Here is an 88762-nt window from a genome sequence, read left to right on the forward strand (position 1 = left end):
AGGCGATCGTTGATCTTGTAGTCGAAGCCGTACATGTCGAAATGATCGGCGGTGGTGTTGCAGGCATAGCGCTTGTTCTTGCAGTGCACGCGGATGTCTTGCGAATCGGTCGAATCCCGCGCGGTGTATTTGTCCAGACGCGCGGCCATGAAGGTCAGGTCCTTCACCTCCTTGGAGGTCAGCATTGCCCCGTTGAACATGGTCGGCAGCAGGCGACCGTCGTTGTACTTGAGCAGCGGCAGATCCGGCAGCAGCGCGCCGTACTTCAGCACGGTGTCCGAGACTTTGACCTTGGCGGTCAGGCCCATTTTTGCGTATTGGCCTTTCGAGCCGCGCGGGTTGTCGCCGCTGGAGGGCAGCAGGCCGCTGTTGCTGCGATCAGGGCTGGTATCGAGCTGGAAGCCCGCCATGCCCAGCGCATCGATACCGAAACCGACAGTGCCTTCGGTGTAGCCCGATTGCAGATTGAGAATGAAGCCCTGCGCCGACTCTTCGCGCTTGGACGCGCCCTGATCATTGGAGGTGTGCCCATCACGGAAATCACGGTTGAAGTACACCGTGCGCGATTCGATCTTCGCCGTGGTGTCTTCGAAAAAACCGCTGGCCTGGACCTGCGCGGTAAAACCGGCGCACAGCACAAAGGCTCCGAAGCCAAGCGACTGGCGCGGGGTGATGAGGGGAAATGGGGGACGCATTGAAAACTCCAACAGGGCAACGATTGCGCAGAGGCGCAAACAACCAGAAATAGCTCCCGTCCCGGGTCGATAAAGAACCGGGAGGCAGTGAACACGCGGGGGTGAAGAGCAATGATGGCAGATGGCTTTGACGTGCTACAGGCGACTTTAGTCTGAAACTGACTGGCTGTTCCTGGACGCTGAGGTTGACGATTGCACGCAATCTCTCGCGCGCAAGTGCCTGTTTCATGGGGCGAAACAGCCGACCTAAGGGTTTTCCCTATGACTTCAGGCCTGTGCTTCTACGGCATTTGCGCCTTGAACGAGGCGGTTTAATCCTGCACCATCCGCCCACGCTAATCCAAAGGACGGAAATAAAGGCATGCTGGACGCCAATGCTACCCACATTACCCTCACGCTCGAAGGCGCCTCCGCCGACCTGCAAGTCCTCAGCTTTACCGGTCGCGAAGCCCTCAACGAACCGTTCCGTTTCGACCTCGAACTGGTCAGCGCCCGCCCCGACCTCAAACTCGAAGAACTCCTGCACAAGCCTGGCTGCCTGACCTTCGGCGCCACTGGCGAGGGCAAGATTCATGGTCTGGTGTACCGCATCGAGCAAGGTGATTCCGGCAAGACCCTGACCCGTTACAGCATCAGTCTGGTGCCGCAACTGGCCTACCTGCGGCACAACCATGACCAGCAGATCTTCCAGCAAATGACGGTGCCGAAGATCATTGCCCAGGTGCTGGAAGATCGCGGGATCCTGTCCGACGCCTACAGCTTCCAGCTCGGTGCCGAGTATCCGGAACGCGACTACTGCGCGCAGTACGACGAATCCGACCTGCATTTCATCCAGCGCCTGTGCGAAGAGGATGGCATTCACTTCCACTTCCAGCACGGCAGCAGCGGCCACAAACTGGTGTTCGGCGACGACCAGACCGTGTTCCGCAAACTGAAACCGGTGAACTACCAGCAAGACTCCGGCATGACCGCCGACAAACCGGTCATCAAGCGCTTCAACCTGCGCCTGGAAACCCGCACCAGCCGCGTCAGCCGCCGCGATTACGATTTCGAAAAACCGAAGATTCTGCCCGAAGGTGCCGTCAAGTCCGCGTTCGCCCCGGACCTGGAGGACTACGACTACCCCGGCCGCTTCACCACGCGTGAGCGCGGCAAGTTCCTATCGACCCGCGCCCTGGAACGCCATCGCAGTGACTACAAACTGGCTGAAGGCAAAAGTGACGAGCCGACCCTGACCACCGGCCACTTCCTGACCCTGGCCGAGCACCCGCGCGCCGAGTGGAACGATTTGTGGCTGCTGCTGGAAATATTCCACGAAGGCAAGCAGCCGCAAGTGCTGGGCGAAAACGTCACCAGCGACGTCACCGACAACAAGAGCGATTTCCACCAGGGCTATCGCAACAGCTTCGTGGCCACCCCGTGGGACGCCCACTACCGCCCTGCCCTCGAACACCCGAAACCGAAAGTCCTCGGCAGCCAGACCGCCATTGTCACCGGCCCCGCCGGCGAAGAAATCCACTGCGACCAGTACGGCCGCGTGAAAGTGCAATTCCACTGGGACCGCGAAGGTCAGGCCGACGACAAGACCACCTGCTGGCTGCGGGTCGCCAGCGGCTGGGCCGGCGCTGCCTACGGCGGCATCGCCATCCCACGGATCGGCATGGAAGTGCTGGTGACCTTCCTCGAAGGCGACCCCGACCAGCCACTGGTGACCGGCTGCCTGTACCACAAGGAAAACGTCGTTCCCTACGACCTGCCGGCGAACAAGACCCGCAGCACCTTCAAGACCCTGAGCTCACCGGGTGGCAAGGGCTACAACGAATTCCGCATCGAAGACAAAAAAGGCGCGGAACAGATCTACATCCATGCCCAGCGCGACTGGGATGAGAACATTGAGCACGACCAGAAGATTCGGGTTGGCAACGAACGGCATGACACGGTCGAAGCCAATGTTTTAAGTGAATTCAAGGTTGAAGAGCACCGCATCACTCATCTGGATCGTGTCAGTGAGATGCGGGCGAATGATCACCTGACCGTGGGCGTGACCCAGCATGTGAAGGTCGGCACCGCGCAGTTCGTTGAAGCGGGCACGGAGATTCATTACCACGCCGGCGACAAGGTCGTGATCGAGGGTGGTATGGAACTGACGGCCAAGGCTGGCGGCAGTTTCGTCAAGGTTGATGCGGGTGGTGTGACCATCAGCGGTGCGGAAGTGAAGGCCAATACTGGTGGTGCGCCGGGGGTGGGTTCTGGCGTTCAGATCCTCGTGCCTTTCATCCCTGGCCTGGCAGCCCTCGACAAGGCCGGACGCTTGATGCAAACCCGGCTGAATCAAAAGATCGAGGCTGAATCGCTGGCCGTCGTGCCGAAGTTGAAGGCGCCGAAAGGCATCTGCGTTGAATGTCTGAAGAAAGCCATGCGGGAAAAACTGGCCCTGCAATCGGGAGCCAATTGATGACGAAGGACGACGCAGCGAAAGCCTGGGCAGAGGCGAATAAAAACGCACAGTCGCGATTCGCAATCGTAGAAACGGGCCTGCTCGCTGAGCCGGCTCGGCAGCAATTTCTCAAATCCGATCCGTCACGCCGCCCCTTGATGCTTCAACCGGAGTTCGCCGAATTGCGCAACTACGGCCCATGGCTCGTGGACGTCAGCGACATGGAATTCGAGGCCTTTCTCGCCCACGAATACTTCACCGGCTGCACCACCATGGCCAGCTGGATCCGCACCGACTGCCCCGCCGACAAATTCGCGGCGCACCTGAGCGACGCCTTGCTGGCAAAAAATGAAGCCGGCGAAGTCCTGATGATCCGCAGCTACGCCCCTGAAGTACTGCCGATGCTCCACGCCCGCGACGATCTGTCCTGGCATGCCTGGCTTTTCGGCCCGTTGCAGGAGTGGTGGGTGCCAGCGGCGGATGAGTGGCAATGCTTCAAAGGGCTTAACCTGGAACAGCCGGGCAAGTACCAGCCGATTTTCCTGGACGCCAAGTTATGGAAGGACATGGAGATCGATCCCCTGCCCTACAACCTGACCACCGAACTGGAAAAAGACGCGCCGGAGGTATTCACCAGTAGCTGCCATGGAGACCGGTTGAAGCAGGTCAAGCACGCGCTGGACGCAGGTCGCGCAGAAGGCTTGTCTGACCCGGAAGACGTCAGCCTGTTTGCCACCCTGCAATTGATGGATCCCGAGTTCCCGGCGAATTGGCCGATGTGGGGAAAAGCCAAAGAGCGGGCTGTTGGGGAGAAGTTGCCGCTTGGGGTTGTGATGAGGGAGTTGTCTGAATGAGTCAACATTTTTCCGTAGAAAGCCGATTGGTGAAAAAGAGCCCTGGAAATATTCAATGTCGTTAAGCCTGAATAATTTGAATCAACGCAGATGGAAGAACCGAGCCTTAGCTATCGGCATCCTTATTATTGCTGCCCCTTTTTTAGCATTTTTCATTTATAGCCAAAACCGAATGCCCGGCGCGGCGTTGACGTCTCATAACTATATGGACAGACCTGTCGGTAGCTACTGGGTAAATGATAACTGGGGTGGAAACGGAGGCGTCACCTGCTGCTGGGACATATCCGGAGAAAATGCCAAATTAGTTTGGATCCTGAGCATGTCAAAAGCTCAGGAGGACCAGGGCATGAAAATAGAGAGACATGAGGCTCTGTTGCCCCTGCCAAAACGTAAAGCCGGAGACGATACATTGCACGTCTATTTTCTCCCCGAAAACAAGATTGAGCTTTTGTGGTCTGCCACGACCCTGGATACGAGGTACGCTCCGGAAAACTCAGCAAATCCTCCATCTGACGGACCAGGAAGTCATCCATGAGCACACCAAAAAACTTGTCTGATGCACAAGCTATCAGCGCGCGTTCAAACACGGACACGGTGGGTAAGAAGAGTTCGGTATTGCCCTGTGAAGCAACTCTTCACGTAGGATTTTTTTTTGACGGCGTCAGTCGAAATCTCGAGAAGGACTTAAGAGAGGACCGAGTTACGAATATTGGACGGCTTTTTCTTGCCTATCCTCATGAAAAGACGGCTGCGCCCTCCGACCCAGCCAACCAGTATCATAAATTCTACATATCCGGGCTCGCTACATCTTTCGACGCTACTTTAGGAACAAACGCAACTACCAGTTCCGCCGACCTCAATGGCGCAGTGAGTAAAGTCAAGGATGATGTCTCAAAGCTGCCTAAGGATAACGCTACAGAAGCGGCTGTCGATGTTGGCAAGGACCTTTTGACGGGAAAAAACTGGTGGGAAAACCTCACGAACAATATAAGACCGAAGAATATTATTTCCACGATTGCCACAGCAGCAGCAAAAGCGTCAGTCGAAGGTGTCTCGCCGGTCCGTGACGACGAAGTTGTTTTTAGCTTACTCAAAACTGGTGTGGATACTCGATTAGAAGCCGCAACAAATCGATTCGAAAAACTCGTTGAAGATGTGAAAAAGGCAAATCCGATTTCGATCAAGAAAATATCTGTGTCGATATTCGGATTCGATTATGGCGCAACACTGGCGCGAGCCTTTGCTCATAAGATATTCGAAGCGTGCGACCCTGGTACTACTACCTACAAAGGCGCAAAACTTGAAGTTATCTTCGCGGGTTTGTTCGATGCGGTCGATAGAAGCATGGAAGCATCTGTCGTTCTTGATTTTTTGCTGCCAATCTCCAATAAAGTCGATGACGGAGAGTGTCTGCCGGGCCCTGTAAAATCAGCCCTTCATCTAGTTGCTGCTCATGAATGCAGGGATAACAGGCGTGCTCGACTGATTGGCACTGGATCACTCACCCCGCGCTGGGAAGAGCGCTTGGTTCCAGGAACAAGTTTTGATGTAGGGGGAGGACTAAAAAAAGACAGTACCCCTCACAGTCGCGAACTACACATGGCAGCTCTGCACGATATGTACCGCGCAGCCTACAGTGCCGGAGTTCCCTTCCCTTCGATGGCAAAGCTCCAGGAAAAAGATAGATACGTGTCCAGTTTCTTCGAGTTACACGACCACATTAATGGCACAAGCGCCATTGAGGCGAGTAATCGATACATTTCCAAGGCTGGCAATAAAAAAGTTTCTGCCGATGCCTTTCTCGCCCATCGCCGTCTTTATATTCAAAGACTTCGCGGACTGTGGGAGTTGTACAGTGAGCAACACCGTGCTTATTCCGAGGAAGAAGAGCGTTTGGAGCGACCGGTTTTTGGTGAAAATGGATCTTTCAAGCGCATGTTGGGAATGGGTAGCGAAACCGAAGCTCAAGCCAAAAAGCGTGATACGTCTCTAAAACAGACACGTGAGAGCAAAGAAAGTCTTCGCGCTGAGCTTGGTTGGCTTGAGGAAGTTGATAGAGAAGCCAAACGTCTGCGCATCGGACTTGCTTCGAAATCAGAAAAGGCATTATTGGATGAATGGTTTGCCCCGCAACCAAAGGGCCTCAGCTTCGACATCGAAGATCTTCTGGAGCTCTATCTGAGTGATAGATTCATGATAAACAATATGACGCAATCCCCGAGCACAATAAAATATTTCCTGGTTCGAGAGTTCGATATTCCTGATTTGAAAAAGACTAAAGGAATGTCGCCAGACTACATGGAGCAAATGATGCGTAAGCCATCGACGCAATCGTCAGGCGCTTAGAGTCGAAGTAAGGATAGTCTAAGGTTAGGCTCAAATTGCCCCCTGACAGACTAGTTTGGATATCTTTGATTTCATAAATGATCCAGTCCCGGATGAAGAGCCTCGCCTTTAGCTCATCGAAAGCCTCCAACAGCATCACGGGCAGATAATGCTTCTGCCCGTGAATACTAGGCCGCTTTTCAAACCATCAAACCGGAGCCTGCCAGCTCAACATTTTCTGCTGCGCAACTTGCAGCAAATCACTGCCATCCTGCGTCAGCAGGTATAGCGCATGGGTGATGTGGGGAATGTCCTGGACATCGGCGTGTTTGAAGCACAGGCAGTGCAGGGTTTCGAGCAGGTCGGCGGCGGCGCGTACGCGCTGGACGGCGGCTTCGAAGATGTCTTGGGGGTTGGCTTGGGTGTCGATGACCAGCGGTGCGCTGTCGGTGACGCCGCTGTTGAGCGGGAGATAGCGGGAGGAGCTTAGTTTCAGGATTGGCATTGGAATTACTCAAGGCAGCTTGAAAGTAACCGCCAGCACCGTGACCAAACGATGGGGAGGCGGACTGTGAACAGGCTTGGTCAACCGAGAACCACCTGACTCGGCTCGCCCGAAGGCGACCCTGCACACAGCCGCCACAGCAATGCACTCCACGGACACGAATGTTCGTCGGGGCGAATAATGGCACACATGCACAGGTGATTACGTTAGGTGACCAAACCTAAGCCGCTGATTTTGCAGCGACACCAAACCATAACCGCCCCACTCCAGCCCCCGAAAGCAGACAAGGCATCCACCCTTGTAGGAATCCGCCGAGACTCCCCCGTGAAACAATCCCCGTCCGGACAGCCGGCGTTCAGCCCGGTTAACCATCGCTTAACGCCGCGGTCAAAAACTCTACTGAACCGCACGCCCTCAGTCCCTGGCTGATGCCCAGTGCGGCAGGTTTGGCTTGCAACATGCCGAACTCATTTTCCGTCGCACCGGAGTCCATCATGAACATTCGTCCGTTCCTGCTCACCACTGCCCTCGCCTGCACCGCGTTTGCCGGGCTGGCCCAGGCCAATGACACCGCCAAGGCTGTTCCCTATGAATACGGCATGCCGTTGCATGTCGCCAAAGTGGTATCCCTGACTGAGCCGCCGACACAGGAATGCAAGGTCATCACCGCCGACATGAAGTACATCGACAACGCCGGCAAACCCGAGCAAATCAGTTACCGGAAATTATCTGACGCGTGCAGCTTCCAAAACTGACAGAAAGCTCTGATTTGCGGCTTTGCGGTAGGCGAACACGGGTCTCGAAGGGTATGCTCGGGGCCCTCCTCACTGCCGCAAGGATTCGCCATGCAGTTGTCGTTTCGCACGCTCTCGACCCTCACTTTCTCCCTGTGTTTTCTGCTGTCTTTGGCGTGGGGGCTGGCGCCACAGATGTTGCTGGCGATCTGGAGTATTGAGTACACAGAGGCAGCAGGATTTGTTGCACGACGCATGGCGGTGCTGTTTGCGGCGCTGGGGGTGATGTTTTATCTGGTGCGCAACGCCCCGGTGTCGATCGCGCGTAATGCGCTGAGCAACGGCTTTATCGTCGGCTGTTTTGGCCTGGCGGTGCTGGGTTTTGCTGAATGGCTCAACGGCCACGCCGGCCCCGGGATTCTGCTCGCGGTGCTGGTAGAGTTCGCGCTGGGCCTTGGCTTCTTGCAGGCCCGGCGCGTGACGGTCGAACTGGGTGAAACAGTCAGTTAAACGACTCGGGATCGCGGCACTGAATGGATTGCCGATTGTTGCGCAAGATCCGAGCGCAACCCGGCGATCAGGCCGTTGATTTCGCGACAGCTGTTCAGATGACTGGCATCAATGCCACTCACCAGCAGCTCAACCTGATCGGTCTTGTGATCGCCATACACCTTGACGGTCATCGACAGATCCGGGGACAGCGTGCACTGACAGCGTTTCGGTAGAAAGCTGCTTTCAATGATGTTGCGGAGTTCCAAGGCAGACAGAAACATGGCGAAACCTCTCCTTACTGTGAGACTGCCAATCAAGTATTCACGTCGACCGTTGCCACAGTTTCCCACGGGTGTATCCCCGCTGAATCCTTGGGTGTGACAAGCGGCTGTACTGCGAAAGCCCATTGGAGTGTAGGCGCCCAAACTCGGTGCGCTGCACCAAATCAACGCATAAAACGTGCCTTTCATCAGGTTGCATTCACCTCCTTGCAAATCAATGACTTGGCAAAAAGACAGGCAACTGGCCAGTTGCAAAATGCAAGATCCGATCGTGCAGGCACTGCAATTTGCATGCGGCTGGCGGTTTGCATTCATCCCCTGTGACAGTGAGAATGCCCGTCAACCAACGTACACCCGCCAGGAGGCTTCAATGGGAAATTTCACTGTTTACGCGACCGCCGGCCTGATGCTCGCCAGCCTGTCCACCCTCACCCACGCCGCCAAGCTTGAAGACACCGCGCCTTATCCGAAGGCTGAAGCGGGCTTCACGCGCCAAGTCATCCACCTGCCGCAACAGGCCCAGGAAGAAAACTTCAAAGTCGAAATCCTCGCCGGCAAGACCCTCGAAGTCGACTGCAACCGCCAGCGCCTGGGCGGCACCCTCGAAGAGAAAAACCTCGAAGGCTGGGGCTATCCGTTCTATCGCCTGGAAAAAGTCAGCGGCCCGATGAGCACCCTGATGGCCTGCCCACCCGGCACCCAGAAAAAGCGTGCGTTCGTACCGGTCATCGGTGACGGCTTCACCGTGCGCTACAACAGCAAGCTGCCAATCGTGGTTTACGCACCGTCGGACGTCGAAGTGCGTTATCGCATCTGGTCGGCCTCGGAAAAAGTCGGCACCGCCATTCCCGAGTAACTCGCCAAGGAGCAGCGGCATTGATTACCTGCCACGTCAGATACGTGATTGACCCCTACCAGCTGGACGCATTCGAAGCCTACGCCAAGACTTGGCTCGGCATCGTCGAACGGCTGGGCGGAACGCATCACGGCTACTTCCTGCCCTCGGAAGGCGCGAGCAATATCGCGTATTGCCTGTTCAGTTTCCCGTCGCTGGCGGATTACGAAAGCTATCGCCACATCGCACTGACCGACCCGGAAAGCACGGCACTGGTGGCCGATCTGGTCGAAAAGAAGTTCATCGTCAGCTACGAACGCAGTTTTCTGCGCCCACTGCTGCCCTGAATGCTTCAACTGCCAACGGCTGACAGCTGCTCTGCCGGAAACTCCGACTCATCTGACCAAGGAAGGATTAATGATGTCCATCGCCCTGCCCCTCACTGCATTGATTGCCTTCAGCGGCTACACCGTTTCCGTGATGCTGCAAGCCGAGCAATCGCTGATCGACTTCGGCATCAGCCTGATGTCGCGGCCGGACACTGCGCAGGTGGTAATCGATCTCTATCTGCTGGCAACACTGGCCGGCGTCTGGATGTACAAGGACGCGCGCAAGCGTGGGCAGTCGGGCTGGTCAGTGGTGCCGTATCTGTTGCTGACGGCGGTGTTTGTATCAGTCGGGCCGTTGTTGTACCTGGTTGTTCGGGGCCTGCAGGATCGCAAACGCCCGGCCCCGGTCATTTCGCCAGCCGCCTGAGCCCGAACAGCATCCCGCCCGCCCCCAACAGCATCGCCGCCAGGAATAACGGGTACGACACCCACCATGGCGTGCCGGCGGTCATCATGCTGAATTCCGACATGCCGCCAATGCTCGCAATCAGGTTGAGCGGCAGGAACACCACGTTGATCAACGTGAGTTTGCGCAGCAGGTTGTTCATGCTGTTGTTCATCAGGTTGCCCCGAGCGTCGATCAGCCCGGAGAACACCGTCGAGTAGATTTCCGCCTGCTTGTAGCACTGGTTGTTTTCGATGATCAGATCGTCGATCAGGCCAATTGCTTCGCTGCCGAAATGCTGTTTTTCCGCGTGATTGCGCAGGCGTGTGAGTACCGCGCCATTGCTGTGCAGGGCGTTGATGTAATAGATCAGGCTTTCGCTGAGGTTGAACATCTGCACCAGATGCTGGTTCTGCATCGAGGCGTTGAATTTCTGCTGCAACTCCCGGGCGACCAGTTTGATCACCTTCAAGTGCCCAAGGTAGTGATGGATGTTGTTGAACAGCAGGTCCAGCAACACATCCAGCGGCGTATTGAGTGGTCGGCCCGTGCCGAGACCGTGCAGCGGCGTGTCGTCGGTGGCGATCAACAGCAACTGACCTGGTGAAAACAGCAATCCGCACGACGACACCTCGAAGGCCAGGCTGCCGCCGCCGGAATAGTTCTCCGGGCGCTTCCAGATCAGGAACAGATGATCGGGATGGAATTCAATCCGCGACACCTCGTCCGGGTCCAGCGCCGAGGCCAGCGCGTGTTCATCGAGTTTGAAGTGACTGTGGAGCAAATCGCGCTCGGCAGCGTCCGGGTCGCTGAACAGCATCACCTCGGCGTCCAGTCGCTCGACCCGCTGCAAGGCGCCGTGATTGAGTGCAAAGCTGTTGATCATCGGCCGGTCACCAGGCCTGGCCACGGCGCTTGAGTTCGAGGCGCCGCACAAATTCTTCCAACACGAGTGAATACAGATCGTCCTGCAAATAAGCGTCTTCGATGCCGGCGTCGAGGTTCGGGTTGTCGTTGACCTCGATCACCACCACCTTGTCGCCCGCCTGTTTCAAATCGACGCCGTAAAGTCCGTCGCCGATCAGGTTGGCGGTCTTCACCGCCAGTTCCACCACCGCGCGCGGTGCTTCGTGGATCGCCAACGTGCGGCACTCGCCGTTGACGTCCTGGCCCTTGGCCTTGTGGTTGTAAATCTGCCAATGGCCCTTGGACATGAAGTACTGGCAGGCAAAGATCGGTTTGCGGTTGAGCACGCCGATGCGCCAGTCGTACTCGGTGTAAAAAAACTCCTGGGCCAGCAACAACACCGAATGTTCGAACAGCTCGGCGGTGGCGTCCAGCAAGGCCTGCTGGCTCTCGACCTTGATCACGCCACGGGAGAAGCAACCATCCGGGATCTTCAATACCAGTGGAAAGCCGAGGCGCTCGCCGACTCGCTCGAAATCTTCGGGTCGTTCCTTGTAGAGGATTTCCGTAGCCGGCATGCCCAGTTGATGGCTGTTGAGCAGATCCGTGAGATAGACCTTATTTGTGCAGCGCAGGATCGACGTCGGATCATCCATCACCACCAGCCCCTCACTTTCGGCCTTCTTGGCGAAGCGGTAAGTGTGGTTGTCGACGCTAGTGGTCTCGCGGATCAGCAAGCCGTCGTATTCGGCCAGCCTTGCGTAGTCCTTGCGTTCGATCAGTTCGACATCGATGCCCATGCCCTTGCCGACCCGCACAAAGTTTTCCAGTGCCCGAGCGTTGGACGGCGGTAACGCCTCCTGCGGATCATGCAGGATCGCCAGGTCATAACGCGCCACTTGCGGCGAACGCGGAACTCGCCAGATCTTGCGACTGAAGCCGTCCAGCGCATTGGCGAACTGGTCTTCCTGATCGTCACGCAACTTATGCAAGGCACCGGATTTTATACCTTCGATGTGCCAACCGTTAGTTCGGCGAAATTCAACTAACAGAATCGGACACGGGAATACTTCGAATAATTGCCGGGCGAGATCCTGCAACGGTTCGATATGCGTTTTGCCGAAATAAAGTGTGAGGGTAAAACCTTCGGTATCGCTATAGAGATGATGGCTGAGGGCTTTTTCCAGGGTTTTATCCAGGTCATCCAGGGCCAGACCATAAAGAGATTTTCGGGTCAGCTCGCTGATGGTCCGCACCGAAGGAATCACCTTGTGCCCCCGGGCCTCGGCCAGCAGCGAGCAGTAGTAGCCGTGGCCCAGGTACTTGTAACTTCGGCACAGATTGATCACCTGCACCCGTTTTCCCTGCTCGTTGTCGGGTGGTTGTTCGAGGTATTCCTGGGCCGTCAGGATGTCCTCGCTGGGAAAATACGAAGCCCAGTCTTCCTTGCGTTCGACGATGATCAACACTTGGCTGGAAGTTCTGATCTGCGGTTTTAAATAAGTTGCCGGTGGCAAACTTTGAATGGATACTTCGCGCCAATGACCCTGTACCGCTGACATAGAAATTGATCCGTTGGAGAACAAGACCTTTTCTATTAAGCACGAAGTTTTTCGAAAGTCCCGTTTCGTTACGCAACTTTTACGGTGGTCATATGAATGCTGTTTTTCGCCTGGCAGTCGTTGAGGATTTGCCAGCATTGCTCACGCTGGAGATGCACTGTTTCACCACAGACCGGCTCACGCGCCGCAGTTTCCAATGGATGATCACCCGGGCACACGGGCAATTGTGGGTGGCCGAACGCGAGGGACAACTGGCCGGTTATGCGCTGGTGCTGTTTCATCGCGGCACTTCACTGGCCCGGCTGTATTCCATTGCGATTGCGCCCGAAGCGCGCGGCGGCGGTCTGGGCAAACAACTGCTGCAACGGATCGAGGCCTGTGCGCTTGAGCACGATTGCGCGTACCTGCGGCTGGAAGTGCGCACCGACAATCCCGCCGCCATTGCCCTGTATGAGCGCAACGGCTACCGGCGCTTCGCGCTGATCCATGACTACTACGAGGATCACGCCGACGCGCTGCGGCTGGAGAAACGCATTCTCCAGCACCGCGATTCACGCGACATCAAGGTCCCCTATTACCGCCAAACCACCGATTTCACCTGCGGCCCGGCCTGCCTGCTGATGGCCATGGGGGCGTTGCAAGCCGATCGCTTGCTGGAGCGACGCGAGGAATTGCAGTTGTGGCGCGAGGCAACCACGGTGTTCATGACCGCCGGCCACGGCGGTTGCAGCCCGCAAGGCCTGGCACTGGCGGCCTGGCGCCGGGGTTTTACAGTGCGTTTGCAACTGAGCATGACCGGCCCGCTGTTTCTCGACGGAGTGCGGGACGCGCATAAAAAAGACGTCATGCGCCTGGTGCACGACGAGTTCATGGCGCAGCTGAACGACTCCGATGTCGTTCAACTCATTGGCGGAACGCAGGACCTGCCGGCGCTACTGGCCGACGGTGGGCAGCCTCTGGTGCTGATCAGCAGCTATCGCCTGACTCGTTCCAAGTCGCCGCACTGGGTAATCGTCACCGACTGCGATGAAGACTTTGTCTACCTGCACGACCCGGATGTCGATCACAGCCAGCACCGTCAGCCCATGGACTGCCAGCACGTGCCGGTCAGCCATGGGGAGTTCGAGAAGATGTGCCGCTTCGGTCGTGGCAAATTGCGGGCGGCGGTTGTGCTCTATGCCCGCTCATCCGCATGAAGGATTCATTTGAGTCCGACTTTGTACAGCGAACCGTCGGACTCATCGGTCAGCACATAGAGGTAACCATCCGGCCCTTGGCGCACATCACGGATCCGCTGTTTCAGTTCGCCCAGCAAGCGCTCTTCATGCACCACCCTGTCGCCGTCGAACTGCAGGCGGATCAGTTCCTGCGTCACCAGCGCACCGATGAAAACGTTGTGCTGCCACGGCTTGAAGCGATCGGCATCGTAGAACGCCATCCCGGTAACGCCCGGGGACTTTTCCCAGACATGGTGCGGCCCTACCGTGCCTTCGGCGGTCTTGCCCTTGGCTTCCGGAATCGGTTGCATGGAGTAGTTGATGCCGTGAGTCGCCAGCGGCCAGCCGTAGTTCTTGCCGCGCTCGATGATGTTCACCTCATCGCCGCCGCGCGGACCGTGCTCGTTTTCCCAAACGGTGCCGGTCCACGGGTTGAGCGCGGCGCCCTGGGGATTGCGGTGGCCGTAGGACCAGATCTCCGGGCGCACGCCGGACTGGCCGACAAAGGGATTGTCATCGGGTACTTTGCCGTCGGGGTAGATCCGCACGACCTTGCCTTGCAGCTTGTCCAGATCCTGCGCGGTCGGGCGGTCATTGTTTTCGCCCAGGGTGATGAACAGGTAACCATCCCGGTCAAACACCAGCCGCGAGCCGAAGTGGTTGCCGACCGACAGCTTCGGCTCCTGGCGGAAGATCACGTTGAAGTCCTTCAGGCTTTTCAGGTCATCCGAAAGGCGCCCGCGCCCCACCGCCGTTCCGGCCTTGTCACCCGCACCGCCGCCCTCGGCGTAGGACAGGTAAACGAGGCGATCCTGTTTGAAATCCGGTGACAGCACCACATCGAGCAATCCGCCCTGCCCCTTGGCCCAGACGTCCGGTACACCGGTGATCGGCGCAGACAGCTTGCCGCCGGCATCCACCACCCGCAGGTTACCGGGGCGTTCGGTCACCAGCATGCCCTGACGATCCGGCAGGAAAGCCAAGGCCCATGGATGCTTGAGCCCTTGGGTAATCGTCGTGACTTCAAGGGTGCCCTGCTCGCTTTGCAGCTCTTTGGGAGCGGCGGCGAACGCCGGGGCTGAGATCAGTGCGCTGGCACATAGACCGGCCAGAAGGGTTTTACGCAACATGCACGATTCCTTTTGTTCGTTTGAAGGGCTGACAGAAGTGGCTCTGCCATTCAACGGTTGCTCCCGCTGTCACGGGCCGGAGGATTGGGAATGAAGGTGGGGGGCTTGCTCGGAACGGAGCGCGGCGGCTGACCGTTGCCGATACCGCGGTTTTCCAGGGTCGGTGGCCGGGGCACTGGCACCGTGTTCGGCCCGCGAAGCGGCGGAGCGCTGGGCTGGGTGCCCTGCATGCTGTTGGGATTCGCCCGGCGGATCGGGCTGTTGTAGGGGTTGTTGCTGTTGCCGGTCGGACTTTGTGCCAGCAACAGCGATGAATACGTGGTTGCGCCCTCGGCGTGAACCAGCCCGCCACTGAGGGCCAGCAACGCAATGCCTAGCAGGAAACGGTTCATGAGCGGCCTCTCTGGATGTGCGTGTTTTGATGCACGTGGCTTAGAGCCTTCGAGTCCACGCTACGCCGTGGGTTCGGATTTGTTAACCCGTTACCGCTAAACAAGATGTAACACGGCTTGACCTGCCGTTTACCGCCGCCTCCGCAAACAACGGAAACTTTTGCGCCGGGCCACGGGTCACCCGAACATCACTTGGAGAACAGCACCATGGCTCGGGCAATCTGGAAAGGCGCAATCAGTTTCGGTCTGGTGCATATCCCTGTGGCTCTGGTTTCGGCGACCTCGTCACACGGCGTTGACTTCGACTGGCTCGACAGCCGCAGCATGGACCCGGTCGGCTATAAACGGGTCAACAAGGTCACCGGCAAGGAGGTCACCAAAGAGCACATCGTCAAAGGCGTGCAATTCGAAAAAGGCCGCTATGTGGTGCTCAGCGAGGAAGAAATCCGTTCGGCGCACCCGGTGTCGACCCAGACCATCGACATTTTCGCTTTCGTCGACAGTGAACAGATCCCTTTGCAGAACATCGACACGCCCTATTACCTGGCCCCCGACAAACGCGGTGGCAAGGTCTACGCATTGCTGCGTGAAACCTTGAGCAAAACCCGGAAGGTCGCCCTCGCCCGCGTGGTTTTACACACGCGCCAGTATCTGGCGGCGTTGATGCCGCTGGAGTCGGCGCTGGTGCTGGTAAAGCTGCGCTGGCCTCAGGAAGTGCGCAGCCTCGATGAACTGGCGCTGGGCAGTGAAGTGACCAAGCCGCAGTTGGCGAAGGGCGAGCTGGAAATGGCCAAACGGCTGGTTGAAGACATGACCGCGGACTGGACGCCCGAGGACTACAAGGACGAGTTCGAAAACAAGATCATGGCGCTGGTGGACAAGAAGGCCCATGAGGGCAAGATCGAAGACGTTGAGACCGTTGAGGGCGAAGAAGAGCGCAAATCGGCCGATGTTATCGACCTGACCGAACTGCTCAAGCGCAGTCTCGGCGGGAAGGCTCCGGCCAAACCGGCGAAGAAGACCGCCAGCAAGTCAACAACGGCGAAGAAGACCAAAAAAGCGTCGTGAAAATCAAATCGGGCGACTGTCTTTCAACAGTCGCCCGATTCGTCAGATCAGAATGAAGATCGCCAGCAGACCGCCGAAGATCGCCCACTTTTCCATGTAGTAAAGCTTGCGATTGCGCTTTTTCAGCTCTTTGCCACGCAGGCGAATCTTGTAGATTTTGGTAAACAAGCGGTTGATGCCACCGGTGCGGTCACCGGCATCGTTCGGTGCGCCGGCTGCCGACATCACGTTGCGGCTGAACCAGCCGTTGAATGCCGCTGCCCAGCGGTACTTCATCGGACGCTCAACGTCACAGAACAGGATGATGCGGTTCTGGTCAGTGGTGTTTTCCGCGTAATGAATGAAGGTCTCGTCGAACATCACCGCTTCGCCATCACGCCAGTGATAGTTCTCGCCATCGACGTTGATGTAGCAACCGGCATCGTTCGGCGTTTCCAGCCCCAGGTGATAACGGTAGGAACCGGCGTACGGGTCGCGGTGACGCACCAGTTTCGAGCCCGGCGGCAATTCGGCGAACATCGCGGCCTTGATCGAGCCGATGCTCTGCACCAGCTCAGTGGTGCGCGGGCACAGTTGCAGCGCCGACGGGTGGCTGTCGCCGTACCACTTCAGGTAGAAACGCTTCCAGCCGGTCTTGAAGAACGAGTTGAAACCAACATCGTCGTACTGGTTCGAGCGCTTGATCTCGCCTGCACGCAGCAGATTGCGGCCTTCCTCGCGGATCTCTTCCCAGTGCGTCTGCAATGGAGTCAGGTCGGGGAAGTCTTTCGGGTCCAGATACGGGGTATTGGGCTTTTTCGAGAACAGATAAAGAAAGCAGTTGATCGGTGCCAGGAACGAAGAGTGATCGCTCAGTTGACGACCTAGTTTGTGGCGCACGCGCCCCCGCAGGTGAACGTATGCAATGGAAATGACATATACAGCGGCAATGATGAGTTTCACGGAAATCGTCACACGTCAGAAGTGAACAAACTGCGCGCCTTTCAGGCGTTGGCAACAGGCCTTTCGCAGTGTCTGAATACAAAACAGCGCCCCGGTGGCACATCCCTGAGCCCGCGCGCTGGAAGGGCGCCGGGTGAATGGATGGCATTTTAGCCACAGTTTGTAACCAATAGTGAACCTTCATCTGTGAAAAACTGTCCCGCGATTGCACCAATCGGCACTCCGGGTGTCACTGCCCTATCGTTTAAAGAGCCAGACCAGTACAATCGCCGCCAAACTTTACGCGCCCCCCTTGGTTGATGACGGGAATTGCCCCGCCTCAGCGCACTTCGACTCGGGCCAAGCGCTCCGGCCGCACCTCGCTTTTCAGAATGCTTCGCAGGAAAAACCTTTGATTTCTACAGCTAACATCACCATGCAGTTCGGCGCCAAGCCGCTGTTTGAAAACGTTTCGGTCAAATTCAACAACGGCAACCGTTATGGCCTGATCGGCGCCAACGGTTGCGGCAAGTCGACCTTCATGAAAATCCTCGGTGGCGATCTTGAGCCGTCTGCCGGCCAGGTAATGCTCGAGCCGAACGTGCGCCTGGGTAAGCTGCGTCAGGATCAGTTCGCCTACGAAGAATTTACTGTGATCGACACCGTGATCATGGGTCACGAAGAGCTGTGGAAGGTCAAGGCCGAGCGCGACCGCATCTACTCGCTGCCGGAAATGAGCGAAGAAGACGGCATGGCCGTGGCCGAGCTGGAAACCGAGTTCGCCGAGATGGACGGCTACACCGCCGAATCCCGTGCCGGTGAACTGCTGCTGGGTCTGGGCATTCCGCTGGAACAGCATTTCGGCCCGATGACCGAAGTGGCGCCAGGCTGGAAACTCCGCGTTCTGTTGGCCCAGGCGCTGTTCTCCGATCCGGAAGTGCTGCTGCTCGACGAACCGACCAACCACCTGGACATCAACACCATCCGCTGGCTGGAAACGATTTTGACGGCGCGTAACAGCACCATGATCATCATTTCCCACGACCGTCACTTCCTGAACAGCGTCTGCACCCACATGGCCGACCTGGACTACGGCGAGCTGCGCCTGTTCCCGGGCAACTACGACGAGTACATGACGGCGGCGACCCAGTCCCGCGAGCAACTGCTGTCGGACAACGCCAAGAAGAAAGCCCAGATCGCCGAACTGCAAACGTTCGTCAGCCGCTTCTCGGCCAACGCCTCGAAAGCCAAACAGGCCACTTCCCGTGCCAAGCAGATCGACAAGATCCAGCTGGCCGAGGTCAAGCCATCGAGCCGCGTGAGTCCGTTCATCCGCTTCGAACAGACCAAAAAGCTGCACCGTCAGGCCGTGACCATCGAGCAGATGTCCAAGGGCTTCGACGGCAAGACCCTGTTCAAGAACTTCAGCTTTACCGTTGAAGCCGGCGAGCGCGTGGCGATCATCGGCCCGAACGGGATCGGCAAGACCACCCTGCTGCGCACCCTGATGGGCGAACTGACCCCGGACACTGGTTCCGTGAAGTGGACCGAAAGCGCGGAACTGGGTTACTACGCTCAGGACCACGCCCACGACTTCGAAGACGATGTGAGCCTGTTCGACTGGATGGGTCAGTGGACTCAGGGCGAACAAATGATCCGTGGCACCTTGGGCCGCATGCTGTTCTCCAACGACGAGATCCTCAAGTCGGTGAAGGTGATCTCCGGTGGTGAGCAAGGTCGCATGCTGTTCGGCAAGCTGATCCTGCAAAAGCCGAACGTTCTGGTGATGGACGAACCGACCAACCACCTGGACATGGAATCGATCGAGGCGCTGAACCTGGCGCTGGAAAACTACCCGGGCACGCTGATCTTCGTCAGCCATGACCGTGAGTTCGTATCGTCCCTGGCCACGCGCATCATCGAGCTGAGCCCGAACGGCGTGACCGACTTCAGCGGCACCTACGACGATTACCTGCGCAGCCAAGGCGTGGTGTTCTGAGTCGAATCGAGCGGTAAACAGAAAGCCCTGTCCTTGTGACAGGGCTTTTTTTTGCTCATTCCTGATCGTTCCCATGCTCTGCGTGGGAATGCCTCAAGGGACGCTCCGCGCTCCAGCTGTGGAAGGGACGCGGAGCGTCCCGACTACATTCCCACGCGGAGCGTGGGAACGATCAACGTGAGGACGTTAGGGCGTGGTGCGTGGAAACGATCGTTAGCCTGCTTTCTTTTATTTCAGCGCCAAGCCATGATGCGGACTCTCCCACCGCCGCCCGCGAACGAGCCCTCATGTCTGCGCAGCAAAAGCCTCCGCAAAGCTCCATGGCGATCACCCTGCAGATCGTCTCTATCGTTTTCTATACCTTTATCGCCTTCCTCTGCATCGGTTTGCCGATTGCGGTGCTGCCCGGTTATGTCCACGAACAGCTTGGATTCAGTGCCGTGATCGCGGGGCTGGTAATCGGTTCGCAATACCTGGCCACCCTGCTCAGCCGGCCGATGGCCGGGCGCATGTCGGACACCCTCGGCACCAAGCGGGCGATTGTGTATGGCTTGTCGGGGATTGTGCTCAGCGGTGTGCTGACGCTGGTTTCGACGCTATTGCAGAGCTTGCCGCTGTTGAGCCTGTCGATCCTGATCGTCGGTCGTCTGCTGCTGGGGATCGCCCAGGGCCTGATCGGCGTTGGCACCATCAGTTGGTGTATGGGCCAGGTCGGTGCCGAACACACCGCGCGCTCCATTTCGTGGAACGGCATCGCGTCTTACGGTGCGATTGCCATCGGCGCGCCGCTGGGCGTAGTGATGGTCGCCGACTATGGTTTCGAGAGCCTCGGCATCGCTTTGTCATTGCTCGCGGCCGGCGCCTTGCTGTTGATCCGCAACAAGCCGTCGGTGCCGGTGGTGCGCGGTGAAAGACTGCCGTTCTGGGCGGTATTCGGGCGGATTGCGCCGTTCGGTGCCAGTCTGAGCCTGGCGTCGATCGGGTACGGCACGCTGACCACCTTCATTACTCTGTATTACCTCAATCGCGGCTGGACCGGCGCGGCGTACTGCCTGACTGTGTTCGGTGTGTGTTTCATTCTGTCGCGCCTGCTGTTCATTTCAGCCATCGGGCGTTTCGGCGGATTCACCTCGGCGATTGCCTGCATGACCATCGAAACCGTCGGCCTGGTCATGCTGTGGCTGGCGCCTTCGACTGCGTATGCCTTGATCGGTGCCGGTCTGGCCGGTTTCGGCCTGTCGCTGGTGTACCCGGCGCTGGGCGTCGAAGCAATCAAGCAAGTGCCCAACTCCAGTCGCGGCGCAGGGCTGAGTGCTTATGCCGTGTTTTTCGATCTGGCGCTGGCGATTGCCGGGCCGTTGATGGGCGCGGTGGCGCTGAATCTGGGCTATTCGTGGATTTTCTTCAGTGCGGCCGTGCTGTCCGTGACCGGACTGGGATTGACCTTGCTGCTCAAGCGCCGGGCCATGGCGTGAGCGCTCACTGATCCGCCGTCTGCATTCCCGCGCGGGTCGGCCTGCCCAAGGCATGGGAGAAGAACCGCCCGGCCTCGGAAATCAGGTTGCGGTGGATGTCTTCGCGGTCCACACCATCGGCATCGGTGCACAACGCCGGCATGGCGAGGATCTGCTCTTCGGTGCACGGCGCCATGAACACGAAGTGCCCCGCCCCGGCCAACAGTTTGAAATCCGGCGCAGTCGGCAGCTTGCGCGCCAGGGCCGCGGCGTTTTTGTCGAAAGCCACCAGTTTGTCACCGTCCCCGCTGTACAGCAGCACTGGCACATGCACATCGGCCAGAGTGTGACGACCAAACTTGAGACTCAGCGGCGCCATCAGCAGCAATGCATGAACGCGCGGATCGGCCACCGGTTGCAGATCGTCGCGGTCGACAATCAACTCACCTTGAGTATTGCAGGCGTCGCGGTCGTCCGGGCGCTCCTGGCAGTAACGGCGCAGACGATCCAGATCAGGCTGTGCACCGGACAGAATCAACGCTGTTTCGCCGCCCGCCGAATAGCCGATCACGCCAACCTGTTCGGCGTTGACATACGGCGCGAGCGTGCGATCGCCCAGCGTGGCGGTAATGGCTTCGGAAATCTGGATCGGCCGACCATAAAGGTTGCTCAGTGTGCCGAGGCGGCTGTGATCCTTGGAGTTGTCGCCGGGGTGAATCACCGCCACCACCACAAAACCCTTGCGGGCCAGTGACGTGGCCAGGTCGTGCAGCGCCAGCGGCGTGCCGGTGTTGCCATGAGACAACATCAGCATCGGGAAACGGCCGATGGCGACTTTGGTGTCTTCGCCGGCCTCGACCGAATAGCCTTCAAGCAGACTAAGATGTTCGCGGTCGCTGGAGGGATAGAACGCGATGGCGCGCATCGGTTGCAGGTCGAGCGGATCGAGGAACGTCATCTCGTGATACCCGACGCTCCAGCGCGGGTGCTGCCCGGGCGCAGCGTGCACTGAATTCAGGCTGCCGAGCAGGCAAATCAGTAACGCTGCACAAAGACGCATCATGGGATGCCCCACCCTGTTGTTACTCAATCGAAAGATCCGTGGAGTTCGACGCCCGAGATTCCGAGGTTCGGTGATCCGGCGCGGCGTTGCACTCAGACGTTGATCATCGGACTGCATAACCCGGGCCAGATTATGTAACAGTCAGAAACAAAAAACTCCGTATCTGGCCCTTGCGAAACCAGAATACAGAGTTTTTGAGGGTTTGCCTGAACAGGAGCTGTTCTTTACGCAAGCCTTACGCGGCGGCGAACAGTTGCTCGCTGATCTTCGCTTGAGCGGCAGTCATCGCGTTGTTACGCACTTCTTCGCCGTAGGCCAGGCCTTCGGCACGCACGACTTCGATGTCGGTGATGCCGAGGAAGCCGAATACCAGTTTCAGGTAGTCTTCGTGCGCCACGCCCGAAGCCTGACCAGCGTGGATACCGCCAGCGGTGGACACGATCACCACTTTCTTGCCGCCGCACAGACCTTCAGGGCCGGCTTCGGTGTAACGGAAAGTCTGGCCGGCAACGGCGATGCGGTCGATCCAGGCTTTGAGTTGGGTCGGCACGGTGAAGTTGTACATCGGTGCAGCCACGACGATGGCGTCGGCGGCGATGAACTCGGCCAGGGTGGTGGCGCTCAGTTCGGCTTCGTGCTGTTGTGCGGCGTTGCGCAGTTCAGCGGTGGTGCCGGCAGCAACCAGGGTGGTCGACGAGAAGTGGCTGATAGCGTCGGCGGCCAGGTCGCGATAGGTCACGACAGCGCTTGGCTCGGCGGCTTGCCAGGCGTGAGTCACTTGGCTGCTCAGCTGACGGGAAGCGGAGTTGTCGCCCAGAATGCTCGAATCGATGTGCAGCAGTTTCATGTGGAATCTCCTGGAATGAATCGCCGGTGGCGACGGAATGGTGGCAATCCTACCGATGAAACCAATAGCTGATTAGACGACAACAATGCGATAGTTTGTCCCACTGATAGAACAGTCGGATTTCCCCCCATGCAAGACCTCAACGATCTCTACTATTTCGCCAAAGTGGTGGAGGCCGGCGGATTCGCCGCCGCTGGCCGCTTGCTCGGCATCCCCAAGTCACGCCTCTCGCGGCGCATCGCCGAGCTGGAAGAGCGCCTCGGCGCGCGTCTGCTGCAACGCACCACTCGCCAACTGAAGCTGACGGCGGTCGGCGAGCGATATCTGCGTCACTGTCAGGCGATGCTGCTGGAAGCGAAAATGGCCGATGAAACAGTGGCCAGCATGTCCAGCGAGCCTCGCGGTCGCCTGCGGGTTTCGAGTCCGACCGGGCTGGCCCATGAAATGCTGCCGGTGGTGATCAGCAATTTCCTTGGCAAATATCCCCAGGTGCAACTGGAAGTGACCCTGCTCAATCGCCGGGTCGACCTCATCACCGAAGGCATTGACGTGGCCCTGCGTGTGCGCGAACACGGCGATGAAGAACCGATGCTGGTGACCCGCCGACTGCGTCAGGCACAAATGGTGGTGGTGGCGAGCCCTTCCTTTATACGGGGAGTGGAAATCAATCATCCGCAAGACCTGAAGAGCCTGCCGGTGCTGGGCGCCCTGGAGGCGGATCGCATGGTGCATGTGCGCCTGCTCGATCAGCACGGCAAGAGTTGCGACCTGGCACTGGAAGCCCGGCTGGGCATCGACGATTTCATCGTGCGCAAGGCGTGCGTGCTGGCCGGACAGGGTTTCACTCTATTGCCGATGATGTATTGCGAAGCGGAGCTGGATAACGGCACGCTGGTGCAATTGCTGCCGGACTGGTCATTGCCCGGCGGCTGGCTGCAAGCGGTGTATCCGCATCGGCGCGGGGTGATGCCGGCGGTGCGCGCGTGGATTGATCATCTGGTCGAATCGTTCAATGCCTGTGGAGAACGGCTGTTATGAAACAAGGAAAGATGAGCGAAACGGACGTCGCAGAATTTTGTCTGGCCTTGCCCGGCGCGCGGGAAGACTACAAATGGGGTGGCGTGCGGGTGTTTTCGATTGCCGGCAACAAGATGTTTGCCCTGCAGGGCCTGCGCGGTGATTCGCTGGCATTCAAGGTCGACAAGGATCTGTTTCTCGGTCATTGCGGCCGGCCGGGGATTCATCCGGCGCCGTATCTGGCCCGGGCGCAATGGATCATCATGCACCCGCCCTACCCGCTGGGCGCCGAGGAACTGCGAGGGCTGTTGCAGCGCTCCCATCAACTGGTAGTGAGCAAGCTGCCCAAGCGCGCTCAGGTCGGGCTGTTGCTCTAAAACAGTGCCAGCAGGTTCGAACCCAGGAACAACTGGTCGATCCAGAACACCTGATGCAACGCCACGATCATCCAGAACAGGATCTGAAACGACACCTTGCGCGTCTTGTGCCGGAAGACCTGTTGAGCGATCAGCGCACCCGGCCAACCGCCGGCCAGTTCCACCGCATGGAGGATGTTTTCCGGCGTACGCCAGGCGTCGGCGCGGGCCTTGCGCTTGTCCGCCCAGTACAGGAAAAAAGCCAGCACGCTGACCAGCCCGTAAGCCGTCAGCGGTACCAGGGAAATCCCGCGCAGCCACATCGACAGCGAGCCGGACAGCGGCAACGCGCAGACGATCAGCAGCACCAACAGTTTCAGTTTCAAATGCTGGATATTGCCACCGGAAGACCCGCGATCCGGGCGGCGTGCGCGGGAATCACTCATGGCTGGGCGGCCGACCAGTCGATCCATCCAAATTGCCAGGTCGCCAGAATCACCAGACCGAAGGCGATCCGATACCAGGCGAAGGCCGCGTAACTGTGGCTGCCGATGAACTTGAGCAGGCCGCGCACCGCGATCATGGCGAAGATGAACGCCGTGACGAAACCGATGGCAAACACCGGGAAGTCTGCCGGTACGAACAGGTCGCGGTACTTGTAGCCCGAATACACCGCCGCACCGACCATGGTCGGCATCGCCAGGAAGAACGAGAACTCGGTGGCCGCCTTGCGCGACAGGCCGAACAACAGGCCGCCGATGATGGTCGAGCCGGAACGCGAAGTACCGGGGATCATCGCCAGACACTGGGCGAAGCCAATCTTGAGTGCATCCGTCCAGCGAATCTCGTCGACCGTTTCGGCGTGCACTTCATGCTGACGCTGCTCGGCCCACAACATCACGATCCCGCCCACCACCAGCGCGGCAGCCACGGTGATCGGGTTGAACAGGTAATGGTGAATAAGGTCGGCGAAGATCACGCCCAGCACCACTGCGGGCAGGAAGGCAATCAGCAGATTGGCGGTGAAGCGCCGAGCACTTGGCTGAGTCGGCAAACCGATGACCACGTCGAGGATCTTGCGCCGGAATTCCCAGACCACCGCGAGAATCGCGCCGAGCTGGATGATGATGTTGAACGCCATGGCCCGCTCGCCTCCGAAATCGAGCAAGTCGGCAACAATGATCTGGTGTCCGGTACTGGATATGGGCAAAAACTCCGTCAGCCCCTCTACAACTCCAAGTATCAATGCCTGCAAGGCCGTCCAAAGATCCATCAATCCCCCAAAGAGCGATGCCAGACGGCATGCCCCGATAGTATTTTTTACGTTCACTGCGTTCAGCGTAGCTGGTCAAAGCTGTACCGATTCCGCACGCACAGGATCCACACGAAACAGTCAAAATTCCGTGAAAAATCAATTTGGATTCAGGTTTTTACGCGCGGCGCCGAAATCCTAACAGACAAGCCGTAATAGCGCTGCCGCGTTATACGACTTGGGTCGCGTATGCCCGGTCACCGAAACGTGGTTGGATGCTGGCGGTGGGTTATTACAAGAAAAAGAATCCGGAGTGACAGCGTTATGAACAGCTTGCGCAGTGTGTCGATCAGCCGACGCTTGTGGCTCATCTTGATCGTGGCAGTCGTCATGCTGCTGACGTTGGGCGTTTTGATGCTCAAGCAGATCCATGATGACCTGTATCACGCCAAGGCCCAGAAAACCCAACATGTGGTGCAGACCGCCAGCGGTTTGCTGACGTACTACCAGGGCCTCGAAGCGGCAGGCACCCTGACGCGCGATGTGGCGCAGAAACAGGCGCTGACTGCCATTCGTGGCCTGCGCTATGACCAGAACGATTACTTCTGGATCAATGACCTTACGCCCGTGATGGTCATGCACCCGACCAATCCCAAGCTTGAAGGCCAGAACCTCTCGGCGATCCGCGACCCGGACGGCTTTGCGGTGTTCAACGAAATGGTCGCCATCGCCAAGGCCAAAGGCGCCGGCATGGTCGACTATCGTTGGCCCAAGCCGGGTGCCAGTGAACCGGTGGCCAAAACCTCTTACGTGAAACTGTTCGAGCCGTGGGGTTGGGTGATCGGTTCGGGCGTGTACGTCGACGACGTGCAGGCCGAGTTCCAGGGCCAGGTGCTCAAGGCGTCAGTAGTCGGACTGGTCATTGCGGCGATCATGGCACTTCTGGTGATTCTGATTGCCCGCAGCATCGTCCGTCCGTTACAGGAAACCGTGAACGCCATGGCCAACATTGCCAGCGGCGAAAGCGATCTGACTCGCAGCCTCGACACCCGGGGTCAGGACGAGGTCACTCAACTGGCCCATCACTTCAATGCTTTCACCGCCAAGCTGCGCCGGGTGATCGGTGACTTGCAGGTATCCGCCAGCGCATTGGGCCAATCGTCCAGTGAGCTGGGCAACGATGCGGCACAGGCCCGGCAACGCAGCCAGCAACAGTCGCAGCAGATGGAGCTGGTGGCCACCGCCGTCAACGAAGTGACCTACGGCGTGCAGGACGTGGCGAAGAACGCCGAACACGCCGCCAGCGAAATGCGTGACGCAGAAGCCCAGGCCCAACAAGGCCAGGTCAACATCGACAGCAGCCTGCAGCAGATTGACAAGCTGTCCGGCACCATCGATCAGGCCGTCGAAGTGATCCGCATGCTGGCGACCGAGAGCACGCAGATTGGCAGCGTGCTGGAGGTGATCCGCTCGATTGCCGAGCAGACCAACCTGCTCGCTCTCAACGCCGCGATTGAAGCAGCACGCGCCGGCGAACAGGGTCGCGGATTTGCAGTGGTGGCTGACGAAGTGCGTTTGCTGGCGCAACGCACGCAGAAGTCCACGGCGGAAATCCAGACGATGATCGAACGCCTGCAAAATCATTCCGAAGCCGCGGTGAAGGTGATCGGCGACAGCAGCAAGGCTTCGCAACTGACCATCGAGCAGGCCGGCCTGGCCAGTGCCAGCCTGAATGCCATCGGCCAGGCCCTGCGCAACCTCAATGGCCTGAACGCCTCGATTGCCAGCGCAACGCTGCAGCAGGCGCATGTGGTCGAAGACATCAATCAGAACGTCACCCAGGCCGCGGGGCTGTCCCACAGCACCGCGCTGGCGGCAGAGCAGTCGAGTGTGGCGAGCGTTCGCCTGGGCGAGCTCAGCGAACAGTTGAACGGCTTGCTGCGTCAGTTTCGCGTCTGACGCCCTTTCAGGTGGGAACTCGTTTCCCACCTGTTTTTCGGTACAATCCGCTCCCTCTTTTATTCCCCCCAAGGATCCTGCATGTCCGGGCTCGAACTGTTTGCCGCCGCTCTCGGTGTAATCGCCGTGTGGCTCACGGTCAAACAGAATCCGTGGTGCTGGCCGATCGGGCTGGTCATGGTGTTGCTCTACACCTGGGTATTCTTCGAGGTAAAGCTGTATTCGGACATGCTGCTGCAGGTGGTGTATGCCGGGCTGCAACTTTATGGCTGGTGGCAATGGACGCGGGCCGAGACGATGCACGACGGAAGCGAGGTCAGCCGGCTTGACACCCGCTCGATTGCGCAAGGGCTGGCCATTGGCGCGGCGGGCAGTCTGCTGCTGGGCGCAGCCATGGCTCACTGGACGGACGCGGCACAACCGTGGCTCGACGCGGCGCTGACCGGTTTCAGCCTGGTCGCGCAATTCTGGATGGCCCACAAGCGTCTGCAATGCTGGGCTTTGTGGTTCGTGCTGGATGTGATCTTCGTCGCGCTGTTTCTCTATAAAGGGCTGTACCTCACGGCGGCGCTGTATGCCCTGTTCACCGTAATTGCGGTGCAAGGCTGGCGCGAATGGCGTGCCGATCCGGCGTTGCAACGATGAAAGTGATTGTCCTGACCGGCCCCGAGTCCACGGGCAAGAGCTGGCTGGCGGCCGGCATCCAACAGCAGTTCGGCGGTTTGCGCGTGGACGAATATGTGCGCTGGTTCATCGAGCAGAACCCTCGCGATACCTGCCTCGCCGACATCCCGGAAATTGCTCGCGGCCAGTTGCAATGGGAAGACGCGGCACGGGCGCAGCAGCCGCGATTGCTGATTCTGGATACGCATCTGTTGAGCAACATCCTGTGGAGCCAGACCCTGTTCGGCGACTGCCCGCCCTGGCTGCAAACCGAGTTGCTGGCGCGTCACTACGACCTGCACTTGCTGCTCTCCCCCGAGCAGATCGAGTGGACGGACGATGGTCAGCGCTGCCAGCCCGACTTGAATGAACGGCTCGCGTTCTATGAGGCGACCCGGATCTGGCTGCAAACCCATCATCAACCTTTGCAGATCATTCAGGGCAACTGGGCCGAACGCCAGCAGCAAGCCTTCGACGCGGTGCGCTCACTGCTCGCGGACTGACCCACGTTTCGGGGCGAATGCCCCGGTGCTTCCCCCTGTTTTGGGGCAAAAGTGTCCGTTCCTGAAACACTCCTGCGGGTGCAAAGTGCCCGTCTCAGCGCCCTTCATCACTTTGTCATGCGACTTGTTACGCAGATGAAACACCTGCGCGCAAACCCTTGTTCCAGAGCATTGCAATGACTTTAAGGGGTTGCGAAGCCAGTGACTTGTTTCAGCGATGAAACAGATTGTGTATCAACCCTGCGTCCAATCCACACAACCCTTTGAAATCAAAAGACATTTCAAAAGCGGCACAGCTTTCGCTCTCTCCTTCACAACGCTGAACAGGCTCAGCCCACTGAAGAAGGAATTGCCGCCGTGGGGAACATCAAAAAAGCCTTTACCTGCCTTCTGCTGATCGGATCAGCCGCCAGCGCTTTTCTCAGTTTCAACGTTCAGGCCGACGGCAATGGCGTGATCGTGCTCAACCGTGACGTCCAGCCGGTCCCGATCGGCCGCAGCGGCGGCAAAGATCCCTACCCGACCACCGTCAATGCCAACCCATCGGCCCGTATCAATCAAACGCTGAGCAACACCGAACTCAGCGACGGTGAATTTGCCAGTGTAGCCAGCGGATCGTCGATCCGCGGCAACATCAATACCCCCAATTCGAATCTGCCTGGCATGAACACCCTGACCAATCCCAACGGGATGCCCGGCATGAGTGCCGGGCATGGCGGCGGTTCCGGCAGCTCGATCTCCAATACCGTCAACCGTGCCATGAGCACCGGCCTTGCCCCGTTGACCCGCATGGCTGGAGGCCAATGAGATGAATCGTTCCCTGCTCGTTATCGCCCTGCTCGGCTGCTCCAGCGTGATGGCCGACCCCAGTGCTGTGAACAACGCGAACATTCAAGACTCCGGCGTTCAGTACCGGGGCAACTTCAACGTCAACCAGGCCGCCGGCGACCAAATGCAACAGGCCAACGTCAAGGCGATCGCCATTGGCACCGAATCCCACGCGACCACCAGCGTGAAACAGAAAATCGACACCCCCGCCGACCGCTCGATCAACGCGAGCGCCAACATTGGCGGCACCTCTTTCAGTAACGGCAACGGGATCCTGGGCGTGAACCAGGGGGCCGGGGCTAACAACCAGATGGCAAATGTGACGCGCGTCAGCATCAGTGCCGGCCCGCAAAGCATTGACGATAGCGCCCTTTCCCAACAGAACGTGGCGTTGTTACCGAGCTCAGGAGCAACTGGCACCTCACCCGGCAGTCGCCAGGTCACGACAAGTGATCAGGCCTTCACCGGCAGCCGGGGGGTAATCCAGGTGAACCAGAGTGCCGGGGTGGGGAACCGAATGGCTAACACCCTGAGCATCCGGGTCGCAGACTGACCCAAACAAGAAGCAGTGCAATTAGAAAGTACCAACACTTAACCAACTAATAAGCACGACGGAGAAACACCATGAAACCTACAATGGCCCTCAAACCACTGGTTTTCGCACTCGCAGCAGTGATGGCAATCGCAGCACAGGCAGGCGGTCGTGATGATAATCACGGTCATGGTAACGGGCATGGCAACCATGAACCAAAAGGCCCAACCCTGGAACAACTGCTGCAAATCGGCGCTGGCGCCGGGGCGGCAGTGCTCGACACGCAAAGCAGCTCTGGCAACCTGGTCGGCAACCAAGGCACCAAAAATGATGCCAACGTCAACAACTCGGCCAATGGCACCAACGGCAACGTTGGCATGAACAACACCGCCGGCGATGGCAACCAGCAAGACAATGCCGCCGCTCTGGCAACTGCCGACGAAAGTTTCATCTTCGGCTCTGCGGTGTCGGTCTCCAGCGCAACTCAAGTCAACACTAACAACGCCGTTGCGAACTACTCCACCACAAACAACGCCAATCTCAATAACGTGGGTAACGGCGGTTCCGGCAACATTGGCGTGAACAACAGTGCCGGCAACTTCAACCAACAGAAAAACAACCTGGCAATTGCTGTATCGGGTGGTCGTGTAGCTAACGCCGCTGCTGCTGCGAACCAGACCTCCACTGGCCTGACCGTAGCCAACAACGGCACTCAAACCTACAAAAAAGATACCCTCACCGGCACTTTCGCCGGGGCTGGCGCGTTCTACGCGAAGGGCACTGCAAATATCGAAGGCGACGATCACGGTCATGGCGGATATGGCAATAACGACAGAGGCCATGGCGGCGACAAAGATCAAAAAGCCAAATTCGAAGCAGTGGGCGTCTTTGGCCTGGCAGGTGTGACCACTCAACAAGTGATGACCCCTGATGGCTGGAAAAACCCTGTGACCAACAACGCTTCCATCTCCAATGTTGGTAACAACTTCTCGGGTAACGCTGGTTACAACAACGCCGCTGGTGTTGGCAACCAACAAAGCAACTCGCTGTCCATCGCCGCAGGTTGCAAAGCCTGCATGTAATCGCGATCGAAACGAAAGCCCCGGAAACGGGGCTTTTCCTCAGTCCGCAAAGGCGTATCGATCATGCGTAAGACTGCCCTCCTCGCTGTGCTTTGCTTCTGTGGCCTGACCCAGGCTGCCCAGATGCCCGTTGCTGCCCTGCCGGGCGGCACGCTTGTCTACAAAAACGTGCAAAGCATTCGTGAGCGCAAGTTTGCCGACATCGTCGAACAGAAAACCGACTTCAGCTGCGGCGCCGCCGCACTGGCTACGGTATTGCGCCAGGCTTATTGGCTCGACGTCGATGAGGAGCACATCATCAAAGGCATGCTGGTCAATGCAGACCAGGACCTTGTCCGTACTCAGGGTTTCTCCATGCTGGACATGAAGCGCTACATAGAAAGCATCGGCATGCGCGCCAGAGGCTACAAGATTCCCCGGGAAAAACTCGACGCTGTCACGATCCCGGTGGTGGTACTGATGGAAATTCGCGGCTACAAGCATTTCGTGGTGATGCAGCGGGCGGACAAGGATTGGGTTTACATCGCAGACCCGGTCCTGGGACACAAACGCTACTCCCATGATGACTTTGTCAAAGGTTGGAACGGCATCGTCTTTGCCATCGTCGGCCCCGGATATGACAAGGCCAATGCCTTGCGCAGCCCTCCGGTACCGTTGACGGCCAAAAACAAGCTGGATGCTTTCAACCCGGTCAAAGATGCTGAATTGATGGACTTCGGGTTCATACAGAGCGACTTCTTTTAATCGCCGATTACAAGAGTGGGGCTGGATGTCCCGGGAGCAGCAGATGAAAACCTCATACTGGCTGGCCGCCGCCTGCCTGGCAGCGAGCGCATCAGGCTATGCCAATGCAGGATTCAAACCCATTGAAATCAAGGACCAGGAGCTCGCTGAGCTACGCGGTCGCTACGTCATGCCGGGCCGGATCATCAGCTTCGGTGTCGTCATGAGCAGTACCTGGCGCAACGCCAGTGGAGATCTGATCGGGGCCTCGGCCACGATGCAATTGCAGGCAGCTTCGGTAAAACCCGAATTCTACGTCTCGACCATCAAGGAACACGGCAATGGCAGTACCCCGGAACTGGGGACGGGCTCGATCGTGGGTGGTGCGGGACTCAACTCCAGCCAGGGCGTGACGCAGAGTGTGCGCGCCGCCGGCGACGGCAACTCCGCCTACAACAACGTTGCGATCAACGTCAAAGAAGCCAGTCAGGCACCTGCACTGATGCCTGCCCAGGGCCAGGCCTTGATGGCCGGCCAGACCATTACCGGCAGCAACGGCGCCGGCAGCGTCGCGGTGTCGGCCACAGGCGGCGGTGTTCAAATGGCCATTCAGGCCTCCGGCAATCAGGGTACAGCCTTGCAACAGGTCGCCCAGGGCGGACTGCTGCAAAACACCCGTTTGCTGGGTAGCGCAAACGTAGTCAACAACCTGACTCAACTCAACGTTGTCCTTAACAATAACGGCATGAGTGCCGGCGCACTGGATTGCAACCTGACTCAACTCAGGGCACTACGCAATATCGGATATTGAACTACGCTGAGTCTCGATCATTGGGCTTAAAGGGACGGCTTATTCATGTATCGATCAGTATCACTGCGTGCCGCTGTATGTTTGAGTACTCTTCTACCTGCGGCGATGCTGCAAGCAGCACCCGACGCAGATGTGGAAGCCCTGAAACAGGAACTTTTGGAGCTTAAGCAACGATACGAAGTGCAACAGAAAGCCCTGGCGGTGCTCGAACAACGGGTCCGCCAGGTCGAAGACCAGCCCGCGTCCCCTCCCCCAAAACGCCTGGCCAAATCGCCTTCGGACATGAAAGGCAACCGGGTCGCCGCCGGCACCGGGGCTGCAGCAGCGTCGGGGGGCGCCGCCGGGGGAAGTGGCGCATCTTATGGCCAGTCGCTGGCCGATGATTCGCAACCGGCACAGAGTGTGTCCAACCTGTACGACGAAGCCAGCGGCTTCTTTGGCGGCGGCAAGTTCAGCTTTGAAACCGGCGTGACCTATTCACGCTACGACACCCGCCAACTGATCCTCAACGGCTTCCTCGCCCTGGACTCGATCTTTCTGGGCAACATCAACCTCGACCGGATCAAGGCCGATACCTGGACTCTCGACCTGACCGGACGCTACAACTTTGACAATCGCTGGCAGTTCGACCTGAACGTGCCGGTGGTCTACCGTGAATCGACCTATCAGTCAGGCGGCGGCAACGGAGGCGCCTCCAATGTCACCACCGAACAGGACGTAAGCCGCGACCCGACCATCGGCGACGTCAACTTCGGCATCGCCTACAAGTTCCTGGACGAATCGGTCAACACCCCGGATGCCGTGGTTTCCTTGCGGGTCAAGGCGCCAACGGGCAAGGATCCGTTCGGGATCAAGCTGCGCCAGACCGATGCCAACTCGAACCTGTTCGTGCCTGACACCCTGCCTACCGGCAACGGCGTCTGGTCGATCACCCCGGGCATCTCGCTGGTCAAGACGTTTGACCCGGCCGTGTTGTTCGGCAGCCTGTCCTACACCCATAACTTCGAGGAATCGTTCGACGACATCAGTTCGACCGTCAACCAGAAAACCCCGGGCAAGGTACGCATCGGCGACAGCTTCCAGATTGGCGCAGGTGTTGCCTTCGCACTGAACGAGAAGATGAGTATGTCGTTCTCCGTCTCGGACCTGGTGCAACGCAAGAGCAAGCTGAAACAGGATGGCGGCGATTGGGAATCGGTGGTGTCCAGCGACGCCAACGCCGGTTACTTCAACGTCGGCATGACCATCGCGGCCACCGACAACCTGACCATCGTGCCCAACCTGTCCATCGGCATGACGGACGATGCCCCGGACTTCTCCTTCAGCCTGAAATTCCCGTACTACTTCTAATCACCACACATGAAAAGGCCCGCTGCGATTTGCATCGCAGCGGGCCTTTTCAGCTTCCCGGGCTCAGGAAGCGCCGCGCCCTAGCGGATCTGATGCTTGTGCAGCAAACGGTAGAAAGTTGGCCGGGAAACCCCCAGCACTTTGGCGGCAACGCTGAGATTGTCGCTGTGCCGGTTCAATACATCGCACAGCGCCTGGCGTTCAGCGCGGATCTTGTAATCTTCAAGCGTACCCATCGGTGCCGCGATCGACTGCTGGCTGATCAGTCCCAGGTCTCGGGCCTCGATCTGTCGCCCTTCGGCCAGCACCAGACCCCGACGCACGCGGTTGGCCAGCTCACGGACATTGCCCGGCCAGTCGTGCTTGCCCATGGCGATCAGCGCGTCTTCGCTGAAGCTGCGCGGACGACGGCCGGTTTCGTGACTGTAGAAGTGGGAGAAATGGTTGGCCAGCATCGACAGGTCGCCGTGACGCTCGCGTAACGGTGCGGTGACGACTTGCAGCACATTGAGCCGGTAGTACAAGTCCTCGCGGAAACGTTTTTTCTCGATCGCGGCTTCGAGGTCGACGTGGGTCGCCGCCAATACCCGCACATCCACCGGGATCGGTTGACTGCCACCGACCCGTTCAATGTGTTTTTCCTGAAGGAAACGCAGCAGATTGGCTTGCAGCTCCAGCGGCAGATCACCGATTTCATCGAGAAACAACGTGCCGCCGTTAGCTGCTTCGATTCGGCCGATCTTGCGCTGATGGGCGCCGGTGAAAGCGCCTTTCTCATGGCCGAACAGTTCGGACTGGATCAAGTGCTCGGGAATCGCACCGCAGTTGATCGCCACGAAGGGTTTGCTGTGGCGTTGCGACTGCCGGTGCAGCGTGCGGGCGACGAGTTCTTTACCGGTACCGCTTTCGCCGCGAATCAGCACTGGCGACTCGGTGGGCGCCAGTTTGCTCAACAGTTTGCGCAGCTCGCGGATCGGTTTGCTGTCGCCCAGCAGCTCATGTTCGGGCTGGTCGACGTGAATCGTGCCCTGACCGCGCAGACGCGCCATGCCGAACGCCCGACCGAGGGTAACTTGCACCCGTGACACGTCGAACGGCAAGGTGTGGAAATCGAAAAACCACTCGCAGACGAAATCGCCGACGTTCTGCAAGCGCAACACTTCCTGATTCAGCACGGCGATCCATTCGGTGCCGCTGCGGCTGATCAGCTCCTTGACGGCTTCGGGACGTTCCAGGTGAAAAGGCTGCAACCGCAACAAGCCGACGTCGCAGCTTCGGTCGGCGGCATTTTCCAGGCTGCAACTGTCGACGTCCCAGCCCACGGCACGTAAACCCGGCAACAATCGGTGACAATCGTCGCAGGGGTCGACGACCAACAAACGTCTTAAGGCAGGCGCTTCGTTCATGACTGTTCCTTGGCGCCAAATTTCGGGAAATGATCGTAAAAACAGTCATTTGGCAAGCCTGACTGTTACGTTAGCAAGAATTTGACGGCGTCTTGTATCGATTGCTTATAAATGTACAAGTGAACCAGTTATAAGAAGCCACTTTATTAGTTAGCTATCGACTTAAATCTTTCGCCAGGCTTTCAAAACCTGTCTGAAGATTGAGTGTATGAAAGAAAGTCGAAATTTCTTCAGATTCTGTGTGACCCGCCAGCGGGTTGCGTGCATCAGTACAAGTAACTCGCCGTACGGTAAGCCTAACTGACGGCCGATCACTTGATTGGGCACTAATAGAGAGAAGATCCCATGACCGCCCCGCTCCGTATCAACGAAGCTCTTTTGATTGCCAACCGCGCATTTGAACCTTTTCAATGCGTCGCCTGGGCCCCACAAGACGGCAATGGCGAACTGAGCCTGACCGTTATCGACCGGACCAATTCCCACATCGGTCGCACCCAGATCCCGAGCAGCGCCTACTCCGATCCGGCGCAACTTGAACACCTGCTGCAACAGGCCCGCGCCGAACTGAGCGAAGAAGGCTATGCGCTGCAATCCTGGTCGATGCCACACTGATATTGGCGGGCAATGCGGATGACGTTCAAGTCATCCGCCCTCTTCTGTTAGTTGCGGATCCTTTTCCAACTTCAGTCTTTTTGTACAACTTTCCCCAATACTTTCGCGCCTCGATACTTGGCAGGCTTGCGACTGGTTCAAAAAGACACTGTTCTGGCACAGTGCGACCCTCCACCTGTTAGTTCTTACAGTTGTACTAGCGAGTATTCAGGGATTGAATGTTTCGCTCATGCAGTTACCCGTTCCGCTTCCCGGAAATCGGTCGACTCGCAAGGAGAAGCATGCATGTCAACCCAGACAGCCATCGCGCTGCCGACGCTAGCGAATAACGCCGGACAACTCGACAAGAACTTTTCCAGCAACGGTGTGGCGCAGGTTTACTTCGTCGGAAGTATGTCCAGCCTGACTCAGAGTGTGGCGCTCGATGCGCAAGGCCGAATTCTGGTCGCCGCCAAGGTAGCTACTGCACAAGGCAGTCGTTTCGGCCTGGCGCGCCTGCTCGAAGACGGCTCGGCGGATCTGGGCTTTGGTTTTCAAGGCAGCGTGATCGGCCAGTTCGCCGCCGGCTTCGAGGCCACCGGCAGCAAGGTTCAGGTCTTGCCCGACGGACGAATCCTGCTGGCGGGCCTGCACTACGAATCAGAGCATCGCACTCTGCCTGCCCTGGCCCTGTTCGATACCCAAGGTCGGCCTGACCCGGACTTCGGTGACAATGGCCAGCAAATTGTCCGCCTGCCCGGCGACCTGTCCATGGGCACCCGCGATGCCTGGTTGCCGCCAGGCGTTCCAGGCGCCGAAGCCTGCGATTTTGCAGTGCAGCCCGACGGGCATATCCTGCTGATCGCCAACCATCACTTCGAGCTCGCCGATCACGTCGGCATGCTGATCCGCCTCAAACCCGATGGCAACCTTGATCCGTCGTTCAACGGGCGCGGTTTCGTCATGGTTCGCCACTTGCTGCTCAATACCTGGCTCGGCGCTCTGCTGTTGCAAGAAGACGGCAGAATCGTGGTGGCTGGCTCCATCGACTTTCCTCAGGAAGGCCTGCTCACCCGCTATCTGCCGGACGGGCGGCTCGATGAGCGTTTTGCGGTGGACGGTTTCATGGCCTTCAAAGCCCAGGGGCACAGCGCGCTGGTCACCCAGGTCATCGAATCGGCGGAGCATTTGCATTGTTTTGGCAGCAGCCGCGATCCGATTCGATGCATGGCGCTGTCCGTCCATGGCAACGGCCGCCCCGACCTGCATTGCAACGGTGGTCAGCCGCACCTGCTGGAAATCGCTTTCAGCGGCTGCCAATGGAGTGCCGCGCAGGTGATGCCGGACGGGCGCATCATCGCGGTCGGCGCAACGATCGGCGGGGTTGAAGCCGACTTCATCGTCGCCCGCTATCTGGCGAACGGCAGCCTTGATCGAGGTTTCGGATCAGGTAATGGCTGGTTGCGCACACGACTGGGGCGCAGCCTCGATACCGCCACCTCACTGGCGATACAGCCTGACGGTGGCATTCTGGTAGGCGGCTATTCGCTGGATGGCAACTACCGCGCACTGGTCGCGCGTTATCTGAATCACTGATGCGAACCTTCTCACACTTGATCTTGCCCATCGCTTACGGCAACTTGCGTGCTTCTTAAAACAAGGAGCAACCGATGTCCGGTTCGATGGCTCAGGCGTTCGCGCACAACTTTCTCGGGCATTCGCCCCGCTGGTACAAGGCGTGCATCGTCGGGTTTCTGATTCTCAACGCACTGGTGCTGTGGACCGTCGGCCCGGTCGCGGCCGGCTGGTTGCTGGTAATCGAGTTCATTTTCACTCTGGCCATGGCGCTCAAGTGCTACCCGCTGATGCCAGGTGGCTTGCTGCTGATCGAAGCGCTGCTGCTGAAAATGACCACGCCCCAGGCGCTGTACGAAGAGTTGCAGCACAATTTCCCGGTGATTCTGCTGCTTATGTTCATGGTCGCCGGCATCTACTTCATGAAAGACCTGCTGTTGTTCCTGTTCTCGCGCCTGTTGCTCGGCGTGCGTTCGAAGGCGCTGCTGGCCCTGATGTTCTGCTTTTTATCGGCGTTTCTTTCGGCGTTTCTTGACGCGTTGACCGTGACCGCGGTGATCATCAGTGCCGCTGTGGGCTTCTATTCGGTTTACCACCGAGTGGCCTCCGGCAACGACCCGCGCCAGGACAGCGAGTTCAGCGATGACCGCCATCTGCCCCAGTTGCATCATGATGACCTGGAACAGTTCCGCGCGTTCCTGCGCAGCCTGTTGATGCACGGCGCTGTCGGCACCGCACTGGGCGGCGTCTGCACCCTGGTCGGCGAGCCGCAGAATCTTCTGATCGGCCACGAAATGGGCTGGCACTTCGCCGAGTTTTTCGTGAAGGTCGCCCCCGTGTCGCTGCCGGTTCTGGTTGCGGGACTGGTGACCTGCCTGCTGCTGGAGAAACTGCGCTGGTTCGGCTACGGCACGTTGCTGCCGGACAACGTACGTGCCGTGCTGGCCAACTACGCCGCCGAAGACAATGCCGAACGCACCCCGCGCCAACGTGCTGCTCTGCTGGTGCAAGGCTGCGCTGCGCTGATCCTGATTGCCGGGCTGGCGTTCCATATCGCCGAAGTCGGCTTGATCGGCCTGATGGTGATTGTGCTGATCACGGCCTTCAGCGGCATTACCGACGAGCATCGTCTGGGCAATGCCTTCAAGGATGCGATGCCGTTCACTTCGCTGCTTGTGGTGTTCTTCGCCGTGGTGGCGGTGATTCACGATCAACAACTGTTCGCGCCGTTGATTCAGTGGGTACTGACATTGCCGGCCGATCAGCAGCCGGGGATGCTGTTCATCGCCAACGGCCTGTTATCGGCCATCAGTGACAACGTGTTCGTCGCCACGATCTACATCACCGAGGTGAAACAGGCGTTCCTGTCCGGACACATGAGCCGCGAGCATTTCGAGACACTGGCGATTGCGATCAACACCGGCACCAACCTGCCGAGCGTGGCCACACCCAATGGCCAGGCGGCGTTCCTGTTTCTGCTGACGTCGGCGATTGCGCCGCTGGTGCGGTTGTCCTACGGGCGAATGGTGTGGATGGCATTGCCCTACACCATCGTGATGGGATTGCTGGGCTGGTATGCCGTGAGCTACTGGCTGTAAAAACAACAACGGGAGCCATCAGGCTCCCGTTTTTTTATGCATCGATCAACGCGGCAAAATATATTTCTCGATCGCCTGCGCCACCCCGTCCTCGGTGTTCGGCCCGGTGACCACATCGGCCTGACGCTTCACCGCGTCCTCGGCCTGCCCCATGGCAATCGCCAAACCGGCGACATGGAACATCGCCGGATCATTGCCGCCGTCGCCAATTGCCACCGTCTGCGCCATTGATACGCCCAGATGTTCAGCCAGCGTCACCAGCGCCGAGCCCTTGTTGGCCTCCAGCGCCGTCACGTCCAGATATACCGGTTGCGAGCGTGACACCTGTGCCATGCCCTCGACTTTCGGCAGCAACCGCGCCTCCAGCTCGATCAGCAGTTCCGTGTTGTTGCTGGTCGCCACGATCTTGTCGATACGCTCCAGATACGGCTCGAAACTCTCCACCACCACTGGCGGATATCCGAGCCCGTGCTGCTCACGCGGCACCATCGGCCCGTGAGGATCCTTGAGCAACCAGTCGCCGCCGCTGAACACCCAGATTTCGACATCCGGTTGATCGGCGAACAATGCCAATGCGGTCAACACTGCCGTCGCGGGCAGGAAATGAGCCACCAGAATGCTGCCGTCCGGATTGACGATCGTGCCGCCGTTGAACGCTGCTGTCGGCAGGTCCACGCCCAAGGCCTCGATCTGTTGCAGCATGGCTTTGGGCGGACGCCCGGTGGCGAGGCTGAACAGCACGCCCGCCTCGCGCAGCGAACGAACCGCGTCAATCGTACGCTGACTCAGGCTGTGATCGGGCAGCAACAGCGTGCCGTCCATGTCGCTCAACAGAAAACGGAACGGTTCGCTCATCCCAGACCATGCCAGACGCGACCATCGCGAGTCAGCAGATCATCGGCGGCTTTCGGCCCGTCTTCGCCGGCGGCATAACCCTGCACACTGGCGTCCTGCTGCCAGGCGTCGAGGAACGGCTGCACCGCGCGCCAGCCGTTCTCGATGTTGTCAGCGCGCTGGAACAGCGTCTGGTCACCGGTCAGACAGTCGTAGATCAGGGTTTCGTAGCCGGTGGACGGCTGCATTTCAAAGAAGTCCTTGTAGGCGAACCCCAGCTCGATGTTGGCCATGTTCAGCGCCGGCCCCGGCCGCTTGGCCAGCAGGTCGAACCACATGCCTTCGTTGGGCTGGATCTGGATACGCAGGTAAGTCGGCTGCAATTCGTCGACCTCGGTATCCCGGAACTGCGCATACGGCGCCGGTTTGAAGCAGATGACGATCTCGGTATCGCGCACGCTCATGCGCTTGCCGGTGCGCAGGTAGAACGGCACGCCGACCCAACGCCAGTTGTCGATCATCACCTTGAGCGCCACGTAGGTTTCCGTGGTGCTTTCAGGGGAGACGTTGTTTTCATCGCGATAACCAGCCACCGGTTTGCCCGCGACTTCACCGGCGCCGTACTGACCGCGCACCGAGTTTTCCCGTGCTTGCTCGGTGGTCCAGGGCCGGATCGCACCGACTACCTTGGCCTTCTCGCCCCGCACCGCATCGGCGCCGAACGCGGCCGGCGGCTCCATCGCCACCATGGCCAGCAACTGGAACAGGTGATTGGGCACCATGTCCCGCAGGGCGCCGGTGTGTTCGTAAAAACTGCCACGGGTTTCAACGCCGACGGTTTCGGCGGCGGTGATCTGTACGTGGTCGATGTAGTGATTGTTCCAGAACGCTTCGAACAGGCTGTTGGAGAACCGGCTGACCAGAATGTTCTGCACGGTTTCCTTGCCCAGATAGTGATCGATCCGGTAGATCTGCTTTTCCGACATGACCTTGAGCAGGCAGGCGTTCAACGCCTCGGCGGTTTGCAGGTCGGAGCCGAACGGTTTTTCGATCACCACCCTTCTGAACGCTTCCGGGTTTTCCTCGAGCAACCCGGCGCTGCCGAGACGGCGCACCACTTCGCTGAAAAAACGTGGCGCGGTGGCCAGGTAGAACACCGCATTGCCGGTGCCGCTGTCGGCGATTTTCGCCGCCAGGGCTGAATAGGTGCTGTCGTCCAGGAAGTCACCCTGGACGTAGCTGATGCCTTTGGCGAGCTTGGCCCACAAGGCTGGATCAAGGATCTGATCGCCCTTGCCGACCTTGGCTGCCACTTCGGTACGGATGAAGTCTTCGAGCTTTTGCGCGAAGGCTTCATCGGTGATGGCGTTGTGGTCAACGCCGACGATCCGCAGATTTTCGTCAAGCAAGCCGTCGCGACTGAGGTTGTACAGCGCCGGCATCAGCAAGCGCTTGACCAGGTCGCCGTGGGCACCGAACAAAAACAGCGTGGTCGGTGGTGCGGGTTCTGCCTTGGATTTTCTGCGGATCGTATGGGTCATTTCTTCGGAGTCTCCACGTGGCCGCCGAAGCCGAAGCGCTGGGCCGAGAGGATCTTGTCGCCGAAAGTGCCCTGGCCGCGGGAGCGGTAGCGCGAGAACAGCGAGTTGGACAGCACCGGTACCGGCACCTTTTGTTCCATTGCCGCTTCGATGGTCCATTGGCCTTCACCGCTGTCGGCCACGGAGCCGGAGAAACCGTCGAGTTTCGGGTCGACCGCCAGGGCATCGGCGGTCAGGTCGAGCAACCAGGACGACACCACACTGCCACGACGCCAGACTTCGGCGATGTCGGCCACGTTCAGGTCGAAACGCTGATCCTCCGGCAGAAGCTCGCTGGACTTGGTCTTGAGGATGTCGAAACCTTCGGCGAAGGCCGCCATCATGCCGTACTCGATCCCGTTGTGGATCATCTTCACGAAGTGACCGGCACCGGCAGGACCGGCGTGGATGTAGCCGTGCTCGGCACGGTGGTCATCGGACTTGCGGTCCTTGGTGCGCGGAATATCGCCCATGCCCGGCGCCAGCGCGGCGAACAGCGGGTCCAGACGCTTAACAGTCTCGGCATCGCCGCCGATCATCATGCAGTAACCGCGTTCCAGGCCCCAGACGCCGCCGGAGGTGCCGACGTCGATGTAGTGCAGGCCCTTCTCGGCCAGAGTCTTGGCCCGACGGATGTCGTCCTTATAGTTGGTGTTGCCGCCATCGATAATGGTGTCGCCCGCTTCGAGCAGATTGCTCAAGGTTTCGATGGTGTCTTCAGTCGGTGCGCCCGCCGGCAGCATGACCCACACCGCACGCGGCTTGGCCAGGCCTGCGACCAGTGCAGGCAGATCGGCGACGCCGGTAGAGCCCTCGGCGGCCAGGGTGTCGACAAAGGCGGTATTGCGGTCGTAAACAACGGTGGTGTGACCGTTGAGCATCAGACGTCGCGCAATATTGCCGCCCATGCGGCCCAGTCCAATAATCCCGAGTTGCATGTGCTGATGCTCCTTACTACAAATAAAAGTGTGTCAAAGGTTATAGCCCAACGTGACTCATGGAGCTTAGTCCAGAGCGTTGGTGTGAAGTTTCCGGGCATTGTGCCCGATCCAGAGTGATAACGTCGGGAAACGTGTCGAAGACACAACGACCATGAAAAATAAAAAAGTTCCATTCACGAGCAAAAGAAATCAAAATCGGCGCCGATAGCAGATCAAGGCTCCAGACCGGGGGCTGATCTGCAGTTGAGACACGCCATTTGCGAGGTGAGCAATGGGCACAGTACACACAGCAATGCCGCCACAAACCCTGTACGTCACCATCCGTCGCGATGAATTGCGTCAGTTGAAAGATGAACGCGACCAGCTCAAGCAGGAACTCGCGCAATTGCGCCTGCTGACCCAGGGCGCCGAGCCACAGCCCCTGCCACGCGTACAACGCTCGCCGCACGCCTGATCTCCCCTGCCCGATTCGGGAACGGCCTCAGCTGTTCCCGACATACTGCTCCCCCCACCGATTTCGGCAATTAACAAAGTTTTCACAGACCCTTGTTGATACTCGCGCGCATTCTGGCCGTGCGTGTCTGCGCATGGCCTCCGTTCGTCGGTTTCATGCGCCGTTTTCATGTGGCGCCCGGCGTTGGATGTAACGACAGAGCTGGAGTGCTGAATGGCGGTGTTCAAACGCAGCAATACGACTGCGACAGGTTTCGACTGGGCCGGTTTGATCTGGCTGTTCGTGTTTTTCTGGTACTTCTCCGGTATCACCCAACTGCTGATCCAGTTGACGGGCACCTCAGGGTTCACCGGGTTCCGCCAGGCCTTCGTGATGAGCGCCGTATGGCTCGCGCCGATGCTCCTGTTCCCCAAGCGCACCCGTCTGCTCGCCGCGCTGATTGGCGTCGTGCTGTGGGCCTGTTCGATGGCCAGCCTGGGCTACTTCTTCATCTACCAGCAGGAATTCTCGCAGAGCGTGATTTTCATCATGTTCGAGTCGAACGTGTCCGAAGCCGGCGAGTACATGACCCAGTACTTTGCCTGGTGGATGATCCCGGCGTTCCTCGCGCACACCGCGTTCGCGTACTTCCTGTGGACCCGACTGCGTCCGGTGTACCTGCCCCGTGGCCGGGCGTTCGTGGCCGCCATGGCGATCCTGGTAGCCGTGATCGGTTATCCGCTGGTCAAGCAGACGATGCGCACCGGCAGCTTCGCCGGCGGATTCGAGAAATTCGAAACCCGTATCGAGCCGGCAGTGCCTTGGCAAATGGCAGTGGCGTATCACCGTTATCTCGACACCTTGGGCGAAATGCAGAGCATGTTGCACAGCGCGAGCAAAATCCCGCCGCTGCATAACCTCAAGGACTCGGGCGCCAACCAGCCGGCTACCCTGGTGCTGGTGATCGGCGAATCCACCAACCGCCAGCGCATGAGCCTGTACGGTTACCCGCGTAAAACCACGCCAGAGCTGGACAAGCTCAAGGATCAGCTGTCGATCTTCGACAATGTCATCACCCCGCGCCCTTACACCATCGAGGCGCTGCAACAGGTGCTGACCTTCGCCGACGAAGAAAATCCGGATCTGTACCTGTCCACGCCATCGCTGGTCAGCATGATGAAACAGGCCGGCTACAAGACCTTCTGGATCACCAACCAGCAGACCATGACCAAGCGCAACACCATGCTCACGACCTTCTCCGAACAGGCCGACGAGCAGGTGTACCTGAACAACAACCGCAACCAGAACGCCGCCCAGTACGATGGCGACGTGATCGAGCCGTTCAACAAGGCCCTGGCCGATGCAGCACCGCGCAAGCTGATCGTCGTGCACTTGCTCGGTACGCATATGAGCTACCAGTACCGTTATCCGCCGAGCTTCGACAAGTTCCAGGATCGCAACGGCGTTCCGGCCGGCGTGCGGGACGATCAGGTGCCGACTTACAACAGCTACGACAACGCGGTGCTGTACAACGATTTCGTGGTTTCGAGCCTGATCAAGGACTACGCCAAATCCGATCCGAACGGCTTCCTGCTGTACCTCTCCGACCACGGTGAAGACGTGTTCGACTCGGTGGGCCACGGCACCCTGGGCCGCAACGAAAACAAGCCGACGGCGCCGATGTACACCATTCCGTTCATGGCCTGGGCGTCGCCAAAATGGCGCGAAAACCACGACTGGAACTTTGCCGGGGATCTGAGCCGGCCTTACAGCAGCTCGCACCTGATCCACACCTGGGCGGATCTGGCCGGTTTGAGTTTCGATGAACTGGATCGCAGCAAGAGCCTGGTCAGCGACAGCTTCAAGCCGCGTCCGCTGTTGATCGGCAACCCTTACGAACGCGAACAGCGAGCCCTGATCGACTTCAGCCTGATGAAGCCGAAAAAACCCGTCGCCAATGTCGCAGAGGTGGTAAAGCAATAATCAAGAAAGGGCCGGAAACGGCCCTTTCTTCATACAGGTGAAACATCTTCAAATAACAATATTTCTCGTTTGACACTAAATCGCACCGCTCACCTTCGTCTTTGAGCAAACGGAATTTTTCCCTCGAAGACAAGGAGTCGGCTGCGATGCTCGCGCCCATCACCCGTTCCATGACCCTCACCCTCGGTCTGTGCAGTGTGGCACTGAGCCCGGACCTGCTGGCTGAAACCGCCGCCGGACAGGCGCCGGAGCCCGGCGGTACGACACTCGAACTGGCCTCCACCAGCGTCACCGCCCAAGGCCTGGGCAGCAACACCGAAAACACCGGCTCCTACACCACCGGCGCGATGAGCACCGCGACCAAGCTGAACCTGTCGATCAAGGAAACCCCGCAATCGGTGTCCGTGGTCACCCGCCAGCAGATGGATGATTTCAAGCTCGGGACATTGTCCGAAGCCATGAGCCAGACCACCGGCATCGTGGTGCAGCACAACGATTCGGATCGGGTCAGCTATTCGTCCCGCGGCTACTCGATCAACAACTTCCAGATCGACGGCATGCTCAATACCTTCAGCTACATGAAGAGCGATGCCGACACCATCATCTACGATCGTATCGAAGTGGTTCGCGGCGCGACCGGCCTGACGACCGGCGCAGGCGACCCGTCTGCCACCATCAACATGGTGCGCAAACGTCCCACCGCACAATGGCAGGCTCAGGCCGGCGTCAGTGGCGGCAGCTATGACGATTACTACAGTTACGTCGATGTCGGCGGCCCTCTGGCGTTTGACGGACGCCTGCGCGGTCGCAGTGTGCTGGCCTATCGCGACAGCGGTTCGTTTCGCGACAAGTACGCCCTGCAACGGGAAGTCGGCTACGGCATCCTCGAAGCGGACCTGACCGATTCGACCGTGCTGGCCGTCGGTTACGACTATCAGGACAAGCAGGTGCAAGGCACCTCGTGGGGTACGACGCCGTACTGGAATGCCGATGGCAGCAAGGCCGGCCTCGGTCGCTCGACCAACATGGCGACCTCATGGAGCTCCTGGCCATTGCGCGACAAGACCGCGTTCGCCACCCTCGATCAGCAACTGGCGGCCGGTTGGCATCTGAAGGCGGCCTATACCCACCGCAAGAGCGACGGTGACGGCAAGGTCTACTATGCCGGCTCCGGTTACCCGGAACCCGACCGCAGCGGCATGACCGCGACCATCGGCCACATGATCGGCGACCAGAGCATGCGCGCCTACGACCTCAACCTGGCCGGCCCTTACTCGCTGTTTGGCCGTGAACACGAATTGATGTTCGGCTACGGCGAAGCCGAGCGCCGCTCGAACGACCCGTACAACGTTGATGGCCCGCGCGCATCCGATTACGAAAGCGTGCGCGACTGGAAATACATGGGCGGCATCAACAAATTCCCCGACACCACTACCAGCCTGCCGAGCTTCAAGGACAGCACTCGGCAAAAGGCAGGCTACCTTGCGACGCGCCTGAGCCTGACCGATGAATTGCACGCGGTGCTGGGCAGTCGCTACGGCAGCTGGGAGGCCTCGAGCAAGACCTACGCCTACGATCAGAGCCTGCAACTGACTGGCGTCGATGCCAGCAGCCAGCGACACAACGACATGTGGACGCCGTACGCCGGCCTGCTGTATGACCTGACGCCGGAATACACCGCGTACGTCAGCTACACAGACATTTTCAAACCACAGGGCGTGCGTGACGCCAGCCGCAATTACATCGATCCGGTGGTTGGCAGCAACTATGAAGTGGGGCTCAAAGGCAGCTTGCTGGAAGAACGCCTGAACGTCTCCACCGCCGTGTTCTGGAGCAAGCAGGACAACGTCGCCGAGCTCGATGAGTCCGCGCTGCCCGATCCGGACACCGGCGAGCAGTTCTACAAATCAGGCGGCAAGGGCAACAAGGTCAATGGCTTCGAAGCCGAAGTCTCCGGTGAAGTCCTCGACGGCTGGAACATGACCGCCGGTTACACCTACACCCACTCGCTCAACGGCGAAAAACAGCGCAGCAACACCAATCAGCCGCTGAACCTGTTCCGCCTGTCCACGACCTATCGCCTGCCGGGTAACTGGAACGCCCTGACCGTAGGCGGTGCCGTGAACTGGCAGAGCGATGTGTACGGCAATTCCAAACGGCCGATCGGGCGCGGCGCGAACGGCCGGATCATCACTGAACCGGCGCGCATTCGTCAGGAGGCGTACACCGTGGTCAAGCTGATGTCGCGCTACGAGTTCGACAAACACCTGTCGGCATCCCTCAACGTCGACAACCTGTTCGACAAGAAGTATTACGACAACGTCGGCTTCTACAACGGCGTGTTCTGGGGCGATCCTCGCACCGTGACGCTGAGCCTCGACTGGAAACTCTGACGCCCTCCCCTTGCAACCTGCACGCGTCATTCACGCGTGCAGCGTTCGTCCGATACGCAATGGAAACACCCTGTAAAACCTGGACTGAACAAGCGTTAACCGCTTGTTAATGCCCTCGGCCGACACTGCGCCCGAGGACCTGATTCATGGATGAACGGCTCCGACATTTTTCGAAGGAGGCACCATGAAAACCACCACTGCAATCCTTGCTGCTCTACTCACCCTCGCATCCGCCAGCGCATTCGCCGAAGGCGGCGCCGAGCGCATGAGACATTACTGGGCCAATTTCCCGGTTCACTCCGCACAAAGCCAGCAGGCTGACACGAAGACCAACGAGCTTCGGGTTCCGGACGACCAGACCGCCCAGGTCACCGAGTCCTATCGCCCTTGAGCGAACACTTTACCGATGGACCTGCGATGGCTCCGCTCTGGCCTCGCAGACGACAGTTTGGGCGCCCATTCCGGGCGCCCTTTTTTATGCCTGAAGGTCCTTGATCCAGAACAGCATGCGCCCGTGATCAGGGTCGAACATGCCCGGCGCGAAGCCGAATTTGACATAGGCGTTTTGCGCAAGGCCCCGGCCACAACCCGGCGTTTTCAGTGACCCCAGATGAGTTCTTCGGTCCAGCCCAGTTCGGCGAAATCCTCGGCTCGCAAACTTGACTCACCGGCACAGAAAAACTCGTCCAGTTGCGGCGGTTTTACCGACGTACCGCTGAGCATCGCGTGGACCTGCCCACGGTGGTGGATCTGATGCTCGAACAGGTGGGAAATCATCCGCAGGCGGCTGTCGTGTTGCGGCGTATCGCGAGCGATGGTGACGAGACGCCCCAGATCGGCATCGCGCTGTTGCTCGCAGTAGGCGATCAAGCGGCGGTCGACATGGGCCTGTTCACGGCGCAAGGCCTGCGCCTCGGTGAAGGGCTCGTCAGTGTTGAAGAACACGTAACAATCGGGATGTGGCTCATCTGCGCGCAACTCGCGCTCCAGCGCGTCGACGTAGAACCAGTCGCAGGTGAGGATGTGGTTGAGGGTCAGGCGGATGCTCGGGAAGAAACTCACCCGTGGCGCTGCCAGCTCGGCGTCGTCGAGCTGGCTCCAGGCCTTGGCCAGTCGATGGTTGGCCCAGGCATTCTGATAAGCCATGGTCAGCAAATGGTGGGACAGTGGCTGAGTCATGTCGCGCCCTCCTTGTTTTCAGGTCTCGGCGAAGCGTTGCAGCTGCATCTCCTGCAAGCGGCTGAGGGTCCGGCGAAACGGGAATTCCAGATAACCCTCGGTGTACAGCGCGTCCATCGGCACTTCGGCCTCGATGTACAGCGGCACCTTGCGGTCGTAGCACTCGTCGACCAGCGCGATAAAGCGGCGCACGCCGTCGTCATGCACCGACAGCTGCGGCAATTGGCGATCGCCGGCCACCACCCGTTCCGCGCCGTCCTCGGTGCCACGGGCGATCCGCCCTTCGCGTTTTTTCGCGCTGAGGTTAGGCACCTCGCTCAACAGGATAGCCCGGTAGGTGTCGCACAGCGCGATGAAATCCATGGCGGCGAACGGTTGCTCGCACAGCTCGGCGTAACGGCACCACAGCACCGAATCGCTGGCCTGCACCACGTTCAGGGCGCGGTAACCGACCGGCACCGGTTCGGTACTGACGGTGTGCCCGGCGGCCAGGGCGTCGAAGACCTGGCTCAGCGCGCTCTCCTGCCCCGAAGTGGCGACCCAGTAGCGCTGCTCGATGGCGCCGGGATGCAATCGGTGATCTTCGGCACCATTCACCGCGACCACTTGCATGTGCTGCTTGATCGCGGTGATCGCCGGCAAAAAGCGGTCGCGGTTGAAGCCGTCGGCATACAGCAGATCCGGCGGCAGGTTGGAGGTGCAGACCACCACCACGCCTTCATCGAACATCACCTGAAACAGCCGCCCGAGAATGATCGCGTCACCGATGTCATTGACGAACAGCTCATCGAAACACAGCACCCGCACCTCGGCCGCCAGCTCACGGGCCAGGGCCCGCAATGGATCGGCGATCCCGGTCAACTGAAACGAACGCTGATGGACCCAGCCCATGAAGTGATGAAAGTGCTGCCGCCGCGCCGGCACCCGCAGGCTTTGGTAGAACTGATCCATCAGCCAGGTCTTGCCGCGCCCGACCGGGCCCCACAGGTAAACGCCGGTGACCGAACGGGCACCGGCGTGCAGGGCTTCATGGCATTTTTGCAAGGCCCAGACCGCGTGTTCCTGGGCTTCATCCTGGATGAAACCCTTATGGTCGACGGCGTATTGCCAGGCGCTCAGGGGAGAGTCGAAAGTCATGCGCGGCAGTATGCCACGATGGCTACGCGGAAATATCCAGCCGTGCGATTTTGCCCTGCTCGTTCAGGCGAAAGGTGTAGCGCAGCTCCAGCGGGCTGCCGGGAAAGGTCCCGGAAATCAGCCCTTGCACCAGCACTTTGCCGGTGCGCTGCTGGACACCGAGCACTTCGACCCGTGGCTGATAGCGCCGGGCGGTGTCTTGCATCCAGTCGGCAATGGCCTGCGGGCCGACCTGATGATGGCCTTCGTCGAACACATGGGCATCCTCGGCAAAAAAACTGCCGACCCGGGACGTATCGCGAGCATTGGCGGCGTTGATGTATTCAACGATGGCCGGGGCGAGTATCGAGGTGGGATGGAACATGATTACAGCTCCTTTTTTCGGGTTCTGTCGCCATCCTAGAACAGCCCTGCGTCAATTCTTGTCAGGAGTGAAACGGCCGTTTTCGTCCAGTTGCATCTGCCGCTGCCAGGTGCGCAACAGGTCGCTGCGACGCCCCGGATAGCGCTCGCCCTGCAAGCTGGCGGCGGCGATCCGGTCGGTGCGAAAGGTGCGATAGGCGCCGCGCAACTCACACCACGCGACGATGATTCGCACCTCGTTGAGAAAGCCCAGCGCCAGCGGCCAGATCAAGCGCTGGCTCTGGACCTGCTGCGCATCGGCGTAATCGATGTGCAACTTGGCCTGATCGCGAATCGCGTGGCGGAAAACGTTCAAGGGCACTGCGTTTTGCGGAAAACCGTAACCCGGTGGCCCGGGCATGACGGTCGGATTGCGCAGCGCTTCCTGAGCCAGCGGGTCCAGCACTGCCGCGATTTTCGCCAGTGCATCCGCCGCTGCCTTGCTCAGTACCTCGTCACCACGCTGATCGACATAACGCAGGCCCAGCACGATGGCTTCGGTCTCGTCGGCGTTGAGCATCAGCGGTGGCAGAAACAGACCGCTGCGCAACACGTAACCGATGCCCGCCTCGCCGTGGATCGGCGCACCCAGTGCGGTCAGTTCGGCGATGTCGCGATAAAGGGTGCGTTCGGAGATTTCCAGCTCGGACGCCAGCGTCGCGGCGGTCACCGGACGTTTCTTGCCGCGCAGCACTTGCAGCAGGGTCAACAATCGAGTGGTTCGCGACACGGTGTGAGGCTCCGGGCAAAAATTTGCCGGAGCTTAGCAGAGCCTGGTGTCAGAAATTGTCAGGAGCTTTCACCAGGCTCAAAGGGGATCACGCGTCGACTTTGTGCCTGGCCGCGTACAGGCAAAGCATCTCCATGGCCAGGGTTGCCGCCGCCAGCGACGTCACGTCCGCATGATCATAGGCCGGGGCCACTTCCACCACGTCCATGCCCACCAGATTGATCCCGCGCAGGCCGCCCAGAATCTCCAGCGCCTGCATCGTGCTCAGGCCGCCGCAGACCGGCGTACCGGTGCCCGGCGCAAAGGCCGGATCCAGGCAATCGATGTCGAACGTCAGGTACACCGGGTTATCTCCGACCCGCGCGCGAATGGCCTCGACAATCGCCTCGCAGCCCCGACGATGCACCTGCCGCGCGTCCAGCACCTGAAAGCCCTGATGATCGTCGTTGGTGGTACGCAAACCGATCTGCACCGAACGCGCCGGATCCACCAGCCCTTCCCGCGCTGCGTGCCAGAACATGGTGCCGTGATCGACCCGTTTGCCGCCCTCGTCAGGCCAGGTGTCGCTGTGGGCATCGAAGTGGATCAGCGACAGCGCGCCGTGCTTGCGCGCGTGGGCCTTGAGCAGCGGATAGCTGATGAAGTGATCGCCGCCAAAGGTGAGCATGGCGCTGCCGGAGCTCAGAATGTGTTCGGCGTGGGCTTCAATACTTTCCGGGATGGTGTGCGGCGAGCCGTAATCGAAGTCGCAATCGCCGTAATCGATCACCGCCAGATGATCGAACGGGTCGAACGCCCATGGCCAGTGCCGTTCCCAGGCAATCCCGGTGGACGCTGCACGAATCCCGCGCGGCCCGAACCGTGCGCCGGGGCGATTGCTGGTGGCGGTGTCGAACGGCACACCGCTGACCGCCACGTCCACGCCGCGCAGGTCGCGGCTGTAGCGCCGGCGCATGAAACTGGTGATACCGGCGTAGGTGCTTTCGGCTGCGGTGCCGAAAAGGCTGTCACGGGTCAGGGCCTGATCGTTTTGCATTGGCACGTCCATCGGTGTGCTCCTGTTTTTATGAACGGTGTTATTGGCGGCTGCGGAAAGTGGTCCACAGCCGTGTGCGCTGGCGCATGTCCTTGAGGCTCATGCTGCGATCGGCGTACAGCCGCTCGCGCACTTCGGGTTTCGGGTAAATGTCCGGATCGTTGCGCACCGCTTCATCCACCAACGGCGTGGCGGCCTGGTTGGCGGTGGCGAAGAACAGCGTGTTGGTCAGCGCCGCCACGGATTCGGGGCGCAACATGAACTCGATGAAGGTGCGCGCAGCTTCGGGGTGCGGCGCGTCTTTGGGGATCGCGAGGTTGTCCTGCCACACCAGCGTGCCTTCCCTGGGAATCCGGTAAGCCACCTCAAACGGCTTGTTGGCCTTGCGGGCCTGATCGGCGGCCATGCTCGCGTCACCGTTGTAGGTCAGCGCCAGGCAGACACTACCGTTGGCCAGATCGTTGATCTGCCGGCCAGTGGCGACGTACAGAACAGAAGGCTGCAACTTCTGCAACAAGGCTTCGGCGGCGGCCAGATCGGTCTTGTCGGTGCTGTAGGGATCTTTACCGAGGTAGTGAAGCGCGAGGCCGATCACTTCCTGCGGCGAGTCGAGAATCGCGATCCCGCAATCCTTGAGTTTGCTGGCGTATTCGGGTTTGAACAGCAGATCAAGGCTGTTGAGCGGCGCGTCCGGCAGCCGCTGCTTGACCGCCTCGACGTTCATGCCCAGCCCCAGCGTGCCCCAGGTGTAAGGCACGCCGTAGCGGTTGCCGGGATCGACCGCCGCCAGTTTTTCCAGCAGATCCGGATCAAGATTGGCGTAACCCTTGAGCCCTTCATGGGGGATTTCCTTGAGCGCTCCCGCCGCGAGACCACGGGCCAGTACGCTGGACGAAGGCACCACCACGTCATAACCGCTGCCGCCGGTCAGTAGTTTGGTCTCGAGCACCTCTGAGGTATCGAAAGTGTCGTAGCGCACGTGAATGCCGGTTTCCTTTTCGAAGCGCTGCAGGGTTTCCGGCGCCACGTAATCGGCCCAACTGTAAAGATTGAGCGTTTTTTCTTCCGCCTGGACAGCGATGGAGACGGTAAGCAACAAAGCGGGCAAACACAGCTTGAAGACGGGAGCCATGACGAACACCTGACCGAAGGAAGTGGTGGCAGGATGCGCCGTCGGATACATTCGAGAAATATCAAGTTTGTTAACCTGACTTTATCCAGGAGTAATGTGATGCTCGGCCAGCTCCACGATGTCGATCTTCAGCTTCTGCGGCTGTTTCTCGGAGTGGTCGAATCCAACGGTTTCAGCGCCGCGCAGGGTGAGCTGGGCCTGAGCCAGTCGAGCATCAGCCAGCAAATGGCCAACCTAGAGACGCGCCTTGGCTATCGGGTGTGCAACCGGGGCAAGGGCGGTTTCAGCCTCACTCCCAAAGGCGAGCAACTGCTGATTGCCGCTCGCAGCCTGTTCGACTCGATCGAAACCTTCCGCCATCAATCCAACGGCGTCGCCGGGCGCCTGATCGGTGAAGTGCGGCTGGGCCTCTCGGAGGCGGTCGATCACTCGGTGCTGCAACGGGTGGCCGAGGCGATCCGGCGCTTTCGCGAGCGGGACGAATCGGTGCGCATCGAGCTGATCAGCGCCATGCCCGGCGAAATGGAGCGTCTGTTGCTGCAACAGCGGCTGGACCTGGCCATTGGTTACTTCTCCCAGGTGGAGAGCGCGTTCGACTACCGCGAACTGTTCAGCGAAACACAGCATCTGTACTGCGCGCCGGGCCATCCGCTGTTCACCAACGATGCTCCCGATGAAGCGGCGCTGCAGGCCTGCGACCGGGTCGATCACCCCTACCGGTTTCTGCGCAGTGACGAGCCGTTTCAGGGCAAGGTCTGTTCGGCGCGTTCGGAACAGGTCGAAGGCACCCTCGCCTTCATTTTGTCCGGCAAACACGTCGGTTATCTGCCGAACCATTACGCCCGCCAATGGCAGGACAAAGGCCTGTTGCGCCCGGTGCGCGAAGGCGAGTTGAGCTTTGACGTGGCGTTCCATCTGGCCCGGCATCGGGCGCAGGTGCCGGGAGATGCGCAGAAGGCTTTTGAAGAAGACCTGCTGTCAGCCTTTGGTCGAACCTGATCATTTTTTGGAACGCTGAGCGTCTCCGGCTGCATTCCCACGCAGAGCGTGGGAACGATCATGCGTTGCCCTCGCCCCTCGCTTGCGGCATCCTGCGCACCCATTTTCCGACCCGGCCCCGCATTGCGGCACGCAAACCACCATGACCGTCTCTGAAAAAGTCCCGCGCAACAACGATCTGATCTACGGCCTCAACGACCGTCCGCACTTCACCGCAACGGTGTTTGCCGCCCTGCAACATGTGCTGGCCAGCTTCGTCGGCATCATCACCCCGACCCTGATCATGGGCGGCGCCCTCGGTCTGCAAAGCGAAATTCCATACCTGATCAGCATGGCGCTGTTTGTCTCGGGCCTCGGCACCTTCGTTCAGGCCAAACGCTTCGGCCCGGTCGGTTCGGGGCTGTTGTGCCTGCAAGGCACGAGTTTTTCCTTTATCAGCGTGATTCTCAGCGCCGGTTTCATGGTCAAGGCCCGGGGCGGCGGCACCGATGAGATCCTCTCGACGATCTTCGGCGTGTGCTTCTTCGCTGCCTTCATCGAAGTGGTACTGAGCCAGTTCATCGGCAAGCTGCGCATGCTGATCACCCCGGTGGTGACCGGCACCATCATCACCCTGATGGGCCTGTCGCTGATCAAAGTGGCGATGACCGACATTGCCGGCGGCTTCGGCGCGGCGGATCTGGGCGCGGGCAGCCATGTGTTCCTGGCGGCGCTGGTACTTGCCACCATCGTGGTGTTGAACAGGGTCGACGTGCCATTCCTGCGCCTGGGTGCGATCGTCATCGGTCTGACCCTCGGCTACGTGGTGGCGTGGCTGATGGGCGCCGTGGATTTTGCCAACCTGCCGGAAGTGCCAGTGGTCAGCGTGCCGGTGCCGTTCAAGTACGGTTTCAACTTCGACTGGGTGGCGTTCGTGCCGGTGGCGGTGATTTTCCTGGTGTCGCCGCTGGAAGCCGCCGGTGACCTGACTGCCAACTCAATGATTTCCCGGCAACCGGTCAAAGGCCCGCTGTACATCCGCCGGATCAAGTCCGGGCTGCTGGCCGACGGCCTCAACTCGGCCATGGCCGCGGTGTTCAACAGCATGCCGATGGTGACCTTCGCCCAGAACAACGGGGTGATTCAGCTCACCGGCGTTGCCAGCCGTTACGTGGCGTTCTTCATCGCCGGGCTGTTGGTGGTGCTGGGGCTGTTCCCGATGATCGGCGCGGTGCTGCAACTGATGCCGAAACCGGTGCTCGGCGGCGCCGAACTGGTGATGTTCGGCACCGTAGCCGTGGCCGGGATCAAGATCCTCGCCGAAGCCGGCCTGCATCGGCGCAACATGCTGATTGTGGCAATTTCCGTCGGCATGGGCCTTGGCATTGCCGCCGTGCCGGAAGTGCTGCGTGAACTGCCGCAGGCGCTGCGCAACATCTTCGAATCGCCGATCACCGTTGGCGCGCTGTGTGCGATCGTGCTGAACATCTTCCTGCCGGAAGAATTCATCGAACTGGAAGAAGATGACTTCGACCCGGAAGCCTCTATCCTTCAGGTCATGGAAAACCCCGACCTGCCGGCCAAAGCTGAACCCGCATCAAAGGCCGCTGTCGCACACTTGAACCGTTGACCTTGTCCGCTCGATGAAAAAGGGCTGATACCGGCAGCGGTTCAGCCCTTTTTCAATGAGAGAGCATCAATGCGCCGTATCCATGCCGTCATCCTGTCCCTGCTTCTGCTCTCCCTCAGCGCCTGTGCGCTGTTCCCCAACCGCGACCCGGTGAACATCAACGTGGTCGGCCTCGAACCGCTGCCGAGCCAGGATCTGGAAGTGCGCTTCGCGATCAAGCTGCGGGTGCAGAATCCCAATGAAACCGCCATCGACTACAACGGCATCGCGCTGGATCTTGACGTGAACGGGCATTCCCTGGCGTCGGGTGTGAGCGATCAGAGCGGTTCGATTCCACGGTTTTCCGAAACCATTGTCAGCGTCCCGGTGAGCATTTCGGCGTTCTCGGTATTGCGCCAGACCCTGGGCCTGAGCCAGACGCAATCCCTCGACAACCTGCCTTACGTGCTGCGCGGCAAACTGGCGGGCGGCGTTTTCGGCACCATGCGTTTTGTCGACAGCGGCAAACTCAGCCTGCCGCGAGCCAGTGCCGCAACCTGGTAAAGATGCGGTAGCCTGCAGCGCTCACCGTCAACAACATGGAAGTCGCTGGTTTATGCAAGATACGCCCACGCTGTATACCGAACGGCTGATTCTGCGCCCGCTTGAGCTGGCGGATGCCGAGGCCATCCAGCAACAATTTCCCCATTGGGAAGTGGTGCGTTATCTGAACGTCTTCGTGCCCTGGCCGTATCCGGACGACGGCGCCCTCACCTATCTGCGCGACATTGCGCTGCCTGCCATTGCGGCGGGCAAAGAGTGGCACTGGACGATTCGTCTCAAGTCGGCACCTGAGCAATTGATCGGCAACATCAGCCTGATGGACGAGCCGGACAACCATCGCGGGTTCTGGCTCGCCCCGGCCTGGCAGGGCCAGGGTTTGATGACCGAAGCCAGCGAAGCCGTGACCCGCTACTGGTTCGAAACCCTCGATCAACCGTTGATGCGCGTGCCGAAAGCCGCGCCGAACCTTGGTTCGCGCAAGCTCTCGGAGCGCACCGGCATGCGCTTGATCCGCACCGACGAGGATGACTTCGTCAGCGGCCGCTTCCCACGGGAAATCTGGGAAATCACCCGTGAGGAGTGGCAACGGCAACGCCTCAAGCGGTGAAGCGAACACCGGGTTTGGCGCGCTCATCCACGCTCAGCTCGAACACATCCGGTCGTGCATAGTGGCCGACCACGTCGTAGTCATAGCGGGCCCGCACCAGTTCATCGGTATCGATCTCGGCGGTGAGCAAGCCGGCCTCGCCGCGTAACGGCCCGGCCAACACGTCGCCCATCGGCCCGACGATCACGCTGCCGCCGGCGATCAGCGGTCGATCCCCCGGCCAGTTGGCGATATCTACGCCCAGTTCATTCGGCGAGGCCTGCACCTGACACGCGCTGACCACAAAGCAGCGCCCTTCATGGGCGATGTGGCGCATGCTGACCTGCCACATCTCGCGCTCGTCCACAGTCGGCGCACACCAGACCTCGATGCCCTTGGCGTACATCGCCGTGCGCAGCAGCGGCATCATGTTTTCCCAGCAAATCACCGCACCGAGCTTGCCGACCTGTGTATCGAGCACCGGCAGCGTCGAACCGTCGCCCTTGCCCCAGATCAGCCGTTCGGTGCCGGTCGGCATCAACTTGCGGTGCCTGGCCACAAGGCCTGCCTGCGGGTCGAAATACAGCGCGGTGCAATGCAAGGTGCTGCCGGCCCGTTCGATCACGCCGATTACCAGGTTGGCCCCGGTGCGCGCCGACAGCCCGGCCAGCGCTTCGGTTTCCGCGCCCGGCACATCAATGGCGTTGGCGAAATAACGGGCGAAGGCTTCGCGGCCTTCCGGCAAGCGATAACCCAGCTGGGTGCCGAAGCCCTCGCCTTTCGGGTAACCGCCAAGCAACGCTTCGGGCATCACCACCAGCGCGGCGCCGGATTCGATGATTGCGCTTTCCCAGCTCAGGATCTGTTCCAGGGTTTCAGCCTTGCCACCGGGCAAGGCGCCGATCTGCAGGGCGGCAACGATTGATTTGGGCATGGCGGTCACTCCGTGAAGTTCAGGTGTTGCTCATTCTCCAGCGCCACGGGATCATGAATAAAGACCGATCCACTGCTGATTGATATGAACCATATGAATATCGCGACCGTCGACCTCAACCTGCTGAAAGTTTTCGAAGCGCTACATGAAGAGTCCAGCGCCAGCCGCGCAGCGTTACGTCTGGGCGTGACCCAGTCAGCGGTCAGCGCAGCGTTGCGGCGGTTGCGTGAGGTGTATGGCGATCAGTTGTTCGTGCGCACTGGCCGGGGTCTGGCGCCAACCCTCAAGGCCAATCAGTTGAAACCAGTCGTCAGCGATGCCCTGAACAAATGCCGGCAAAGCCTGGCAATGGTCGATCCGACCGCCAATCACTACGACGGACGCTCGGTCACCGTGGGCCTCTCCGACGATTTCGAAATCGCTTACGGCCGCCGTCTGATCGAGGAAATCGCCCGCCGCGCACCGAAACTGCGGCTGATCTTCCGCCAGACCCACAGCCAGATCGTCGCCCGGGCGCTGATGGAGCGCAGCATCGATCTGGCGATCACCGCCGGCGGGTTTGCCGAGCGGCTGCTCAGTCGTCAGGTGCTGGGCGAAGGGGGTTACGCGTGTCTGGTGGATCCGGCGAGTCTGACGCCGGGCCAGCAGCAGATCGATCTGGAGGAATTCGTCACCCGCGAGCATCTTCTGGTGTCGTCGGGCGGTTTTATCGGGATCACCGATGAAGGGCTGGCGGCGCTGGGCCGCAGTCGCCGGGTCTGCGCCTCGACCACGCACTTCGCGGCGTTGCCGCACCTGCTCAAGGGCAGCGATGCCGTGGCGACCATTCCCACTCACGCGGCGCAGGCCATTGCCTCGCTGAGCGGGCTGGCGTTGCTGCCCTGCCCATTGGCGTTGCCGCGTTATCCGATCGAACTGGGCTGGCGCACCAGCACCCAGATCGATCCGGTGGTGCTGACGGTACGTGAAGCGATTGCCACCAGTTTCGGGGCCGAGTGATTACTTGTTGGCCGCCATCAGGCGATTGACTTCACTGCGCACCATGTTGGCGAACTCTGGCGGCGACATGCCGTCCAGTTCTGCGCGCACGAATTCAGCCCATTTGCCCTTGCGCTTGGAGCGCTCGCCGAACAACCGCGCGGCTTCGCCCTTGGCTTTGCCCAGATTGTTCTGCCAGAGTTCGAACAGTCGGGATTTCTCGTCTTCCAGCGCAGCGCGCTCTGCGAGGGATTTATCGGCCAGATTGAAACTCATCGGGAATTACCTGCTGCATGAAATGGCGACATCTTACACGCTGGGCGGAAACCTCTGACGCAGGTTTTTGCTCCGAATGGAAAATCGCTGCAACTTTTCAAGACACGCCACACTCCATTGTTCACTGTCCATTCACCTGCAAGGAGTCACCCAATGGCCCGGAAAACCGCCGTTCAAGCCGCCGAAGACCAAATCAAGGACCAGGCCTTCAGCGAACTTCAGGCGCTGATCGAAGAGTCGGAAAAACTGCTCAAGAGCAGTGCCTCGCTGGTCGGCGAAGAAGCGGAGACCCTGCGCGGTCAAATCGCCCAGAAGTTGCAGCTGGCCCTGGATTCGGTCACCAACGTGCGTGACCGCACCAAACCCGCGGTAGACGCCACCGAGAGTTACATCGGCGGGCACCCGTGGCAGACCGTGGCGATTTCCGCCGGTTTCGGTCTGGTGGTCGGATTGCTGCTCGGTCGCCGCTGAGCGCGATCAAAAAAGGCGAGCCCTCGGTGGCTCGCCTTTTTCATGTCCGGCAAACACTCATTCGCCGGCCAGTTCTCGCAACTGTGACAGGGTCTGCTGATCCAGTTCGATTCCTTTGGCCAATGACTTGGCCCGCTGCAAATGCCGCCGATCTCCCGGCAAGCGCTTGAGCCCTACCCCGTGCATCTGCCGCACGAGTTCCTGACTGCGTTCGGCGAAGCTTTGCCCGGAGGTCTTGCTCGGGTCGATCACGATCAGCAGTTGGCCAGTCCATGGCGTCTTGGCGCCCGGATGGTTCTTCCAGTCGAATTCGAACGAAAAATTGCCGCCGGTCAGCGCGGCGGCGAGCAACTCCACCATCATCGACAGCGCCGAGCCCTTGTGCCCGCCGAACGGCAGCAATGCGCCGCCTTCCAGAATCGCTTTCGGGTCGCAGGTCGGCTGACCGAGGCTGTCGACGCCCATGCCCGCGGGCAGTTTCTCGCCCTTGCGCGCGGCGATCTGCACGTCGCCATGGGCGATGGCGCTGGTGGCCAGATCGAAGACGATCGGCGCGCCGTCGGCCCGTGGAGCGGCAAAGGCAATCGGGTTGGTGCCGAACAGTGGCCGGTCGGCGCCGTGGGGTACCACGCAGGTCATGCTGTTGACCACGCTCAGCGCCACCAGGCCCTCGTCGGCAAAAGGCTCGACGTCCGGCCACAGCGCGGCAAAGTGATGGGAATTGCGGATCGCCAATAGGGCGATCCCGGCACTGCGGGCCTTTTCAACCAGCAATGCACGGGCCGCCGCCAGCGCAGGTTGAGCAAAACCGTTGCCGGCATCGACGCTGACGAAACCTGAAGCCACATCCTCGACCTTTGGCACAGCCTTGCCGTTGACCCAGCCGCTGTTGAGCGTCGAGACATATCCGGGAATCCGGAATACGCCGTGACTGTGAGCACCGTCCCGCTCGGCGTTGGCGCAATTGGCGGCCAGCGTTCTGGCGACTTCGGCCGAGGTGCCGTGACGGGTGAAAATCGTTTCCAGCAATTGAGTCAGCTCGTCCAGCGAAACCGTGGACGAGACCGCATGATCGTGTGGCGCAGACATCTGAAGCTCCAGAGTAATTATTGGAGGGAACAACAGCGAACAAACAACCCGCCTGAGGATTAACCACGGCTGGCCGGTTGCCTGTCAACCCCGCAATATTTATCTACCACCCTCGTCGCCTTCACCCGCCCTAGCCTTGCGTCTCGACCCACCGGCGCCCGCCAGCATGCGCCCCTCATCGAGACTCAATCATGTCAGCCCTCATTCAGCCGTTGTTGTTCCCCGAAGTCTTCGACGCCCCCGGACGATGGACCGAACTGGGCAAGGCCCACGGTCTGTCCGAATCCGAATTCAAATGGCTCGCCCATGCCAGGCTCTCCTCCAGCAGTTTGCGCAGCCAGCAGACCCCGCCGATGCGCGCCGAGCGCATCCTGCTCAATGTTGGCAGTGAAATACCTCTGCCGTTGCCGGGTGCGTTCGTTCTTGGCGAGACGCCCGTCGATAACGCCCTGATCCTCTACACCGTATTCGACGGCCTGAAAAAATACCGTGACCGCGTCGAATTGAGACAACAGCTCGAGCGGCGCCTGAACAATGCCGATGACCAGGCCAGTCTGTTTGCGTTCCTGTCTTTGCCGCAACGCAAGCGGCTGTTCGATGCCGACAACATCACGGTGACCTTCAGCATCATCGATGGCGATGTATTTGATGAAAACACCACGGCCATCCAGCAGGCGCAGATTCTGAATGCACAGGCCATGCGGGCGGAGCTGGAAAAGCTGCCGACGCTCAGTCACCTGCTGGAAAACATCCTTGATGAATTGCTCAAACCGCATTTCGGCAGCTTGCAGCAAAACCGTACCCGCGTCGGTTTCTACACCCAGGACGATGACACCGCGCTGACAAGACACTGGCTCGACTCCATGAGCCTGAGCGATGCAGTGCTGTTGCATTACCGGCATCAACAATGGCCGACCACTGCGTTGCGAGAGTTCTCCCACCCCGACAGATCGGCCGCCACAGGCGATCAGGCGCAATGGGAAGAGGCTGTCACCAGCGCGTCCGGAAAGTTGCCGGCGCTGCTTTTCCGGCAGCTGGAACACTATTGGGACGCGGCTTCTGCCGACGGTTCGACGCGACGCGCGTTCTTCGCCAACGTTCTGGAGGACCAGGCGCTCAGCGAATGGATGATCAAACGCGAAAACGGCGTTCTCGATGCAACTCAGTTCAGCGCACTGCATCAGTTGATGTCGCACGATGCACAAGGCCCGCAGCGCCCCGTCACCGAAACCGTTCGTCTTTGGGAGCACGAAGCCAATTACGTCGAACTGGCGGGGTCGCTGATGATCAGCGCCAGCCAGGCCTTTCTTTACACCCCGGTGCAGGGCCTGCAAGTGCTCGCCGATTACAACGACCTGAAACAGACATTGCAGAGCAAGTTCATTGCCAAGGGCCATGAAGACGAGCTTTACGGCCTGCTCAGCCTGGAAGAGCGCAACCGGTTTCTCGGTTTCGACCAGCCGCAGGTATCGGGAGAGCGGATCGTCGGAGAAGTCTTCAAGATCCTCTTCGAATGGATCATCACCAAGCAGCGGCAAAACATCGAATACGCCCTGCAAGTGTTTCGCCACAGCGATGGCGCGGTGAATCTGCACGCCCTGTTCGATAAGAGCCTGGACATCCGCTCGATGATTCATGCGCGTTTGCTCGAGCTCGACAGCGCAGGACGCTGGAGCACGCACCCGGTACTTTCGGGCAATCAACAGCCGTCCATGGTTCTGGCGGAAAAGGCGCGCGCCGCGATCAAGACGTTCAGCAGCGTTGAAGCGCCGCTTCGCCAGACACTCAAGACCCAACCCATGGCCACTCAGGAGGCTCAGCGGTCGCTTCTCGAAAACCTGAAGGCAACCCTGGCGCATGCCTGGTCTATCGGCGTAACTGGCGAAGCCCGGCTGCGAGCATTGAACGGCACACTGCCAGCCTCGGTACGGGCGATCGTCGATGCCGTGTGCAATCCAGACCAGCCGACCCGCGCGCAACGCCAGGCGCTGCAGGGTTTTCGCCCCGACGCCTATGGGCTCACCCTACGGTCTGGCGACCAGCAGAAGCTGCTGCCACTCGCCCACTGCCTGCTGATGACCGAGCGTGGCGGTCTCGACGTCCAGCACTCCGGTCGTGCAGTGTTGTGGACACCTGCACTCGGGCTTGAAGTATTCGACTCCGTTGCAATTGCCCGGCAAAAGCTCGAGCAACGCTTGCTGCACAAGGTGCAACGCCTGTCGCTGCTGGAAAATATTCTGCCTGCACAGTTTCAGCTGCATCAGCGTTATACCCTGGGGCCTTTTCAGTTCATCGAACACAACGTGCTGCATAACCGCATGCAATCGGCGACCGAGCATTTTCTCGGGCGCTGCGAGCAGGTGCGCACCCGCGTGAAGGATCCGGCAAAGCGCGACAAGGCGCTGACAACGCTGGGTGAGTCGACTTTTCACACCAACCTGAAGCTCGCAACGGCTCATGCCCGGGCAATCGTCTCCCGGCAAACTTATCCTGCCTGGCTCGGCATGGCGTCGCTCGCCGAACAGAAACTGCACGTCGAACTCCTGGAGCAGTGGCGCCAGAGCGTCGTCGACGACAAGGATTACCTGAGCGGTGTGCCGACTCTGGTCAGCCATGTCGAAAAGACGTTGACGTCATTGCTCGAAGGGCGATTCCCGGATACCGGGCTCAACCCTCGCCACATCCGGATAACGCCGAACCTGGCCCTGGCCGGACCGGCCCGCAATCTTCTCGAGTTTGCCCTCAATCACATCAATATCGCCCAAGGCACCGGTTTCAAGGTGGCATCGACAACCGCCAACGCGTTGCCCAAGGGGCTCGATCAAAGTGCAGTGACGCAACTGCTGCTATCGCTCGAGATTCCTGCCACCTACAGCGAAAAGGTCAGGCAGGCACTGGCGACGAATACGACTGCCGGCCTCGCGCGGCAGCAGACTTTCTTCCGTCAATTACCCTGGCAGTTGTTGCAGCATGCTCACGCGCTGAAACTGCAGCAGCATTTGTCAGAAACGGCATTCAGTTACATCCGCCAGGCCCTGGACATGCCAGATGCCATCGCCCGTGCTGCCGTGTCCGGTGCACAGGCCATGGTGTGCCCGCTGTCGCTGATAAAGACAGTCGGCGCCGCCGCAGTCGAAGCATGCGGACTGTATGTGTTGGCCCCCGGCACCGGGCACAAGGGGCCTCGGCTGCTTTACAGCCCCTACACCGAGCAGGCCTTTCACGAATTTCCCGATGAAGAAAGTCTGATCAGCGCGCTGAACATGCCGGGTTTGCTGCAAAACCTGCTGCTTCGTCGCCTGCCGCAACCTCAGCGAGCGATTTTCCGCAGTCTGTTTGCCAGCACTCTGGGACAGATCAGCGAAATGACGCTGGACTACCACCCGATTGGCGGCAACCTGCTGGAACGTCTGTATCAGGACAATCTCGATCTGTTGAAACAGATGCTCGACTCGCAGAACGACAGCGACGGGCAGTCTGACTGGGAAAACGCCAAAGCCCTGTTCAGCGACGGCATCCGACAGGTCGCGGACGTGCTGCCGGGCAAACTCGCCTGCGGACGCTTTCTCTGGCAAGCCTACGATGCCTTCAAGGATTCGGCCGAGGCCTTGCAGAATCATCACTGGAAGAAGGCGCTGAAGTCGTTTATCGATGGCGCCGAACATATGGTGACCGTCGGGATGCTGTCCGAAACGTCCGCTGAACAGGCGGTTGGCGCCGATGTCGGTCAGCAGACGATCGCCTCCGGCACGCAGAAGATCGAAAAACCTGTGGTTCCGAATCTGTCGGAAATCGAAACGACGTCACCTCAACGCACCCTCCTGCAGCCTTTCGAAGCAATGGACGTCGCACTCAAGGATCTGACCTACAGCGCGACTCAGGGCGTGTACCAGAAGACATCCAACAACCGTAGCTATGCCGCAGTGGACGGCAAGGTATACCGGGTCGTCAAAAACGGAGCGGACTGGCAATTGGCAAAGGATGACGTTCGCGGCCCATTGCTGCGCAAGACCGACTCACGGACAGTCCGGATCACCGAGGGTCAGACCGTTCATTACGGCAAGGCCTATTCCAGAATGATCGTGCACAAACAGTACACGCACCTGCGCCGCATGATGCTCAACATCGAAGCGCACGGCATGGAAGAGATCAGTCGAAGATACCCTGAAAAAGCCCGGATACTGGGACATGCAGTGGCGGTGGCGCGGGATTACGCATTCAACTGCCTGCACAATCTGGCCATTCTGGACATCAACGTCGTGCCCGGTGGGCGGGTCAACCGGTTTCTCATGGAGTTCTTTGATGTCCCACGCGTCACGACGCAGATCCTGTCCAGGATAAACGCCGCAATACTGCCCATCTGCAAGGCTCTGGTAGATCCGGCAGACGACCTGCTCAACACTGACCGCTTCATCGTCGGCTCAACCAGATGGTTTCACGACGTGATTGCGTTTGTCCTCGATGGCGACCTGAAGAACAAAGTCCATTTCACCCAGCATTTTTTCAATCAGGATCTGGGGGACTATGTTCCCGTCACTGCATCTGGTTTTGATATTGACGGCCATGCACAAGCCGCAACCCTGATACATGAGTTGGCCCATCAACTGAGCAATGCGTGGGACATCGCGACGGTCAGGGCGCGTGAGCCTTTCTGTGACCTGATATCTTCCGCTACCCCCGACGGTGAAAGATTGCTCAATCATCTGCAGGACGAACGAAGAACCGCGCTGTCACTGGCCACGCCCCGTGCACAACTGTTTGCAGAGTGGAGCCCGAATCAAGCGGCCTGGATCGACCTGGACAGAATTGCGGAGAAACAGACCACGGCGGCGGAGATTTTCAGGCAGACAGGCAGCGCCACCATGAGCGAGGCGCGCGATGCGTTCCTGGATCGGCAGTCTTCAGATGCCCGCGTCGGTGTCATCTTGCACAACGCCGATTCGATCGCGCAGCTGATCTGCGAAGTCGGCCGGCAGCTGGAGGTTGTGCCGTCCCCTTGATCCAAAAAAAATGCGCAGGCTCATCACCTGCGCATTCCGGCAACGGCCTCAGGATCAGTCTTTCTGATCACGCAAGACATTGCCCGACGCGCCATCGATACGGAACTCGTACACCACGCCGTCCGCCTTGCGCCCTTCCCCTTTCCAATAGCCGTTGTTGTCGGCCTCGATCTCGTAGACCTCGACATAACCGGCCTTGGTTTTAACGATTTCGATAGCCTTTTCGATAGTGATCCATCCAGCGCCCGGACGGTCGGCCAGCGCCGCGCCTGCACTCAGGAGACTGGCGGTTGCGACGAAAGCGGCCAAGGTTCTTTTGATCATTTTTCACTCCATTTAGAGATAAGGGTTCATGGGACGTCCTGGTTTTTGGGGCGCCTGAGCGGAAAAAAGTTCAACGTTTGATGGGTAAATGCCATGACGGTTGTTCTCGGCGCCTTCCCCTCAAGGTTAGAATGCGCGAAATCAGGAAGAGTCAATGACCCAGAACACCCTCTCGGAAGCCGAATACGATGCCATCACCGATGCCGCCGCGCATTGGTGCATGCGTCTGCACGCCGTCGACTGCACCGCTGAAGAGCGGCAGGCGTTCGAACAGTGGCGCGATGCACATCCGCTTCACGCATTCGAGTATGAGGCGATGCTGGAGATCTGGGATGTCGCCGAGCATTTGCCGCGCCCCGAACCTGCGGTGGTTGTACCGAAGACTGCGCCGGCCCGGACGTGGCGCCAATACGCAGTAGCCGCCGCCGTTTGCGCTCTGGCGCTGCCGCTGGCGGCCTGGACCGGATGGAATCTGGGTTGGCTGCCCGACAGCTATCAACACTTTGCTGCCACCGATAATGTGCGCCATGTCACGCTGGCTGACGGCAGTCAGGTCGAGCTGAACCTCAACACCGAGCTGACCTACAGCAATTACAAGGACGAGCGTCGCGTCACCCTGAAAAAGGGTGAAGCCTTCTTCGAAGTCAGCCATGACCTGAGCCATCCGTTCGTCGTCAGGGCCGCAGAAGGCAAAATCCGCGTCACCGGCACCCGTTTCAACGTCTGGATGTACGAAGATCAGGTGAAGGTGAACCTGATCGAGGGTTCCGTACTGGTCACCAGCAATACTCAACTGTCGGGCGATGGCTTGCGCCTCGGCCCTTCCATGCAGGCCCGCTACAGGCACGGCGACTTCACGCCGCAAATCAGCCAGACCTATGCCAATGACACTTCTCTGGCCTGGCGCAGCGGCAAACTGATTCTCGACAACCTGTCGCTGAACGAAGCGCTGCCGATGATCAACCGCTACCTGGACAAACCCTTGATGCTCGCCGACAGCGCGACCGGCGCGATCCGGGTGGGCGGCATTTACAACATCAAGGAGCTGAACAGTTTCGCCAGCTCGATGCCAAAGGTGTTGCCGGTGTTCCTGACCCGCAACAAGGAAGGCAACCCGGTGATCAATCCGATGCCGCAACAACCGCGAAAAAACTGAAGGCCGTTCCCGTGAGGGAGCGGCCTTCTGCTTTTACGGTGTCAGTCCCTCGGACGGCTGATTACTGCGCCGCGACTTTCCCTGCTTTTTCCAGATCATCGCGTACGGTCTGTACCTGATACTGCGGATCGGCCTTGATCTGCTGTTCGGTGAACAGCAACACGCTCCACTGTTTCTTCGAGAACGCCTCGGTCTGGTCACGGGCGTATTTCGATGCCGGATCGCTGGACAGCGAGAACGCGAGCAGGCCCTGGGCATGCGGCCCCTTGTCATCGAACGTCACGACTTGCAGATAACTGGTGCCACTGACCACTTCCAGCTTGCCGTCTTCACGGGGCACGCTCTGGATGGCGTTGTAGATGCCCAGCGTGCCCGGGCCACCGTGAATCGGCGTTTGCTGGCCACCACTGCTGACCACCTGCACGTCGCCCCAACGACTTTTCTCGGTCAGACCCATTTTTGTCGCCGACTCGGCCGACGCCAGCATGGCCTCGCGCAACACTTTGGCCACGTCGGGATTTTCGACGGCCAGTCCGCGCGGTGTGTGCTGCGCGTCCTTCGGATCGAACGCCACGCGCCAGGCCTGCGGCGATTCCTGCATCGCTTGCATGATGTTCTGGAAATGCACCAGGCCGATGCCCGAGTCCAGATTCGCCCGGCTGTCCCACGCTTTCAGACTGCTGCACACCGATTTCAACGCCGCCTCAGACTGCGAGGCACAGAACTTCAACAGATCCGGCATCACCTGAGTTGCCAGGAACACCTGATCGTCCATCACCATGTGTTGCAGGTCCTGCACCGACAGCGGGCCTTTCTTGTCCAGCGTCGCCAGACGATCCAGCGCAAAGCGCGAGCGCAGGCCCAGAGGCTGCCCTTCCTGACTGATCAGCGGCGAGAAACCGGTCAGCGGTTGCGCCGGGTTGGCCAGCCAGGCCGAGTCGTTGGAGTGCTGGACGAAGTCCTTGCGCAACAGCTGCGGCAACTGGCTGGAGGCGTAAATGCCCTTTTGCGCGGCTTGCGGGTCGATGTCCCAGGCGCAGGCGCTGTTGGAGCCGTCGAGCACGATCATTTGCAGGCCGATGCGCGGGTCGCTGCACTTGGCCAGTTTGTCGGCACTGACGTTCGGCACCACCGACAGGTTCATGTACAGCGTCTGGCCCTTGTCATCAACGGCCAGCGTATTGACCCACGGGATGCCCTGGATCGTGTGCACCGAATCCTGCAGATCCTTGAGATTGCCGGCGCGGTTCATGGCGTACCACTGCTTCAGCACCCGGTCATTTTCGAGGTTGGCATCGCGCAGGCTGTAGGCGAACTGATTGTTCCAGTCGAGTTTGCCGGGCCACTGTACGATCGGCCCGAACTGCGAACTGTACACATCCCGCGAGACCGGCACGACCTGGCCGTCTGCCTGTTTGACCTGCACCGTGACGGTCTGCTTGTTCATCGGCAGGGACTGGCCGTCGAGCAGGTAACGGGTCGGATCCTTCGGATCGAGTTGCAGGCGATACAGGGTGAAGTGCTTGGACGAGTCGACGGTATGGGTCCACGCCAGGTGCTGGTTGAAGCCGATGTTGATCATCGGCAGGCCCGGCAGCGCCGCGCCCATCACATCCAGTTTGCCGGGGATGGTCAGGTGCATCTGATAAAAACGCATGCCGCCGACCCACGGGAAATGCGGGTTGGCCAGCAGCATCCCGCGACCATTGAACGAGCGCTCGCTGCCCACCGCCACGGCGTTGCTGCCGCGGTCCAGGGCGAAGCGTTGCAGCCGCGTGTCCGCCAGTTGGTAAGCCCGTGCATCGTTTTCGATCTGCGCTGTGGACTGCGGCGGTGTTGCACCCGCCAAAGCTTCGGCGAACTGCCCGACACCGCCCTCGACCAGCAGACGCCGGGTCAGCTTCACGAGGTCTTCGGCGGCGATATCGCGCACCCATTCACCCTGGCACTGTTGCGGCAGCCCCTGCTGGCGGCGCTCGGCCAGATAACGGTTGTAGCCGGCGGCATAACCTTCCACCAGATCACGCACTTCGACCGGCTGCGCCTGCCAGAAGGCATTCACTGCCTGGGGTGTGTTGAGCCATTGGAAAAACAGATCGCTGACGCGGTTCTCGCGCTCCTCGACCGTCACTTGCTCCGGCCCGAAGTAACGTAACCGCTCGCCGTTGACCGTCACGATCTCGTTGGCCAGCAGGCACAGGTTGTCCTGCGCATAGGCATAACCGATGCCGAAACCGAGCCCGCGTTCGTTTTCCGCGCGGATGTGCGGTACGCCATAACCTGTGCGACGGATATCGGCGCCGGCCTGCCCGGAAGCGGAAGGGCTGAACGCCTGCGCCGACAGACTCAGCCCGAGAAACAGGCCGGCAAGGGTCAGTCCGGTGAATTGCCTGGAAATAGTCACGCTCGCTCCTGATCGAAATGCCGAAGAGCGAACCACCCGCCACCGTGAACACGTCGGGCCCGGCTCGCTCTGAAATCACCCACGCGTCACGCGCAATGAGCCTGTTCAGAAAACGAAGCCGCGGAAAAAAATTTAGTCGGTCACACACCCGTTTGGCGCCGTGATCACGGGGAAAAGACGAAACGACGACAAAATTTCTACATTTTTCGCTTCATGATTTGTCGAGCTGAAACGTCTTGTTTAGAGAGAGCACAAGAAACCTTTCCTGATCAGGCTCTGAAAGGAGTAATCGCATGTACAACCCGCCACTACCATCGGAAGGTAGCCAGACCCCCAAAGGAGCGCCCATGGGTTCGCACGCCGACGTATTCGGGCAACGGGTCGAGCGTCACGGCAATGAACGCATCCGCTTGCTGCTTAAAAGCTTCGGCCTGCGCACCAGCCTGATTCGCCTCAAGGTCATCGACACCTTGCTGGTCGCCGCCGAGGACGACCGTCGCCTGGGTGTGCGTGGCGTGCATAGCCAACTGCTGGATCTGGACATTCCGTTGTCCTTTCTCAGCGTGCGCGAAGTACTCAAGCGCCTGTGCGCCGAAGGCGTGATCACGTTCAACGACGACAAGAGCTACAGCCTCCATCCCCAGGCTGCCGCCGTGCTCAACAGCGATTGATGCACGCGGCAGACGCCGTCAGGGCTTGACCTTGCGGCGCATCACGCCGTTGATCACCACGACCACTACCGCCACACCGATGGCGATGTACTGGAACGTTTGCTCGCTGAGCTTGCCGGCGTTTTGCAGCCAGGACAGGCCGAGCATGATCAGCAGTACGGCGACAGCGATCAGAATCGAATATATCAAGCGTTGCTTCTGGGTCATTACAGGTTCCTGAACCGTTGGAATGTATCGGGTTTGTATCGGCGTTGATGCCATGCGCATACCGTTTGACGGGGATGCGCCGCCGTTAACGGGGTCTCATGTTACAGCCGATGAAGAACTTTGGCTTCAAGCGGCGTCAACCATGAGGATCTTTGAAATGCTGCGTCGAATCACCTGGCTGATTCCTGTCCTTGCACTGCTCGCCCTGAGCGGCTGCATCATCTTTCCCCACGGCGGCTGGCATGGCGATCATCGCCACTACGCGCCTGGCCCGGGCTATTACTACCATCGTTAAGTCAATCTCGCGGAAAGGATGCCAGCGTCCATCCGTTCAAATGCAACAACGGATTTAAGCGTCAGGAGAATTGCCCGCAGGAATGTGGGCGTTTTTTATGGATCGGCGATTACCGGTATAGGAGTCTTCGCCTCCTCAAGTAGGAATGCTGCCCTCCGTAACATTACGCACAACCTCGTCATATACCGTCACACCAATGGCTTAGGGACATTCCCCGCTCCTCCCTACTCTTGCGCTACCTCTCGACGATCGTGAAAGCGCATGCAACGAACTCTCATTCCCCTCCCGCCACTCCAGGCGCTCGGCTTCTGTCTCGCCATCACGCTGTTCGAATGGCTGACCTACATGGCCAGCGACATGGTCATGCCGGCCATGCTGACCGTCACCCGGGATCTGGAAGCCGATGCGGCTCACATTCCCAATGCGTTCAATCTCTATCTGATCGGCGGCGTCTGCCTGCAATGGCTGATCGGGCCTTTGTCCGACCGATTTGGCCGGCGCCCGCTGTTGCTTGCCGGTTGTGCGCTGTTCGGCATGACCTGTGCGGCGGCCGTCGCCACGCCCGGCATCGAAGTGTTCAACGCCCTGCGACTGTTGCAAGGCATGGGCCTGGGATTTGTCGTGGCGGTCAGTTATCCCGCCCTTCAGGAAGTCTTCTGCGAGGCCGATGCCGTGCGACTGATGGCACTGCTGGGCAACGTCGCCCTGCTTTCGCCCCTGCTCGGTCCGCTGCTCGGCAGTCTGCTGCTGGAGTGGCTGAGCTGGCGCGAGCTGTTTCTCGGCCTGGGCCTGATCGCGACACTGACCTGGATCGGACTGTATGCCTGCATGCCGGAGACGATCGGCGTTGTCCGCCACGATGGCGGTCAACAAGCGCCGATCCCCTTCTCCTTCCGCCAGATCAGGACCCGTTACGTGGCGCTGCTGCGCAATCAACGGTTCGTCGGCATCTGCCTTGCCCTGGGTCTGATGAGCCTGCCGCTGATTGCCTGGATCGGTCTCGCGCCGCTGTTGCTGGTTCAGTTGCTGGGCCTGACGACCCGCGAATATGCGCTGTGGCAAATTCCGGTGTTCTCGGCGGTGATCGTCGGCAATCTGATCCTCGACAGACTGCTCAATTCGCGGGATCTGCCGCAATTGATTCGTCTGGCGCTCTGGCCGTTCTGCCTGGGGTTGCTGACCTTGATAGCCACCGCACTGACCGGCCTTTCCCTTGCCGGATTGATGACCGGTCTTGCGCTGTATGCCGTCGGGCTTGGCATGAGCAACGCCGCGCTGTACCGGCTGGCTCTGTTTTCCAGCGATGACAGCAAAGGACTGGTCTCCGCTGCGATCGGCATGATTTCGATTGCCGTGATGGGTGTCGGTGGCTCGCTGATTGCTGCGACCGGCGGCGGCAACCGTCTCGAATCCTTCGCCATTCTGGCGGCGCTGGGCGGTTTGCTCAGCCTGCCTTTGCTGTACCGGTTTCTGCCACATGCCCCGACAGACTCCGCCTCTTCAAGATAAAGAAAAGGACGCCTGATGAACCACCTCCCCCACAGCGACGCGCTCTGCGCGTTGACGCAACCCTATTGCCCGGATTCCGTGCCGGACGGACTGTTCAGCCAGGCCATGGCCGAGATCAGCCGGTTTCACTGCCAGCACACACCCGGCTACGAACACTGGCTGAACGCCAATGGCCTGACCGTGGGCGATCTGGATCACCTCGATGACTGGTCGCGACTCCCGCCGGTTTTCGCCAGTTACTTCAAGCGCCAGGCTTTGCTCAGCTCCACCGCAGCGGACGCTCGGGAGCTCACCTCCTCCGGCACCAGCGGCGAGAAAAGCCGCATGCGTTATGACGAACGCAGCCTGAGCGCGGCCCAGAACATGGTCGAACGAATCTTCCGGCACTATGCCTGGGCCACCCCGGACACGCCGTGCAACTACCTGCTGCTGAGCTATGAACCCGAAGGACGCATCAGCCTGGGAACGTCCTTCACCGATCAGTTCCTGTGCCGCTTCGCCCCCGTCAACCGCGTGGCCTATGCACTGCGCCGTACGGGCAACGGCCATGAATTCGACAGCTTTGGCGTAATCGCCGCCCTGCAGTCCTTCGCCGAGGAAGGCTTGCCGGTACGAATCTTCGGTTTCCCCGCATTTCTCTGGCAGACCCTGCAACGCATGCAGGCCACCGGGGTGGCCGATCTGCAACTGGCAGAAGGTTCGCTGGCGCTGTTTGGCGGCGGCTGGAAAACCCAGGCGGCGCAAGAGATTCCCCGCCGGCAACTGTACGAGCGGATCTACCGCCAATTGGGCATCGAGGTGTCCCGCTGCCGTGACGGTTACGGCGCGGTCGAGCATGCAGTGCCGTACCTCGAGTGCGCTGACCACCACTTCCACGTACCGGTCTATTCGAAGGTCTTGGTACGTGATCCCGCCGACTTCTCGCTGCTGCCGTATGGCCGTCAAGGCTTGCTGAGTTTTGTCTCGCCTTACATTTCGTCGAGCCCGGCGCACGCGGTGGTCATGAGTGACCTCGCCACCCTGCATCCCGGCGACAGTTGCGGCTGCGGGCTGCCAGTGGACTGGTTCGAACTGCATGGCCGGGCGGCCACCACCGCCGGCCGAAGCTGCGCCATGGCCGCGTCTGAACTGCTGGGGAAGCACTGATATGTACCTGATCAACGGACAACTTCACGACGACTACACCTTCGACCTCGCATTGGAAAAGCTTTATCCGGACTTGCCACAACGGCTGGTCACGCCGCTGGACACGGCGACGGTCCTTGACACGGCGGCTACCTTTGCCAGACGCCTGCAAGACCCGGATCTGCCCTTTCCGCTCGACGCTGAACAACGTCAGTTACTGATCGGGTTCTGCCAACCCGCTGCGCTGCGCTGCAAGCTTGAGCGCGAACTCGGCGCACAACCGGCCAGCCTGCGTCGCCTCGATTATCGCCAGCCGCGCTTTGAACGCTGGAGTCCGCTGGGCCTGGTGGTCCACATCACTCCCGGCAACTCGCCGTTGCTGGCGTTCTGCGCGGTGATCGAGGGACTGCTGGCCGGCAACGTCAACTGGTTGCGGCCCAGCAGCAGCGATCAGGGAATGACCGCGCAATTGCTGCATGGATTGGCGCAGTGCGATGCCACCGGCCAGATCGCCGGGCATGTTGCAGTCGTTCCGGCCAGCACGGCGCGGATCGGTGAATTGTGCCAACAGGCCAACGGAGTGTCGGTGTGGGGCGGCGAGTCCGCGCTGCAAGCCATCCGCCAGCAACTCGCGCCTGGATGTCGCTGGATCGACTGGGGCCACCGCATCAGTTTCATCTACCTGACACCGGCAGCGGTCTCGCCACAAGCGCTGGACGCCGTGGCCGATGAAGTCTGCCGCCTCGACCAGCAGGCTTGTTCCAGTCCGCAATGGCTGCTGGTGGACAGTGACGACGAGAACGTCTTGCGCTCGATCGGCAATGGCATGGCCGAGGCATTCGAACGTCGATCCCGACACTGGCCGGCCTTGCAACCTTCAATTCAGGAGGCTTCGCAAATCACCACCCGAACCGCGATGGCGCGACTGGCTCAGAGCTTTGGCGGGGCCAGCGGACAGGTCTGGCAGGCGCCGGACTGGCGCGTCATCTGGAACCACGACCGGCAACTGGGCCCCTCGCCGCTGTTTCGCAGTCTGCTGCTCAAGCCTGTGCCACGTCCGCGGGTGACCGAGGCGCTACTGCCTTGGCGAAACGTATTGCAAAGCGCCGGACTGATGTGTGCCGATCACGAAATGGCCGGACTGGCCCGGACGCTGATTGCCGCCGGCGTCACACGGATTACCCCGGTGCAGGCGATTCACGATGGTTACGAAGGCGAGCCCCACGACGGCGTGTATGCCCTGCAACGCTTGAGCCGGCGCGTGTCGGTCAGCCTGTCGACGACGGCACTGACGACCTGCGCCACGCTCGATCCGCTGCCGGCGCCACCCGGCGTGGCCAATCTGCCGATCATGAGCAAGGAGACCTTCGTCAGACGCCCTATCCATCCAGCGGCCCGTTTGTATTTCCGCTCGGGTGGCAGCAGCGGAACCCCGGCGCTGGCCGGTTACAGCTACCGCGACTTTGATCGACAGATGCGCGCCAGCGCTGACGGGTTGTTCGCGGCGGGTCTCGACCCGAGTTGCGACCGGGTAATGAACCTGTTCTTCAGTGGGGGGCTGTATGGCGGTTTCTTCAGTTTCTCCAAAGTGCTGGAACTGCTGGGTGCCACGCACCTGCCGATGGGGGCTCCGGCCGATGACGATTACCGCGAGATCGCGCAGGTCATCATCGATCAGCGCGTCACCGTACTGGTCGGCATGCCCAGCACCCTGCACCGTCTGTTCCTCAACGAGCAGGCACGACTGCGTACCTATGGCGGGATCGAAAAAGTCTTCCTCGGCGGCGAACATCCCGGTGAACAAAGCCTCGCCCTGATGCGCAGCTGCGGCGTCAGGCTGATCCGCTCGGCCATTTACGGCAGCGTCGACGCCGGACCGCTCGGCCATGCCTGCCCGGCCACCGGCGATGGGGTGTTCCATCTGATGAGCGATATCCAGCACCTGGAGATCGTCGATTTCGAGTCGGATCGTGCGGTGACCGGTAATGAAACCGGGCGCCTGGTGTTTACCTCCATTAAGCGCGAAGGCCAGGACGTTCAGCGCTACGACGTCGGTGACAGCGGTCGCTGGCTCCCCGGTATGTGTGACTGCGGGCTGCCTACACCGCGCTTCGAGCTGCTGCAACGTCACGGCAAGTTGATCCGCATCGGCACCGACTTCATCTGTCTGTCGCAACTGGCAGAGCACCTGGAGACCGAGTTCCAGCTGATCCTTGAGCACGCCCCGGACGGACTGGAGCGCATGCGTTTTCGCAGCCCGAGGCTATCCGATGATGTTCAGCGTCGCCTGCTGGATTACCCGACGCTGGCCACGCTCATCCAGACCGGGCTGCTGACCGTCGAGGTAGAGGTTTGCGGCAGCGACCGGTTCACCCGCAACAAACACAGCGGCAAGACGCCGTTGCTGATCGACAATCGGGGCGTTGGTCCCTGCACAGACACGCAAGGAACCGAACATGAACACACGGTTTGAATGGCAAGAGCTGGTCACCTTTGCTCGACAGTATTCCGGCTTTTATGCGCGTCACTTCGCCGAACTTTCCCGGCCGGTCACATCACTGGAACAACTGCCGGTGATTGACCCAGGGGAATACTGGAAAGGCAGTCATGACCTCGACCATTGGCCTGCCCTGACAGCGCCGCTGACTGACGCGCTGGTGTTCAAGACCGGAGGCACCACCAGCGCCGGCAAGTTTTCACTGTTCCGGCGCGAGGAATGGCGGACGCTGGTAACAGACTTCGGTCGCAGCCTCGGTGCGCAATTGAACGCCGGGGACCGGGTCGCCAACCTGTTTTTTGTCGGTGACCTGTATGCCAGTTTCATCTTTACCCACGATGCCCTGGCGCATGTGCAAACCGAGGTTGTCGAGTTTCCCTTTACCGGCCATGTCGACTCGATCCTGCTGAGCGATGCGATTGCCCGGCACCGGATCAACGTGCTGGCGGGCCTGCCCGCCCATCTGCTGACCTTCGCAGCCTGGCTCGAACAACAGGGCCGGACTCTCGAGCACATCACCGCCCTGCTTTACGCCGGTGAAAGCCTGTTTGACGCCCAGTTGCGACGGCTTGAGCGAGTGTTTCCCAAAGCCCGAGTGGCGTCCATCGGCTACGCCAGCGTCGACGCCGGCTTCATCGGTGCCAGTCATCGCGACTGTGCCCTGGGTGAACATCGGGTTCCTGAAGGTCACGCACTGCTGGAAATCCTCGACGAGAACAGCGGCGAAGTGATCGAAGAATGCGGCCGGTCCGGACGACTGGTGATGACCAACCTCACACGCCGGTTGATGCCGTTGATCCGCTACCCGGTCGGTGACCGTGCATGCTGGTGCGAACCGTCCGGCACGCCCCGGCGCAAGTTCGCATTGATGGGCCGCTGCGCCGACAGCCAGCGGGTGCGCGTGGGTATCCTGACCCTGCTGCCGCAATCGATCGGCGAGACAGTGTGGCGCATCACCGGCAGCGACGAATGGCAACTGGTGATCGAGCAGGAGGGTGCGACGGATATTCTGCGTCTGCACTGGGCACCGGACGCCCTGTCACCGGCAATCGCTGAAGCCGACCAGACGCTGCATCGCGCCTTGCTTGAAGACTATCCGTTGATCGAGCAACTGAGCGCCGATCACCAGCTTGCGCTGCGGATTCGCTGCTGTACGACGCAGGAACTGGAACGTCATCCACGCTCCGGCAAACGTCAGCGTGTGCTGGACCGTCGTGTCTACAACGGCCATAACCAGGAGCGTTGCTGATGGATTCCATCACCCTGCGAAGTTATCGCACCAGTGACGCTGCGGCGGTCAGTCGCCTGTTCAGGAAGATCTATGGCGATCATTACGCTCAGCCGCATGTTTACCTGCCCCGGTTGATCAGCCAGAACCACGCCGACGGCCACTGGCATTCGTTGGTGGCGGTGTCCGACAATCGGGTGGCGGGCCACTCCACGCTGATTCTCGACAAGGAATCGTCCATCGCCGAGCTGGCGCTGAGCGTGGTGGATCCGCAGATCCGTGGGCAGAACGTCGCCACTGAACTGGGCCGGCACTTGCTGATCCATGCGCAAGCGTTGGGTTATCAGGGCGTCACGATCAAGCAAATGACCCATCACCCCTACACGCAGAAAATGGCCGCCGGTCTTGGGTTTCACAACACCGGCTTATTGCCCGATCATGCGCCTTCGCCCTTTGGCGACGCCGTGACGGAATCGCTGGTATTGGGTTACGCCCCCGTCGATGGTTATCAGCGCCCGCTGCCGGCATTGACCTGGCCGGATGAATGCCGTGAGTTCATGCAACAGCTGTGCGACGTGTTCGGAACGCGGTTGAACGTGTCGCCGTGGATCGGCGCGCCGGCGCAGCTGGAGCAGCGCTGGGGGCGATTCGACGGGGTTTTCAAAGAAGTGGACGACAGTTTGCTCAAAGAATTGCAGCAACTGCCCGACCATTGGCTGATATCGATCAGACTCAGGCTGGCGCAGGGTTTCGACAAGGCCTGGCACCGGCTGTCGACGATAGGCTTCGTGTTCAGCGGACTGGCGCCCGATGACAGAGGAGCAGGATGGCTGGCGTTGTTTCATCGGGGATTCCAGCCCAAATCCCTGTCCTTGCATTGCCCGCAAATGCAGCGATTGCATGACGATATGCAGCGGCAGATCGCACCGCCGGCCTGTCATCGCAGAAGTGGCAGCCGCCCATAAACGCCGCATATAAACGAAAGGGCCCACCCCGTTACCGGAGTGGGCCCTGTCTTTCAGGCCTTGGCTTTTACACCTTGATCGGTAGGAGGCTTGCGCTCCCCGCCCTGACCGTAAGTCTGCAGGCTCTGCAGTACATAAATGGCTTTCTTGTACTCGGGGATCAACGTATTCGCGTACTTGTTGCCCTTGAGATTGTTGTTCTGGATGGTATCGAGTTGCGTGGCGAAATACTCCAGCGCATTGAACTTGGCATCCGGGTCTTTCTGGATGCCGAAGCGATCGAACTTGTCGCCTGCATTGAGCAAGGTCATGGACGTGATTTCGGAAATCAGGCCGCGGCTACGCAGCATTGCGCTCAGGCTGCCCAGTTGCTTGGCCGAAACATTGGTCGGATCGAAACCCTTGATGTTCTTGTGCAGACCCTGCTTGTCCATCTCCGCCGTATTGATCACGGTGGGATCGTTGCCGACCAGGGCCAGCATCTGCTTGACCTTCACGCTTTGAGAAACCGGTTTGCTCGAGCTTGCTGTATCTCGAACCAGCAGACCCGCCTTGGGTTGCCAGGCACCGGTATATCCGATAGTCATGCGCAGGCTCCTTGCGAAGAAAACATGAAAAGTTCCTTGTTGAACCACTTTTGAGTTGCCCGGAGTATCGGCCGGCAAACTAGTGGCACCAACTCCTTTCTGCACTTTTTTACAATTTTTGTACATTCACGATACAAACCGTAAACCGCCCGGAAATACGGGAGCAGAGCGATCATGACAAGGTGATTAAAGTGGGTTTATTGCTCTAATGTTCGGCCCGGTTAGTTCTTGTGTATCAGGCCCGATACGTTCCTTTGGTCGGGATCGCTTTTTTTAGGACGAAAGTACCTAAAGCTTCCCGAGGACCCGACGATACGTTAGGAAACCCGCGCTGTTTTTTTCCCTGCCCACAATAAGAATCCCTGCTCAAGGACCGGTTTCCATGCCCGCATTCCGCACCATTCAGGCTCGCTACACGCTGTTTCTGGTTCTGTTCATTCTGCTGTTGTCAGTTCTGACGGTGGTTGGCATCAGCCAACTGGTCGCGCCCAAGCTGCGCCATACCGAAGAACAAGTCGTGCTCAACCGCATTGCGGAAGTGGCCGAGCAGATCCAGGGCGAATTGAACAAGGTCCAGGCGCAACAGCGCAGCATCACCCAGACCATTCCGTTGCTCGACAGCGCAGCCATCGACACCGTGTTGCCCGGGCTGGTGGATCAATACGGTGAACTGAAAGTATTCGGCGGCGGCATCTGGCCGTTGCCCGGTCAGCGTGAGGCCGGACGCAACAAGTTCAGTACGTTCTGGCACCGTGATGCCTCCGGCAAACTGGCGGTGAACACCTTCTGGAACAGCGACGCGGCCCCCAACTATTACGACCAGAGCTGGTACAAGGGCGGCATGCAGACCCCGCGCGGCCAATGTGCCTGGGCTGCTGCCTATAAAGATGACGCCAGCGCCGAACCACGCACCAACTGCGCCATGGCCATCCAGAAAAACGGCAGCGCCTGGGGCGTCTCGACCATCGACGTGACCCTGGGCTTCTTCAACGATCTGGTGGCGCGCAAGGAAAAAGACCTCAACGCCGAAATGCTGATCGTCGAGGCCGACGGCAAGATCATCAGCAACAGTTCGCGCATCAGCGGGCCGATCGTGCTGAAAAACATCAGCGAACTGGCCGGCGGCTCGACCTTCGCCAGCCAGGTCAAGGCCGGATTGCAAAACCGCGAGCAGGCGCAGCGCGTCGAATTCGACAACCACGGTGAAGCCAGCACGTTCTTCATGCGTCCGATCGAAGGCACCCCGTGGTTCCTCGCCACCGCGCTGCCCACCAAAATGCTCACCGCCCAGCGTGACGACGTGCTCAGCAGTCTGAGCCTGTTGCAGATTCCGCTGGTGATTCTGCTGGTGCTGTTGCAGGTCTACGCGATCCGCCAACTGGTTTCGCGCATGAAAGCGCTGAAAGCCAATATCGATTCGCTGTCCAGCGGCGATGCCGACCTGACCCGGCGCATCACCATCCGCGCTGAAGACGAACTCGGCGCCATCGGGCATTCGGTCAACACCTTCATCGCCTACCTGCAAAACATGATCGGCGAAGTCACCCAGGCTACCGGCGCCATGGCTTCGAGCCTCGACAACCTGCAACGCACCTCGGCGCACACCAGCCAGATTCTGCTGCGTCACGCTTCGGAAACCGATCAGACGGTTACCGCGATCAACGAAATGAGCTCGACCGCCGAAAGTGTCGCGCAAAATGCCGCCGAAACCGCCGCCTTCACCCAGCGCGCCAACGAAAACGCCGACCGTTCGCGCATCGTGGTCGGTGAAGCGTCCGGCAGCGTGGTGGCGTTGATCGACGAGGTGGCCAGCGCCACCCACAAGGTAGAAAGCATGCAGCAGGACGCCCAGCGCATCACCGAAATCCTTGGTGTGATTGGCGCCATCGCCGGCCAGACCAACCTGCTGGCGCTCAACGCTGCGATCGAAGCGGCACGGGCTGGTGAACAGGGTCGCGGTTTTGCGGTGGTGGCGGACGAAGTCCGTGCCCTCGCCGCCCGCACGCAGGCCAGTACCTCGGAAATCAACGAGATGTTGACCCGCCTGACCCAAGGCGTGAGCTCGTCGGTCAGCGCCATGGAAAACACCCAGGCCAGCTGCCAGTCGGCCGCCGATGCCACCACCCGGGTCAACAGCGGGCTGGACGAAATGGCCGGTGCAGTCAGCCACATCAACAGCCTCAGCACTCAGATCGCCACCGCCGCCGAACAGCAAAGTGCGGTCACCGAAGAGATCAACCGCAGCATGGTGCAGATCCGCCACATGGTTGATGAACTGGTAGAAAGCGGCCAGGCCAGCGAACTCAACACCCGCCAGCTGCTGGAAGCCAACAGCCGGGTAAGCGCGATCATGGGGCGTTTCAAGGTGCGCTGACAGTTTTGTCATCTTGTGCTCAGCGGCCTGTCAGCTTTGATCTACGATCATGTTGGCAGGCCTGCCTCGTATCACTTGGAAACACTCCGTTGATGCCCGGCAGGAAAAACCGGTCAAAATGCCTTCCTTTTTTGACCGTTTCTCCTTTGAGCCGAGAGCCCTCCATGCGAAACCATCTGCGTCTGGCCGCCCTGAGCGCATTGTTTATCTCCTCCCTGGCGCAAGCCGCCGACCTCATCCCGATCGAAGTCCACCGCGACGCCAACTGCGGCTGCTGCAAGAAGTGGATCAGCCACCTGGAAGCCAATGGCTTCAAGGTCGAAGACCACGTCGAATCCGACATGAGCAGCTTCAAGCAACAACACGGCGTACCGCCGCGTCTGGCGTCCTGCCACACGGCGATCATCAACGGCAAATTCGTCGAAGGCCATGTTCCGGCGGAACAGGTGCTGGCCCTGAGCAAGCGCGACGACCTGCTTGGCGTTGCTGCACCGGGTATGCCGATGGGCTCGCCCGGCATGGAAATGGACGGCATGAGCGATGCGTATCAAGTGATCGGCCTGAAGAAAGACGGCGCCGATGTCGTGGTGGCGGATTACCCGGCCCATTGATGACGGCGGGTTATCTCGGGCTGTTCCTGGCCGCGTTTGGTGCAGCAACCCTGTTGCCGCTGCAATCGGAAGCCGTGCTGGTCGGGTTGCTGGTCAGCGATCGTTACTGGCTTTGGGGCCTGCTGGCGGTGGCGACGCTGGGCAACGTCCTCGGTTCGCTGGTGAACTGGTGGCTGGGGCGCGGGCTGGAACGGTTTCAGGACCGGCGCTGGTTTCCTGTCAGCCGCAAACATATGGAACGCGCCCGGGTTCACTATCAGCGCTATGGTCACTGGTCGCTACTGTTCAGTTGGTTGCCGGTCATCGGCGATCCGCTGACGTTGATCGCCGGGGTCATGCGCGAACCTCTTGGACGATTCCTGTTAATCGTCACTATCGCCAAAGGCGCCCGCTACGGGGTGCTGGCGATGCTCACCCTGGGCTGGCTCGGTTGAACGATCGGGCCCGGACATTGCCTGTGTTTAACGTCGCCCTAATCCGGCCGTTCCAGCCTCGGCCGATTTCTTGTGGAGTTGTCTTATGTCTGTGTCGCTGACCCGCTGGCTGCCCGGCCTGTTGCTGACCGCCGCCCTGCCCCTGCTTGCTCACGCCGAAGGCCCGCAATACGGCCCGGAACTGCAAGGTTTCGATTATCCCTACACCCTCAAGCACTTTGCCTTTCAGTCCCAGGGCAAGTCGCTGCAAATGGGTTACATGGACGTCGCCGCCCACGGCAAGGCCAACGGGCGCACCGTGGTCCTGATGCACGGCAAGAATTTCTGCGGCGCGACCTGGGACAGTTCGATCCAGGCCTTGAGCGAAGCCGGCTACCGGGTGGTTGCCCCGGACCAGATCGGTTTCTGCACCTCCAGCAAACCCGATCACTACCAGTACACCTTCCAGCAACTGGCGGCCAACACCCAGCAACTGCTCAAGGCCCTGGGCATCCAGAAAGCCACCCTGCTCGGCCACTCCACCGGCGGCATGCTTGCCACCCGTTATGCGCTGCAATACCCGGATCAGGTCGAGCAACTGGCGCTGGTCAATCCGATCGGCCTGGAAGACTGGAAAGCCCTCGGCGTTCCCTATCGCAGCGTCGATCAGTGGTATCAGCGCGAATTGAAAGTCACCGCCCAGGGCATTCGTGACTATGAACGCACGACCTATTACGACGGGCGCTGGAAACCCGAATTCGACCGCTGGGTCGACATGCTCGCCGGGCTGAGTAACGGCCCGGGCAAGACTCAGGTCGCATGGAACTCGGCGCTGATCTACGACATGATCTTCACCCAGCCGGTGTACTACGAGTTCAAGGACCTGAAGATGCCGACCCTGCTGCTGATCGGCACTTCCGACACAACCGCCATCGGCAAGGACATCGCGCCGCCGGAAGTGAAGGCCAAAATCGGTCACTACGAGGTGCTGGGCAAGCAGGTTGCCAAACTGATTCCTCAGTCCACGCTGGTGGAGTTCCCCGGCATGGGCCACGCCCCGCAGATGGAAGAGCCGGCGAAGTTCCACCAGGCACTGCTGGGCTGGCTGGACAAAACCAATCCCGTTCGTTGAAGAGGTAACGCTGATGGCGGTGCAGATTGCGGTGATCGATGACTGGCAGGACGTCGCGCGGGGCGTAGTCGACTGGTCGGTGCTCGACAGTCTCGGCAAAGTGACCTTTGTCCATGACTACCCGGCGGACAACGCCACACTGGCCGAGCGTCTGGGCCCATACGAAGTGATCTGCGTGATGCGTGAACGCACGCGCTTCGATGAGGACCTGCTCAAGCGCTTGCCGAACCTGAAGCTGCTGGTCACCGGGGGCATGCGCAACGCGGCGCTGGACATGCCGGCCGCCGCCCGGCTCGGGATCAAGGTCTGCGGCACCGACAGCTATAAGCACGCGGCGCCGGAACTGACCTGGGCGCTGATCATGGCCGCCACCCGCAATCTGGTGAACGAAGCCAATGCCTTGCGCGCCGGCCAGTGGCAGCAAGGGCTGGGTAGCGACCTGCACGGCAAGACCCTCGGCATTCTCGGGCTCGGCAGCATCGGCCAGCGGGTGGCGCAGTTCGGTCAGGTGTTCGGCATGCGCGTCATCGCCTGGAGCGAAAACCTCACCGCCGAGCGCGCCGAACAGGCCGGCGTCACCTATGTCAGCAAGCAACAGCTGTTCGAACAGGCTGACGTGCTGTCGGTGCACCTGGTGCTCAGCGACCGCAGCCGGGGTCTCGTCGATGCCCAGGCACTGGGCTGGATGAAGCCGACCGCGCTGCTGGTGAACACCGCGCGCGGGCCGATTGTCGACGAAGCGGCGCTGATCAAGGCCTTGCAGAAACAGCGCATCGCCGGTGCGGCCCTGGACGTGTTCGATCAGGAACCGCTGCCGGCCCTGCACCCGTTTCGCACCCTCGACAACGTGCTGGCCACGCCCCATGTCGGGTATGTCAGCCGCCAGAACTATGAGTTGTTCTTTTCGCAGATGATCGAGGACATTCAGGCCTGGTCGGCGGGAAACCCCATCCGGCTGTTGAACAGATCGGACGCCTTGACCGGTGGTGGCTAAGCCACCGGGCAACCTCGCCATCGATAACATCCACTCATGCTCGGCGACCGTTGGTCGATGCCATACGCTGCACCTCGGCAAAGATCTCGGTGATCGGCCGATGCGGCTGGCGCTTTTGCAGTTGACGTACCTGCTCGCTCAGCCGCAGCAACTCTTCACTCGGTTTGGCCCACTGCTCTTTCGGCAGCGGCTCCGACCATTGGCGCATGGCCTCGGGCAGCGCTTGCTTGCCGATCCTTTCGAGGCGGCGCACTTCCCATTCGACGAGTCGATTGGGAATCGTCCACAGGGTCATGACGTGATAGAGGTACCAGAAGAAACCCGACAGCCGAGAACGTGAACCGTCGTGGATCTGCTGGTGCATGCGCGCTCGGGCGTTGCGGAAGGTGTGCAGGCCTTCGTGAGGCGGGTCGTCGGGGCCTTGCAGGTCTTGCAGATCCTGGATCGATTTGAGGTCGTTGACCTCGTATTCCATGTAGCCGCGAATGGCTTCCCAATGGCTGATGGCGAGCGGCAGGCCGGCGCATTGGAATTCGAGGCTGGTGAGGGTTTCGCCGTGGTAGAAGCCGATGCCCATGCCGTATTGGCGGTGGATGCCGTATTGGGTGGCGCCCTGGGCTTCGATGATCCAGGCGGAGAGGGATTCCCAGGGGACGAAGACCGGCTCAGTGGCGCCCTCGGGCATGAAGCAGACTTCGCGGCGTTGGCGGTTGAAGCGGGTCGGGATGATTGAGGCGCGTTTTTTGTGGTTGTGGTGCCAGACGCCGAGGGTGATGAGCAGCATGAATGGGCCAGTGAACGATATGTTCTCGCAGGCTATTTCAAAGATACCGACCATCGAGTCCCAAATGGCTTCCTGCCCGTACCCAAAAATAACTCCCAAAAACCCGGTAATCAGTGGGAATAAGAAAACTACTGTGAAAGACACGCTCAATGGTCCACCCAATACGACCTGCCAAGAAAAGACTTGTGGCGACCCCAACCCAAAGTCCATGTACTCATTATTCAACTCACCGATATGTGGGCCGTAAGGTGGCATTAGTGTTGGTAATGGCAGCGGAGAGACATAAGTAATTTGCCCACTCGGAAACGGCTCCGTATCTCCTGCCTTTCTGGGTTGTTCAAGCTGCTGCACAACCAATGGCTCGACGAGATTATTCGGCATGATCGGCCTGCTCTAAAAACTGGGTTTCGACAAGCAAAATCGGCGGTTTCTCTTTGACGAGTTCAGGAGCAACCACTGAAAAATGACCATCACCCCGAGGATCGATATGAATGACACGGGTGCGGGATGTCCATTCACCTTTGTCGTCCAGGCTCTGAACACAAACAGCCAACTCCAGAGTTTCCTTCGCTGGTGTGAATTCGGCCCCCGTTCGCTGTTTGGGAAAACAATTCATGCGCGGCGCTTACCCGTAGATCCCATGCGCTGCACCTCGGCAAATATCTCGGTGATCGGTCGATGCGGCTGGCGCTTTTGCAGTTGGCGTACTTGCTCACTCAGCCGCAGCAGCTCTTCACTCGGCTTGGCCCACTGCTCTTTCGGCAGCGGCTCCGACCATTGGCGCATGGCCTCGGGCAGGGCCTGTTTGCCGATCCGTTCGAGGCGGCGCACTTCCCATTCGACGAGGCGGTTGGGAATCGTCCACAAGGTCATGACGTGATAGAGGTACCAGAAGAAACCCGACAGCTGCGAACGAGAGCCGTCGCGGATCTGCTGATGCATGCGCGCTCGGGCATTACGGAAGGTGTGCAGGCCTTCGTGAGGTGGGTCGTCGGGGCCTTGCAAGTCTTGCAGATCCTGGATCGGTTTGAGGTCGTGGATTTCGTATTCCATGTAGCCGCGAATGGCTTCCCAATGGCTGATCGCGAGTGGCAGGCCGGCGCATTGGAATTCGAGGCTGGTGAGGGTTTCGCCTTCGTAGAAACCGATGCCCATGCCGTACTGGCGGTGAATGCCGTATTGGGTGGCGCCCTGGGCTTCGATGATCCAGGCGGAGAGGGATTCCCAGGGGACGAAGACCGGCTCAGTGGCGCCCTCGGGCATGAAGCAGACTTCGCGGCGTTGGCGGTTGAAGCGGGTTGGGATGATTGAGGCGCGTTTTTTGTGGTTGTGGTGCCAGACTCCCAAGGTTATTGGGAGCATGAGAGGGCCTGTGAACATTATGTTTTCCCATGCCTCTTCAAAGATTGCGGCCATCGAATCCCATATGGCTTCCTGTCCATATCCAAAAATGACCCCAAGAAATCCTGTAATCAGCGGGAAGAGAAATAAAACCGTACAGGTCACGCTGAATGGTCCACCTAAAGTCATTTGCCACATAAATACTTGCGGTGATCCCAAACCAAAATCCAGGAAAACATCATTCATCTCCCCGACATGAGGTCCATAAGCAGGTATAGAGGTTGGCAATGGCAACGGTGCGAGATAAGTGACCTTACCGCTCGGAATTGGCTCGACATCTCCTGCTTTTCGAGGTGTCTCAATTTGCGAGATAACTACAGGTTCAATGTGATTATTCAGCATGGTCGGCCTGCTCCAGAAACTGCGTTTCAACCATTAGAACCGGTGGTTTCTCTTCGACCAGTTGTGGAGCAACCACTGCAAAATGCCCTTCTCCCCTTGGGTCGATATGAATGACACGGGTGCGCGATGTCCATTCACCTTTGTCGTTCAAGTTCTGAATACAAACGGCCAACTCCAGTGTTTCCCTCGCTGGCGTGAATTCGGCCCCCGTTCGCTGTTTGGGAAAACAATTCATGCGCGGCGCTTACCCGTAGATGCCGTGCGCTGCACCTCGGCAAAGATCTCGGTGATCGGCCGATGCGGCTGGCGCTTTTGCAGTTGACGTACCTGCTCGCTCAGCCGCAGCAACTCTTCACTCGGTTTGGCCCACTGCTCTTTCGGCAGAGGCTCCGACCATTGGCGCATGGCCTCGGGCAGGGCCTGTTTGCCGATCCGTTCGAGACGCCGCACTTCCCATTCGACGAGGTGGTTGGGAATCGTCCACAAGGTCATGACGTGATAGAGGTACCAGAAGAAACCCGACAGCCGAGAACGTGAACCGTCGTGGATCTGCTGGTGCATGCGCGCTCGGGCGTTGCGGAAGGTGTGCAGGCCTTCGTGAGGCGGGTCGTCGGGGCCTTGCAGGTCTTGCAGATCCTGGATCGATTTGAGGTCGTTGACCTCGTATTCCATGTAGCCGCGAATGGCTTCCCAATGGCTGATCGCGAGGGGCAGGCCGGCGCATTGGAATTCGAGGCTGGTGAGGGTTTCGCCTTCGTAGAAGCCGATGCCCATGCCGTATTGGCGATGGATGCCGTATTGGGTGGCGCCCTGGGCTTCGATGATCCAGGCGGAGAGGGATTCCCAGGGGACGAACACTGGCTCGGTGGCGCCCTCGGGCATGAAGCAGACTTCGCGGCGTTGGCGGTTGAAGCGGGTCGGGATGATTGAGGCGCGTTTTTTGTGGTTGTGGTGCCAGACTCCAATACAAATGGAAAGAGCCCAAAAGCCGCCTAACAAAGCGAGTCCAAAAGATTCATCGAAAATACCCTTGATTGCGTGAGAAATATCATCCCAGCCCATGCCAAATAAAAGGAACATGAAACCGCCAATAAGCGGAAATAAGAATGCGACCAAGAACATCCCACTGAACGGCAATCCAACAGTCACTTGCCACATGAAAACTTGAGGAGTTCCTAATCCAAAGTCCATGTACCCATCATTCAGCTCACCAATATGCGGACCGTAAGGTGGCATTAGTGTTGGTAATGGCAGTGGAGCGAGAGAGGTAATTTTTCCGCTCGGGAAGGGCTCGATATCGCCTGCTCTTCTGGGCTTTTCAGGCGGCGGCATATCTAACTTATCGAGATAATTCAGCATGATCGGCCTGCTCCAGAAATTGTGTTTCAACCAGTAGCATGGGCGGGTTCCCCTTGACTAGTTGAGCCGTGACAACAGCGAAATGCCCTTCACCCTTTGGGTCTAGATGTATGACGCGAGTCCGCGACGTCCACTCGCCTTTGTCACCCATTTTTTGAATGCAAACTGCCAGTTCCAACGTTTCTTTCGCGGGAGTGAACTCCGAATCAGGATCCACCGGGTAGTGAAGACAAAGCACCAGTCCCTCGGGCGTTGAGTTGACGATGCGCAGGCTACTTAAAATCTGATCGCTGATCACGTCCTTGCGTTCTCGCGGCGCTCCTCGGCTATGCAAGGGAATGGAAATACGGTGCGCGCCAATACCTAATCGATATTTCGGTTTGCCTCCCCAAGGAGGCAAGAGATCACTCAACGTCAGTCTTGGCAGCACCAGATGGATATCGCTGGGTTTGGCTTTGAACAACAGTTTTTTCAGCCAGGAGTCGTATGGATTTGGGCCAAGTTGCGCATAAGGCGCGTGGATCAGAAAGGCCAGATAGCTTTGATAGTCATCCAGTGTGTGATCACCGCGCATTTCCGTGTCCCGGCTCCAAGGCGTGATCTTTAGCCACTTGTCGTGGGCGCTAAGGTTGTAGCGGTTGAACAGCCAAGTGCCGCTGAATTCCAAAACTGTGAATAACGCGCCCGCCAAGTTGAAGCGGAAAAACACGGTAGAAAGGCGTGTGCCGGCTGCCGCCCAAGCAGCTCTTCGTGCCGCAGTGTTTTCCGCAGCCAGCACGTTGTACCCAGCGTGAACTGTATGACCCAACCCGTAAGAGTTAACCGCTGTCATACCAGTTGCACCGATTGTGGCTAAAGCCGCGCTTCTCTCGGCTGCAACATTTCCACTACGAATTGCCTGCTGCCAACTTTTAAGCTGATTCTTTAGGTTGGAGAACGAAGCTAAAAATCCTAGAAAGTATGTAAAACCTCCCAACCCAATATGTAATTTCCCCATCTGCACATGCACGTGCTGCAAGGCATGATGCTGAAGCCCAGCAACAAGCGCCGTGCCCCGAGCTTTCAATGCCGTATCAGCCAGACTTTGTGCCGCCGTGAACCCAGCAGCACCAGTGGCCATCAAGGCATTCAAAACCGGCCCCCAACTCCTTTCGTTCTTGGACTGCTGTTTCAGCTCCTTTGCTGCCCCCACCAAATTCACCACCTGCACCAAAACCACCACCAACCCCATCCCTTCCGTCTTCACCAGACTCCCCGCCGACACCCCACCCAACCCCATCCGAATATTCCCCAACAACCCGCGCAGTTCCTGCTGCTGCGCCGGCGGAAACACCACTGTCACCCCTGCTCTTGCAGGCGTCGCGCCGTACAACCGGGCCGAG

General features: G+C 59.6%; 85 protein-coding genes and 4 pseudogenes (1 of these 89 only partly in view). 52 read left to right on the forward strand and 37 right to left on the reverse strand.

The features are described 5' to 3' along the window. On the reverse strand, positions 1-695 hold the 5' portion of the coding sequence (locus CAF73_RS14170; RefSeq protein WP_085703027.1) for an OprD family porin. 607 nt of this gene lie to the left of the window's left edge; the window shows 695 of its 1302 coding nt (coding positions 1-695); its start codon is at positions 693-695; its stop codon lies off the left edge, out of view. A gap of 361 nt (positions 696-1056) precedes the next feature. Here CAF73_RS14170 and CAF73_RS14175 point away from each other — a divergent pair, with 361 nt between their 5' ends. Genes CAF73_RS14175 through CAF73_RS14190 form a run of 4 tightly spaced genes read left to right on the forward strand, consistent with a single transcriptional unit; the run spans position 1057 to position 6332 of the window. Continuing rightward, positions 1057-3150: a type VI secretion system tip protein VgrG gene (locus CAF73_RS14175; RefSeq protein ID WP_085703028.1), complete on the forward strand. Its 2094-nt coding sequence runs from the start codon at positions 1057-1059 to the stop codon at positions 3148-3150. Beyond that, positions 3150-3986, forward strand: coding sequence for a DUF4123 domain-containing protein (locus CAF73_RS14180; RefSeq protein WP_176247734.1), 837 nt, complete (start codon positions 3150-3152; stop codon positions 3984-3986). Before CAF73_RS14175 ends, CAF73_RS14180 begins: the two co-directional genes overlap by 1 nt. Positions 3987-4041: 55 nt before the next feature. Further along, the gene (locus CAF73_RS14185; protein WP_085703030.1) at positions 4042-4521 is read left to right on the forward strand and encodes a DUF3304 domain-containing protein; all 480 of its coding nucleotides are present in this window, start codon (positions 4042-4044) and stop codon (positions 4519-4521) included. Then, complete coding sequence (locus CAF73_RS14190) at positions 4518-6332, forward strand: DUF2235 domain-containing protein (protein WP_085703031.1); 1815 nt, start codon at positions 4518-4520, stop codon at positions 6330-6332. The genes CAF73_RS14185 and CAF73_RS14190 overlap by 4 nt, the downstream gene beginning before the upstream one ends. A 187-nt stretch (positions 6333-6519) precedes the next feature. Here the strand turns inward: CAF73_RS14190 and CAF73_RS14195 are convergent, their stop codons facing one another. Continuing rightward, positions 6520-6816 carry a hypothetical protein gene (locus tag CAF73_RS14195; protein ID WP_085703032.1) on the reverse strand — a complete coding sequence of 99 codons (297 nt, stop codon included), beginning with the start codon at positions 6814-6816 and terminating at the stop codon, positions 6520-6522. Between the two features lie 364 nt (positions 6817-7180). After that, on the reverse strand, positions 7181-7318 hold the full coding sequence (locus CAF73_RS30190; protein WP_170929684.1) for a hypothetical protein: 138 nt from the start codon (positions 7316-7318) through the stop codon (positions 7181-7183). Between CAF73_RS30190 and CAF73_RS14205 the strand changes: the two genes are divergently transcribed. Both CAF73_RS14205 and CAF73_RS14210 read left to right on the forward strand, forming a co-directional pair. Continuing rightward, entirely contained in the window at positions 7311-7571 is a 261-nt protein-coding gene (locus CAF73_RS14205; RefSeq protein WP_085696249.1) for a DUF2790 domain-containing protein, read from the forward strand. The genes CAF73_RS30190 and CAF73_RS14205 overlap by 8 nt on opposite strands. Positions 7572-7661: 90 nt before the next feature. After that, positions 7662-8060, forward strand: coding sequence for a hypothetical protein (locus CAF73_RS14210; protein ID WP_085703033.1), 399 nt, complete (start codon positions 7662-7664; stop codon positions 8058-8060). Here the strand turns inward: CAF73_RS14210 and CAF73_RS14215 are convergent. Beyond that, positions 8057-8323, reverse strand: coding sequence for a DUF1652 domain-containing protein (locus tag CAF73_RS14215; RefSeq protein WP_085696251.1), 267 nt, complete (start codon positions 8321-8323; stop codon positions 8057-8059). The genes CAF73_RS14210 and CAF73_RS14215 overlap by 4 nt on opposite strands. 370 nt (positions 8324-8693) lie before the next feature. Between CAF73_RS14215 and eco the strand changes: the two genes are divergently transcribed. The 3 genes from eco (at position 8694) to CAF73_RS14230 (ending at position 9914) form a co-directional block, all read left to right on the forward strand. Beyond that, complete coding sequence (eco, locus tag CAF73_RS14220; protein WP_085703034.1) at positions 8694-9179, forward strand: serine protease inhibitor ecotin; 486 nt, start codon at positions 8694-8696, stop codon at positions 9177-9179. Between the two features lie 20 nt (positions 9180-9199). Next, positions 9200-9505 (forward strand): NIPSNAP family protein, encoded by a 306-nt coding sequence (locus CAF73_RS14225; protein WP_085703035.1) that lies wholly within the window; start codon positions 9200-9202, stop codon positions 9503-9505. A 70-nt stretch (positions 9506-9575) separates the two neighbouring features. After that, positions 9576-9914 (forward strand): DUF2834 domain-containing protein, encoded by a 339-nt coding sequence (locus CAF73_RS14230; protein WP_085703036.1) that lies wholly within the window; start codon positions 9576-9578, stop codon positions 9912-9914. On the opposite strand, the gene CAF73_RS14235 is transcribed toward CAF73_RS14230, so the two are convergent. Together CAF73_RS14235 and CAF73_RS14240 are read right to left on the reverse strand one after the other, a co-directional pair. Continuing rightward, a complete protein-coding gene (locus CAF73_RS14235) occupies positions 9895-10818 on the reverse strand; it encodes a magnesium transporter CorA family protein (RefSeq protein ID WP_085703037.1) in 924 nt (307 codons plus the stop codon). The genes CAF73_RS14230 and CAF73_RS14235 overlap by 20 nt on opposite strands. Positions 10819-10825: 7 nt before the next feature. Continuing rightward, positions 10826-12400, reverse strand: coding sequence for a RimK family protein (locus CAF73_RS14240; RefSeq protein ID WP_085696255.1), 1575 nt, complete (start codon positions 12398-12400; stop codon positions 10826-10828). Positions 12401-12492: 92 nt separating this feature from the next. On the opposite strand from CAF73_RS14240, the gene CAF73_RS14245 reads away from it, so the two are divergent. Beyond that, a complete protein-coding gene (locus tag CAF73_RS14245; protein WP_085703038.1) occupies positions 12493-13596 on the forward strand; it encodes a GNAT family N-acetyltransferase/peptidase C39 family protein in 1104 nt (367 codons plus the stop codon). 5 nt (positions 13597-13601) lie between these two features. Here CAF73_RS14245 and CAF73_RS14250 read toward each other — a convergent pair whose 3' ends face one another. Both CAF73_RS14250 and CAF73_RS14255 read right to left on the reverse strand, forming a co-directional pair. Further along, on the reverse strand, positions 13602-14747 hold the full coding sequence (locus CAF73_RS14250) for a PQQ-dependent sugar dehydrogenase (protein ID WP_085696257.1): 1146 nt from the start codon (positions 14745-14747) through the stop codon (positions 13602-13604). A gap of 50 nt (positions 14748-14797) precedes the next feature. Further along, positions 14798-15139 (reverse strand): hypothetical protein, encoded by a 342-nt coding sequence (locus CAF73_RS14255; RefSeq protein WP_085696258.1) that lies wholly within the window; start codon positions 15137-15139, stop codon positions 14798-14800. 207 nt (positions 15140-15346) lie between these two features. On the opposite strand from CAF73_RS14255, the gene CAF73_RS14260 reads away from it, so the two are divergent. Continuing rightward, entirely contained in the window at positions 15347-16207 is an 861-nt protein-coding gene (locus CAF73_RS14260) for a Ku protein (protein ID WP_085696259.1), read from the forward strand. Positions 16208-16249: 42 nt separating this feature from the next. On the opposite strand, the gene lpxO is transcribed toward CAF73_RS14260, so the two are convergent. Further along, entirely contained in the window at positions 16250-17149 is a 900-nt protein-coding gene (lpxO, locus tag CAF73_RS14265; RefSeq protein ID WP_085696465.1) for a lipid A hydroxylase LpxO, read from the reverse strand. 391 nt (positions 17150-17540) lie between these two features. Between lpxO and CAF73_RS14270 the strand changes: the two genes are divergently transcribed. Next, the gene (locus CAF73_RS14270) at positions 17541-19127 is read left to right on the forward strand and encodes an ABC-F family ATPase (RefSeq protein WP_085696331.1); all 1587 of its coding nucleotides are present in this window, start codon (positions 17541-17543) and stop codon (positions 19125-19127) included. Between the two features lie 287 nt (positions 19128-19414). Beyond that, the gene (locus tag CAF73_RS14275; RefSeq protein ID WP_085703039.1) at positions 19415-20602 is read left to right on the forward strand and encodes an MFS transporter; all 1188 of its coding nucleotides are present in this window, start codon (positions 19415-19417) and stop codon (positions 20600-20602) included. A 4-nt stretch (positions 20603-20606) separates the two neighbouring features. Here CAF73_RS14275 and CAF73_RS14280 read toward each other — a convergent pair whose 3' ends face one another. Next, positions 20607-21644 carry a dienelactone hydrolase gene (locus CAF73_RS14280; protein ID WP_085703040.1) on the reverse strand — a complete coding sequence of 346 codons (1038 nt, stop codon included), beginning with the start codon at positions 21642-21644 and terminating at the stop codon, positions 20607-20609. A gap of 235 nt (positions 21645-21879) precedes the next feature. Further along, a complete protein-coding gene (locus tag CAF73_RS14285) occupies positions 21880-22491 on the reverse strand; it encodes an FMN-dependent NADH-azoreductase (RefSeq protein ID WP_085703041.1) in 612 nt (203 codons plus the stop codon). Positions 22492-22620: 129 nt separating this feature from the next. On the opposite strand from CAF73_RS14285, the gene CAF73_RS14290 reads away from it, so the two are divergent. Both CAF73_RS14290 and CAF73_RS14295 read left to right on the forward strand, forming a co-directional pair. Further along, positions 22621-23529: a LysR substrate-binding domain-containing protein gene (locus tag CAF73_RS14290; protein ID WP_085703042.1), complete on the forward strand. Its 909-nt coding sequence runs from the start codon at positions 22621-22623 to the stop codon at positions 23527-23529. Further along, positions 23526-23885, forward strand: coding sequence for an MmcQ/YjbR family DNA-binding protein (locus tag CAF73_RS14295; RefSeq protein WP_085703043.1), 360 nt, complete (start codon positions 23526-23528; stop codon positions 23883-23885). Before CAF73_RS14290 ends, CAF73_RS14295 begins: the two co-directional genes overlap by 4 nt. Here the strand turns inward: CAF73_RS14295 and CAF73_RS14300 are convergent. Both CAF73_RS14300 and CAF73_RS14305 read right to left on the reverse strand, forming a co-directional pair. After that, complete coding sequence (locus CAF73_RS14300; RefSeq protein ID WP_085703044.1) at positions 23882-24310, reverse strand: DUF1294 domain-containing protein; 429 nt, start codon at positions 24308-24310, stop codon at positions 23882-23884. The two genes, CAF73_RS14295 and CAF73_RS14300, sit on opposite strands and share 4 nt — an antisense overlap. Next, positions 24307-25137 carry an undecaprenyl-diphosphate phosphatase gene (locus CAF73_RS14305; RefSeq protein ID WP_085703045.1) on the reverse strand — a complete coding sequence of 277 codons (831 nt, stop codon included), beginning with the start codon at positions 25135-25137 and terminating at the stop codon, positions 24307-24309. Before CAF73_RS14305 ends, CAF73_RS14300 begins: the two co-directional genes overlap by 4 nt. A gap of 303 nt (positions 25138-25440) precedes the next feature. Between CAF73_RS14305 and CAF73_RS14310 the strand changes: the two genes are divergently transcribed. The 9 genes from CAF73_RS14310 to CAF73_RS14350 all read left to right on the forward strand — a co-directional run bounded on the left by CAF73_RS14310 (position 25441) and on the right by CAF73_RS14350 (position 33567). After that, the gene (locus CAF73_RS14310; protein ID WP_085703046.1) at positions 25441-27075 is read left to right on the forward strand and encodes a methyl-accepting chemotaxis protein; all 1635 of its coding nucleotides are present in this window, start codon (positions 25441-25443) and stop codon (positions 27073-27075) included. Between the two features lie 81 nt (positions 27076-27156). Next, positions 27157-27720 (forward strand): nicotinamide riboside transporter PnuC, encoded by a 564-nt coding sequence (gene pnuC, locus CAF73_RS14315; protein WP_085703047.1) that lies wholly within the window; start codon positions 27157-27159, stop codon positions 27718-27720. Next, on the forward strand, positions 27717-28241 hold the full coding sequence (locus CAF73_RS14320) for an AAA family ATPase (protein WP_085696346.1): 525 nt from the start codon (positions 27717-27719) through the stop codon (positions 28239-28241). Before pnuC ends, CAF73_RS14320 begins: the two co-directional genes overlap by 4 nt. A gap of 357 nt (positions 28242-28598) precedes the next feature. Next, positions 28599-29048: a hypothetical protein gene (locus CAF73_RS14325; protein WP_085703048.1), complete on the forward strand. Its 450-nt coding sequence runs from the start codon at positions 28599-28601 to the stop codon at positions 29046-29048. 1 nt (position 29049) lies between these two features. Continuing rightward, positions 29050-29622: an adhesin gene (locus CAF73_RS14330; RefSeq protein ID WP_085703049.1), complete on the forward strand. Its 573-nt coding sequence runs from the start codon at positions 29050-29052 to the stop codon at positions 29620-29622. Between the two features lie 71 nt (positions 29623-29693). Beyond that, positions 29694-30683, forward strand: coding sequence for a heme utilization protein (locus tag CAF73_RS14335; RefSeq protein ID WP_085703050.1), 990 nt, complete (start codon positions 29694-29696; stop codon positions 30681-30683). A gap of 63 nt (positions 30684-30746) precedes the next feature. After that, on the forward strand, positions 30747-31427 hold the full coding sequence (locus CAF73_RS14340) for a C39 family peptidase (RefSeq protein WP_085696355.1): 681 nt from the start codon (positions 30747-30749) through the stop codon (positions 31425-31427). Between the two features lie 43 nt (positions 31428-31470). Beyond that, positions 31471-32217 (forward strand): hypothetical protein, encoded by a 747-nt coding sequence (locus CAF73_RS14345; RefSeq protein ID WP_085703051.1) that lies wholly within the window; start codon positions 31471-31473, stop codon positions 32215-32217. Between the two features lie 45 nt (positions 32218-32262). Continuing rightward, the gene (locus CAF73_RS14350) at positions 32263-33567 is read left to right on the forward strand and encodes a transporter (RefSeq protein ID WP_085696358.1); all 1305 of its coding nucleotides are present in this window, start codon (positions 32263-32265) and stop codon (positions 33565-33567) included. Between the two features lie 80 nt (positions 33568-33647). On the opposite strand, the gene CAF73_RS14355 is transcribed toward CAF73_RS14350, so the two are convergent. Beyond that, positions 33648-34973 (reverse strand): sigma-54 dependent transcriptional regulator, encoded by a 1326-nt coding sequence (locus CAF73_RS14355; protein WP_085696359.1) that lies wholly within the window; start codon positions 34971-34973, stop codon positions 33648-33650. Between the two features lie 345 nt (positions 34974-35318). Here CAF73_RS14355 and CAF73_RS14360 point away from each other — a divergent pair, with 345 nt between their 5' ends. The 3 genes from CAF73_RS14360 (at position 35319) to nhaB (ending at position 38737) form a co-directional block, all read left to right on the forward strand. Continuing rightward, positions 35319-35585, forward strand: coding sequence for a hypothetical protein (locus tag CAF73_RS14360; RefSeq protein WP_011334006.1), 267 nt, complete (start codon positions 35319-35321; stop codon positions 35583-35585). Between the two features lie 285 nt (positions 35586-35870). Next, positions 35871-37160 (forward strand): hypothetical protein, encoded by a 1290-nt coding sequence (locus CAF73_RS14365; RefSeq protein ID WP_085696360.1) that lies wholly within the window; start codon positions 35871-35873, stop codon positions 37158-37160. A gap of 74 nt (positions 37161-37234) precedes the next feature. Then, positions 37235-38737, forward strand: coding sequence for a sodium/proton antiporter NhaB (gene nhaB, locus CAF73_RS14370; RefSeq protein ID WP_085696362.1), 1503 nt, complete (start codon positions 37235-37237; stop codon positions 38735-38737). A 45-nt stretch (positions 38738-38782) separates the two neighbouring features. Here nhaB and CAF73_RS14375 read toward each other — a convergent pair whose 3' ends face one another. The 3 genes from CAF73_RS14375 to gnd are packed head-to-tail and all read right to left on the reverse strand — an operon-like array spanning position 38783 to position 42089. Continuing rightward, on the reverse strand, positions 38783-39592 hold the full coding sequence (locus CAF73_RS14375) for a Cof-type HAD-IIB family hydrolase (protein ID WP_085703052.1): 810 nt from the start codon (positions 39590-39592) through the stop codon (positions 38783-38785). After that, complete coding sequence (zwf, locus tag CAF73_RS14380) at positions 39589-41112, reverse strand: glucose-6-phosphate dehydrogenase (protein WP_085703053.1); 1524 nt, start codon at positions 41110-41112, stop codon at positions 39589-39591. The genes CAF73_RS14375 and zwf overlap by 4 nt, the downstream gene beginning before the upstream one ends. Beyond that, positions 41109-42089 (reverse strand): phosphogluconate dehydrogenase (NAD(+)-dependent, decarboxylating), encoded by a 981-nt coding sequence (gnd, locus tag CAF73_RS14385; RefSeq protein WP_085696368.1) that lies wholly within the window; start codon positions 42087-42089, stop codon positions 41109-41111. The genes zwf and gnd overlap by 4 nt, the downstream gene beginning before the upstream one ends. Positions 42090-42363: 274 nt before the next feature. On the opposite strand from gnd, the gene CAF73_RS14390 reads away from it, so the two are divergent. The 4 genes from CAF73_RS14390 (at position 42364) to CAF73_RS14405 (ending at position 47292) form a co-directional block, all read left to right on the forward strand. After that, positions 42364-42546, forward strand: coding sequence for a DUF6026 family protein (locus tag CAF73_RS14390; protein WP_007957508.1), 183 nt, complete (start codon positions 42364-42366; stop codon positions 42544-42546). A gap of 213 nt (positions 42547-42759) precedes the next feature. Continuing rightward, on the forward strand, positions 42760-44508 hold the full coding sequence (locus tag CAF73_RS14395; protein WP_085703054.1) for a phosphoethanolamine transferase CptA: 1749 nt from the start codon (positions 42760-42762) through the stop codon (positions 44506-44508). 146 nt (positions 44509-44654) lie between these two features. After that, a complete protein-coding gene (locus CAF73_RS14400; RefSeq protein ID WP_085703055.1) occupies positions 44655-46901 on the forward strand; it encodes a TonB-dependent siderophore receptor in 2247 nt (748 codons plus the stop codon). A 184-nt stretch (positions 46902-47085) separates the two neighbouring features. Continuing rightward, the gene (locus tag CAF73_RS14405) at positions 47086-47292 is read left to right on the forward strand and encodes a hypothetical protein (RefSeq protein ID WP_085696375.1); all 207 of its coding nucleotides are present in this window, start codon (positions 47086-47088) and stop codon (positions 47290-47292) included. 84 nt (positions 47293-47376) lie between these two features. Here the strand turns inward: CAF73_RS14405 and CAF73_RS30470 are convergent. From CAF73_RS30470 to CAF73_RS14440, 7 genes and pseudogenes are all read right to left on the reverse strand, one after another. Continuing rightward, positions 47377-47472, reverse strand: a pseudogene (locus CAF73_RS30470) (GNAT family N-acetyltransferase); the annotation flags it as partial. 26 nt (positions 47473-47498) lie between these two features. Then, entirely contained in the window at positions 47499-48080 is a 582-nt protein-coding gene (locus tag CAF73_RS14415) for a DinB family protein (protein WP_085703056.1), read from the reverse strand. Between the two features lie 18 nt (positions 48081-48098). Continuing rightward, on the reverse strand, positions 48099-49217 hold the full coding sequence (gene zapE / locus CAF73_RS14420; protein ID WP_085703057.1) for a cell division protein ZapE: 1119 nt from the start codon (positions 49215-49217) through the stop codon (positions 48099-48101). A 22-nt stretch (positions 49218-49239) separates the two neighbouring features. Continuing rightward, the gene (locus CAF73_RS14425) at positions 49240-49581 is read right to left on the reverse strand and encodes a nuclear transport factor 2 family protein (RefSeq protein ID WP_085696381.1); all 342 of its coding nucleotides are present in this window, start codon (positions 49579-49581) and stop codon (positions 49240-49242) included. 51 nt (positions 49582-49632) lie between these two features. Continuing rightward, positions 49633-50349, reverse strand: coding sequence for a YafY family protein (locus CAF73_RS14430; RefSeq protein ID WP_085703058.1), 717 nt, complete (start codon positions 50347-50349; stop codon positions 49633-49635). Between the two features lie 88 nt (positions 50350-50437). After that, on the reverse strand, positions 50438-51397 hold the full coding sequence (speB, locus tag CAF73_RS14435; protein WP_085703059.1) for an agmatinase: 960 nt from the start codon (positions 51395-51397) through the stop codon (positions 50438-50440). Positions 51398-51425: 28 nt separating this feature from the next. Further along, positions 51426-52517, reverse strand: coding sequence for a polyamine ABC transporter substrate-binding protein (locus tag CAF73_RS14440; protein ID WP_085703086.1), 1092 nt, complete (start codon positions 52515-52517; stop codon positions 51426-51428). A 99-nt stretch (positions 52518-52616) separates the two neighbouring features. Between CAF73_RS14440 and CAF73_RS14445 the strand changes: the two genes are divergently transcribed. The 4 genes from CAF73_RS14445 to CAF73_RS14460 all read left to right on the forward strand — a co-directional run bounded on the left by CAF73_RS14445 (position 52617) and on the right by CAF73_RS14460 (position 56275). Next, the gene (locus CAF73_RS14445) at positions 52617-53516 is read left to right on the forward strand and encodes a LysR family transcriptional regulator (RefSeq protein ID WP_085703060.1); all 900 of its coding nucleotides are present in this window, start codon (positions 52617-52619) and stop codon (positions 53514-53516) included. A gap of 142 nt (positions 53517-53658) precedes the next feature. Then, entirely contained in the window at positions 53659-55125 is a 1467-nt protein-coding gene (locus tag CAF73_RS14450) for a nucleobase:cation symporter-2 family protein (protein ID WP_085696394.1), read from the forward strand. Between the two features lie 69 nt (positions 55126-55194). After that, the gene (locus CAF73_RS14455; RefSeq protein WP_085696396.1) at positions 55195-55668 is read left to right on the forward strand and encodes an LEA type 2 family protein; all 474 of its coding nucleotides are present in this window, start codon (positions 55195-55197) and stop codon (positions 55666-55668) included. A 52-nt stretch (positions 55669-55720) separates the two neighbouring features. Then, the gene (locus tag CAF73_RS14460) at positions 55721-56275 is read left to right on the forward strand and encodes a GNAT family N-acetyltransferase (protein WP_085703061.1); all 555 of its coding nucleotides are present in this window, start codon (positions 55721-55723) and stop codon (positions 56273-56275) included. Here CAF73_RS14460 and CAF73_RS14465 read toward each other — a convergent pair. After that, on the reverse strand, positions 56265-57188 hold the full coding sequence (locus CAF73_RS14465) for a carbon-nitrogen hydrolase family protein (protein ID WP_085703062.1): 924 nt from the start codon (positions 57186-57188) through the stop codon (positions 56265-56267). The two genes, CAF73_RS14460 and CAF73_RS14465, sit on opposite strands and share 11 nt — an antisense overlap. A gap of 84 nt (positions 57189-57272) precedes the next feature. Between CAF73_RS14465 and CAF73_RS14470 the strand changes: the two genes are divergently transcribed. Beyond that, entirely contained in the window at positions 57273-58187 is a 915-nt protein-coding gene (locus CAF73_RS14470; RefSeq protein ID WP_085696400.1) for a LysR family transcriptional regulator, read from the forward strand. Here the strand turns inward: CAF73_RS14470 and CAF73_RS14475 are convergent, their stop codons facing one another. Then, positions 58188-58442: a hypothetical protein gene (locus CAF73_RS14475; protein ID WP_007957535.1), complete on the reverse strand. Its 255-nt coding sequence runs from the start codon at positions 58440-58442 to the stop codon at positions 58188-58190. A 153-nt stretch (positions 58443-58595) separates the two neighbouring features. On the opposite strand from CAF73_RS14475, the gene CAF73_RS14480 reads away from it, so the two are divergent. Continuing rightward, positions 58596-58913, forward strand: coding sequence for a YqjD family protein (locus CAF73_RS14480; RefSeq protein WP_085696402.1), 318 nt, complete (start codon positions 58596-58598; stop codon positions 58911-58913). 57 nt (positions 58914-58970) lie between these two features. On the opposite strand, the gene CAF73_RS14485 is transcribed toward CAF73_RS14480, so the two are convergent. Continuing rightward, entirely contained in the window at positions 58971-60002 is a 1032-nt protein-coding gene (locus tag CAF73_RS14485; protein WP_085703063.1) for an Ldh family oxidoreductase, read from the reverse strand. A 191-nt stretch (positions 60003-60193) separates the two neighbouring features. Here CAF73_RS14485 and CAF73_RS14490 point away from each other — a divergent pair, with 191 nt between their 5' ends. Next, complete coding sequence (locus CAF73_RS14490) at positions 60194-65002, forward strand: dermonecrotic toxin domain-containing protein (protein ID WP_085703064.1); 4809 nt, start codon at positions 60194-60196, stop codon at positions 65000-65002. 54 nt (positions 65003-65056) lie between these two features. Here the strand turns inward: CAF73_RS14490 and CAF73_RS14495 are convergent, their stop codons facing one another. Beyond that, complete coding sequence (locus tag CAF73_RS14495) at positions 65057-65326, reverse strand: PepSY domain-containing protein (RefSeq protein WP_007957544.1); 270 nt, start codon at positions 65324-65326, stop codon at positions 65057-65059. 154 nt (positions 65327-65480) lie between these two features. On the opposite strand from CAF73_RS14495, the gene CAF73_RS14500 reads away from it, so the two are divergent. Then, positions 65481-66482: a FecR family protein gene (locus CAF73_RS14500; RefSeq protein WP_085703065.1), complete on the forward strand. Its 1002-nt coding sequence runs from the start codon at positions 65481-65483 to the stop codon at positions 66480-66482. A 61-nt stretch (positions 66483-66543) separates the two neighbouring features. On the opposite strand, the gene CAF73_RS14505 is transcribed toward CAF73_RS14500, so the two are convergent. Continuing rightward, positions 66544-68886 (reverse strand): acylase, encoded by a 2343-nt coding sequence (locus tag CAF73_RS14505; protein ID WP_085703066.1) that lies wholly within the window; start codon positions 68884-68886, stop codon positions 66544-66546. Positions 68887-69179: 293 nt separating this feature from the next. On the opposite strand from CAF73_RS14505, the gene CAF73_RS14510 reads away from it, so the two are divergent. Next, positions 69180-69557, forward strand: a complete 378-nt coding sequence (locus CAF73_RS14510) for a fe2+ zn2+ uptake regulation protein (protein WP_085703067.1) — start codon at positions 69180-69182, stop codon at positions 69555-69557. An 18-nt stretch (positions 69558-69575) separates the two neighbouring features. On the opposite strand, the gene CAF73_RS14515 is transcribed toward CAF73_RS14510, so the two are convergent. Beyond that, on the reverse strand, positions 69576-69764 hold the full coding sequence (locus CAF73_RS14515) for a hypothetical protein (protein WP_085703068.1): 189 nt from the start codon (positions 69762-69764) through the stop codon (positions 69576-69578). Between the two features lie 157 nt (positions 69765-69921). Between CAF73_RS14515 and CAF73_RS30195 the strand changes: the two genes are divergently transcribed. The 6 genes from CAF73_RS30195 to CAF73_RS14540 all read left to right on the forward strand — a co-directional run bounded on the left by CAF73_RS30195 (position 69922) and on the right by CAF73_RS14540 (position 77383). Beyond that, on the forward strand, positions 69922-70059 hold the full coding sequence (locus CAF73_RS30195) for a hypothetical protein (protein WP_176247735.1): 138 nt from the start codon (positions 69922-69924) through the stop codon (positions 70057-70059). A 261-nt stretch (positions 70060-70320) separates the two neighbouring features. Continuing rightward, a complete protein-coding gene (locus CAF73_RS14520) occupies positions 70321-71568 on the forward strand; it encodes an MdfA family multidrug efflux MFS transporter (protein WP_085703069.1) in 1248 nt (415 codons plus the stop codon). A gap of 15 nt (positions 71569-71583) precedes the next feature. After that, the gene (locus CAF73_RS14525; RefSeq protein WP_085703070.1) at positions 71584-72714 is read left to right on the forward strand and encodes an acyl-protein synthase; all 1131 of its coding nucleotides are present in this window, start codon (positions 71584-71586) and stop codon (positions 72712-72714) included. 1 nt (position 72715) lies between these two features. Then, a complete protein-coding gene (locus CAF73_RS14530; RefSeq protein ID WP_085703071.1) occupies positions 72716-75166 on the forward strand; it encodes an aldehyde dehydrogenase family protein in 2451 nt (816 codons plus the stop codon). After that, complete coding sequence (locus tag CAF73_RS14535; RefSeq protein WP_085703072.1) at positions 75150-76439, forward strand: phenylacetate--CoA ligase family protein; 1290 nt, start codon at positions 75150-75152, stop codon at positions 76437-76439. The genes CAF73_RS14530 and CAF73_RS14535 overlap by 17 nt, the downstream gene beginning before the upstream one ends. After that, positions 76439-77383, forward strand: coding sequence for a GNAT family N-acetyltransferase (locus tag CAF73_RS14540; protein WP_085703073.1), 945 nt, complete (start codon positions 76439-76441; stop codon positions 77381-77383). The genes CAF73_RS14535 and CAF73_RS14540 overlap by 1 nt, the downstream gene beginning before the upstream one ends. A gap of 53 nt (positions 77384-77436) precedes the next feature. Here CAF73_RS14540 and CAF73_RS14545 read toward each other — a convergent pair whose 3' ends face one another. After that, on the reverse strand, positions 77437-77970 hold the full coding sequence (locus CAF73_RS14545; protein WP_085696420.1) for a hypothetical protein: 534 nt from the start codon (positions 77968-77970) through the stop codon (positions 77437-77439). A 382-nt stretch (positions 77971-78352) separates the two neighbouring features. On the opposite strand from CAF73_RS14545, the pseudogene CAF73_RS30800 reads away from it, so the two are divergent. The 6 genes and pseudogenes from CAF73_RS30800 to CAF73_RS14570 all read left to right on the forward strand — a co-directional run. After that, positions 78353-79483: pseudogene (locus tag CAF73_RS30800) on the forward strand (cache and HAMP domain-containing protein); the annotation flags it as partial. A gap of 333 nt (positions 79484-79816) precedes the next feature. After that, positions 79817-80344, forward strand: a pseudogene (locus CAF73_RS30805) (methyl-accepting chemotaxis protein); the annotation flags it as partial. A 164-nt stretch (positions 80345-80508) separates the two neighbouring features. Further along, positions 80509-80955 carry a DUF411 domain-containing protein gene (locus CAF73_RS14555; RefSeq protein WP_007957572.1) on the forward strand — a complete coding sequence of 149 codons (447 nt, stop codon included), beginning with the start codon at positions 80509-80511 and terminating at the stop codon, positions 80953-80955. Then, a complete protein-coding gene (locus tag CAF73_RS14560) occupies positions 80955-81389 on the forward strand; it encodes a YqaA family protein (RefSeq protein ID WP_085696423.1) in 435 nt (144 codons plus the stop codon). Before CAF73_RS14555 ends, CAF73_RS14560 begins: the two co-directional genes overlap by 1 nt. Before the next feature lie 85 nt (positions 81390-81474). Then, positions 81475-82500 carry an alpha/beta fold hydrolase gene (locus tag CAF73_RS14565; protein ID WP_085703074.1) on the forward strand — a complete coding sequence of 342 codons (1026 nt, stop codon included), beginning with the start codon at positions 81475-81477 and terminating at the stop codon, positions 82498-82500. Between the two features lie 13 nt (positions 82501-82513). Continuing rightward, on the forward strand, positions 82514-83494 hold the full coding sequence (locus CAF73_RS14570; protein WP_085703075.1) for a D-2-hydroxyacid dehydrogenase family protein: 981 nt from the start codon (positions 82514-82516) through the stop codon (positions 83492-83494). Between the two features lie 34 nt (positions 83495-83528). On the opposite strand, the gene CAF73_RS14575 is transcribed toward CAF73_RS14570, so the two are convergent. From CAF73_RS14575 to CAF73_RS14590, 6 genes and pseudogenes are all read right to left on the reverse strand, one after another. After that, positions 83529-84278, reverse strand: a complete 750-nt coding sequence (locus tag CAF73_RS14575; protein WP_256574693.1) for a hypothetical protein — start codon at positions 84276-84278, stop codon at positions 83529-83531. Positions 84279-84648: 370 nt separating this feature from the next. After that, positions 84649-84894: a hypothetical protein gene (locus CAF73_RS29815; RefSeq protein ID WP_139834841.1), complete on the reverse strand. Its 246-nt coding sequence runs from the start codon at positions 84892-84894 to the stop codon at positions 84649-84651. Continuing rightward, complete coding sequence (locus tag CAF73_RS14580) at positions 84891-85640, reverse strand: hypothetical protein (RefSeq protein WP_227235470.1); 750 nt, start codon at positions 85638-85640, stop codon at positions 84891-84893. Before CAF73_RS14580 ends, CAF73_RS29815 begins: the two co-directional genes overlap by 4 nt. Positions 85641-86010: 370 nt before the next feature. After that, positions 86011-86256 carry a hypothetical protein gene (locus CAF73_RS29820; protein ID WP_139834842.1) on the reverse strand — a complete coding sequence of 82 codons (246 nt, stop codon included), beginning with the start codon at positions 86254-86256 and terminating at the stop codon, positions 86011-86013. Continuing rightward, positions 86253-87380 carry a DNA-binding protein gene (locus CAF73_RS14585; protein ID WP_085703078.1) on the reverse strand — a complete coding sequence of 376 codons (1128 nt, stop codon included), beginning with the start codon at positions 87378-87380 and terminating at the stop codon, positions 86253-86255. Before CAF73_RS14585 ends, CAF73_RS29820 begins: the two co-directional genes overlap by 4 nt. Next, positions 87361-88762: pseudogene (locus CAF73_RS14590) on the reverse strand (hypothetical protein); the annotation flags it as partial. The gene CAF73_RS14585 and the pseudogene CAF73_RS14590, both read right to left, overlap by 20 nt.

The sequence above is a fragment of the Pseudomonas sp. B15(2017) genome (assembly GCF_002113215.1).
Lineage (GTDB): Bacteria > Pseudomonadota > Gammaproteobacteria > Pseudomonadales > Pseudomonadaceae > Aquipseudomonas.

Bases quoted from the DNA above. Each gene is read 5' to 3' on its own strand.
- CAF73_RS14175 (WP_085703028.1), top strand. From the start codon at position 1,057: ATGCTGGACGCCAATGCTACCCACATTACCCTCACGCTCGAAGGCGCC.
- CAF73_RS14180 (WP_176247734.1), top strand. From the start codon at position 3,150: ATGACGAAGGACGACGCAGCGAAAGCCTGGGCAGAGGCGAATAAAAAC.
- CAF73_RS14185 (WP_085703030.1), top strand. From the start codon at position 4,042: ATGTCGTTAAGCCTGAATAATTTGAATCAACGCAGATGGAAGAACCGA.
- CAF73_RS14190 (WP_085703031.1), top strand. From the start codon at position 4,518: ATGAGCACACCAAAAAACTTGTCTGATGCACAAGCTATCAGCGCGCGT.
- CAF73_RS14195 (WP_085703032.1), bottom strand. From the start codon at position 6,816: ATGCCAATCCTGAAACTAAGCTCCTCCCGCTATCTCCCGCTCAACAGC.
- CAF73_RS14205 (WP_085696249.1), top strand. From the start codon at position 7,311: ATGAACATTCGTCCGTTCCTGCTCACCACTGCCCTCGCCTGCACCGCG.
- CAF73_RS30190 (WP_170929684.1), bottom strand. From the start codon at position 7,318: ATGTTCATGATGGACTCCGGTGCGACGGAAAATGAGTTCGGCATGTTG.
- CAF73_RS14210 (WP_085703033.1), top strand. From the start codon at position 7,662: ATGCAGTTGTCGTTTCGCACGCTCTCGACCCTCACTTTCTCCCTGTGT.
- CAF73_RS14215 (WP_085696251.1), bottom strand. From the start codon at position 8,323: ATGTTTCTGTCTGCCTTGGAACTCCGCAACATCATTGAAAGCAGCTTT.
- eco (WP_085703034.1), top strand. From the start codon at position 8,694: ATGGGAAATTTCACTGTTTACGCGACCGCCGGCCTGATGCTCGCCAGC.
- CAF73_RS14230 (WP_085703036.1), top strand. From the start codon at position 9,576: ATGATGTCCATCGCCCTGCCCCTCACTGCATTGATTGCCTTCAGCGGC.
- CAF73_RS14235 (WP_085703037.1), bottom strand. From the start codon at position 10,818: ATGATCAACAGCTTTGCACTCAATCACGGCGCCTTGCAGCGGGTCGAG.
- CAF73_RS14240 (WP_085696255.1), bottom strand. From the start codon at position 12,400: ATGTCAGCGGTACAGGGTCATTGGCGCGAAGTATCCATTCAAAGTTTG.
- CAF73_RS14245 (WP_085703038.1), top strand. From the start codon at position 12,493: ATGAATGCTGTTTTTCGCCTGGCAGTCGTTGAGGATTTGCCAGCATTG.
- CAF73_RS14250 (WP_085696257.1), bottom strand. From the start codon at position 14,747: ATGTTGCGTAAAACCCTTCTGGCCGGTCTATGTGCCAGCGCACTGATC.
- CAF73_RS14255 (WP_085696258.1), bottom strand. From the start codon at position 15,139: ATGAACCGTTTCCTGCTAGGCATTGCGTTGCTGGCCCTCAGTGGCGGG.
- CAF73_RS14260 (WP_085696259.1), top strand. From the start codon at position 15,347: ATGGCTCGGGCAATCTGGAAAGGCGCAATCAGTTTCGGTCTGGTGCAT.
- CAF73_RS14275 (WP_085703039.1), top strand. From the start codon at position 19,415: ATGTCTGCGCAGCAAAAGCCTCCGCAAAGCTCCATGGCGATCACCCTG.
- CAF73_RS14280 (WP_085703040.1), bottom strand. From the start codon at position 21,644: ATGATGCGTCTTTGTGCAGCGTTACTGATTTGCCTGCTCGGCAGCCTG.
- CAF73_RS14285 (WP_085703041.1), bottom strand. From the start codon at position 22,491: ATGAAACTGCTGCACATCGATTCGAGCATTCTGGGCGACAACTCCGCT.
- CAF73_RS14290 (WP_085703042.1), top strand. From the start codon at position 22,621: ATGCAAGACCTCAACGATCTCTACTATTTCGCCAAAGTGGTGGAGGCC.
- CAF73_RS14295 (WP_085703043.1), top strand. From the start codon at position 23,526: ATGAAACAAGGAAAGATGAGCGAAACGGACGTCGCAGAATTTTGTCTG.
- CAF73_RS14300 (WP_085703044.1), bottom strand. From the start codon at position 24,310: ATGAGTGATTCCCGCGCACGCCGCCCGGATCGCGGGTCTTCCGGTGGC.
- CAF73_RS14305 (WP_085703045.1), bottom strand. From the start codon at position 25,137: ATGGATCTTTGGACGGCCTTGCAGGCATTGATACTTGGAGTTGTAGAG.
- CAF73_RS14310 (WP_085703046.1), top strand. From the start codon at position 25,441: ATGAACAGCTTGCGCAGTGTGTCGATCAGCCGACGCTTGTGGCTCATC.
- pnuC (WP_085703047.1), top strand. From the start codon at position 27,157: ATGTCCGGGCTCGAACTGTTTGCCGCCGCTCTCGGTGTAATCGCCGTG.
- CAF73_RS14320 (WP_085696346.1), top strand. From the start codon at position 27,717: ATGAAAGTGATTGTCCTGACCGGCCCCGAGTCCACGGGCAAGAGCTGG.
- CAF73_RS14330 (WP_085703049.1), top strand. From the start codon at position 29,050: ATGAATCGTTCCCTGCTCGTTATCGCCCTGCTCGGCTGCTCCAGCGTG.
- CAF73_RS14335 (WP_085703050.1), top strand. From the start codon at position 29,694: ATGAAACCTACAATGGCCCTCAAACCACTGGTTTTCGCACTCGCAGCA.
- CAF73_RS14340 (WP_085696355.1), top strand. From the start codon at position 30,747: ATGCGTAAGACTGCCCTCCTCGCTGTGCTTTGCTTCTGTGGCCTGACC.
- CAF73_RS14345 (WP_085703051.1), top strand. From the start codon at position 31,471: ATGAAAACCTCATACTGGCTGGCCGCCGCCTGCCTGGCAGCGAGCGCA.
- CAF73_RS14350 (WP_085696358.1), top strand. From the start codon at position 32,263: ATGTATCGATCAGTATCACTGCGTGCCGCTGTATGTTTGAGTACTCTT.
- CAF73_RS14355 (WP_085696359.1), bottom strand. From the start codon at position 34,973: ATGAACGAAGCGCCTGCCTTAAGACGTTTGTTGGTCGTCGACCCCTGC.
- CAF73_RS14360 (WP_011334006.1), top strand. From the start codon at position 35,319: ATGACCGCCCCGCTCCGTATCAACGAAGCTCTTTTGATTGCCAACCGC.
- CAF73_RS14365 (WP_085696360.1), top strand. From the start codon at position 35,871: ATGTCAACCCAGACAGCCATCGCGCTGCCGACGCTAGCGAATAACGCC.
- nhaB (WP_085696362.1), top strand. From the start codon at position 37,235: ATGTCCGGTTCGATGGCTCAGGCGTTCGCGCACAACTTTCTCGGGCAT.
- CAF73_RS14375 (WP_085703052.1), bottom strand. From the start codon at position 39,592: ATGAGCGAACCGTTCCGTTTTCTGTTGAGCGACATGGACGGCACGCTG.
- zwf (WP_085703053.1), bottom strand. From the start codon at position 41,112: ATGACCCATACGATCCGCAGAAAATCCAAGGCAGAACCCGCACCACCG.
- gnd (WP_085696368.1), bottom strand. From the start codon at position 42,089: ATGCAACTCGGGATTATTGGACTGGGCCGCATGGGCGGCAATATTGCG.
- CAF73_RS14390 (WP_007957508.1), top strand. From the start codon at position 42,364: ATGGGCACAGTACACACAGCAATGCCGCCACAAACCCTGTACGTCACC.
- CAF73_RS14395 (WP_085703054.1), top strand. From the start codon at position 42,760: ATGGCGGTGTTCAAACGCAGCAATACGACTGCGACAGGTTTCGACTGG.
- CAF73_RS14400 (WP_085703055.1), top strand. From the start codon at position 44,655: ATGCTCGCGCCCATCACCCGTTCCATGACCCTCACCCTCGGTCTGTGC.
- CAF73_RS14405 (WP_085696375.1), top strand. From the start codon at position 47,086: ATGAAAACCACCACTGCAATCCTTGCTGCTCTACTCACCCTCGCATCC.
- CAF73_RS14415 (WP_085703056.1), bottom strand. From the start codon at position 48,080: ATGACTCAGCCACTGTCCCACCATTTGCTGACCATGGCTTATCAGAAT.
- zapE (WP_085703057.1), bottom strand. From the start codon at position 49,217: ATGACTTTCGACTCTCCCCTGAGCGCCTGGCAATACGCCGTCGACCAT.
- CAF73_RS14425 (WP_085696381.1), bottom strand. From the start codon at position 49,581: ATGTTCCATCCCACCTCGATACTCGCCCCGGCCATCGTTGAATACATC.
- speB (WP_085703059.1), bottom strand. From the start codon at position 51,397: ATGGACGTGCCAATGCAAAACGATCAGGCCCTGACCCGTGACAGCCTT.
- CAF73_RS14440 (WP_085703086.1), bottom strand. From the start codon at position 52,517: ATGGCTCCCGTCTTCAAGCTGTGTTTGCCCGCTTTGTTGCTTACCGTC.
- CAF73_RS14445 (WP_085703060.1), top strand. From the start codon at position 52,617: ATGCTCGGCCAGCTCCACGATGTCGATCTTCAGCTTCTGCGGCTGTTT.
- CAF73_RS14450 (WP_085696394.1), top strand. From the start codon at position 53,659: ATGACCGTCTCTGAAAAAGTCCCGCGCAACAACGATCTGATCTACGGC.
- CAF73_RS14455 (WP_085696396.1), top strand. From the start codon at position 55,195: ATGCGCCGTATCCATGCCGTCATCCTGTCCCTGCTTCTGCTCTCCCTC.
- CAF73_RS14460 (WP_085703061.1), top strand. From the start codon at position 55,721: ATGCAAGATACGCCCACGCTGTATACCGAACGGCTGATTCTGCGCCCG.
- CAF73_RS14465 (WP_085703062.1), bottom strand. From the start codon at position 57,188: ATGCCCAAATCAATCGTTGCCGCCCTGCAGATCGGCGCCTTGCCCGGT.
- CAF73_RS14470 (WP_085696400.1), top strand. From the start codon at position 57,273: ATGAACCATATGAATATCGCGACCGTCGACCTCAACCTGCTGAAAGTT.
- CAF73_RS14475 (WP_007957535.1), bottom strand. From the start codon at position 58,442: ATGAGTTTCAATCTGGCCGATAAATCCCTCGCAGAGCGCGCTGCGCTG.
- CAF73_RS14480 (WP_085696402.1), top strand. From the start codon at position 58,596: ATGGCCCGGAAAACCGCCGTTCAAGCCGCCGAAGACCAAATCAAGGAC.
- CAF73_RS14485 (WP_085703063.1), bottom strand. From the start codon at position 60,002: ATGTCTGCGCCACACGATCATGCGGTCTCGTCCACGGTTTCGCTGGAC.
- CAF73_RS14490 (WP_085703064.1), top strand. From the start codon at position 60,194: ATGTCAGCCCTCATTCAGCCGTTGTTGTTCCCCGAAGTCTTCGACGCC.
- CAF73_RS14495 (WP_007957544.1), bottom strand. From the start codon at position 65,326: ATGATCAAAAGAACCTTGGCCGCTTTCGTCGCAACCGCCAGTCTCCTG.
- CAF73_RS14500 (WP_085703065.1), top strand. From the start codon at position 65,481: ATGACCCAGAACACCCTCTCGGAAGCCGAATACGATGCCATCACCGAT.
- CAF73_RS14510 (WP_085703067.1), top strand. From the start codon at position 69,180: ATGTACAACCCGCCACTACCATCGGAAGGTAGCCAGACCCCCAAAGGA.
- CAF73_RS14515 (WP_085703068.1), bottom strand. From the start codon at position 69,764: ATGACCCAGAAGCAACGCTTGATATATTCGATTCTGATCGCTGTCGCC.
- CAF73_RS30195 (WP_176247735.1), top strand. From the start codon at position 69,922: ATGCTGCGTCGAATCACCTGGCTGATTCCTGTCCTTGCACTGCTCGCC.
- CAF73_RS14520 (WP_085703069.1), top strand. From the start codon at position 70,321: ATGCAACGAACTCTCATTCCCCTCCCGCCACTCCAGGCGCTCGGCTTC.
- CAF73_RS14525 (WP_085703070.1), top strand. From the start codon at position 71,584: ATGAACCACCTCCCCCACAGCGACGCGCTCTGCGCGTTGACGCAACCC.
- CAF73_RS14530 (WP_085703071.1), top strand. From the start codon at position 72,716: ATGTACCTGATCAACGGACAACTTCACGACGACTACACCTTCGACCTC.
- CAF73_RS14535 (WP_085703072.1), top strand. From the start codon at position 75,150: ATGAACACACGGTTTGAATGGCAAGAGCTGGTCACCTTTGCTCGACAG.
- CAF73_RS14540 (WP_085703073.1), top strand. From the start codon at position 76,439: ATGGATTCCATCACCCTGCGAAGTTATCGCACCAGTGACGCTGCGGCG.
- CAF73_RS14545 (WP_085696420.1), bottom strand. From the start codon at position 77,970: ATGACTATCGGATATACCGGTGCCTGGCAACCCAAGGCGGGTCTGCTG.
- CAF73_RS14555 (WP_007957572.1), top strand. From the start codon at position 80,509: ATGCGAAACCATCTGCGTCTGGCCGCCCTGAGCGCATTGTTTATCTCC.
- CAF73_RS14560 (WP_085696423.1), top strand. From the start codon at position 80,955: ATGACGGCGGGTTATCTCGGGCTGTTCCTGGCCGCGTTTGGTGCAGCA.
- CAF73_RS14565 (WP_085703074.1), top strand. From the start codon at position 81,475: ATGTCTGTGTCGCTGACCCGCTGGCTGCCCGGCCTGTTGCTGACCGCC.
- CAF73_RS14570 (WP_085703075.1), top strand. From the start codon at position 82,514: ATGGCGGTGCAGATTGCGGTGATCGATGACTGGCAGGACGTCGCGCGG.
- CAF73_RS14575 (WP_256574693.1), bottom strand. From the start codon at position 84,278: ATGCTGCTCATCACCCTCGGCGTCTGGCACCACAACCACAAAAAACGC.
- CAF73_RS29815 (WP_139834841.1), bottom strand. From the start codon at position 84,894: ATGAATTGTTTTCCCAAACAGCGAACGGGGGCCGAATTCACACCAGCG.
- CAF73_RS14580 (WP_227235470.1), bottom strand. From the start codon at position 85,640: ATGCTCCCAATAACCTTGGGAGTCTGGCACCACAACCACAAAAAACGC.
- CAF73_RS29820 (WP_139834842.1), bottom strand. From the start codon at position 86,256: ATGAATTGTTTTCCCAAACAGCGAACGGGGGCCGAATTCACGCCAGCG.
- CAF73_RS14585 (WP_085703078.1), bottom strand. From the start codon at position 87,380: ATGCTGAATTATCTCGATAAGTTAGATATGCCGCCGCCTGAAAAGCCC.